Origin of the sequence: Stenotrophomonas maltophilia group sp. RNC7 (assembly GCF_030910085.1) — a bacterium.
GTDB classification, from domain to species: Bacteria; Pseudomonadota; Gammaproteobacteria; order Xanthomonadales; family Xanthomonadaceae; genus Stenotrophomonas; species Stenotrophomonas sepilia.
Window position 1 is genome coordinate 1 of sequence record NZ_JAVFVN010000681.1, and the last position, 114,549, is coordinate 114,549.

A 114,549-nucleotide genomic window follows, 5' to 3' on the forward strand; every position below is an offset into this window, starting at 1 on the left:
TGCTTACATCCACGGCTTCTACAATCCAGCCCGGCTACACTCGGCGCTGGGCTACCACTCGCCTAACAACTACGCCCGGCAGCTCCGGGCTGCCGCCTGAAACGGCTTCATGGCGTCCGTTTTCAGGGGGCCAGATCACACGCCCCAAGCCGACCCACCCTCCCGGCCACGGACAATTTCCTGCGCACCGCGGGAAGATCAAAAGAAAAATCAAAAGCAAAAGCCGGTTCTTCAAGCATTCGTGTCTACCAAGGTCGACACCTACCAAAGCAGAACGCCGTTCCGACCGATCGCGGCAATCTGTCGGAGGTGGGGCGGTGCGGGTTGGCAGGACCGTTGGCGCCATGGATGGCGCCATCGAGCCCCCATGATGGGTTCACGGCGTGTCCTGCCAACCCACACCGCCCCGCCCAACCCTCAGAAAACCAGCGCCGGCTGTTGCGGTTGCTGTTGCTTCGGCGGTTGCCTTCGCCTTTAGCGGGTGCAGGGCTGCAAGCCCTGCCGGAACCCCATATCACTCAGCAGGCCTCAGCCACCGCAGTGCGGCTACGCCCCAACCATGCCAGCAGCAGGCCCGACGCGGCCAGCAGGCCACCGGCCACCGGAATGGCGGCGTAGCCCAGGCCCAAGCTGATCACCGCACCACCCAGCGCCGCACCCACAGCATTACCCAGGTTGAATGCACCCACGTTGATCGACGACGCCAGGCCCGGCGCCTCGCTGGCCACCTGCATCACCCGGATCTGCAGCGGCGGCACGAGGGCGAAGGTCGCCGCACCGAACAGCAGTACACCCAGCGCCGCGGTGGCGTGGCTCATGAAGGCCAGCGGCAGCACGAACATCAGCACCGCCAGGGCAGCCAGCAGGATACGGGTGGCGCCATCGAGCGACCAGTCAGCCATGCGCCCACCGATGCCGTTGCCGAGGGTGAAGCCGATGCCGATCAGGGCCAGCGACACCGCGATGAAGGCATTGGAGGCGCCGGTCAACTCGGTCAGCACCGGTGCGACGTAGGTGTACAGCGTGAACATCGCACCCGCACCAAGCACGGTGGTGGCCATGGCCAGCAGCACCTGCGGCTGCAGGATCGCCTTCAGTTCGCGGCGCACGTCCGGGCGCGGTCCCGGCGCGGACGCCGGCAGCGCGAAGCCCAACGCAGTGATCGCGATCAGGCCCAACGCCGCAGTACCGGCGAAGGACAGGCGCCAGCCCAGCTGCTGGCCGACCCAGGTCGCCAGCGGCACGCCACCGATGTTGGCGATGGTCAGGCCCATGAACATGGTGGCCACGGCAGCAGCCTGCTTTTCCTTTGGCACCAGGCTGGCGGCGACCACCGCACCGATGCCGAAGAAGGCACCGTGGTTGAGGCTGGTGACCAGGCGCGACAGCAGCAGCAGCCCGTAGTTCGGCGCCAGCGCGGACAGCAGGTTGCCGACCACGAAGATCGACATCAGCAGCATCAGCGCGGTGCGCTTGCCGAAACGCCCCATCAGCAGGGTCATCACCGGCGCGCCCAGCATCACGCCCACGGCATAGGCGGTGATCAGCATGCCCGCAGTGGGGATGCCAACGCCGACGCCGTCGGCGATGACCGGCAACAGGCCCATCGGGGCAAACTCGGTGGTTCCGATGGCGAAGGCGCCAACGGCAAGCGCCAGCAAGGCGGCTCTGGAATTCATGGGGGAGTCCTGGGGGGGCGGGAATCGGGAGTGCGTAGCCTGCGCGCTTTACTGCGCCGGATTAAGCCTCGCCCCGGGAAAACACTGTTGATCCTGGTTCACAAGTGGAGGCCGGAACGCAGCCACAAGTGCAAAAGCCGCAGTGCCGGTGTAGAGCCGAGCCCATGCTCGGCTGCTTCCTGCCGGTCAGCCGAGCACGGGCTCGGCTCTACAAGGCAGAACGAAGAACCCCCGGCGTTGGCCGGGGGTTCGGGGTCATGCGCTTACCAGTTACCGGCGCCCGGCACGTTGTGCTCGCGGGCGCGGCGCCGCATCAGCAGGTTCAGCCACTCCACCAGCACCGAGAAGCCCATCGCGGCGTAGATGTAGGGCTTGGGAATGTGCACGTCCAGGCCATCCAGGATCAGCACCGCACCGATCAGCAGGATGAAGGCCAGCGCCAGCATCTTCACGGTCGGGTTGGCGTCGATGAAGCGGCCCAGCGGGTTGGCGGCCAGCAGCATCACCGCCACCGACAGCAGGATCGCGGCGACCATAACCGGCACGTGGTCAGCGATGCCGACCGCGGTGATCACCGAGTCCAGCGAGAACACGATGTCGATGACCGCGATCTGCGCGATCACGTAGCCGAACACGGCCGAGGTCTTGGTCGTGCTCGGATCTTCATCCTCGCCACCGGTGATCATTTCCTTGATCTCCATCCAACCCTTGATGATCAGGAACAGGCCACCAACGATCAGCACCAGATCGCGGATGGAAATGCCCATGCCGGCCACGGTGAACAGGTTCGCCTGCATGTGCGCCAGGTACGCCAGCGATACCAGCAGGCCGATACGGGTGATACAGGCCACCGCGATGCCGAGCCGACGCGCGAACGGGCGGCGGTGCTCTGGCAGCTTGCTGACGGCGATGGAGATGAACACCAAGTTGTCGATGCCGAGCACGATTTCCAGCGCGCTCAGCGTGAACAGGGTCAACCAGACATTCGGATCGGCAAGAAACTCAAGGGACATGGGAAGTCTTCAACAAGGGGAAATGAGGGATCAGCCGTATTTGCCGGCCATTGCATGCGGGACCACGACCAGCGCCCAGCACAGAAGCACGTTCATCATCAGCACGAACACCGCCGCCGAGCCCATGTCCTTGGCGCGGCCGGCCAACTCATGGATCTCGCTGCCGTAGCGTTCGATCACCGCTTCGATGGCCGAGTTGGCCAGCTCCATCGCCAGCACCAGCAGCATCGAGCCGATCAGCAGCGCGCGTTCGACCGGCGTCTGGCCCAGCCAGATCGCGATCGGCGTCAGCAGGATCAGCAGGTAGACCTCAAGCCGGAACGAGGACTCGTGCAGCCAGGCAGCGCGCAGGCCCTGCCAGGACCAGCGGGCGGCCTGGACGATGCGGCGCGGGCCGCGCGGCAGGTGGCCGAACTGATCAGCCACGGATGGAACATCCAGCAACGGGGGCGCGGCGCAGCGACCGCTCAGACGCACGGCAGGGAATCATGGGTGCACAGGAATAGGCAGATGGCGGCCATTTTGCCACAAGGCCGCCAACCGCAGCCCGCGCCGGCCCTCTGAACGGCCTGCCAGGGGCAAGCAAGGGCCCGGGCATGCTCCTATGATGGATGTCCCCCTTGCCTGCTGGAGCGCCTGATGTCCCGTCGCCGTACCTGCCTGCTGATGCTGGGCCTGCTGACTGCCGCACCGCTGGCCCAGGCGCTGAGCCCGGCCGAGTCGCCGCGGGTGCCCGAACAGGTTTCCAACGTGGCCTGGGCCGGCGACATGGCCCGCTTCGCCGGCGCCGACCAGTCCAACCCGCCGCCGCGCGGTGGCATCGAGTTCATCGGCAGCTCCTCGATCCGCTTCTGGGAAAGCCTGGCCACCGACTTCCCTGGCCAGCCAGTGTTCAACCGCGGCTTCGGCGGCTCGGAAGTGCGCGACAGCACCTGGTACGCCGACCGCATCGTGGTGCCGTATGCGCCCTGCAAGGTGTTCTTCTACGCGGGCGACAACGACCTCAACAGCGGTCGCAGCCCCGTGCAGGTGCGCGACGACGTGGTCGCCTTCGTGCAGCGCGTGCATCGCGACCTGCCGAAGACCAGGGTGGAGTACCTGTCGATCAAGCCGAGCCCGTCGCGCGCGCACCTGCTGCCGGCGATCAACGAAGCCAACACGCTGATCAAGGCTGCACTGGCGAGGCTGCCCAATACCGGCTTCACCGACATCTACACGCCGATGCTCGGCGCCGATGGCCAGCCGGACGCGACGCTGTTCCGCGAGGACATGCTGCACATGACCCCGGCCGGCTATGCGATCTGGACCAGGGCGCTGGCGCCGAAGGTCAACTGCAACTGAGGGACTGCGGACGCCGGGCATGGCCCGGCGCTACTGCAACCCCATCCACGCATGGCGTGGATCTACTGAATCACGGGCAATGGGGTCGGAGGATCAGCGGAACACCACCGTGGCCTCGGTGCCCTTGCCCGGCTCGCTGGCCAGGCTGACCTTCCAGCCGAAGCGGTCGCACAGCCGGCGCACGATCGACAGGCCCAGGCCGGTGCCCTGCGGACGGCTCGGCTCGGCGCGGTAGAACGGTTCAAACGCGCGCGACAGCGCCTCGGCGGACATGCCGATGCCGGTATCGCGCACCACCACCCGGTCATTGAGCACGTGCACGTCGATACGCCCTTCGTCGGTGTAGCTGCAGGCATTGCGCACCAGGTTGCTGACCACCACCTGCAGCACCCGCGGCGGTGCGTGCAGCTGTACCGGGCCTTCGCCGTGCAGGTGCACCGATACGGGCCGGTTGCCCAGCAGCTCGTTGGCGTTGTCCACCTCGTAGCGGACGATGTCGTTGACGTCGAACACCTCGATCTGCGGTTCGACATCGGCCTCGCGGGCCAGGATCAGGAACGCGTCGATCACCGCTTCCATGTCACGGCCTGCACGCTGGATGCGCTGCAGGCTGCGGCGCAGGCGCGGCTGCAGGGTTTCATCGCCCAGGGCCATGTCGCTGGCCACGCGGATGACGGTCAACGGCGTGCGCAGCTCATGGCTGGCATCACGGGTGAAGTTGCGCTCGCGCGCCACGTGCGCGCTGACCCGGTTGGCCAGTGAATGCAGTGCGGCCGCCAGCTGGCGGGTCTCGCCCTGCATGTCCGCCGGCAGCTTGTTCGGCTCCAGATCGGCCGCTTCGGGGTGGCCCGGGTCCCAGCGCGAGACGCGCCGCGCCAGCCAGTTCACCGGCGACACCAGTCGCTTGGAGGCACGGTAGGTGACCCAGCTGGCGCCATACACCGCCAACAGGGTCAGCAGCACCGGCACGATGCCGAACCAGAACGCCAGCATCTCCGCGCGCGAGCGCAGGAACACCAGGTACAGGCGACCGGCAGGGCGCACGTCGACCAGCACCAGCTGGTCGTCCTGGGGCAGCTCGTGGAAGCCAGGCTCCAGGGTGCGCAGGTTGGCCGGCAATGACAGTGCCGACTGCCCGCTTTCCAGCAGGTAGCCGCGGATGTTGTGGGTGTTGGGCGGCGGTTGCACCGGCGACGCCTCGTGCAGCGTCCAGTAATAGGCCGCTTCCTCGCGCAGGGCGGCGCCGACCAGGCTGTGCTTGATCACCAGCGAGACCAGCCAGGCACCGAGCAGGATGCCCAGGCTGGCCAGGACTGCCTGCAGGATGAAGGCGATACGGATCTTGCGCGGCAGGCCGTGCGGCATTGCGGGGTCCCGGTCAGAGCGCTGCGATTATAGGCAGCGCGCTGCGCCGTCGTCGTGCACGGAGGATGACCGGCGGCAACGCCGGCCGGTCATCCGTGCCCGGTGCGGGGTCGTTGCCCGGCCGGGCCTGATGCTGCACAGGCCGGGCCCCGATCAGGCCATCGGCTGGGCAATATCGGCAATGCGGTAGCCGGCGCTCTGCACGGTGTGCAGCAGCGGACGGTCGAACGGCTTGTCGATGATCTTGCGCAGGTTGTACAGATGGCTGCGCAGGGTGTCCGAATCCGGCAGGCCATTGCCCCAGATCTCGCGTTCGATCTCCTGGCGGGTGACCACGCGCGGCGATTCGCGCATCAGGATGGTCAGCAGGCGCAGGCCGATCGGCGACAGCTGCAGCTCGGTGCCGGCACGGGTAGCCCGCATGCTGACCGGATCAAGGACCAGGTCGGCGACCTTCAGCACCTCCGAACCGACCTGGCGGCGTTCGCGACGGATCAGCGCGCGCAGGCGGGCTTCCAGCTCCTGGATCGCGAACGGCTTGGTCAGGTAGTCATCGGCGCCGAACCCGAGGCCGGTGAGCTTGTCGTCCAGCGTGTCGCGTGCCGTGAGCATCAGCACCGGCGTGGACTTGCGCGCATCGTTGCGCAAGCGACGGCACACTTCGATGCCGTCCAGGCGCGGCAACATGAGATCGAGCACCACGACGTCATAGCTGTTCTCCGCCGCGAGGCGGTAGCCATCCAGGCCGTCCTGTGCATAGTCGACTTCGAAGCCGCGACCTTCCAGGTATTCCCCGATCATCTCGGAGATGTTGTGGTTGTCTTCGACCACCAGCACCAAGCCGGAGGTCTCCTTCGTCTGACGCATGTGATTCCCTCTAACTTCAGCTTTGTGAAACATGCCGGATCGACGGTGGACGCGATGTGAAGTTCCGTCAAGAGGTACACAAACGGTTCAGAGCAGCGGCCTGAGCAGCGGCCAGACGTTGTCCAGCACCTTCGGCTGCGCCTGCGCCGTGGGGTGCAGGCCGTCGGCCTGCATCATGCCCGGCTGCAGGGCCACGCCCTCCAGCAGGAACGGCAGCAGCGGCACCTTGTACTGCGTGGCCAGCGCCTTGTAGGCCGCGGCCAGGCGCTGGCGGTAGGCCGGTCCGTAGTTGGGGGGCACGTCGATGCCCAGCAGCAGCACCTTGGCGCCGGCCTTCTGGCTGGCCTGCACCATTTTTCCCAGGTTGCCCTGCACCTGCGCCGGGGTCAGCCCGCGCAGCGCGTCATTGCCGCCCAGCGCGATCACCACCACGGTCGGCTTCTCCCTGGCCAGCAGGCCCGGCAGGCGGGTCAGCGCGCCGGCGGTGGTTTCCCCGCTCATGCTGGCGTTGACGATGCGCGCCGGGGTTTTCGACTGCTGCCTGACCCGCTGTTGCAGCAAGCTGACCCAGCCGGCGTCGGCAGGGATATTGTGGGCGGCACTGAGGCTGTCGCCGAGCACCAGCACGGTGCCGGCCGGACCTTTGGCACAGGCCAGCCCCGGCAACAGCAGGAACCCTAGCAGCAGCACCATCATCGCGCCGGCTCGCCGGCTCCATCCCGTCTTGCGCATTGGAGTCTCCTCATCGACAGCCTGTCCCCCCGCAGCGCGCCCGTCGCCATCGCCGTCGACCAGGTCGGCAAATCCGTGCAAGGCCCGGAGGGTGAAGTCCACATACTGGACAACATCACCCTGACCGTCCATGAAGGCACCAGCGCGGCCATCGTCGGCGCCTCCGGTTCGGGCAAGACCACCCTGCTCGGCCTGCTGGCCGGGCTGGACCTGCCCAGCCGCGGCCGCATTGCGCTGTCGGGCCAGGACCTGGGCGACCTCGATGAAGAAGCGCGGGCCCAGCTGCGCGCGCGCGAGGTTGGCTTCGTGTTCCAGAGCTTCCATCTGCTGCCGGCGCTGACCGCCGCCGAGAACGTCGCGTTGCCACTGGAGCTGGCCGGGCGCGAGGATCGCGCGCGGGTCGATGAAGTGCTGGCCCAGGTCGGCCTCTCCCATCGTGCTCGCCACTACCCGCGCCAGCTGTCCGGTGGCGAGCAGCAGCGCGTGGCACTGGCGCGTGCCTTCGTCACCCGCCCGCGCATCCTGTTTGCCGACGAACCGACGGGATCGCTGGACCATGCCACCGGCCAGCACGTCAGCGACCTGCTGTTCGACCTCAACGCCGGCAGCGGCACCACCCTGGTACTGGTCACCCACGACCTGCGCCTGGCGCAGCGTTGCCAGTACATCCACCGCATCGATGACGGCCGCCTGCTGCCGGTCGAGCGTGGGGCACAGGCATGAACGTGCTGCGCCACGCGTGGCGCGCACTGCGCCGCGAGGCGCTGGCCGGCGACCTGCTCACCGTGTTCGCCGCACTGGTGCTGGGCGTGGCGGTGATGACCGCGGTGGGCACGCTGGTGAACCGGGTCAACCTGGCGCTGACCGGCAGCGCGGCGGAAATGCTCGGTGGCGATCTCGGCATCGCCGGGCGTGATGACCCGCCGCAGGCATTCGCCGACGAGGCACAACGGCGTGGACTGGCCTACACCCGCATCGCCAGCTTCGGCAGCGTGCTGTTCAACGGCGATGCCAGCCAGATGGCCAGCATCAAGGCGGTGCAGGCGGGCTATCCACTGCGCGGCACGCTGCGGGTACGGGCCACGCCCGGCGGTACGTTGATCACCGATGCCGGCATGCCACCCAAGGGCCAGGCCTATGCCGACCCACGCCTGCTGCAGGGGCTCGGGCTGAGGGCCGGCGATGATCTCGAGTTCGGCGCCGGCACGCTGCGCATCGCCGGCATCATCGAGGCCGAGCCCGACACCGGTGGCGACCTGCTGACGCTCTCCCCCACCCTGCTGGTCAACCGCGCCGACGTGGACGGCACGGGACTGCTCGGCCCGGGCAGCCGCATCAACTACCGGCTGATGTTCGCCGGACCAGCCGATCAGGTTGCCGCGCTGCGCCAGTGGTTGCTGCCGCAGGTGAAAGGCCTGCGCCTGCTGAGCGTGGATGACACCCAGCGCGGCGTGCGCCAGGCCTTCGATCTGGCCGGGCGCTTCCTCGGCCTGAGCGCGCTGCTGGCGGTACTGCTGGCCGGCGTGGCCACGGCGCTGGCGGCCAACCGCTTCGCCCTGCGCCGCATCGACCAGGTGGCGATCCTGCGCTGCCTGGGTGCGCGCCAGCGCGACATCCTGCTGGGCCTGGCACTGCAGCTGCTGATGCTGGCGGTGCCGGCCTGTGCGCTCGGCATCGGCCTGGGCATGGCCGCGCAGGAAGGCCTGGTGCAGGTACTGGGCAGCCTGGTGCCGCAGCGCCTGCCGTTGCCCGAGGCGATGCCTGCGCTGACCGGCGCCGGCATCGGCCTTTTGCTGCTGTTCGGCTTCGGCCTGCCGCCACTGCTGCGCCTGCGTGGGGTGCCGCCGATGCGGGTGCTCAACCGTTCCTTCGCTGCCCTGCCGCCGGCGTCGTTGCTGGCCTATGTGGCAGCGCTGGCGGCCAGTCTGCTGCTGGCGGTACAAGTCACCGGCGACCTGAAGCTGGCGCTGTGGGTGCTCGGCGGCCTGGCCACGCTGGCACTGGCCGCCGGCGTGGTCGGCTTCGTGCTGCTGCAGCTGCTGCGCGGCCTGCAGCACCGCCTGCACGGCCACTGGCGGCTCGGCCTGGCCGCGCTGACCCGGCGCCGGCTGCTCGCGGTGATGCAGCTGGTCGGGCTGTCGCTGTCGCTGTGCGCGCTGTTGCTGCTGGCGGTGACCGGCCCCGGCCTGCTGCAGCAATGGCGCGAGCGACTGCCTGCGGATACGCCGAATTACTTCCTGATCAACATCCAGCCCGAGCAGCGCGACAGTGTGCTGGCCGCATTGCGTGGACTGGGCGCCGGCGACGCCAGCATCGAACCGATGGCGACCGGCCGCCTGATCGCGATCAACGGCAAGCCGCCGCTGCGCGTAGACCGTACGCCTTCGCAGGACGGGCAGCCGTCGCAGGGCGAAGGCCAGCGTGAGGATGATGATGAAAACCGGCCGTTGAACTTCAGCTGGCGCAGCACCTTCCCCCCCGCCAACACGCTGGTCAACGGCACGTTCTGGACGCCCGACAGCACCGCGCCGGAAGCTTCGGTGGAAATCGGCTGGGCCAAGCGTTACGGCGTGTATCCGGGCGATCGCATCACCATTGCAGTGGGCGAGCAGGAACGCGAGTTCACCGTCACCAGCGTGCGCAAGGCCGACTGGAACACCTTCCGGCCGAACTTCTTCGTGTTGCTGAACCCGAATGCGGTAGGCGACACCCCGCACAACCTGCTGTCGGCCTTCCATCTGCCGGCCGGCAAAGCGGCGGGCCTGGGCGAACTGGTACGCGCGCAGCCGAACCTGTCGCTGCTGGACGTGGATGCGGTGATTTCGCAGGTGCGCGATGTGATGGAGCGCGTGGCGCAGGCGGTGCAGCTGGTGATGGTGTTCAGCCTGCTGGCCGGCGTGCTGGTGCTGCTGGCCGCACTGCAGGCCACCGCCGGCGAGCGCCGCTACGACAGCGCGGTGCTGCGCACGCTGGGCGCGACCCGGCGCCAGCTGCGTGGCGCGGTGCTCGTGGAGTTCGGCGCACTGGGCACGCTGGCCGCGTTGCTCGCGGTGGGCGCGGCGGCCGTCATCGGCGTGGCAGTCTCGCAGAAGGTGTTCGAGCTGCCGTTGCTGCCGCCGTGGCCGGGCCTGCTGGTCGGCGGCGTGGTCGGCATCGGGCTGAGCCTGTTGGCGGGTTGGTGGGGTACGCGGGCGATCCTCCATACGCCGCCGGCATTGGCGTTGCGCGAGGCCTGAGGCGGCGCCGGACCGGGGCGCGTGCCGAGCAAGCCCGGCCCCACCGGCAGCCGGTGGATGCGGTGCCGGGTACGCCCGGCCCCCATCTCCATCGCGGCGATCAGCCTTCCTTCGGCGCCTTTTCCACGTACTTGGCGAAGACCTCGTCGATCTGCGCGTCCTTCACCTGCTTGCCGGACTGGATCGCTTCGGCCTGGGTGAACAGCGGAATGATCATCGCCATGCCGTCGATCCTGGTCTTCAGGTGCACGCCCGGGGCCTGGCCGAGGAAACCGTCCCAGCGCTGACGCACCTTGGCCCAGTAACCGGCAGTGGCCTTCCAGTAGTTGCGCGCCGGGGTGAAGTCGACCTCGGTTGTCTTGACGTAGTCGTTGAAGCCGAACTCGCGGGCGATCTCCACCTGGCTGCCGTCGGCGTTGCGCTGCACCTTGGTGTTGAACTGCTCGTGGGTCCAGCCATTGGGCGTGAGCGTGTGGCGGTTGACCACGGCCAGCGCGTTGTAGTCGCTGCGCTTGGTGTACTCACGACGCGGCAGCGGGCGCCAGCTCAGGTCGCTGGTCCAGCTCGGCACATTGTTGGTGTACGTCCATTTGCCGGTGCCACAGTAGCGCGGTGCATCGCTCACTTCATACACGCACTGGGTCCAGGCGCCCTGGTTCACCGCTGCGGGAATGCGGCGTACCTGCCAGGTCTGGTCGGCACTGAACTCGAAGCGGTTGGGCGCTTCGTAGACCCAGTCCTGGCGCCAGTGCTTGGTGATGTGGCCGCTCTTCTCATCGAGCAACAGGTGCTGCAGCACGATGCGCTGCGGGGTGTCCTCGACCACGATGACCACTTCGCTGCCGCCGCTGCGCATCGCCGGCGCACGCTCGTAGCCGGGCTTGAGCAGCACGGTCTCGTCGAACGCGAAGTCGACGGTGTACTCGCCCTGCATGGCCAGGATGCTGTCGTGGTCGCGGGCGATGTCGGAGAGCTGCGCGCTGGCCACGCCGCTGGCAGCGAGCAGCAGCATGACGCTGGCTGTCTGGAACTTCATCGGGTCTTCCTTCGGGGTTGCAGGTTCGTTGAGAGGCCGTCCAGGGCCGTCGGGCGTTCCATCAGGAAAGGATCACAGGCGGATCAGCGGCAGGTCGCCGGGGATACGCGGTGCCGGCCGGCGCGCGGCGTCGGCGCAGCAGCAATCGTCGATCGCCAGCTCGCCTTCGGCACCTTCCAACCGCGCGATGCGACGCGCGGTGGCCGCGCCCAGCGAGGACAGGGTCGACAGGCTGGCCGCCAGGGTGCGGCCCTCGTCCGCGGCATGCAGGCGCAGCGTGCACAGGCGCCAGCGCTGGCCACCGACGTGCCCGGCCAGGCGACGCCACAGGCGTTCGCCGACACTGCCATCGCGGTCGTGCTGCGGGCCCGGCGGCAGCGCCGCGACCAGCCGGTCCCAAGCCAGGAAATCGCTGTCGGGCAGCAGGTACAGGCGCCACACGCAGCGGCCGCGGGCATCAAGGAAACACAGGCTTTCGCGTATGCCCTCGCTGTCCACGCCCTGGCAGGCGTGCACGCGCACCGCCTGGCGCCAGCCACCCAGCTCGTTGCCGTCGGCGCGGTACAGGCACAACACAGTGCCGAGCGTGGCCAGCTGTGCCGGGGTCGGCCAGGCCGCGCTGCCCTGCACGGCGATGGCGTCATTCCTGCGTGCGGACAAGGCTCGGCTCATGAGGTCACCAGGAAACTGCGAGGCTGGCGGAAAGGGTGCGGCCCGGGCTGGTGTAGCGATCCAGCACACGGCTGGTCGGCGACAGCGTCGAACCCACGTTGGACCAATCGATGTAGCGCTTGTCGCCCAGGTTGAACACGCCGACGTTGAAGGTCGCGCCCGGGGCGAAGTTCCAGTGCGCCATCAGGTCGGCCACGCCGTAGCCGGCCGGGCGGTACACCGTCGCTGCAGTGACGCGGTCCTTGCGCTTGACGAAGGTACCGGCCAGTTCGACGCCCCAGGCGTCGGCGTCGTACATCAGGCCGACGGTGCTGCGCAGCGGGTCGACCGAATCCAGCGGAGTGTCCTCGGTCTTGTTGTCACCGCGCGACCAGGCCACCGAGCTGCGCAGCGCCCAACCCTGGAGCGCCGGGTTGATCTGACCGAAGTCAACGCCAGCCTTCAGTTCAGCACCGTAGATGCGCGCATCGGCGATGTTGCGCGACTGGAACACCATCAGGCCCTGCGCGTTGGTACCGACCAGCGACTGCGACTCGATGAAGTCCTTGTACTCGTTGTAGTAGCCGCTGACGCTGACGTAGGCGGCCGATGACAGGAAGCGCAGGCCCAGCTCCAGGCCGTCGCTGGTTTCCGGCTTCAGGTCCGGATTGGGGATGGCGGTGTAACCGAAGGCGAAGTTGGTGAAGCCCAGGTTGACGTCGTTGTACGGCGGCGAGCGGAAACCATGCGAGTAGCCGGCGAACAGCGACCATTCGTCGGTGAAGCGATAGACCATGCCCAGCTTCGGCGAAACGCTGGTCTTGGTCAGCCTGGCCACCGCAACGCCGGGATTGTCGTCGGCGAAGATGCTGTCCACTTCCGGCTTCAGTTCGTAGCGGTCCACGCGCACGCCCGGCACCAGCGACAGCTTGCCGCCGGACATGCGCATTTCATCCTGCGCATACAGGCCCAGCTCGGTGGTCTTGCTGATCGGGAAATCGCGTACCGGGAAGGCGTCGGGCAGGATGGTGGTGCTGGTCTGGCCATTGGCCAGAACCTGATAGCCATCGCGCTTCTGGCGGATCTCGGTACGCGCGCCTTCGAAGCCGTAGGTGAGCGCATGTTCGACACTGCCGGTGCTGAACGCCTTGTTGAATTGTGCCTGCAGGCCGTACACGCGCTGGTCGAAGTTGAACTCGCGGTGGCGGCGGCTGCGGTTGGCGCGGTCTTCGTCGGTGATCTGGTTGGTCTCGCTGTGCTGGGTATACAGCTGCCAATGCAGGTTGTCGGCGAAGCCCTTGTCCAGCGCATCCATTTCATGGGCGAACGACACGCGGGTGCGGTTCTGCGTGTCGCGCGCCTTCATGCCGGTGGTGGTGGTGCGGTCGATCGAGGACAGCACGTTGGTATCGGTGGTGTCTTTGTTGCCTTCCACGGTCAGGCGGAAACGCTGGTCCTCGCTCGGTGCATAGACCAGCTTGGCCAGGCCACTGCGACCGTCGCGGTCCTGCGGGTTGGGCGCGGTACGGGTGTTGTCGAGGCTGCGCACATCGCCCTTGTTGCCGGTTTCCTGGCCCTGGCGATGGTTGATGTTGACCATGCCGCTCCAGTGTTCGCCGCCGAACGCGCTGGTCACGCCGCCGAGCAGGCCCTTCCACTCACCGTCGTAGCCGAACTTCAGGCCGACGTAGCTGTCCTTGCCATCCTTCAGATAATCGGCCGGATCCTTGGTGACGAAGGCCACCACACCCCCGAGCGCGTCGGACCCGTACAGCGAACTGGCCGGGCCGCGCACGATCTCCACACGCTTGAGCGTGTCCAGATCGGTGAAGTTGCGGTTGGCGTTGGAGAACGAGCCGATGTTGAAGCTGGTGGGCATGGCGATGCCATCGGTCTGCACGCGCACGCGGTTGCCGTCCAGGCCACGGATGCGGATGCTGCCAAGGCCGAAGCGCGCGGCGCTGCGGCTGACCGACAGGCCCGGCTCGTAGCGCAGCAGATCCTTGATGTCCTGCACCAGGTGCCGGTCCATCTGCTCGCGGTCGATGACATCGACGGTGGCCGCCACGTCACTCACTGCCCGCTCGGTGCGGGTGGCGGTGACCTGCACGCGGTCGAAGTCGCGCGCATCGGGCGCGGCGGTGGCCGCGGCAGCAGCATGGGCGGACAGCGGCAGGGCCATCCAGACGGCGAGGCAAAGGGCGGTAGGGCGGGTCATCGGGTTCGTTCGGTCAGGCAGGGGAACCCCCGGTTACCGGCACACCCGGGAGGTGCACGCGGTAGACCGAGGGGGAGAGAGCGGGCGCGGACGGGTCGCCCACCCTGCCGGCGCTGCCGGCAGGAGGGAGGGAGGCGGGCGACCAGGCCGCGGTTACTTGGTCAGGATCAGCTTGTCGTTGCTGGTGTGCCGCAGGCGGTAGAAGCGGTCGCCGTGCTGGATCAGGATTTCACGACGGCCCTTGAGCAGGGCTTCGCTGTCGATCACCTCTTCCGGCGGAACGACACGGACCGGGCGATCGCGGAGGGTCAGCGTTTCGGGGCGCAGCAGTACAGGTTGAGCATTCATGAGCATCTGGACTCGTGCGAGGGACGAGTCAAATGATAATGATTCTCAGTTGACAATCAACAACCATTCTCAATTTGATTGATGGGATTAATGATCGAATTCGAAAATTCAATAGGTGTCATCAATCAAAAGATGGCGCGGCGCTTTTGTAGAGTCGAGCCATGCTCGACTGCTCCTGGCACCGTCGCCTGGCAACGCCCGCGCTGCGCGCGGAGTCGAGCATGGCTCGACTCTACAAAGACCTGGTCAACCTGAAGTCCAGCATGGCTCGACTCCGCAAAGGGCTGTCAGGCGAAGACGGCCTCGACCTGCGCCCAGCCAGCCGCATCGACCTGCTCCAGCACCTCCAGCGCCTGCAGGTTCTGCAGCAGCTGGCTGACCCGGCTGGCGCCGAGGATCACGCTGGAGACGTTCGGATTGCGCAGGCACCAGGCAATCGCCAGCGTGGCCGGGGCGTGGCCCAGCTCACGCGCCGCTTCGCTGAAGCGGCGCACCTGGGCCAGGCGGGCCTCGGAGTCGTCACCCAGCACCAGCGCCTGCAGCCACTCCATGCCCTCGCGGCCCAGCCGCGCATCGGCCGGAATGCCCTGGTCGTACTTGCCGGTCAACAGGCCCGAGGCCAGCGGCGAGAAGATGGTGGTGCCCAGGCCGGCACCGGCATACAGCGGCGCATACTCGACCTCGACGCGTTCGCGGTGCAGCAGGTTGTACTGCGGCTGCTCCATCGACGGGCCCTGCAGGTTGCGCGCCTGCGCGATGTCCAGCGCCTGCTGGATCTGCGCCGCCGACCACTCCGAGGTGCCCCAGTAAAGGATCTTGCCCTGCCGCACCAGCGTATCCATGGCATGCACGGTCTCGGCGATCGGCGCGTCCGGATCCGGGCGATGGCAGTAATAAAGGTCCAGGTAGTCCACCCGCAGGCGCTTGAGCGCGGCATGGCAGGCGTCGGTCACATGCTTGCGCGACAGGCCGCGCTGGGTTGGCCGTGGGTCCCTGGCGCTGCCGAAGAACACCTTGCTGGAGACACAGATGCCGTCGCGCGGCAGGCGCAGGTCGGCGATCACATCGCCCATCACCTGTTCGGCGCGGCCGTTGGCATAGCCCTCGGCGTTGTCGAAGAAGTTGACGCCGTGGTCCCAGGCGGCAGCCACCAGGTTGCGGGCCTCGTCGCGCGGGATCTGGTCACCGAACGTCACCCAGGCGCCGAAGGACAGGGCGGAAATCGGCAGGCCGGTGGAGCCCAGGCGGCGGTATTGCATGCGAATCTCCTGCTGCGGGCCCGCATCCGGGCCGGGATCGAGCCCCATTCTACCTGCCGCCGCCGGCCGCAAGCCCTTGCCGTTGCTGGCCTGATCGGTACCGATGGGCGCGCGCACGCTGCTTTTTCTTGCCCCGGCCCCTGCCCTGCACTAGGCTTCCCGTTTTTCGCGACGCCCCAGGGGAGTCACTCACATGGTCGAAGGTTTGGGCAGGATCGGCTTCGGCCTGTTCGGGTTGGCGGTGCTGATCGGCATCACCTGGTTGTTTTCCAGCAACAAGCGTGCGGTTGACTGGAAGCTGGTTGCCACCGGTATCACCCTGCAGATCGCCTTCGCGGCGCTGGTGATCCTGGTGCCGGGCGGGCGCGACGTGTTCGATGCGCTGGGCAAGGGCTTCGTCAAGGTCCTGAGCTTCGTCAACGAGGGTTCGGGCTTCATCTTCGGCTCGTTGATGGACACCAAGAACTACGGCTTCATCTTCGCCTTCCAGGTGCTGCCGACCATCATCTTCTTCTCGGCGCTGATGGGGGTCATGTACCACCTCAACGTCATGCAGGCGATCGTGCGCGTGATGGCCTGGTCGATCACCAAGGTGATGCGCGTGTCCGGCGCGGAAACCACCAGCGTCTGCGCCAGCGTCTTCATCGGCCAGACCGAGGCGCCGCTGACCGTGCGCCCGTACATCGCCAGGATGACACAGTCCGAGCTGCTGACCATGATGATCGGCGGCATGGCGCACATCGCCGGCGGCGTGCTGGCGGCCTACGTCGGCATGCTCGGCGGTGGCGACCCGGTGCAGCAGGCCTTCTATGCGAAGCACCTGCTGGCGGCGAGCATCATGGCCGCACCGGCCACCCTGGTCGTGGCCAAGCTGCTGATTCCGGAAACCGGCACCCCGCTGACCCGCGGCACGGTGAAGATGGAAGTCGAGAAGACCTCCAGCAACATCATCGACGCGGCCGCTGCCGGTGCCGGTGACGGCCTGAAGCTGGCGCTGAACATCGGCGCGATGCTGCTGGCCTTCATCGCCCTGATCGCACTGCTGAACGCCCCGCTGACCTGGATCGGCGATGTGACCGGCCTGGCCGCTGCCATCGGCAAGCCGACCAACCTGTCGACCATCTTCGGTTACGTGCTGGCCCCGATTGCCTGGGTGATCGGTACCCCGTGGGCTGATGCCACCACCGTCGGTTCGCTGATCGGCCAGAAGGTCGTGATCAACGAGTTCGTGGCCTACACCGAGCTGTCGCAGATCGTGAACGGCCAGGTGGCGGGCGTGAGCCTGTCCGACGAAGGTCGCCTGATCGCCACCTACGCGCTGTGCGGCTTTGCCAACTTCAGCTCGATCGCGATCCAGATCGGCGGCATCGGCGGCCTGGCGCCGGAACGTCGCCACGATCTGGCCAAGTTCGGCCTGCGCGCGGTGTTGGGCGGTACCATTGCCACCTTCATGACGGCGACCATCGCCGGCGTGCTGACGCACTTCAGTTGAACCCCTGGTTGAGAAAAGATTTCCTATGAGCAGCAGTGTCGTTGTCGTCGGTTCCTTCAATGTCGATCACGTGTGGCGGTGCGAGTCGCTGCCGGCACCGGGTGCGACCATTGCCGGCCGCTACAGCACCGGCCCCGGTGGCAAGGGCTTCAACCAGGCGGTCGCGGCCTGCCGCGCCGGCGCCGACACGCACTTCGTGTGCGCGCTGGGCGATGACGCCGGTGGCGCCACCGCGCGCGAACTGGCCGCGCAAGATGGCTTCGGCCTGATTGCCGAAGCCAGCAGCGAGCCGACCGGCACTGCGGGCATCTATGTGGACGCGCGCGGCCGTAACACCATCGTGATCGGCCCGGGCGCCAACGCCGCGCTCAGCACCGACTTCCTGCAACAGCAGCAGGCATTGCTGACCGGCGCCAAGGTGGTGCTGGTACAGCTGGAATCGCCGGTGCAGACCATCGAAGCGGCGCTGGCCACGGCCCGCGAGGCCGGTGTCACCACCGTGCTCAACACCGCACCGGCCGACGCGCCCTCGACCATCGGCCTGCTCAAGCTGGCCGATGTGATCACCCCGAACGAGACCGAGTTCGCCGCGCTGCTCGGCCGCCATGTCGGTGAGCGCGTGGATGCCAACGATGTCGCCGCGCTGGATGGCGCCAGCCTGCATGCGCTGTGCCGCAAGCTGGTCGGCAACGGTACCGTGGTGGTGACCCTGGGTTCGGTGGGCGTGTTCGTCTCGCATGCCGACGAGAACCTGCGCGGCGATACCCAGCCGTACTACCGCGTCGGCGCCGAGCAGGTGCAGGCCATCGACACCACCGGTGCCGGTGATGCCTTCAACGGTGCGCTGGCCGCGTCGCTGGCGCAGGTGGCCGACGCCCCGTTCGCCCGCCACGTGCGCTTTGCCAACCAGTTCGCCGGTCGCTCGACCGAGAAGGAAGGCGCTGCAGCGGCGATGCCGCGCTTCACCCCGGCCGACGCCGAAGCCAAGTAATTCCACGCCACGCGTGGATGACAAGGCCCGGGTGCACAGGCACCTGGGCCTTTCTTTTGCACATTGCCCAGCCCCTGCGACCGCCTGTCGCATTGCCCACATCCTGCCCCTCGCTCACGATCCGCGCAGCTTCCTTGCACGGGCAGGACATGGACGGATTCCCCTGGTTGCTGGTCGCGGCCGCAGGCAGTGCCGCTGCGGCGCTGCTGCATATCGGCTGCATCGCCTTCGGCGCCGCGTGGTACAGGTACTTCGGTGCCGGCCAGCGCGGGTCCGGCTCGCGCATGCGGGGCACTGGTGGCCGCCGCTGATGACCGCCGGCATCACTGCCGTGCTGGTGGCCTGGACCCTGTACGCACTGGCCGCCGCGGGCTGGCATTCGCCGCTGCCGGCCAGCCGCCTGGTCCTGCCCGCCATCGCTGCCTTGCTGCTGCTGCGCGCCGCGATGGGCTTCGGCCTGGCGCTGTTCCGGCCGGGGTACAACGGCCGGCGCTTCTGGGTGGTCAGTTCGCTGGCCTGCCTGGGCCTGGGGCTGGCCTTCGCCCTGGGTACCCGCCAGGCCTGGCAGAGCCTGGGTTAGCCACCTACCATCGCCCGCCCTTGGGGGCGGCGGAAGCAACCGTCAAGCATCTGCTGATGCCGGTACGGCATGAGGTCGGTGCCGATCGGCCTGAACCCGGGGCCCGCCGACACCGCCCAGGCCGCGCCCGCGCTCTACAATGGGCGCATGCAGATCGGCCCGTACACCATTGCCCCCAACGTCGTGCTGGCGCCCATGGCCGGCGTCACCGACAAGCCCTTCCGCCTGCTGTGCAAACGGCTGGGCGCGGGACTGGCCGCCTCGGAAATGACCATCAGCGACCCGCGCTTCTGGAACACGCGCAAGTCGATCCACCGCATGGACCATGACGGCGAACCGGCACCGATCAGCGTACAGATCGCCGGCACCGAGCCGCAGCAGCTGGCCGAGGCCGCGCGCTACAACGTCGACCACGGCGCGCAGATCATCGACATCAACATGGGCTGCCCGGCCAAGAAGGTGTGCAACGCCTGGGCCGGCTCGGCGCTGATGCGCGACGAGCAGCTGGTGGCGCGCATCCTCGAAGCCGTGGTCAACGCGGTGGACGTGCCGGTCACGCTGAAGATCCGTACTGGCTGGGATTGCGACCACCGCAATGGCCCGGTCATTGCCCGCATTGCCGAAAACAGCGGCATCGCCGCGCTTGCCGTGCACGGCCGCACCCGCGACCAGCATTACACCGGCCAGGCCGAGTACGCCACCATCGGTGAGATCAAGGCCGCACTGCGCATTCCGGTGATCGCCAACGGCGATATCGATTCGCCGCAGAAGGCCGCCTACGTGCTGCAGCAGACCGGCGTGGACGCGGTGATGATCGGCCGTTCCGCACAGGGCCGGCCGTGGATCTTCCGCGAAGTGGCGCATTACCTGGCCACCGGCGAGGAACTGCCGCCGCCATCGCTGGCGGAAGTGCGCGACATCCTGCTCGGCCACCTGCATGCGCTGCACGCGTTCTACGGCGAACCGCAGGGCGTGCGCATCGCGCGCAAGCACCTGGGGTGGTATGCCAGGGACCGGCCGGAGAATGCCGCTTTCCGTGCGGTGGTCAACCGTGCCGAAGACCCGCAGAGCCAGATCGCGCTGACCACCGAGTACTTCGACCGCCTGATTGCCGGGGAACCGGCGCTGCCTTCGGCGGCCTGAGCCACCAATCCTGCGTTTCCGGACAGTCGAGCCTGCTCGACGCTACAAGAGCCCGCCTCCATGACCCCGCCGATCTCCTCTCCGACCTACCTGCACGGGTTTTCCGGCACCGAACAGCAGCGCCTGATGACCCAGGCGCGCCTGCTGGAATCGAGCATCTTCGGCCAGATCGACTACAGCGGTGCACGGCGCCTGCTGGAAGTCGGCAGCGGCGTCGGTGCGCAGACCGAGATCCTGCTGCGCCGCTTCCCCGAGCTGCACGTGACCGGCGTGGACCTGAGCGAGACCCAGCTGGCCACCGCGCGCGAGAACCTGGCGCGCACCCCGTGGTGCAGCGACCGCTACACCCTGCAGCAGGCCGATGCCGGTGAGCTGCCATTCGAGGCGCGCAGCTTCGATGCGGCGTTCCTGTGCTGGGTGCTGGAACACGTCCCCTCCCCTGCCCGCGTGCTGAGCGAAGTGCGCCGCGTGCTGGCACCGGGTTCGCCGGTCTACATCACGGAAGTGATGAATGCCTCGTTCCTGCTCGACCCGTACTCGCCGCACATCTGGCGTTACTGGATGGCCTTCAATGACTTCCAGTACGACCATGGCGGCGATCCGTTCGTCGGCGCCAAGCTGGGCAACCTGCTGCTGGCCGGTGGCTTCCGCGACGTGCATACCGAGATCAAGACCATCCACCTGGACAACCGCGAACCGGCACGTCGCAAGACCATGATCGCGTTCTGGGAGCAGCTGCTGCTGTCGGCGGCCGACCAGCTGCTGCAGGCCGGCTCGGTGGACGAGGACACCGTGGAAGGCATGCGCCGCGAGTTCCGCCTGGTGCAGAACGACCCGAATGCGGTGTTCTTCTACTCGTTCGTGCAGGGCCGCGCCACGGTGTATTGATCCGGTGTTCTGCTGCCGATTGAGGGCGTAGAGCCACGCCATGCGTGGATCCACTGATCAATGCACGGCGGTGTGGTCGGCCGCGCCCGGCGCCGCCGCCGGCTCCTGCCAGATCCGCTGCCACATCGCCGCCAGGCGGCGACCGGCGTCGGCACGCGCGGCGGGACTGCTGTAGTCCACCCGCACCTGCTCGGGAACGATCGCCCGCCACTGCCCGTCGGCCTGCCCGGCCACGACGAAATTGAAGGTGTAGTCCGGCTCCAGCCCCATACGCAGGTCGCTCAGCACCAGCCTTCCGTCCACGACCTGCGCACGCATGAAGCCACGGTTGAACCATTGCAGCTGCTGCACCGCCGGGATGGCCTGCGCTTCGCGCAAGGCCTGTACGTTGGACGCATGGCCTTCGAACCGCATCGGCCCGTGGTCGGCCAGCAGCGAACGGTCAGCCACCACGTAGCCGCTGGGTGTCATCGCCACCACCCGCCACAGCAGGGTGTTGAACGGCATCGGCACCGAGAAGCGCGGCGCATCGCCCAGGCCCATCGCGGCCAGGCTCTGCTGCGCGGCCCGATCGACCTGCGCCTTGGCGATCAGCCCCCAGCCCAGGTAGCCACTGCTGAGCAGCAACGCCGCGCCCAGCACCTTGCCCGCCCAGGGCCGCGCACGACCGAACCAGGCCAGCACGCAGCCCAGCAGCAGCCACACCGTGTAGCCGGGGTCGATGATGAAGACGCTGGAGCCCATGGTTGGGTGTGGCCGCAGCGGCCACCACAACTGGGTACCGTAGACGGTGAACGCATCCAGCACGGGATGGGTGACCAGCGCCAGCTGGATCGCCCAGAACCAGCGCAGCGGTGACTGCGCGACCCGGCCGTTGCCGAAGCGCTTGAACAACCACCAGATCAGTGCGGCCACCCAGGGCAGCACCAGCAGCGAATGGCTGAAGCTGCGGTGTTCGGTCATGTTCGCCACCGGGTCGGCCGCAGTGAAGCCAAGCCACAGGGCGTCGAGGTCCGGCAAGGTGCCGAGCGCGGCACCGGCCAGCAGGGCCGCGCGGCGATGGCCGGGCGGAGCGATGGCAGCAGCGACTGCGCCACCGAGCACGATCTGGGTCAATGAATCCATGGGCCGATGCTAGCGGCTTGCGCGCGGTGTATGTAGAGCCGAGCCCATGCTCGGCTGCTCTTCGTTGCGCGTAACGTCAGCCGAGCATGGACTCGGCTCTACAGCGGGACGGACGCGGGCTATGCCGCTTGCGACAACCGCGCGCCGGGCAGTTCCAGCAGGGTCTGGCCGCTGTGGTCGAGCAGGCGCAGCGCGCCGTCGTGGTCTTCGACCAGCGCGGTCAGGCTTTCCACCCAGTCACCATCGTTGGCATAGACCAGGCCATCGCGTTCGACCAGCGCGGCGCGGTGGATATGCCCGCAGACGATGCCGTCCAGGCCGCGTCGACGCACGTCGTCCAGCCCGGCCTGCACGAAACGCTCGATGTAGCGTTCAGCGGCGCCACTGCGCTTCTTCAGGAACTCCGACAGCGACCAGTAGCGCATGCCCAGCCGCCGCCGCACTGCATTCAAGGCCTGGTTGCCGGTGAGGATGCGGTAATACAGCCAGTCGCCGAATTTTTCCTGCAGGCCGCCGAAGTGGGTCACGCCGTCATACTCGTCGCCGTGCGCGACCAGCAGCCGGCGGCCATCGGCGGTCACGTGGATGGCGCGGCGGCGCACCTGCATCGCCGGCAGCATCAGACCGCAGACCTGGCGCAGCGAAGCATCGTGGTTGCCCGGAATGTAGATGATCTCGGTGCCGGCACGGCGCAGCGCGTGCAGCGCCTGGATGACCTCGCTGTGCGACTGCCGCCAGGTGGCACGGCGGTGCGCCATCCACCACAGGTCGATGATGTCGCCCACCAGGTACAGCCGTTCACAGCGCAGCTGCGAGAGGAATCGCGCCAGCTCGATGGCATGGCAATGGCGCGAGCCCAGGTGCACGTCGGAGACGAACACTGCGCGCCGGCGCGGCGACAGGTTCGCCAGCGTGCTCATGCCGGCGTCCCCGCGTCGCGCAGGTAACGTTTGCGCTTGTTCGGCCGGACCGCGCACAGGTCCACCTCGATCAAGCCGTCGATCGAATCGCTGAAGTCAGGGTCGACGCCGAACGCAAGGAAACGCGCGCCTCCGGGTTCGCACAGATCGGTGTACTGGCGGTACAGCGTGGGGACGCCGGTACCGAGCGCAGCCAGGTTGGCCTTCAGCACGTCGAACGCAGCGCTTGCATCCAGCTCACCGAAACTGGGCGGCGCAGCGAAGTACTGGAAGGGGCGGTTCGATTCGGCCAGGCCCGCGCTACCGCTGTAATAGCGCTGGTAGTACGCCACCAGCTGCTCGCGTGCGTCGCGCGGCAGCGCCGCACTGATCGACACCGCGCCGAACAGGTAGCGGATCCCCGGCCGGCACTGCAGGTAGGCACCGATGCCCTGCCACAGGTAGTCCAGGCTGCGGCTGCCCCAGTAATCGGGCACCACGAAGCTGCGGCCCAGTTCCAGGCCCTCGGCGATGTGGGTGATGGCATCGTCGGAATAGCGGAACAGCGACGCGCTGTAGAGCCCGGACAGGCCGTGCCGGGCCAACGCGTGGGCACCACGCATGATCCGGTACGCGCCAGCGATGCGCTGCGCGGCGGCGTCCCAGATCACGATGTGCTCGTACTGCGGGTCGTAGTTGTCGAGGTCACGGCTGCGGCCGGTGCCCTCACCCACCTGGCGGAAGGTCAGTTCGCGCAGGCGGCCCAGTTCCAGCAGCAGTGGCGAATCGGCAGTGCAGGTGGCCAGCAGGATCTGCTTGCCGTCGGCGGTCTGGCCCAGCTGGGTGGCGGCAGCAATGCCAGCGGCGACCTGCGAAGGTGGCACCGGGGCGGCCAGCGGCTCAGGGCCCGCGCAGGCAGCGGCATTGCCGGCCGCGCCATTGCGGCCCAGCGCATAGAGTGCGCGGCGTACCGCCAGCAGTTGGGCACCCGGGTCACCGCCATCGCCCAGCCGCATCGGCTCGCCGATGCTCAGCCGCAGCGGGCGGCCACGACGGGTGAACATCTCGCGCGCCAGCAGCGCGGTACCGGCCGGCTTGAACAGGGTCGAGGCGCCATAGAACAGTGCCGAGTTGCGCGCTTCCACCCGCACCGGCAGCACCGGCGCACCGGCGGCACGGGCAAAGCGGACGAACCCGCGCTGCCAGCGGCCATCGCGGATGCCGCGCAGCGACAGGCGCGAGACCTCGCCAGCCGGGAACACGATCACGCACTGCTCGGCGGCCAACGCCTGCTCCACCGCATGCAGACTGCCGCGCTGCGCCTTGCCGCCCAGGATGCGCACCGGCAACAGCAGATCCTGCAGCGGAGCGATCGCCCCCAGCAGGTCGTTGGCCACGATCCGCACATCGCGGCGGATACGGCCGACTGCGTCCAGCAAGGCCAATGCGTCCAGCGCCCCGGAAGGGTGGTTGGCGACAATCAGCAGGCGGCCGGTGGCCGGAATCTTCGCCAGCGCAGCCGGATCCACCTGGTACTGGCCGCCGATGAACTCCAGGCCGGCGGCGACGAAACCGAAGCCGCGCAGGCCTGAGCTGCGCTGCAGGAAGGCTTCGATCTGGTCCAGGCGCGACCAGCGGCCGACGCTGCGCAGCAGCGGCCGTGCCAGCTGGCCACGGCGGCCATGGAACCAATCGGGGAAACGTTGCTGGAGACGCTGTTCGAGTTCCTGCATGGCGGATCCACTGATGCCCGGCGGCCGGATTGGCCGACAGCCTGCGCCCGGCAGGCGGCAGCCAGATGGCGGTTTCGGGGCAGAACGATGACGGCCGGCCCTCTTGACGGCCGGGTCGCGGCCTGCGCGGTCGGGGGTTGGGCAGCCCCGTCTGTTGTCACGCTGGTGGAACACTGGGCCTCGAGGCTGGCCCCCAATCCCGTCGTGACGGCCCCTGCCGGGCCTACGCGGGCTTAACCACCGGCAACCGGTACCGGTTCACAATGCACAGGCGGCGCACCCCGTGTATCATGCGCGCCCATCTTTCCATCCGAATCAAGGGATATTACGCCTGATGTCCAGCTATCTCTTCACCTCCGAGTCGGTCTCCGAAGGCCATCCGGACAAGGTTGCCGACCAGATCTCCGATGCGGTGCTGGACGCGATCCTGACCCAGGACCAGCGCGCCCGCGTGGCCTGCGAGACCATGGTCAAGACCGGCGTTGCCATCGTGGCCGGTGAAATCACCACCAGCGCCTGGATCGACCTGGAAGCGCTGACCCGCAAGGTCATCACGGACATCGGTTACGACAGCTCCGACGTCGGCTTCGACGGCGCCACCTGCGGCGTGCTGAACCTGATCGGCAAGCAGTCGCCGCACATCGCCCAGGGCGTGGACCGCAAGAAGCCGGAAGAAATGGGCGCTGGCGACCAGGGCCTGATGTTCGGCTATGCCACCAACGAGACCGACAGCTACATGCCGGCCGCGATCCACCTGTCGCACCGCCTGGTCGAGCAGCAGGCCAAGATCCGCAAGAAGAAGAACTCGCCGCTGTCGTGGCTGCGCCCGGACGCCAAGAGCCAGGTCACCCTGCGCTATGAAAACGGCGTGGTCTCGGCCATCGACGCCGTGGTCCTGTCGACCCAGCACGCCCCGGGCATCAAGCAGAAGGACCTCATCGAGGCCGTCCGCGAAGAGATCATCAAGCCGGTGCTGCCGGCCAAGTGGCTGCACAAGGGCACCAAGTTCCACATCAACCCGACCGGCAAGTTCGAGATCGGCGGCCCGGTGGGCGACTGCGGCCTGACCGGCCGCAAGATCATCGTCGACACCTACGGCGGCTGGGCCCGTCACGGTGGTGGTGCTTTCTCCGGCAAGGACCCGTCCAAGGTCGACCGCTCGGCCGCCTACGCGGCCCGCTACGTCGCCAAGAACGTGGTTGCCGCCGGCCTGGCCGACCGTTGCGAAGTGCAGGTCTCCTACGCCATCGGCGTGGCTGAGCCGACCTCGATCTCGGTCACCACCTTCGGCACCGGCAAGATCAGCGACGACAAGATCGAGAAGCTGATCCGCAAGCACTTCGACCTGCGCCCGTACGGCATCATCAAGATGCTGGACCTGATCCACCCGATGTACCAGCAGACCGCGGCCTATGGCCACTTCGGCCGCAAGCCGAAGGAGTTCAGCTACCTCAACGGCGAAGGCGAGACCGTCAACGCCACGGCCTTCTCCTGGGAGAAGACCGACCGCGCCGCCGCCCTGCGCGCCGATGCGAAGCTGAAGTAAGCAACACGAAGGGCCGCTCACGCGGCCCTTCTGCTTTCTGTAGAGCCGAGCCCATGCTCGGCTTTCTTTTTCCTGCGACAAGAGCAGCCGAGCATGGGCTCGGCTCTACAAGAGCTACGCCACGCCGATACAATCGCCGCATGTCGACCGAACTGAAAACCCACCAGCTGTCCATGACCGTGCTGATGTCGCCGGAGATGGCCAATTTCTCCGGCAAGGTCCACGGTGGCGCGATCCTGCGGCTGCTCGACCAGGTCGCCTATGCCTGTGCCAGCCGCTACGCCGGCAGCTACGTGGTCACCCTGTCGGTGGACCAGGTGATGTTCCGCCAGCCCATCGCGGTGGGCGAGCTGGTCACCTTCCTGGCCTCGGTGAACTACACCGGCACCTCATCGATGGAGATCGGCATCAAGGTGGTGGCCGAGGACATCCTCAAGCGCAGCGTGCGCCACGCCAACAGCTGCTTCTTCACGATGGTGGCGGTGGACGAGGAAGGCCGGCCGACGCCGGTACCGCCACTGCAACCGGCCACCTCCGACGAGAAGCGCCGCCAGGCGGCCGCACAGATCCGCCGCCAGCTGCGCCAGGAAATGGAACAGCGCCACCTGGAACTGCTGGCGTCGAACCCGCCGTCGCCGGAGGAGTGAGGGCGTGCGGGGCACGCCCCGCACCCACCGAGGCAGGTAGCGCCGGGCCATGCCCGGCGGATACGCATCACCCGGTGTTCTGCACACCCTGCGAAACACCGTTCACGCACGCCACGAGCGCGCGCAGCAGATCGTCATCCTCGCGTCCGCTGGCCCGCCAACGCTGCAGCAGATCCACCTGCAGCACGCTGATCGGATCGACGTAGGGATTGCGCAGGCGGATCGACAGCGCCAGCCGCGCATCGTGGTCCAGCAGCGTCTGCTGGTCCATCAACGCCAGCAGCCAGTGCCGGGTGAGCTCCAGTTCACGCTGCACCTGCGGGAAGAAACGCCCATGCAGGTCGCCCGACAACAGCGAGAACTGCTCGGCGATGGTGATATCGCCCTTGGACAGCACCATCGCGATGTCGTCCAGGAAGGTGCGGAAGAACGGCCAGTCCCGCGCCATATCGCGCAGGGTCTGTTCGTGGCCGGCATCGACCGCGGCCTGCAGGCCACTGCCCACGCCGTACCAGCCGGGAATCACCGCACGCGCCTGGCTCCAGGCGAACACCCAGGGAATCGCACGCAGGTTGCACAGCGCTGCGTCCTGGCCGAGCCGGCGCGACGGCCGCGAACCCAGCGTCATCCGCTCGATCACGTCGATCGGCGTGGCGGTACGGAAGTAATCCATGAAACCGGGCTGGCCGACGAACGCGCGATACACCTCGCTGCTGGCCGCAGCCACCGCATCCATCACCGGCCGCCAGTCATCCTCGCGCGGCTCGGCGGCACGCGGGCGCAGGCTGGCGCGCAGCACTGCACCGGTGGCCTGTTCCAGCGAGCGCAGGGCCAGCGCGCGGATGCCGTACTTGCGATGGATCACCTCGCCCTGCTCGGTCACCCGCAGGCGGCCATCGATGCTGCCGCGCGGCGACGCATCGACCGCGTGCGTGGTCTTGCCACCGCCACGGCTGATCGAACCGCCACGGCCATGGAAGAAGGTCAGGCGGATGCCGGCCTCGGCCGCCACCTCCAGCAGTTCCACCTGCGCACGCTGCAGGCCCCAGCGCGAAGCGGCAATGCCACCGTCCTTGCTGCTGTCCGAATAGCCCAGCATCACCATCTGCACGTCGTCGCGCGCACGCAGATGGGCGCGGTAGACCGGGTCGGCCAGCAGGTCACGCAGGGTGGCCGTGCCACGCTTGAGGTCATCCACGGTTTCGAACAGCGGCGCGATGTCGAGCGGCACCGAACCGCCTTCTTCCACCAGGCCGCCACGGCGTGCCAGCGCCAGCACCGCCAGCACGTCGCTGCGGTCGTGTGCCATCGAGATGATGTAGCTGCCCAGTGCATCCCCGCCATGCCGCGCACGGGCATCGGCCAATGCAGCGAACACGGCGTCGAGCCGCCGGTTGCCTTCGTCGCCGCCTTCCGGCAACGGCACCTCACCGCTGGCATGCGGTGCCAGCAGGCGCGCGCGGCCCAATGCATCCAGGCCCTCCCACGCCGGGTCGCCGCCCAGCACCGCCGCCAGCGCGCGCGCATGCACGCTCGATTCCTGGCGCACGTCCAACCGCGCCAGATGGAAGCCGAACGTCTTCACCCGCCACAGCAGGCGTTGTACGGCGAAGCCACCGGCATGCTCGCCGAGGTTCGCGCGCAGGCTGTCGAGGATCAGCTGCAGGTCGTCGATCAGTTCATCCGGGCCGGCGTAAGCGCCCTCGCCGTCTTCCAGCGTGGCCTGCAGGCGCGCGCGCATGCGATCGTTGAGCAGGCGGTAGGGCATGTCGGCATGGCGCGGGCGCGACTGCACCTGCGGCAGCAGCTGCTGGTAGTGCGCCACGCGCGCCTGCAGCGCATCGCTCACGCCCACCCGCTCGGTGGACTGGCTGAGCAGGCTGGCCAGCTGCAGCAGTTCCTTCTGGTAGCGCGCCAGTACCGCCTGCCGCTGCGCATCCAGCGTACTGCGGATGGTGTGGGCATCCACGTTCGGGTTGCCGTCCATGTCCCCGCCCACCCACGTACCGAAGCGCAGCAGGCGCGGCAGTGGCAGCTCTTCACCATAGGTATCGCGCAGCGCCTGCTGCAGAGATTCGTACAGCACCGGAATCACGCGGTACAGCACCTGCACCAGATAGAAGCCGACGTGCTCGCGCTCGTCATCGACAGTGGGCCGCACCGGCGAAGAGTCAGTGGTCTGCCACGACGCGGTCAGCGCCATGCGGAAGCGCGCAGCATCGGCGGCCGCTTCCCCCGGCGTGCGCTGGCCGTCGAGGTTGTCGACCAGGCTGGCCACCATCAGCTGCTCTTTCTCCAGCAGCGCACGGCGCACCGCTTCGGTCGGGTGCGCGGTAAACACCGGTTCGATATCGATGCGCGGCAGCCACTGCGCCAGCTCGTCCAGGCCCACGCCCTGCGCCTTCAGGTGCTGCAGCGCATCCTGCAGGCCGTCGGGCTGCGCCCCTGCCGTACCGGCACGCTGGTAGTCACGGCGGCGGCGGATGCGATGTACGCGCTCGGCAATGTTGACCACCTGGAAGTACGTGCTGAAGGCCCGCACCATGGTCTCGGCCTGCTGCGGCGTGCGCCCGGCCAGCCCTTCGGCCAGCTCCGACAGTGGTGCCTGGTTCTCGCGGCGGGCGATGGCGCGGGTGCGCACGTCCTCGACGTCGTCGAGGAAAGCCGCTGATACCTGCTCGACCAGCAGGTCACCGACCAGTGCGCCGAGCCGGCGCACGTCATCGCGAAGCGGAAGATCGGGAGAAGCAAACTCGATGCTGCTGCGGTACTCGTTCATCGGCGACGCACAGGCCTCGGTCAACGGATCCAGACCCCAAGCCTAAACCAGATTGCGCACGATGCTGCGATGCGGAAATGGTTTCATCTGCACGTATCTGCACGTATCTGCAGCAGAAGCAGCCGAGCGTGGGCTCGGCTCTACAGACATCATCACGCGCTATACCGTGTAGCGCCCGAGCCCATGCTCGGGCGGCGGCGCAGCCGCACAGGCGGCCCCTGTTGCAGGGGCCGCCCTCATGCAGGTATCAGCGCTTCTTCTTCGCCTTGCCCTGCTCGGCCGGGCCGATGGTCTGCTCCAGCCAGCGCTCGCTCTCGGCCAGCATGGTCATGATCGATTCGCGTGCGCGGTAGGCATGCGATTCGTTCGGCAGCATCACCAGCCGCGCGGTACCACCCAGGCCCTTCACCGCGGCGAACATGCGCTCGCTCTGGATCGGGAAGGTGCCGGAGTTGTTGTCGTCCACGCCGTGGATGAACAGGATCGGATCCTTGATCCTGTCGGCGTAGTTGAACGGCGCCATCTTCTGGTAGACGTCCTGCGCCTGCCAGTAGTTGCGTTCCTCGGCCTGGAAACCGAACGGGGTGAGCGTGCGGTTGTAGGCACCGCTGCGCGCGATGCCGGCCTTGAACAGGCGGGTGTGTGCCAGCAGGTTGGCGGTCATGAACGCACCGTAGGAATGGCCGCCGATGGCGATGTGATCGCGATCGGTCACGCCACGCCGCACCACTTCATCCACCGCCGCCTGCGCATTGGCCACCAGCTGTTCGATGTAGGTGTCGTTCGGCTCCTTGTCCCCCTCACCGATGATCGGCATCGACGGGCTGGCCAGCACCACATAGCCCTTGGCCAGGAACGCCTGCGGGCCCCAGTAGCTGACCGCATTGAAGCGGTACGGCGAATCGGTCACCTGGCTGGCCGCAGCCGCACTCTTGAACTCACCCGGGTAGGCCCACATCAGCAGCGGACGCGGACCATCGCGCTTCGGGTCGTAACCCGGCGGCAGCAGCAGGGTCGCGGTCAGGTCGACGCCATCCTTGCGCTTGTAGCGGATCTGCTCCTTCTGCACGCCCTTGAGCTGTGGGAGCGGATGGGCGAAATGGGTCAGCGCGCGCGGTGCGGCACCGGCATCGGCCAGCGACTGCACATAGAAGTTGGCCGGCTCATCCGGGCTTTCACGGCTCAGCAGCAGCGAGCTGCCCTGGTCGTCCAGCAGCGCCACTGGCGCGGCGTAGCTGGGCGCCTGCGAGTGGAACAGGCGGGTGGCCTTGCCCGTGGCGATGTCGAAGCGGTCCACGAACGGGCGGTCGCCCTCCGGCGAAGCACCGGCGCCGGCCAGGTACAGGCTGCTGCCATCCGGGCTGGTCTGCAGCAGCGAGCGACCACGTTCATCGCTGGCCAGCAGCGGCCGCCCCGGATCGGCATAACGGTCCTGCGCGTCACGATCCCACAGCAGGCGCGGCTCGGCACCGGCGTTGTCCGGGGCGATCAGCCAAGTCTTGGTCCTGCGGGTCTTCCACCACGACTCGGTCAGCAGGGCCAGGTCGCCACGGCCCCAGTTGATACCCACCAGACGGCTGCCGAGCTGGGCCAGGGTGACCGGCGGCTTGTCGAACGGCGCGGCCTGCATCAGCACCGCATCGCGCACCTTGGCCTCCCGGTTCGGATCACCACCGTCCTGCGCTTCGGCCCAGACCAGGGTGGCATCGGCATCACCGCGCCAGCTGATGTCGCGCACGCCGGTCACTTCGGCGTCGTTGCCGGTCGGCAGGCCTTCCACCAGCGGGCGCACCGCCACGGTATGCACCAGCTTGCCGGTGGCACGGTCGATCACTTCAATGCGGCGCGGAAAACTGCTTACCGGCACCACGTAGGAGTACGGACGCTGCACCGGCTGGCGCAGCACGAAGCGGCCGTCAGGCGACACCGAGAAGCCCATGAAGATGCCGGCCGCACCGATCGCGCGGGTACTGCCATCCAGGCCGACTTCCATCGGCTGGGTAGTAGCGTAGTAATCGAACTGGCGAGCGTCGGCTTCGTTCTTCAGCAGGTCCTGGTAGGTGCGGATCGACACCACGCCGCCGCCCTGGCGGGTCTGCTGCACGGCAGGGCCGGTCGGGACGCCGTCGGCGGCCGGGGCTGGCCCCAGGTTGGCCGGGCGGATGAACACCACCAGCCCGCGGCTGTCCGGCAGCCACTGGTAGCCGCTGCCGATCACCGTGTTCAGGCCGGCAACCAGGCGACGGGCACTGCCACCGGCCACATCCACCAGCCACAGTTCATTGGCGCCACTGGCGGCATCGACCTGGTTGAACGCCAGCCACTTCTGGTCCGGCGACCACATCACACTGGCGATCGACAGCGTGGCCGGCAGGCCACTGATCTGCCGCTCCTTGCCGTCGGCAACGTTCATCAGCCACAGCTTCTCGCCGAAGCTGAAGCGGCTGTCGGAGAACGTGCGCGGGTTGATGCGCAGGCCGGCCAGCTTCAGTTCCGGCTGCGCCACCACCTGGATCGACGGCAGCGACGGCATCTGCATCATCGCGGCCACGTCGCGGCGCGGCGACAGGAACAGCGACGGCGCGCGCGGGGCGTCGACCACCGCCTGCAGTGCGGCCGATGGCAGTTCGTAGCCATTGACGCCCTGCGCCTGCGCGGCAACGGGCTGCGAAGCGGCCGCCCAGGCCAGCGGGGCCACCGCCAGCAGCCCCATCGACAGGACCAGGCCGGTCCAGCGCCGTGTGCGGCGCGCGTGCATGCTCATCGTTCCACCTGTGTGATGCGTGAAAACACCGACCTTAACAGGCCGTGCACGCCGCCCCATCTGCCGATGGTTGGGTCATCCGGATGTCATGCCGGGGCCGCGATATAATGGGGGTTCTCCCCTGCCGAGGGGCGCTGCGACCGGATCCCACGAGGCCCGGCCAGGCTCGGTAAGGTGGCTTTGTAACAACGGCGCCCGGCTAGATGCGAGCATCCGCTCGCCCACAACCGGAGCACACGAATGAACGCTGTTGCCAAGACCTTCTCCACCGAAGGTGATTACAAGATCCGCGATATCACGCTGGCCGACTGGGGCCGCAAGGAACTGGACATCGCCGAGCACGAAATGCCGGGCCTGATGTCGATCCGCCGCAAGTACCAGGCCGAGCTGCCGCTGAAGGGCGTGCGCGTGACCGGCTCGCTGCACATGACCATCCAGACCGCCGTGCTGATCGAGACCCTGAAGGACATCGGCGCCGACGTGCGCTGGGCCTCGTGCAACATCTTCTCGACCCAGGACCACGCCGCTGCCGCCATCGCCGCCACCGGCACCCCGGTGTTCGCCTGGAAGGGCGAGACCCTGGAAGAGTACTGGGACTGCACCCTGGACGCGCTGACCTTCACCCTGGCCGACGGCACCCTGACCGGCCCGGAGCTGGTGGTCGACGACGGCGGTGACGTGACCCTGCTGATCCACAAGGGCTACGAGCTGGAAAACGGCAGCGACTGGGTCAACACCGCCTCCTCCTCGCACGAAGAACAGGTCATCAAGAACCTGCTCAAGCGCGTTGCCAAGGAGCGCCCGGGTTACTGGGGCCGCGTGGTCAAGGACTGGAAGGGCGTCTCCGAAGAGACCACCACCGGCGTGCACCGCCTGTACCAGCTGGCCCAGGCCGGCACCCTGCTGATCCCGGCGATCAACGTCAACGACTCGGTCACCAAGAGCAAGTTCGACAACCTGTACGGCTGCCGCGAGTCGCTGGCCGACGGCCTGAAGCGCGCGATGGACGTGATGCTGGCCGGCAAGGTGGCCGTGGTCTGCGGCTACGGCGACGTCGGCAAGGGCTGCGCGGCCTCGCTGCGTGCCTACGGCGCGCGCGTGATCGTCACCGAGATCGACCCGATCTGCGCGCTGCAGGCGGCGATGGAAGGCTATGAAGTCAACACCATCGAGTCGACCCTGGGCCGTGCCGACCTGTATGTCACCACCACCGGCAACCGCGACATCATCCGCATCGAACACCTGAGCGCGATGAAGGACCAGGCCATCGTCTGCAACATCGGCCACTTCGACAACGAGATCCAGGTCGACGCACTGGTGTCCTACCCGGGCATCAAGCATGTCAACATCAAGCCGCAGGTGGACAAGTACATCTTCCCGAACGGCAACGCGATCTTCCTGCTGGCCGAAGGCCGCCTGGTGAACCTGGGCTGCGCCACCGGCCACCCGAGCTTCGTGATGTCCAACAGCTTCGCCAACCAGACTTTGGCCCAGATCGACCTGTGGGCGAACAAGGACAGCTACGAGAAGAAGGTCTACCTGCTGCCGAAGAAGCTGGACGAAGAAGTGGCCCGCCTGCACCTGGAAAAGATCGGCGTGAAGCTGACCACCCTGACCCAAGAGCAGGCCGACTACATCGGCGTGCCGGTGGAAGGCCCGTTCAAGCCGGACCACTACCGCTACTGATGCCTGCGCGGTGCCGGCCAGCGGCCGGCACTACCGGCGCATGCGGGGTCGGATCCCTTTCCGCATGAAAGGGCTCTGACCCCGGCAACGGATGCAGACAGGACGGGCGCCTTCGGGCGCCCGTTCTGCGTTGCGGCACCCGGCAACCGATCCGCGCACCCTGTCACGGAGCACTAAGAAGTCGCTTGCTAGGCTTTACGCCCGCGTGGGCTGCCAACGGCAGGCCATGCGCCGGGACGCAGACACCAAAGGACAGGACATGCCGCGCAACCGTGAACGACTGAACCGGGCCATGAAGCCCCTGATGCCCCTGTGCTGGGTGGCCCTGCTGGCCGCCTGCACCCCACCTGCCGGCGAAGCCGGCGCTACGGCTCCGGCTGCGGCCAGCGGACAGGCCAGCCCCGCAGGCAAGGCCGCCGACGCGCCCGCCACGGTCGCCGACACGAGCGCTGGCTGCGCCGATGCAGCGTCGCCGGCACAGACCCTGGTCTGCAAGGACCCGACCCTGACCGGCCTGGATGCGGACGTGGGCAAGGCGGTCACTGCCGCACAGGCCACACTCGATGCAGCAGGGCAGAGCAAGCTGCACGCCGAACAGCAGCGCTGGCAGGAGCACACCCGCGACCTGTGCACCGATGCGCAGTGCCTGCAGCAGGTGTACGCCGATCGCCTCAAGGTGCTGTCCGCTACGCGTGACGGCCTGGTCGACCAGGATGCATGCGAAGCCCCTGACGGCCAGCAGCAATGCGTGGACCTGCTGGTGCTGCGCGATCCCAACAGCCAGCTGGCGAACTTCAACACGCTGCTGGGTGAGAACGGCCAGGAAGGCCGCCTGCTGGGCTGCACGGCCGCCACGAACATGGGCGGCGGCCCCAACGCCCTGCTCGCAGCCAACTGCACCCAGGAGACCTCCGCCGGCAGGCGCAACGTGCAGCTGTGCAGCAACCAGATGGTTGGCCAGTTCGCCCTCGAACCGGCGCCGGCTGCTTACGGCACCCAGGCCATCCGCCAGCTCCTCGGCTTCACCCAGCAGCACTGCGCCGGCTGACAATCGCCGGGCACGCCCGGCGCTTTACCCTCATTGAAGGACGATGACCATGGCAACGGATTCCACCCTTACGCGCGAACAGCTGTCCACGCTGTTCCTCAACACCGAGCTGGGCGGCAACACCCGCCACCTGGACCACTTCTCATACGCACAGAAAGGCGCAAGCACCTATTCGTTCGGGCTGGTGCAGTTCGATGTCGGCGGCAATCCGCAGGCCAGGCGCTTCCTGCGCGACAACGGCTTCACCGATGGCGACATCGCACTGTTGTCCCAGCAGGGCGGATTAAGCACCCAGCAGCTGGCGGCGCTCGACGCCAAGTTGCAGGCCATTCCGCAGGCCAGGATGGACGAGCTCACCAACGCCAAGCTGGACAGCGCCATCGAGCGTGTCGATCAGGCCATCGCCAAGGTGCGTGCAACCAATCCGGCCGCGGCCGATGCCATCGCCGCCAACCCGGAGTTGCAGTTGGCCATGGCGGACTATGACAACCAGTTCGGCAGCATGGGCCCGCAGTTCATCAGCTATCTGGCCGGCAATGCGGAAAAGCTGCAGGGCGGCACCGTCCAGGCCGGCAATCCGCCGACGCGCGGCGACGTGCAGAACTTCGTCGATGCCACCAAATACGGCATCCAGTCGCAGGCCGCCGTAGCCAGCCGCGATGAGCGCTTCGACCGGGCCATGGTCCAGATCGGCATCACCCCCACCCATGCTCCCTCGCACGGGTCACCTGTCACGCCTGCGGGCAACGGCGTGCTGGTCAGCGGCAGCAAGGGCGATGAGGTGCAGGCCATGCAGCAAAAGCTGTCCGACCTGGGCTACCTGGGCAAGGACGGCAAGCCGCTGGTGGCCGATGGCGATTTCGGCCCCGGCACCGTGGAAGCGGTCAAGCAGTTCCAGCGTGACCACCAGCTCACCGTTGACGGCAAGGCCGGCGGCGCAACCCTGGGGGCGCTGGAGGCGGCCACGCAGCAGCGCGCACCGGCGGCCGAGCCGACCATGGCCACCCCGGGCCACGCCGACCACCCCCGCTACCAGCAGGTCGTGGAAAAGCTGGAGGCACTGGAAGAACAGCGTCGCCAGGGCGGCCTGTCGCCGCTGTTCAATGACCGCAGCCAGCTCGAGAACGCCGCAGGCCAGGTGGCTTACGAGTCAAAGTTGGCCGGCATGAGCCAGGTCGATACCGTGCTGGCGCGGCCGGACAACCAGGGCGTGTTCGCGGTGCAGGGCCAGCTCGGCGATCCCGCCATGCACCGCACCTACGTCGACCTGTCGCAGGCGGTGAACCAGAACCTGCAGGACAGCACGCGGCAGAGCCAGGCGCTGGACAACGAGCTGTCACAGCGGCAGACCCAGGAACAGATACAGACGCAGCAATCGATGTCGCGCTGATGCTGGATGCAGCCGATCGCAGCCGGGACGGGCGCCCTTGGGCGCCCGTTCTGCATTGAGGCGCGAGTCTCGGTCAAGGCAACGCCCCTGTCCCGCGCTAGGATGCGCCCATGACTCCGGCCATCAACCTGCTCAAGCGCGAGAAGATCGCCCACACCGTGCGCAGCTATGTGCACGACGCCCACGCCGAATCCTATGGCGGCGAAGCCGTCGACAAGCTCGGCCTCGACCCGGCCCAGGTGTTCAAGACCCTGCTGGCCAGCACTGAAGCACACGAACTGCTGGTGGCAATCGTGCCGGTCGCCGGTCAGCTCGACCTGAAGGCGCTGGCCGAAGCGGCCGGCTGCAAGAAGTGCGAGATGGCCGCCGCCGACGCCGCGCAGCGTGCGACCGGCTACCTGGTCGGCGGCATCAGCCCGCTGGGGCAGAAGAAGCGCCTGCGCACGTTCCTGGATGGCAGCGCGCAGGTGTTGCCCACGCTACACGTCAGCGCCGGCCGCCGTGGCCTGGAAGTGGAACTGGCACCGGCCGATCTGCTGCGCCTGACCGCCGGCCACTACGCTGCCATCGGCAAGTCACGCTGATGCGCTGGCCGTGGTCTGCGGCGGCGCCGCCCAGGCTGGAAGACGCGCAGGCCGATGTGCTGCTGCAGGACCTGCTGTCGCGCGACGCGACGCGCATCACCGACGCCGCCCGCATCGTCGCACGACTGTTCAGTGCACCGTCGCTGGACGCATTGGCCGCGCATGTGGACCTGATTGAACGTAGCTGCCACAGCATCACCCTCGGCGGCATGCTGATCAGCAACCAGGCGCATCTGGAGGCGGCCCTGAAACGGCTGCGTCACTGGCAGGCGCACGCAGGCTGCCTGTGCGCGCTCAATCCCGGCTACCCGTTCTTCGATCCGCGCCGCTTGATCGAACAAGGGCAGATGCAGCTGCTCGCGTTGCAGGAGGCCGAGGATGGTTGGGGCGATTGCCACAACGTTGCCTGCATGCACTGCGGCCAGCATTGGCAGGCCATCGACCGCGAGTACCACTACCCGTGGTGGGAATGGAAAGCTGCCTGAAGGCCAGGCAGCCAAGCATGGCGTGGCTCTACTGCGGTCCGTACACTCACGCGATGCGTGGATGACCAATATCGCTCACGGCCGCCAGTTCGCGTTGCTCTCCCAGAACTCGACAGAACGCCGGTAGGCCTCGCGGTCCAACGGCACGCCGGAACCGCCCTCTTCCACGCCCAGCGCATTGCGCATCATCGTGATCGGCGCCATCGGCACCTCTGCCGGCTCGGCAGTATAGATACAGCCGACGATGCCCCAGTCGGCCTCGATCGGCGAGCCTTCCTTCGCCAGCTGCTCGGCGCTGTACAGGATCACCACCAGATAGTTCGCACGCGGCGACTCCACGCCCTCGAACCAGCGCACCAGCACCGGCAGTTCCTCGCGATTGCGTGCCTCGTAACCACTGCGCAGCAGATGGCGGTTGGCCTCGGTGATCGGCACGGTCAGGCAGCGCGTGCTGGTCCAGTTCTCGTAGACGAACAGTTTGCAGAACGGCGCATAGCCGTCCAGTACCTTCATCGGCGCGTGCGCGTTGAGGTGCGCTTCGAACTGTTCGGCAGTGCAGTCCTGGATCGTGTTGCCACGCGGTACGCGCGGGAACAGGCGGGGACGGGCGAAATCGGTGAGAACGATGGACATGGCGCGGCGTGATCAGGGAATCCGCTGCACAGAGTACCTGCCCACGCCGCATGGAGGGCGGGATGCCGATGGTCACTGGCATCGCCAACCGTGTTGGCGCACCCTGCAGGCGACCCCATGCAAGGATTGCCGGTTCATGGATGCACTACCCCGCTCCGCCCGTCGTCGCCGCTGGCCGCGCGTGCTGGCCTTGCTCCTGCTGGTCCCCCCCCTGTTGTTCACCGCCGCCCTGCTCTGGCCGCTGTCTGCACCACCGCTGCCCCACCCCGGCAACAGTCACGTGATCGTCAACGCACGCGTGGTGGACATCGCCCGCGGCCAGGCCAGCGAACCCACCACGGTGACCGTGCGCAACGGCACCATCACCGCCATCGGTGAAGACCCGCCGGAGACCACGTTGCCGGTTCTCGATGCGGGCGGACGCTGGCTGCTGCCCGGTTTCTGGGACATGCACACCCATGCACTGCAGCTGTCACCGCAACTGCAGTTTCCGTTGATGCTGGCCAACGGCATTACCTGTACCCGCGACATGATGGACTGCCCACAGGCCACCGATCCGCTGATCGCCTGCGTGGCCGACAAACGCCGCTGGACCGCACAGGCCATTGCCGGGCAGCAGGTTGCGCCGCGCTTCGTGCAGGTCGCAAGCTTCTACTTTGAAGATCCGTCACTTGCGCCGGAGGCCGCCGCCGAGCGTGCACGCACGTACAGCGCGCGCGGCGTCGACGCGTTGAAGGTCTACAACCGGCTGCGTGCGGATACCTACCAGCGGCTGGCCACCGAGGCGCAGCAGCTGCGTCGCCCGCTGGTCGGCCACCTGCCCAAAGCGGTACCGCTGGAGGGCGCACTGCAGGCAGGCCAGCGCAGCTTCGAGCATGCCCATCTGTTCGTACGCCACTGCTTCGACAACGCGGCGGCGTGGCGCGGTGGCATGCTCGACAGCGAGGATCCAACCGCGCTGGCCGAACGCATGGTCGGCGGCTACCGGCCCGCGCTCTGCAACGAGGCGTTCGGTGTGATGCAGGCCAGCGGTGCCGCGTTCGTACCAACCCATGTCACTCGCGAAGAGGATGCGCGTGCGCGCGACCCCGCCTTCATCAACGATCCACGCCTGGCCTATCTCGATCCGCTTTCACGCTGGGCGTGGCGTGATGACCTGCAGGCCACCGTGGCGCGCTACCCCGGCCTGCGCGGCGAAGACGCACTGAAGGCCTACTTCGAGCACGGGCTGGCGCTGACCGGCACCGCGCATCGTGCGGGCGTCACCGTGCTGGTCGGCACCGATACCGGGCTGGGCGGCTTCCGCTACCACGATGAACTGCAGTGGCTGCGGCAGGCCGGCTTGAGCCAGGCCGACGTGCTGCGCGCAGCCACGCTGCAGGCCGCGCGCCATCTGGACCTGCAGGCATTGCATGGCAGCGTCGAGGTCGGCAAGGTGGCCGATCTGGTGCTGCTCGATGGCAATCCGCTGCACGAAACCGCCAGTACCCGCCGCGTGCACGCGGTGCTGCTTGCCGGCCATCTCTACGACCGCCCGCGGCTGGATGCGCTGCTGGCCTATGCGCGCAAGCAGGCACGTTCGCCCGCCGTGATGGCGCGGTTGTTGTGGGGCTTCCTCACCAGCCCCGTCAGTGCCGAGCTGTAGCGGCAGCTACAACGCAATCCGCTCGCGCAGTTCACGCGCCTGCCGGCGCGACACCTCCACCTCGCTGCCGTCATCCAGCGCCAGGTCATAACCATCAGCGATGCTGGGCGTCACGCCGCGGATGCGGCGCAGGTTGACCAGCGTGTTGCGGTTGGCACGGAAGAACAGATCCTGTGGCAGGCGTGCCTCCAGCGCGCTCAGGCTGCGGGTCAGCAGGGCGTTCTGGTCGCGGAACCACAGCCGGGTGTAGTTGCCATCCACCACCAGCCGGCGGATCTCGGACACCGCTACGAACCAGCAGCGTTCGCCCTCGCGCACGAACACCTGGTCCTGCGCGCCCAGCGTGCCGCGCGACTCCGGCGTTTCGGCCGCCACCACTTCGCGCTGGCGCGCCCGCTGCAACGCCTCCAGCAACCGCGGCGCTTCCACCGGCTTCACCAGGTAGTCCAGCGCATTGGCCTGGAACGCGCGCACCGCGTAGGTGTCGTAGGCAGTAACGAAGACCACGGCCGGCACCACCTCCAGGCTGTCCAGCACGTCGAAACCGCTGCCGGAGGGCATCTGCACATCCAGCAGCACCAGGTCCGGGGCCAGCGTGGCGATCGCCTCGCGCGCGGCCGGCACATCGTCGGCCTCGCCCACGCACTGCACCCACGGCAGCGCCGACAACAGCGTGCGCAGCTCCTGGCGCGCCAGCCGTGCGTCATCAACGATCAACACACGCAGCACGCCACTCATTGCGGAATCTCCAGCAGGGCCTGCATGCGGTCGCCGACCGGCTGCAGGGTGAAACGACCCTGCGTGCCAAGCTGCGCACGCAGGTAGGCAAGGCCAACGCCATGGCCATGGGTGGGCTCGTTGGCGCTGCCCAGCGGATTGTCCACCTGCAGACGCAGCACGTCATTGTCCAGCGTGGCACGGATCTGCACCTCACCGCCGCCCGGGCGGCTGGCGATGCCATGCTTGATCGCATTCTCCACCAGCAGCTGCAGCGCCATCGCCGGCAGCTGTGCCTGCAGGGCGTCGGCATCGATCTGCCGGTTCACCTGCAGGCGCTGTTCGAAGTGGACTGCCTCGATGGCAAGGTAGTCGTCCACGACCACCAGTTCCTCGGCCAGGGTGACCTGCTCGCTGCGGTTGTGTGCCAGCGCCTGGCGCAGCGTGCGCGACAGGCGGGTGACCATGTCGCGCGCACGCTCCGGGTCTTCCAGGATCAGCGCGCGCAGGTTGTTCAGCGCATTGAACATGAAATGCGGGTTGAGCCGTGCACGCAGTGCATCGCGCTCCAGCGCGCTGCGCTCGGCCTCGGCACGCAGGCGCGCCAGTTCCGCACTGCGTATCCGGCGCAGGCTGTGCAGGCCTGCCCAGAGCGCTGCCCACAGGGCCAGCATCACCGCAGTGGTGTACCAGTAGAGCAGCAGCGCCTTGGGGCTGAAGTCGGCCGTCTGCCGCCCCAGGCTCACCCAGTTCCAGGCCAGCGCCGAGTGCAGCGCGATGTTCACCAGCAGCTGCGCCACTGCCGCGCCCAATGCCACCGACAGCGCCAGCCGCAGCAACAGCCCGGCCGTGCCGCGCGCCCACCAGTCGGCACGCAGCGCCAGCGCACGGATGGCACCGCTGCACCCGAACAAGGCCAACGCCAGACCCAGCGTGATCAACACGCCTGCGCTTCCGGCATCGCTGAAATAGGCCTGGCGCAGGCCGATTCCGGCAACGCCATAGAGCGCCCACACCAGCGCATTGAGCAGCCAGAAGCGTACCGTCGAGGAGGAATCCGGCATGTCCATTTCGAGGCGTGTTGAAACTCAGTGGTGGTGGTCGAGGAAGGCCTGCACCTGACTGCGCAGCCAGCGCGGATCATCCCACATCAGGAAGTGGAAACCCTGCGCGCTCATCGCGATCTGCACGCCTTGCAGTTTCGCGTACTGCGCCTGGAACACCGCGCGCGTGCTGTCCTCGGTGCCGCCCATCGGCTGGTAGCCGGCCCAGCTGCCCAGCACCAGCGTCGGTGCGGTGATCGAGGCGATGCTGTCACGCAGGTCGGTGGTCATCACCGCATGCATGGCATCGGCCGTGGTCTGGCGGTCGCTGGCTTCGCCCCAGCGGCCCAGCTCGGCCTGCCGCTGCGGATCGCGGGTCATCCCCGGCAGGCCGGCCTTCAGCTGCGCCTGCCATTGCGCAGCGTCGGCGGCCAGCATGCCCTTGCGCAGCTGGTCGGCCATCGGCCGCACGCTGTCAGCGGTAGCCTTCGGGTCACGCGCGGCCGGCAGGAACGGCAGTGCGTCAACCACCACCAGCGCGCTGACCGCCTTCGGCTCGGTCTGCGCCATCTGCAGGCCCAGCAGGCCACCGAGGCTGTGGCCAACCACCACCACCGGCCCCAGGTGCTGGTCATGCAGGTAGGCCAGCAGCTGCCCGCGCATCGCCGGCAGGAACTCGGCCGGGCGCGGATCGGCCGCAAGCGCACCGGCAAAGCCCGGCAGCTGCACCAGATGACACTGCACAGCTTTCAGGGCCAGGCAGGTCTCGCGCCAGACCCCGGCGCTGCTGTTCAGGCCGGGGATCATCAGCAGCGGGCGACCTTTGCCGACCACCTCGACCTGCACCTTACCCGCCGCCGGGGCGCTGGCGGCGTGCGCCGAGCCGGAACCGAGCACGGCCATCGCCATGCCGATCATCGCCAGCCGGGCCAAGGCCTTCATTGCATACCAGAGTGCCAGGAATATCTTCATCATTTGCTCCTTCGTCGGGTGGGTGTTGCCGGGATGGGAACAGCGTGGCGCCGACCACGGCACCCGGGTTGCGATTTCGGAGCAGCGGCCGATCGCCGGGGCGAACGGTCGCAGGCGACGGACGGTGCACACCCGTACGAATTGACAACATCCATCTTGATGGAGCGATATACTGATCCGCACCCGCCGCTGCCGCCCGTACCATGACCGCCATCAGCTTCGAGTTCTATCCGCCCAAGACCGACGAACAGCGCAGCCAGCTGGATCGTGCCGCAGCCAAGCTGAAGGACTACGGCCCCGAGTACGTGTCCTGTACCTTCGGCGCTGGTGGCTCGACCCTGAGCTATACCTCCGAGACCGTGCGCCATCTCAACCAGCACCATGGCTTCGAGGCGGCGCCGCATCTGTCCTGCGTCGGCGGCACCCGCCAGGAGATCCGCGAACTGCTCAAGCTGTACCGCGCCATCGGCTGCCATCGCCTGGTCGCGCTGCGCGGCGACCTGCCCTCCGGCATGGGGTTTCCCGGCGACATGCGCTACGCCGCCGAGCTGATCGAGTTCATCCGCGCCGAACACGGCGATGCGTTCCGCATCGAAGTGGGCGCCTACCCGGAGACCCATCCACAGGCCTCCGATGCACTGGCCGACCTCAAGCACTTCAAGGCCAAGATCGATGCCGGCGCCGACGCGGCGATCACCCAGTATTTCTACAACCCGGATGCGTACTTCCACTTCGTCGATGCCGTGCGCCGGCTCGGCGTGCAGGTACCGATCACGCCAGGCATCATGCCGATCGCCAACTTCAGCCAACTGCGCCGTTTCTCCGAGCAGTGCGGTGCGGAAATCCCGCGCTGGATCAGCCGCAAGATGCAGGCCTATGGCGATGACGCCGAATCGGTGCGGGCGTTCGGTACCGAAGTGGTCGCCAGGCTGTGCCAGCGCCTGGTCGAGGGCGGCGCGCCGGGCCTGCACTTCTACACCCTGAACCTGGCCAAGCCGACCACGTCGGTGCTGAAGCTGCTGCACGGCTGAAAGCACGCCATGCCACCGCGATCGGCGCTACCCTGCGTCGATGAACCGGCTTTCCTTCCTGCTGTTGCTGCTGTCATTGTGCTCGGCATCGAGCGTTGTCCATGCGCAGTCCACGCGCTTGAACCGCTGCACCGATGCGCAGGGCCAGAGCGTGTATACCGACCGGCCCTGCGACAGCGTCGGCGCCCGATCACGATTGCCACCGCCCGCGTCCACCGGCAGCACCCTGCGGCGAGACACCCTGGGGGCGCGCTGCCCACGGCGCCTTAGCGAGCTGGTGGACGCGCTGCGCATCGGCATCCTCAGCAACGATGTGAACCGGTTGTCGTCGCTGTACCTGTGGGGCGCGGTCTCCGATGCCGGTGCGCAGCGCATCCTCGGTCAACTGGAATCGCTGGCGCGGCGGCCGCTGGTGGACGTGGTACCGGTGTATCCGTCACAGGGGCTGGCGTCCTCGCAGGAGGACGGTCAGAGCCCTGCGGCGCAGGGATCCGACCCGGAGCCGCCGACCGTGCGGCATCCGGTCGGCCTGCGCCTGGAACAGACGCTGCCCGGCAGCGTGTCGCGCGCTTCGACGGTGCTGGGGTTGCGGCGGCAGTATGGGTGTTTCTGGATCACGTTGTAACCGGACGGGTCGGAGCCCTTTCCAGCGGAAAGGGCTCCGGCCCCGGATTGCCGCGATGGGGTCAGAGCCCTGCTGCGCAGGGATCGGACCCCGCATGCCGGCTCACGCCGGCCACAGCCCACCAATCGCAGCGATACCCTGCCCACCATGGCGACGGGCTTCGGCGATATGGCCGGCGGCCATCCCACCCAACGCGTAGATCGGCAGCGACACCTGCGCGCGCAGCGCGGCGAAGGCCTCCCAGCCCAGCGGCACCGCATCGGGATGGCTGGCCGTGGCCTGCACCGGGCCGAGCACCGCGAAGTCGCAGCCCAGCCGCTGCGCCGCCTGCAGCTGCTCCAGGTCGTGGCAGGACGCGGCGACAAGCTGCCCTTCCGGCAAGGGCCGTTCCTGCAGGTCCTGCAGCTGCTCGCTGCCCAGGTGCACCCCCACGCCCAGTGCACGTGCCAGCGCCACATCGCGGTTGAGCAGCCACTGCACGCCGCGACGATGCGCGCGCACGGCCTGTTCGATCATCGCCTGCCGTTGCGGGTGTTCCGGTGGTAGGCGCAGCTGGATGCGCTGCTGGCCCGCCGCGACCGCGCGCTGCAGGCAGTCATGCCAGTGCTGCACGCCGCTGGCATCGTCATCCGGCGCCGGCGTGATCAGGTAGCGGTCCGGTTGGCGCAGTGCGGCCACCACCGGCAGGTCGGCCGGCGGCATCGAATAGCGGCCCAGCTTGTCCTGCGCCACCCAGGTGATCGCCTGGCCTTCGCGGCCACGCGGGGTGCCTTTCCAGCTGCGCACATGGCGCACTTCCAGGGTCAGGTGCTTGTCCGGATAGCGCTGCGGCACGTCCATCAGCCACTCGCCGACATCGGCCTCGATGCCCAGTTCCTCGCGCAGCTCGCGCACGAGCGCCTGTTCAGAGGTCTCGCCGGATTCGCGCTTGCCGCCGGGGAACTCCCACAGGCCGGCCATGTCGCGGTTCTCGGTACGGCGGTTGAGCAGCACGCGGCCACGGGCGTCGGTGATGACGGCGGCCACGACGTGGATCGATCGGGTGGGGGAAGGCATGGAGGAAGCATGCCCAGAACAGGGCGGCCGGCGCAATCACGGATCCGGTGCAGCTCCCCCGCAACAAACGAAAAGCCCCGCTTTCGCGGGGCTCTTCGGGATCAGCTCAGCTGGCCGTGGCAGTGCTTGTACTTCTTGCCACTGCCGCACGGGCACGGATCATTGCGGCCGATCTTCGGCTCGTCGCGCTGCAGCGTGGCCACCCCCTGCTGGGCAGCCTGCACCTGCGCGGCTTCCTCGTCGGCACTGTAGCCGCCCGCATCCTGGTGCTGGAACTGCGACTGGCTCAGGCGAGCCTGCGCCTGCTGGCGCTCGGCGGCCTCCAGGGCCTGCACTTCCTCGTCGCTGCGGATACGCACGCGGGCCAGCAGGGTCACCACTTCGCGCTTGACGTTCTCCAGCATGTCCGAGAACAGCTCGAAGGCTTCCTTCTTGTATTCCTGCTTGGGCTGTTTCTGCGCGTAACCACGCAGGTAGATGCCCTGGCGCAGGTAATCCATGCGCGCCAGGTGCTCCTTCCAGCTCTGGTCCAGCACGGTCAGCATCACGTGCTTCTCCAGCGCGCGCATGGTCTCTTCGCCCAGGCTGGCTTCCTTCTCGGCGAAGTGCTGGTTGACGCGCTCCTGGACCTTGCTGGCGATGGCCTCGGCGTCCAGTTCCTCATGCTGCTTGACCAGGTCGGTCAGCGACATCTGCAGGCCGAAGTCCGACTCCAGGGTCGCTTCCAGGCCACGCAGGTCCCACTGCTCGTCGATCGAGTTCGGCGGCACGAAGCGCGCAACGATGTCGAAGATCACGTCGTCACGGATGCCGTCGACGTTGTCCTTCACCGATTCGGCGTCCAGCAGCTCGTCGCGCTGGGCGTAGATCACCTTGCGCTGATCGTTGTTGACGTCGTCGAAGTCCAGCAGGTTCTTGCGGATGTCAAAGTTGTGGGCCTCGACCTTGCGCTGCGCCTTTTCGATCTGGCGGCTGACCAGGCGGTCCTCGATGACGTCGTCTTCCTTCATGCCCATCATGCGCATGGCCTTCTGCACCCAGTCGGAGGCGAAGATGCGCATCAGGTTGTCTTCCAGCGACAGGTAGAAGCGGGACGAACCCGGGTCACCCTGGCGGCCCGAACGGCCACGCAGCTGGTTGTCGATACGACGCGATTCGTGGCGCTCGGTGCCGACGATGTGCAGGCCGCCGGCCGCCTTTACTGCCTCGTGGCGCTTCTGCCATTCGGCCTTGACCGCGGCCTTCTGCTCGTCGGTCGCGTCCTCGCCCAGGGCGTGGATCTCGGCTTCCAGCGAGCCGCCCAGCACGATGTCGGTACCACGGCCGGCCATGTTGGTGGCGATGGTCACCGCGCCCGGACGGCCGGCGTTGGCGACGATGGTCGCTTCGCGGTCATGCTGCTTGGCGTTGAGCACTTCGTGCTTCACGCCGGCCTTGCTCAGGTGCTCGGACAGCATTTCCGAGGTTTCGATCGAGGTGGTACCCACCAGCACCGGCTGGCCGCGCTTGGCGCACTCTTCGATGTCGGCCAGTACCGCATTGAACTTGCCCTTGCGGTTGAGGAACACCTGGTCCGGGCTGTCCTTGCGGATGGTCGGGCGGTTGGTCGGGATCACCACCACTTCCAGGCCATAGATGCTCTGGAACTCGAACGCTTCGGTATCGGCCGTACCGGTCATGCCGGACAGCTTCTTGTACATGCGGAACAGGTTCTGGAAGGTGATGCTCGCCAGCGTCTGGTTCTCGCGCTGCACCGGCACGCCTTCCTTCGCTTCCACCGCCTGGTGCAGGCCATCGGACCAGCGGCGGCCGGCCAGGGTACGGCCGGTGAACTCGTCGACGATGACCACTTCGCCGTCGCGCACGATGTAGTCAACGTCGCGCTGGTAGATCGCGTGCGCACGCAGGGCGGCGTTGAGGTGGTGCACCACGGTCAGGTTCTGCGCCGCGTACAGGCCTTCGGTTTCGCCATCGAGGATGCCGGCCTCGACCAGCAGCTGCTCGGCGTGCTCCATGCCCGCTTCGGACAGGTGCACCTGCTTGCCCTTCTCGTCGACCCAGAAATCGCCTTCGCCGTCTTCCGCTTCCTGCTTGACCAGGTGCGGCACGACACGGTTGACGCGGATATACAGCTCCGGGGAATCATCGGCCGGACCGGAGATGATCAGCGGGGTGCGCGCTTCGTCGATCAGGATGGAGTCGACTTCGTCGACGATGGCGTAGTGCAGGCCGCGCTGGTAGCGGTCGGCCTTGGACAGCGCCATGTTGTCGCGCAGGTAGTCGAAGCCGAATTCGTTGTTGGTGCCGTAGGTGATGTCCGCAGCGTATGCTTCGCGCTTGTCGCTGTGCGGCATGCCCGGGTACACCACGCCCACGCTCAGGCCCAGCCAGTTGTACAGCTTGCCCATCTGCGCGGCGTCGCGGCGGGCCAGGTAGTCGTTCACGGTGACCACGTGCACGCCCTTGCCTTCCAGCGCGTTGAGGTACACCGGCAGGGTCGCCACCAGGGTCTTGCCTTCACCGGTGCGCATTTCTGCGATCTTGCCCAGGTGAAGCACCATGCCGCCGATCAGCTGCACGTCGTAGTGGCGCATGCCCAGCACGCGGCGACCGGCTTCGCGGCAGACCGCGAACGCTTCCGGCAGCACCTTGTCCAGGGCTTCACCATCGGCGATGCGCTGCTTGAACTCCGGCGTCTTGGCCTGAAGCTGCTCGTCGGACAGCTTCTCGATCTCCGGCTCCAGCGCATTGATCTTGGCGACGATGCGGTTGAGCTGGCGCAGCTGTCGTTCGTTACGACTGCCAAATACGCGGGTAAGCAGGCTGTTGATCATTGAAGGAACCGGGTTGGATGGACACGACGCCCGGCCTCCCCCTGGGGATCCGTCCGCCGCAAACGAAACAGGGCGCCTGGCGCCCTGTCGATGGCAACACCCATTGTAGCTTGGGACGGGCGTGAGGGGTTTCAACCCTTTGCGGTCGTCCAGGCGGCCGGGACCGGGGTCCTGGCGGCCGCGCTTCGCGCTCGCGGGGCATGGCCCCGCGCTACCGCCGGGATCCGACGGCGTGCCGGTAGCGCCGGGCCATGCCCGGCGTTGGGATCAGCCGCGGCTGACGCGGCCGACCGGCGTGTTGCCGCCGTCGCCGAGGAACTTGCGCGGGTTGACCACATTGCCGTTCTCCCACACCTCGAAGTGCACGTGGGCACCGGTCGAACGCCCGGTGGAACCGGCCTTGGCCACTTCCTGGCCGGCACGGACCAGGTCGCCGGCCTTCACCACCAGGCGCGAATTGTGCGCGTAGCGGGTGACGTAGCCGTTACCGTGGTCGACGTCGACCACGTTGCCGTAGCCGCCCTTGACGCCGGCGAAGCTGACCACGCCTTCGGCCACGGCCATCACCGGGTCACCGACCTTGGCGTGGAAGTCCATGCCCTTGTGGGTGGCGGCACCGCGGCCGAACGGGTCGGCACGGGTGCCGAAACCGGAGGTCACATAGCTGTTGCGGATCGGCATGCGCGACGGCACCGCGTTCTGCTGCAGCTGGTGGTCGAACATCAGCGATTCCATCACCGACAGCTGGCGGCCTGAAGCAGCGAAGCGCTGCTCCAGCACCTGTAAGTCGGCGTTGACATCCTTGACCGGGATGTCGCTGGTCGGGCCGCCTGCGTCACCGTCACCGAGGCCGGGGGTCTCGTTGAAGTCGAACTCGCCGTCCTCCAGCTTGCCCATCTGGGTCAGCCGTTCGCCGAGGGCGTTGAGGCGGGTCGCCTGGGCCTGCAGCTCGCCGAGGCGGGCCGCCAGTGCATTGACCTGGGTCTGTGCATCGCGCTTGACCTTGGCCAGTTCCGCATCCTGGCGCTCGACCTTGGCCTGCAGCCGGGAATCATTCAGCGCGCTGGCGCCAATGCCGCCAGCAAGGCCGATAATGCAGCCTACCCCGAGCACGCTGCCCAGCAGGGCGCGGGGGCGGTCCTCGAAATAGAACCGCAAACGCGCGATCGGCGACGACTTGGCCTGTCCTTCACGCGTTTTGATTACGATCTTTTTGAATGCCATCAGTGAGTTTTCATGTCTGAGCCGAAATCCAGCGTTCGCCCCGCGTCGGCACCGAAACCGGCGCTGGATGCGGTAATGGCGGACAAAAGCGGCAACCCGCTGCGGCGTGCCTTGTGGCTCGACGCGCTGGACCGTCAGTTGCGCCCCCAGTTGCCGCCACCTCTGCGCAGCCGTTGCCGGCTGGCCAATGTGGACGGGGAACACCTCGTTTTTCTCGTCGAGTCCCCGGTCTGGCATGCCAAGTTGCGGCTTGCCGAAGCCCAGCTGCTCGACGCGGCCCGTTCCATCGGGCTGAAGGCCACCAGGGTGACCATCAAGACTGCGTCTCCCACTCCCACGCGCTCCCCAGCGCTCGACAACCGGAATGGACCCCACGCAGTTTCAGCCGCCACGCACAAAGGGCTACGCGACGCCTTGGCTTGCCTGCAGGACGTTCCTTCGAAGCCGAAGAAACGGTCCTGATGGCAACGGAGCATCCGGCTCCGCTCCCCGTCGCGCGTGTCACCACGGCGTGAAACATTTCGGGGGCCGGGTCGCATCCTAGCGGCCATCCGGGGGCCTGTCGTTAGATTGTTGTTAAAACTGCGTTAAATTCAGGCTTCTGATCCAACAGGTTCACAAAACCGTGACCTTGAACCAGCCTTGACGTCTTTCAAGCACGCTGAATGCGTCGGCGACGGCGGAAACAAGAACGCCGCCCAGGAAGGCGGCGTTTTTATCTTTAAATTCAACAGCCTATGGAATCAGGCATACGCCGGGGTGGCGTATTCCACCGGATCCGGTGTGGCCGGCGAGTCGAAGCTGACCCATTCCCAGGCGCTGGCGTCGGCCATCAGGGCCCGCACCAGCTTGTTGTTGAGCGCGTGGCCGGACTTGAAGCCCTCGTAGGCGCCGAGCACCTGGCCACCGGCCAGATAGAGGTCGCCGATAGCGTCAAGAATCTTGTGGCGCACGAATTCGTCGGCGTAGCGCAGGCCGTCTTCGTTGAGCACGCGGAACTCGTCCAGCACGATGGCGTTGTCCATCGAACCGCCCAGGCCCAGGTTGCGCTCGCGCATGTACTCCAGGTCACGCATGAAACCAAAGGTACGCGCGCGGGAGATTTCCTTGGTATAGGCCAGCGTCGAGAACTCGATTTCCTGGCGCGACTGCTTGGCCGGAATCATCGGGTGGTCGAACTGGATGGTGAAGCCCAGCTTGTAACCCTCGTACGGGGTGAAGCGGGCCACCTTGTCGCCCTCGGTCACTTCCACGGTCTTCAGCACGCGGATGAAGCGCTTGGGCGCATCCTGTTCCACGATGCCGGCCGACTGCAGCAGGAACACGAACGGACCGGACGAACCGTCCATGATCGGCAGCTCGGCCGAGGACAGTTCGACGATGATGTTGTCCACACCCAGGCCGGCCAGCGCCGACATCAGGTGTTCGACGGTCTGGATCTTGGCGTCGTTGCAGGTCAGGCCGGTGCACAGGGTCACTTCGGTGACCAGTTCGGCCTTGGCCGGCACTTCCACCACCGGGTCCAGGTCCACGCGGCGGAACACGATGCCATGGTTGACCGGTGCCGGGCGCAGGGTCATGTAGACCTTGTCACCACTGTGCAGGCCAACGCCGGTGGCGCGGATCGTGTTCTTGAGGGTGCGTTGCTGGATCATGGGGATGGACCGGAAGTGACACATTAGATTAACACGCGCACTCCCCTACCCTGGCTGAAACGCCAGTGACAGCCACCGGCAGGACACACCGGCACGCCGCTGGGAAAGCGCGTGAAGCAGGGCAGCCGGGCCCATCCTGGCCCGGCGCCCGCATTTTCAGGACATGGTGGCGCAACCCGGGGAGGACAACCCCGGGCCGCCCCGCTTAGTCCGCCTGGCGGCGCAGGAAGGCCGGGATGTCCAGGTAGTCGTTCGGCAGTTCCGCCGCTGCCGGGGCCGAAGCCGCCGGGGCCGACGGGGCGGAAGCGGCCGCGGTATCGCTGCTGGCGCGACGCAGGCCCAGGCCCATGCCGCCCACGGCCTTGGACACGGCGTCGCCGCCGTTGTCGAACTCGCCGAACTCCGGCTGGCCGGTGGTGGCGTTGCGGACCAGCTTGATCGGTGCACGCTCGCCCGGACGCTGGGTCTTGCTGGCCGAGACGCGGTTGAGGCCAGTGGCCACCACGGTCACGCGCACTTCGTCCTGCATGTCCGGGTCCAGCACGGTGCCGACCACGACGGTGGCGTCTTCCGAAGCGAAGCCGTCGATGGTACGGCCGATCTCGTCGAACTCGGCCATGGTGAAGTCCGCGCCGGCGGTGATGTTGACCAGGATGCCGTTGGCACCGGCCAGGTTCACATCGTCCAGCAGCGGGTTCTGGATCGCCGATTCGGCAGCGGCCTGGGCGCGGTCATCGCCCCGTGCGGTGCCGGTACCCATCATCGCCAGGCCCATTTCGGACATGACGGTGCGCACGTCGGCGAAGTCGACGTTGATCAGGCCCGGACGCACGATCAGGTCGGCGATGCCCTGCACGGCGCCCTGCAGCACGTCGTTGGCGGCGCGGAAGGCCTGGATCATGGTCGCGTTGCGACCCAGCACGGTGATCAGCTTCTCGTTCGGGATCGTGATCAGCGAGTCGCAGTGCTGGCTCAGTTCCTCGATGCCCTTCAGCGCCACCTGCATGCGGCGACGGCCTTCGAACGGGAACGGCTTGGTGACCACGGCCACGGTCAGGATGCCCATTTCCTTGGCCAGCTGCGCCACCACCGGCGCAGCGCCGGTGCCGGTGCCGCCGCCCATGCCGGCGGTGATGAACACCATGTCCGCGCCCTGCAGCGCGTCCATGATGCGCTCACGGTCTTCCAGCGCGGCCTGGCGGCCGACTTCCGGGTTCGCGCCTGCGCCCAGGCCCTTGGTCACGTTGGTACCCAGCTGCAGCTGCAGCTTGGCACCACAATTCTTGATGGCCTGCGAGTCGGTGTTGGCGGTGATGAACTCCACGCCGTCCACCGCCGAGTTGACCATGTGCGCCACGGCATTGCCGCCGCCGCCGCCCACGCCAACCACCTTGATCACCGCATTGGGTGCCATCTTTTCGATCAGTTCAAAATGCGCCATGTCCGTGTCCTCGTTGTATCCGCTTGTCGGTGGCATGGACGGTCGGGCCTCCTGCCTTCGCGTGTCATGTTGCCGTTGCGGCTGTGTGGGTTGTGTAGTGCGTTGTTGCGTTGTGATGCGGGTACTGCGGGTGTTGCGCCGGGCAGGGCCCGGAGTTACGGGTTCCGCGTCAGAACTCGCCGCGGAACCAGGTCTTGAGCTTCTTGAACATGCTTCCAGCGCGCCCGGTCGGCAGCGACGGCCGCCGCGGGTGCTCGATCTGGCTGCCCATCAGCAGCAGGCCCACGCCGGTGGCGTGCACCGGATTGCCGACCACTTCGCCCAGGCCGGTGACGTGCTGCGGGATGCCCACGCGCACCGGCATCTGCAGCATTTCCTCGGCCAGTTCGACCACGCCTTCCATCTTCGATGCGCCCCCTGTCAGCACCATGCCGGCGCGCACCAGTTCCTCGAAGCCGGAGCGGCGCAGTTCGGCCTGCACCATCTCGAAGATCTCCTCGTAGCGACCCTGCACGGCCTGCGCCAGCGAATGGCGCGGCATGCGGCGCGGCGGGCGGTCGCCGACCGACGGCACCTGGATGCTCTCCTCGGCCGTGGCCAGCTGGGCCAGGGCGCAGGCATAGCGCACCTTGATCTGCTCGGCTTCCGGGGTCGGCGTGCGCAGCATGTGCGCGATATCGTTGGTCACGTGGTCGCCGGCGATCGGCAGCGAGGCGGTGTGGCAGATCGCGCCCTGCACGAACACCGCGATGTCGGTGGTACCGGCGCCCATGTCGACCAGCACCACGCCCAGCTCGCGCTCGTCGGCGGTCAGCACCGCCACGCTGGAGGCCAGCGAGGACAGCACCAGGTCGTCCACCTGCAGGCCGCAGCGCTGCACGCACTTGCTGATGTTGGCCGCCGCCGACTGCGCGCACACCACCAGGTGCGCGTGCACTTCCAGGCGCACGCCGGTCATGCCGACCGGGTTGCGGATGCCTTCCTGCGAATCGTCCAGCACGTACTCGCGCGGAATCGCGTGCAGGATCTTCTGGTCGGCCGGGATCGCCACCGCCTTGGCCGCGTCGAGCACGCGATCCAGGTCGCCCCAGGTCACTTCACCGTCGCGGATCGGCACGATGCCCGGCGAGTTCTTGCACTGCACGTGGTTGCCGGAGATCGAGGCGTACACCGAACGGATCTCGCAGCCGGCCATCAGCTCGGCTTCTTCCACCGCACGCTGGATCGACTGCACGGTCGATTCGATGTCCACCACCACGCCACGTTTCAACCCGCGCGATTCGTGCGAGCCGATGCCGATCACTTCGATCGGGTTGCCCGGCGAATACTCGCCCACCAGCGCCACCACCTTGGAGGTGCCGATGTCCAGGCCAACGATCAGCGATTTGTCACCCTTGCGATTCATGTCCTTTCCTGCGTGCTTCTGGCCGGGGTCGCCGGCGTTTTCGCCGGCGTGGCCGGGGTACCCCAGCTCAGCGTGAAACCATTGGTGTAACGGAGGTCGGCGCGCTCGATCGGCGCGTCCTGTCGGTTGAGCTGCGGCAGCACCTTGACGAAGCGCTGCATGCGCGAGCGCGCGTCGTCACGGCCGACCACCACTTCGGTGCCGTTGCTCAGCACCAGCGACCAGCTGCCGCGCGCATCCATCGTCACCCGGCGCACGTCGACGCCGGCCGGTGCGAACAAGGCACGCGAGTCGCTGTACAGCTTCATCACTTCCTGGGTCTGGCTGTCCGGGCCATCCAGCTCCGGCAGTTCCAGGTCTGACAGTTTCTTCGGCGTGGGGAACAGCTTGCCCTGCTCGGAGACCAGGCGGTCGTTGCCCCAGCGTGCGAACGGCTTGTGCTCGACCAGGGTCACTTCCAGCACATCCGGCCACTGCTTGCGTACCTGCGCGCTTTCCACCCACGGCAGCTTTTCCAGCGCGTCCTGCGCATCCTGCAGCTTGACCGCGAAGAAGCCGGCGCGCGCGTATGGTAGCAACACCTGCTGCAGCTGTTCGGCGGGCACCCGCTTGAACTCGCCATGCACGCGCAGCTTCGCCAGCGGCCAGCGCTCGGCGCCGACCCAGCCATTGACCACGGCCACCACCGGCAGTGCAACCACCGACAGCGCCAACAGCCAGACGAAGATGCGCAGCAGCGCGTTCATGCGTGCGCGGCCTCCAGGGTCTGTTCCAGCACGCGCCACACCAGTTCCTCGAAACCGATGCCGGCCTGGCGGGCCGCCTTGGGCACCAGCGAATGGCTGGTCATGCCCGGCGCGGTGTTCACTTCCAGCAGGAAGAAACGGCCGCTGGCCCGGTCACGCATCACGTCCACGCGGCCCCAGCCACGGCAGCCAGCAGCGCGGAATGCGGCCAGCGCGATGCGGCGGATCTCGTCTTCGTCGCCACCGTCCAGGCCCGGGCACAGGTACTGGGTGTCCTCGGCGATGTACTTGGCGTTGTAGTCGTACCACTGGCCCTTGGGCACGATGCGGATCGACGGCAGGGCAACATCGCCAAGGATGGCCACGGTCAGCTCATCGCCCACCACCATCTGCTCCATCAGCAACTGGCCGTCGTAGCGCGCGGCCAGGGCCACGGCCTCGTCCAGGCCGGCCTCGTCGGTGACCCGGCTGATGCCCACGCTGGAGCCTTCGTTGGCCGGCTTCACCACCACCGGCAGGCCCAGCTCGGCGGCCAGCGCATGCACGTTCGACGCGTCGACCTTGCGGTACTGCGGGGTCGGCAGGCCCAGCGACAGCCACACCTGCTTGGTGCGGATCTTGTCCATGCTCAGCGCCGAACCCAGCACGTCCGAGCCGGTGTACGGCACGCCGAAGGCGTCCATCAGGCCCTGCACGATGCCGTCCTCACCGCCACCGTTGTGGCCATGCAGGATGTTGAACACGCGGTCGATGCCACCGGCGGCGAGCGCGCTGGCCAGCGCCGGAATGCCATCGACGGCGAACGCATCGACGCCGCGCGACTGCAGGGCTTCGAGCACGTTGCGGCCCGAATCCAGCGACACCTCGCGTTCGCTGGAACTGCCGCCGAGCAGCACGGCGACGCGGCCGAACACGGCCGGGTCGGTCACGCGCAGCGGCGGGAACGTCAGCGCGCTCACGCCTGGCCCTCCGCCTGGAAGCCTTCCACCGCGATATGGGTGGCCACGGCACCGATGTCGCCGGCCCCCATCATCAGCAGCAGGTCACCGTCCTGCAGCACGTCCGGCAGCACGCTGGCCAGCTCGGCGGCCTTGCCCACCACCACCGGCTCGCTGCGGCCGCGCGCGCGGATGGCGCGGGCCAGCGCATGCGAGTCGGCACCGGCAATGGGTTCCTCACCGGCCGGATAGACCTCGCTCAGCACCAGCGCGTCGACGCTGGACAGCACCGCGGCGAACTTGTCGAACTGGTCACGGGTGCGGCTGTAGCGGTGCGGCTGGAAGGCCACCACCAGGCGCTTGTCAGCCCAGCCGCCGCGGGCGGCGGCGAATACCGCCTCCAGCTCGCTCGGGTGATGGCCGTAGTCGTCGATGATGCGCACCTTGGCACCGCTGGCGGTGGTCACTTCGCCCAGATCATTGAAGCGGCGACCGACACCGGCGAAGCCTTCCAGCGCGCGCGCGATGGCGTCCGGTGCTACACCCAGCTGCCAGCCCACCGCGGCGGCGGCCAGCGCGTTGAGTACGTTGTGCCTGCCCGGCAGCGCCAGCACCACTTCCTGGCTGGTGCCCTGCGGCAGGCGCAGGGTGAAGCGCATGCGCGATCCTTCCTGCACCACGTTCTCGGCGCGCACGTCGGCCTGCGGGCTCATGCCGTAGCTCATCACGTGGCGCGGGGTCCTGGCGGCCAGCGCGGCCACTTCCGGATCGTCGATGCACAGAACCGCCAGGCCGTAGAACGGCAGGCGCTGCAGGAATTCGGCGAACGCCGCCTGCACGCGGGCAAAGTCGTTGCCGTAGTTTTCCAGGTGGTCGGCGTCAATGTTCGTGATGATCGACATCAGCGGGTTCAGGCGCAGGAAGCTGCCATCGCTTTCGTCGGCCTCGGCCACCAGCCACTGCCCACCGCCCAGCTTGGCGTTGGCACCGGCAGCCAGCAGCTGGCCACCGATCACGAACGTCGGGTCCAGGCCACCTTCGCTCAGCACCGCCGCGGTCAGGCTGGTGGTGGTGGTCTTGCCATGGGTACCGGCCACGGCGATGCCGCGGCGGAAGCGCATCAGCTCGGCCAGCATCGCCGCGCGCGGCATGATCGGAATGCGCTGGCTGCGCGCTTCCATCAGTTCCGGGTTGTCTTCGCGGATGGCACTGGAGACCACCACGCAGTCGGTGCCCAGCACGTTGGCTGCCGAGTGGCCGCGCATGATGCGCGCTCCCAGGCTGGCCAGGCGGCGGGTTGCCACGTTGTCGGCGTTGTCCGAACCGGACACTTCATAGCCCAGCGTCAGCATCACTTCGGCGATACCGCTCATGCCGGTGCCGCCGATGCCGACGAAATGCACGCGCGGGAACGCGCGCACCAGGTCGTTGGTGTCGTGCAGGCGACGGATCATGCGCGGCCTCGCGCAGGGCAGGCGCGGTGGCATGCCTTCTTCATACAGCTTCCTCGAGAATGATATCGGCGATGCGCTCGGCGGCATCGACCTTGGCCAGGGCACGCGCGGCTTGCGCCATCTGCATGCGGCGGGCGGGATTTTCGGACAGATCGCGCAGCAGTGCGGCAATGCCGTCGGCCAGCGTTCCGTCCTGCTTCAGCAACACCGCCGCGCCGCGCTCGACCAGGTACTCCGCATTGCGGGTCTGGTGATCGTCGACGGCAGCGGGGAATGGCACCAGCACGCTGCCGACGCCGGCCGCGCACAGCTCGGCCAGGGTCGACGCACCGGAGCGGCACACGACCAGATCGGCCCAGGCGAAGGCCTCGGCCATGTCGGCGATGAACGGGGTGATTTCCGCCTGCACGCCGGCCTTGGCATACGCCTCGACCGCCTCGGCATGCATCTTCTCGCCACTCTGGTGGCGCACCTGCACCGGCACGCCGGCACCCAGCGCGGCAATCGCTTGCGGCACGCCGGCATTGAGTGCGCGCGCACCCTGGCTGCCACCCACCACCAGCACGCGCAGCGGGCCGTTGCGGTCGGCGAAGCGCTGTTCCGGCGGAGCGATGGCGGCGATCTCCGCACGCACCGGGTTGCCGACGAATTCCTCGCGCTGGACGAAGGTGCCCGGGAAACCGGTCAGCAGCCGGCGCGCATAACGCGACAGGATGCGGTTGGTCAGGCCGGGCGCACGGTTCTGCTCATGCACGATCAGCGGCAGGCCATGCAGGCGCGTGGCCATGCCACCCGGGCCGGAGGCGAAGCCACCGAAAGCCACCACCGCACGCGGCTGGCGTTTGCGGATGATCATGCCGGCCGCGCGCAGCGCACGCATCAGCCGCCATGGCGCCGCCAGCAGCGCCAGCTTGCCCTTGCCGCGCAGGCCGGTGATCGCCAGCGTGTCGATGGCGATGTCGTGCTGCGGCACCAGGCGGGTTTCCATCGCGCCTTCGGCGCCCATCCAGGTGACCGGCACGCCACGCTCGCGCAGCACGCGGGCCACGGCCAGGCCGGGGAAGATGTGACCGCCGGTACCACCGGCCAGGATCATCACCGGGCGCGCCTTCTCGTTGGCTGCACTCATGACAGCCTCCCGAAGGTCGGTTCGATGCGCGACTGCAGGCGGCTGGTGCCGCGCGCGGCGTTCGCCGCAGCGGCAGCCACCGGCTCGGCGCTCACCGGCACGCTGGCGACCGCCGGCGTGGCGGCGGGTTCCATCGGCTCGGCAGCGGTTTCTTCGGCGCCGCCGATGCGCACGGCCTGGCGACGCTCGGCGCGCTTGAGCTCATAGGACACGCGCAGCAGCAGGCCCATCGCCACGCAGGTCATCAGCACCGACGAGCCGCCGGAGGAGATCAGCGGCAGAGTCAGGCCCTTGGTCGGCAGGATGCCCAGGTTCACGCCGATCGAAACGAAGGTCTGCATGCTGATCCACAGGCCGATGCCGAAGGCGATGTAGCCGGAGAAGTGGCGCTTCATTTCCACGCAGCGCATGCCCAGCCAGAAGGTACGGCCGACCAGCAGCGCGTACAGCGCCACGATCACGCAGGTACCGAGGAAACCGAATTCCTCGGCGGTGACCGAGAAGATGAAGTCGGTATGCGCTTCCGGCAGGTAGTACAGCTTCTGCACCGAATTGCCCAGGCCGACGCCGGTCCACTCGCCACGGCCCACCGCCATCAGCGCGTTGGACAGCTGGTAGCCGTCGCCCTGCTGGTCGGCCCACGGGTCCAGGAACGAGGTGATGCGGCGCATGCGGTACGGCTCGATGATCGCCAGCGCGCTCATGCCGACCAGGCCGATGACCACCGGCATCGACATGCGCGGCATGTTCACCCCGCCCAGCACCAGCATGCCGGCGGTGATCGCCAGCAGCAGGGTCGAAGAACCGAAGTCCGGTTGCAACAGCAGCAGCACCACCAGCGCACCGGCCACGCCCAGCGGCTTGAGCATCGCCGGCCAGGTCGCATTGACCTCGTCGCGGAAGCGCACCAGGTAGCTGGACAGCCAGACGATGTACAGCACCTTCACCGCCTCGACCGTCTGGAACTTGGAGATGCCCAGGTTGATCCAGCGGCGTGCGCCGTTGACCGTGCTGCCCAGGCCCGGCGCAAACACCGCCAGCAGCAGCACGAAGCAGCCCAGCAGCAGCATCTGGTTGTACTGCTCGATGGATTTCAGCTCGGTGCGGGCGGCGATGACCGCCAGCACGATACCCACCGCCAGGAAGATCAGGTGGCGGTTGAGGTAGTAGAACGGGCTGCTCATCAAGGCGATCGAGCTGGACGCCACCATCACCACGCCCACGCCGGTGAGCGCGATGATCGCGCCCAGCAGCCACTTGTCGTAGCTGCCTTCGATGGCTTCAAGGCGTGTTGCCTGGCGGGACAGGTCGTTCATCTCAGCGCACCTTCAACGTGGCCAGGCCGATCAGCACGAGCACGACGGAGATGATCCAGAAGCGCACGATCACGCGCGGCTCCGGCCAGCCCTTCAGTTCGAAATGGTGGTGGATCGGCGCCATGCGGAACACGCGCTTGCCGGTCAGCTTGAACGAGGCGACCTGGATCATCACCGACAGCGTTTCGATGACGAACACGCCGCCCATGATCACCAGCACCAGTTCCTGGCGGGTGATCACCGCGATCGTGCCCAGCACCGCACCCAGCGCCAGCGCGCCGATGTCGCCCATGAAGACCATGGCCGGATAGGTGTTGAACCACAGGAAGCCCAGGCCGGCACCGGCGATGGCCGCGCAGATGATGACCAGCTCGCCGGCGCCCGGGATCTGCGGGATCTGCAGGTAGTTGGCGAACACCACGTTGCCCGAGGCATAGGCGAACACGCCCAGCGCGCAGGCCACCAGCACGGTCGGCATGATTGCCAAGCCGTCCAGGCCGTCGGTCAGGTTCACCGCGTTGGAGAAGCCGACGATCCAGAAGTAGGCGATGGCCACGAAGCCGATGCCGGCCAGCGGCAGCGCGACCGACTTGAACATCGGGATGTAGAAGGTCAGCGCTGCCGGCACGTCGGTCGTGTAGAACAGGAACAGGCCCGCGGCCAGGCCGAAGATCGACTGCAGCAGGTACTTCCAGCGCGACTTCAGGCCGTTCGGGTCACGGCGGACGATCTTGATCCAGTCGTCATACCAGCCGATGGCGCCGAAGCACAGCATCACCGCCAGCACCAGCCACACGTAGCGGTTGCGCAGGTCCGCCCACATCAGCACCGACAGGGTGATGGTGAGCAGGATCAGCGAACCGCCCATGGTCGGCGTGCCGGCCTTGGAGAAATGGGTCTGCGGACCGTCCTGGCGGATCGGCTGGCCGCCCTTGAACTGGGCGAGCTTGCGGATCATCGCCGGGCCGAACCACAGCGACAGGAACAGGGCCGTCAGCGCGGCAAGGATGGCGCGGAACGTCTGGTAGTTGAACAGCCCGAACAGGCTCTCCAACTGCTGCAACCATCGAGCCAGTTCATACAACATGGGGGGATTCCTCTCCTTGCGCCAGCAGCGCTTTGACAATCGTGTCCATGGCGCTGCCACGGGAACCCTTGACCAGGCAGCGCACGCCGGCGTGCAGCTCGTCCTTCAGCGCCTGCGACAGCGCGTCATGGGTGGCGAAATGACGGCCGCCGTCGCCGAAGGCGGTGGCGGCGGCGGCACTGAGCGGACCCAGCGCATACAGGCGCTTGAGGCCGGCGGCGCGTGCGCGGATGCCGGCCTGCGCATGCAGCGCTTCGGCATCCGGGCCCAGCTCGCGCATGTCACCCAGCACCAGCCAGCCCTCTTCCGGGGCAGTGGCCAGGGCATCGATGGCCGCAGCGAGCGAGCCGGGATTGGCGTTGTAGCTGTCGTCCACCAGCACCGCGCCGTTGCGCAGCTGATGGGCGATCTGGCGTCCCGGTACCGGCTGGGCCTCGGCCAGCCCGGCCGCAATCAGCGCCAGATCGACACCGGCGGCCAGCGCCAGGCTGGCGGCGGCCAGCGCATTGCTGACGTTGTGGCGACCCGGCAGGCCCAGCACCACGCGGGCTTCGCCGGTCGGTGCGACCAGGGTGAACTGGCTGCCCTGCGCACCGGCGCGGATGTCGCGCGCGGTCACGTCCGCCGAGTGTTCCAGGCCATAGCGCAGCACGCGGCAACGCGCCGGAGTGCCGACGAAGTGCTGTTCGAACCAGCGGCCGTAGGCATCGTCGGCGTTGATCACCGCCACGCCATCGGCCGGCAGCGCGGCATAGATCGCGCCCTTGGTCACCGCCACGCCGAGCAGGCTGCCCATCCGCTCCAGGTGGGCGGGGGCAATGTTGTTGACCAGCGCATAGCGCGGGCGGGCGATGTCGGTCAGGTAGGCGATATCGCCAGGCTTGCCAGCGCCCATCTCGTAGACGGCGTAGTCGGCATCTTCCGGCGCGTCGATCACCGCCAGCGGCAGGCCGATCTCGTTGTTGCGGTTACCCGGGTTGGCGTAGACCACCTTGTGCGCGTGCTGGGCCACCTGCTGCAGGATCGACAGCAGCAGGCTCTTCACGCTGGTTTTGCCATTGCTGCCGGTGATCGCGAACACCTCGGTGCCACGGTCACGCTGCATGCCGGTGGCGATCTTCGCCAGTGCCAGCTCGCTGTCGGCCACCAGCACCTGCGGCAGCTCGACCGGCAGCAGCCGCTCGACCAGCAGCGCACTGGCACCGCGCGCCTGCGCGTCGGCAGCAAAGTCATGGCCGTCGAAACGCTCGCCGCGCAGCGCCACATACAGGCTGCCCGGGCCCAGGTTGCGGGTGTCATTGCTGACTGCATCGATGGCCACGTCGTCGCCGTGGATCTCGCCACCGGCCCAGTGTGCGATCAGCGAAAGCAGGGTGCGCTTCATGCGGCGCCCTCCCCGGCCTGTGCCTGCAGAACACCGGCCTTGGCCGCCAGTGCAGCCGCAGCCACTTCGGTGTCGTCGAAGTCATGGCGCACGCCATTCACTTCCTGGTACGGCTCATGGCCCTTGCCGGCAATCAGGATGATGTCGCCGGCACCGGCTCGCTTCACCGCCAGGCCGATCGCACGCGCGCGGTTGCGCTGCACGGTCACGGCATCGGCGTGCTGGAAGCCGGCCAGGATGTCGGCCACGATCACGTCGCCATCCTCGCCACGCGGGTTGTCGTCGGTGACGATGACCTGGTTGGCCAGGCGCTCGGCAATCGCCGCCATCTGCGGACGCTTGCCGGTATCGCGCTCGCCACCGCAGCCGAACACGCAGAACAGCGTGCCCTGCAGATGGCCGTGCAGGCTGTCCAGCGCCTGCTCCAGCGCGTCCGGGGTATGCGCGTAGTCGACCACCACGGTCGGCAGGCCGTCTTCGCCGCCGAGGCGGTTCATGCGGCCACGGATCGGCTGCAGCGCCGACAGCACCTCGGCGATGCGCGGCAGCGGCTGGCCCTGCGCGTGCAGGGTGCCGGCCACGGCCAGCAGGTTGTCCACGTTGAAGCGGCCCAGCAGCGGCGACTGCACCGCGGCACGCTGGCCGTCGATGACCAGCTCGAAGGCAATACCGCGCCCATCCAGCTGCAGCGCTTCGGCGCGCACGCTGGCGTCAGCGGCACCGCGCGAGCTCAGGCCGATCGGTTGCACGCCGGCAGGCAGGCCGGCGAACAGCTGGCGACCGAAGGCGTCGTCCAGGTTCACCACCGCCGCCTTCAGGCCCGGGCGATGGAACAGCCGCGCCTTGGCCGCGCCGTAGCTGGCCATGTCACCGTGGTAGTCCAGATGATCGCGGGTGAGGTTGGTGAACACCGCCACGTCGTAGTGCACGGCATCCACGCGGCCCTGGTCCAGCGCGTGCGAGCTGACTTCCATCGCCACCGCGCGCGCGCCGGCGTCGCGCAGCTGTGCCAGCAGCGCATGCATCTGCAGTACCAGCGGCGTGGTGAATCCGGTCGGCTCGACTGCACCATAAAGTCCGGCGCCCAACGTGCCGATACTGCCACTGGGCGTTCCGAGCAGGTGCCAGGCCTGGGCCAGCAGCTGCACGGTGGAGGTCTTGCCGTTGGTACCGGTCACGCCGACCATCGCCATCGCCCGCGACGGCGCGCCGTGGAACTGGTCGGCCATCGCCCCCATGCGCGCCCGCAGGCCCGGCACGGCGATCGCATCGGCCGGCGCCGGCAGCTCGGCCGGTGCCGGTGGCTCGAACAGGATGGCGCTGGCACCGGCCGCACGGGCCTGCTCGACAAAGCCCAGGCCATGCGCGCCGAAACCAGCGATGGCGACGAAGGCATTGCCGGGGCGCACGGCGCGGCTGTCCAGCACCAGGCCGGTCAGAACGGGATCATGGCCCGCCAGGGCCACGTCCGGAAGCAACTGCGAAAGCAACATCGAAGGACTCATTGCGTGCCTCCCGTAGCGGGCGGCGTCTGGGCTTGCGCGCTCGGCAGCGCAGCATCGAATTCAGCGGCGGCATCGACCGGCAGCGCGGTCTCGGCCGGCGGCGCGGGCAGGATCGAGGCCGAATGGCCGACCTTGCCCGACTGCTGTGCGGCCAGCCACGACTGCAGGTCATCCAGCGGCACGTCCATCAAGCGCAGGGTGCCTTCCATCACGTTGTGATAGACCGGCGCCGACACCAGGCCACCGTAGAACTTGCCGGCCTGCGGATCGTTGATGACGATGACGGTGGCGAAGCGCGGGTTGGTGGCCGGCACCACGCCGGCGAACAGCGCGTTGTAATGGCCGCGCTCGTAACCGCCCGGACCGGCCTTGCGTGCGGTGCCGGTCTTGCCGGCCACGCGGTAGCCCAGCACCGCCGCCTGCTTGGCGCCGCCCTGGGTGACCACCGTCTCCATCATCGCCACCACCTGCCTGGCGACGTTCTCGTCGATGATCTGCTGGCCTTCGTTGCGCTGGCCCTTGACGAAAGTCGGCGCGATCAGGCGCCCGCCGTTGGCCAGCGCCGAGTACGCGGTGGCAATCTGCAGCGGCGTGACCGACAGGCCGTAGCCGTAGGACATGGTGGTCTTGGTGGTCCCCGACCAGCGCGCCGGACGCATCACCACACCGGCCGATTCACCCGGGAAACCGCTGTGCGGCGCCGAACCATAGCCGAAGCGGCGCACGCCGTCATAGAAGGTCTGGTCCGGCATCTTCGCCGCAACCTTGGCTGCACCCACGTTCGAACTGCGGGTGATCACGCCGGTCACGTTCAGCACGCCGTTGTTGCGTGGCACGTCGCGGATGGTGAAGCGACCCAGCGTCATGTAGCCCGGGTTGGTGTCGATGATGGTGTCCTTGGTCACCACACCGGCCTGCAGCGCGGTGGCGATGGTCAGCGGCTTCATCGTCGAACCCGGCTCGACCAGGTCGGTCACCGCGCGGTTGCGGCGCGTATCAGGGATCGCGCCGGTCAACGAATTCGGGTTGTAGGTCGGCAGGTTGACCATGGCCAGGATCTCGCCGGTGGTCACGTCCATGATCACCATCGAACCGCCGGCCGCCTTGTTGGCCACCAGCGCGTTGCGCAGTTCCTTGAAGGCCAGGTACTGGATGCGGCGGTCGATACTGAGCGTCAGGTCCTTGCCCGGCTCAGCGGCACGCAGCAGATCGCTTTCGACGGTCTCCCCCTTGCGGTTGCGGATCACCCGCTTCGCACCGGGCTTGCCGCGCAGCCATTCGTCGAAGGCCAGCTCCAGGCCTTCCTGGCCGCGATCATCGATGTTGGTGAAGCCCAGCACGTGCGCCATCGCCTCACCCTGCGGGTAGAAGCGGCGGAACTCGCGCTGAGCCGCCACGCCCGGAATCTTCAGCGCGACCACCTTCTCTGCCTCGTCCGGATTGATCCGGCGGCGCAGGTACATGAATTCCTTGTCCGACTTCTGCGACAGGCGGCTGCTCAGCTCATCCACCGACATGCCGACCGCCTGGGCCAGCTCGGGGATGCGCTCGGGCGAACGCAGCAGGTCCTGCGGGTTGACCCAGATCGAGGCAACCGGCGTGGATACCGCCAGCGGCTCGCCGTTGCGGTCGGTGATCATGCCGCGCGAGGTCTTGATCGGCAGCTCGCGCAGGTAGCGGGCCTCACCCTGGCGCTGGTAGAAGTCGCTGTTGATGATCTGCACGTAGGCCGCGCGACCGACCAGCGACACCGAGCACAGGCCAAGCGCCAACGCCACCCAGCGCAGGCGCTGGCGCAGGTTGAAGGCATTGCGTGGACGGTTGCGACCGGCCTTGCTCATGGGCGCACCACCACGATGTCGGCGGCCTCGGGGAACTTCATGCCGAGCTTTTCGCGGGCGATGCGATCGACACGGTTGGCTTCGGCCAGCGTGGCCTGCTCCAGCTGCAGGCGGCCGAATTCCAGGTTGATGTCATCGCGCTTGCGCTCGGCGCGCGACAGCTCGATGAACGTCTGCCGATGACGGTGACGCACGAACACGACGCCGATCGCCGAGGCCACGGTGCAGGCCAACAGGATGATCAGCAGCAGCCGGCTCATGCGTCGGCCTCCCGCTTCTGGGCCACGCGCAGCACGGCGCTGCGGGCGCGCGGGTTGGCGGCCAGCTCTTCGTCGGTGGCCTTGATGGCCCCACCGATCAGGTCCAGCGTCGGCACGAACGCAACGGCCTCGGGCAGGCGGCGGTTGGCCGGCGGCGCCTTGGCCAGGCGGTTCATGTACTGCTTGACGATGCGGTCTTCCAGCGAGTGGAAGCTGATCACCGCCAGACGGCCACCGGGCTTGAGCCGTTCCACCGCCGCATCGAGCCCTGCTTCCAGATCGGCCAGCTCGCGGTTGATGTGGATGCGGATGGCCTGGAAGCTGCGCGTGGCGGGATGGATCTTGTCCTTTCCACGCGGCATCACCGAGGCGATCAGCTCGGCCAGTTCGGCGGTGCGGGAGAACGGCTGCTTCTCGCGGCGGGCCACGATGGCGCGGGCGATGCGCCGGCTCTGGCGCTCTTCGCCGTAGGTCCACAGCACATCGGCGATCTCGCGCTCTTCCACGCGGTTGATCCACTGCGCGGCGCTTTCACCGCTGTCCGGGTCCATGCGCATGTCCAGCGGGCCGTCCTTGCCGAAGCTGAAGCCACGTTCGGCCACGTCCAGCTGCGGCGACGACACGCCCAGGTCGAACAGCACGCCGTCCAGGCCTTCGGCCGTCGCATCCCACTGCAGCAGCTGGGCGAAGCTGCCACGGAAGATGGACACGCGCGGGTCCGGCGCGAAATCACGCTCGGCAACGGCGATGGCTTCCGGATCCTTGTCCATGACCAGCAGGCGCCCCTCGGGACCGAGCTGGGTGAGCACGCCACGTGCATGACCGCCACGACCGAACGTGCCATCCAGATAACGTCCGTTTTCGATCACCCTCAGGCCTTCAAGGACCTGGGTGTACAGGACCGGCAGGTGCACCGCCGGCGACTGCGACACCGGAAGGTGACCGGCCTGCGCTTCTGGGCGCATCCGGGCACCCCGGCTCACAACTTCAGGTCGAGCAACCCATCACCCAGATCCTCGTCAGACAACGTCTGCTGGATCAGGGCCCGATGCGCCTGCTCGCTCCACAATTCGAACTTGTCGCCCATGCCGAGCAATACCGCCTTCTTCTCAATGCCCACCGCACCGCGGTGGCTGGCGGGGATGCTGATGCGACCGTTGCCGTCCAGCTCCAGATGGGCGGCCGAGCCGACCAGCTTCTGCTGCAACAGGCGCACGACGCGCTGGGTGTTGGGCTTGGACATCACATCATCGCGGACCCGTTCCCATTCCGACTCTGCGTACAGCCACAGGCAGCCGGCTTCGAACGGGTTGTAGGTCAGCACGAGACGGTTGTTGCTGGCGCGCGCGACGAGGTCGCGGTAAGCGGTGGGAACCGCCATGCGCCCCTTGTCGTCAACTGTGATGGCCGTCTCGCCCTGGAACACGACGCCTGCACCTTGTCCTTCGCCCGGTGAAACATTGAACCACGAAAACCCACAAAACACCCGGATTTCCCTCTGATGCCCACCTTAGCAGCGGGCCGAGGGTTGTCAACAACTTTTCAGCAGGGAAATCGCCAGCCGCATCAATGGCTTGCAACAACCTTTAGAGAATTGTTCAAGGCTTATCCACAAGTTGCTGATCCGTCTCAATTTTTGAGATTGAACAGAAGTTCAGGGGCGTGGACGGGGCGTGAAACATCGGCCGCGCATTCATCAGAGCCGGGCCGGAAACGGCGCCAGACTGCGCAAACCGTGCACAATGACGCCATGTGCCTGCTCGCTCTTGGCTGGATGCACCACCCGCGCTGGCGGCTGGTGATGGCCGGCAACCGTGATGAGTTCCACGCCCGCCCCACCGCAGCGCTGGCCCCCTGGCAGGATGAGACTTCCGTCATCGGGGGACGCGACCTGCGCTCCGGCGGTGGCTGGGCCGGGGTCGGCGCCTCGGGCCGGATGGCGGTGGTCACCAACGTCCGCGACCCGCTGGTGGCCCAGACCGGACCGTCGCGGGGCGCGCTGGTGGCCGACTTCCTGCGCGGCCGCGACCCGGCTGCGGTCCATATCGAGCGGTTGGCGACCGTGGCCGGCGCCTATGCCCCGTTCAATCTCCTGCTGGCCGATCGCGATAGCCTGGAGTACCTGGGCAACCATCCCGCCGAACGGCAGACGCTTGGCCCGGGCGTGCATGGCATGTCCAACGGTGCGCTGGACGCGCCCTGGCCGAAGACCCGGCGGTTGATGACGGCGCTCTCGGCCTGGCTGGATGAGGACGGGGTCAGATCCCTTTCGCAAAGCGAAAGGGATCTGACCCCGGACCTGACCCCGCTATGGACCGCGCTGGCCGACGAACACCGCCCCGCCGACAGGGACCTCCCCGACACCGGGATCGGCCTGGAACGCGAGCGCTGGCTGAGCCCGGCCTTCATCCGCGGCGACGACTACGGCACCCGCGCCAGCACCGTGCTGCTGATCGACGCCGACGGCCACGGCGAGATCCACGAACGCCTCTTCGGCCCGCAGGGTGTCTCCAGCGGACAGAACCACGTCATATTCTGACCCGGTCGTGCCGGCCGCTGGCCGGGTTCTCCTGCCGGCACGACCTGCACGCCATTGTCGCCATCGACGCGGCGGCAGGCGTCATCGCAACAGGCCTGAAACGTCATTCAGCTTCCAGCCGCGACCGCAATGTGCCCGTGCCACAGAGGTCCCGGCATTCCAGCCCGCCCACTGTGTCCTTTTCGCATTTGGCACTGTGTCTATAAATGTCGGCCCTGACCTCCCAGGGTGGTCGCGCCCGGCACTCCGCCGCGCGATCGACCGCAACCACAAGGAGGCCCCATGCGCCGCATCCTCATCCTGCTCGCCACCCATCTGCTCACCCTCGGCCTGGGCTTCGGCCTGGGCGTCTATCTGCTGCCAATCCTGATCGCCCCCGATGACCCGCCGGTCGCTCAGGTACAGGCCGCGATGAAAGACGCCACCTACCGCACCACCTTCCGCCGCGACCTCAAGGGCAGCGATGCGGTGCACTGGGCCGAAGGCAAGGTCAGCGTCAGCGCCACCCAGGTCGCCTTCGACGGCAAGATGGGACCGGGCCCGGATTACAAGGTCTACCTGGTCCGCGACTTCGTCGACAACAAGGCCGACTTCCTGAAGATCAAGGCGCAGGCCCAGCGCATCGGCGAGGTAAAGACCTTCAACCGCTTCCTGGTGGAGGTGCCCGCGAACGTGGACGTGGACGACTACACCACGGTGGTGGTGTGGTGCGAGCGCTTCTCGCAGTTCATTTCCGCCGGGCAGTACCGCACGCCGGGCTGAACAACATCCCGAGCGTCTGGACGGAAAGCAGCCGAGCATGGCTCGGCTGTACTGTAGAGCCGAGCCGTGCTCGGCTTACCGGAAAAAGAGGCGGAGCCGGCCGATAAGCCGGGTTCTGTCGTGGACAGTCATTCCTCTAGGCGTTACGTCACCGCAACGCTCAAGCAACCTACCCGGATCCAACGCGGGCCGCGCCAAAGGATCCCTATTTGGTCTTGCTCCAGGTGGGGTTTGCCGTGCCGGTCTGTTGCCAGACTCGCGGTGCGCTCTTACCGCACCATTTCACCCTTACCGGCCTTCCGAAGAAGACGTAGGCGGTATCTTTCTGTTGCACTTTCCGTCGGCTTGCGCCGCCCAGGCGTTACCTGGCACCTTGCCCTATGGAGCCCGGACTTTCCTCGGCACCCCCGAAGGGATGACGCGACTGTCTGGCCGGCTCCGCCAGTGCACATTCTAGCCTACGCACGCCCGTCCTGCCGTGCCGATCGCGGCATCCGGTTCATCCACGCGTGGCGTGGCTCTAGCGGCCCTTCGCCCTCGCCATCACCACCGCCCGCGACTCTAGCACCACATCTACGATCAATTCCCGCACCTGCGGTTGCGAACCGTCCCATTCAATGCGGCGAACGCGCACGTCCACGCGATCGCCCGGCGCGTAGGCTTTCAACGCTTGGCCGACACCGAAGACGGTCTTCACTCGGGTACCCGCCACGGCCAGCACCCCATCCCCCTTGCGCAGGCCGGCGCGATGGGCCGGACCCTCGTCAGGCTCGGATTCGATCACGGTCGCGCCCCCCATCTGAACGCCGAGGACCGGGCGCAGCGCGTCGCTACGCGAATCCCCTTCCCCCGCCTGCTCGCGCGCCAATTCGGTGGCGCCCAGCAGTGCATCGTCCAACCCCGCATCGAAATAGGGCGCGTTGTCCACGAATGCGGCGCATTGCCACGACGCGCGCTCGGGCACCGGCTCGCGCCTCGCACGCAGGGCCTGCCGCAGGTCGCGCCATTGCGCCGCGCTGACGTATCGCTGCTGGCTGTTCACCAACTGCTGGTAGGCCGCCTCGATCTGCGCGTGGTTGTCGGCCCCCACCTGCAGACATGCCTCGTAGCTCTCCAACGCGTCACGTGCCGCGCGGTAGGTCAGGTAATTGCCGTAATCGCGAACCGACTGCAGCCGATTGAACTCGACCAACCCCGGATCGAACAGCAGGTAGCCGACATAGTCCGGGCCCAGATCGGCTTCGGTAATGGCTGCAGGTGGCGGCGCTTCAGCTGCAGGAGCTGGCACATCGGCCAGTGCGAACAGCAGGAACAGTCCCTTTTCAAACATCTGTCTTTCCTCCCTGAAGGAAATTTGAGAGCTTCGCCCCTTAGCCCCCCGGAATTCGGCCGCTGCCGTGTTCCAGCGTCCCAGTCTGTGAACGAGCCATGCAGGTCTGCACGCCCTTTCAGGACTTTTCGCCCAGCTCCCGGCGAAGATCGTCGACCAACCGCTTTCTACTGCTACGGTCATACTCGGCCGGCGAAAACGGCATCGACGCACGCGCATAGATGGTGCCTTCCTCGCAGGTGTAGGTGGGCTGCGGCACCGCGCCCACTGCAATCAGGCGACTGAGTCTTTCTTCTGACACATTGCAGAATGCGGCGAACGCATCCTTTGGCAGGAAATGAGCTTGAAGGTAGGCTGTCAATGCCATCTCGAACAATTACTCCCAAGTGGGGGATGAAGAGGCGTGTGCCGGAGCGTCTTCGCCCAAGCCAGGCGTTTGAGGACATCCCGAGCACCGGTCCTCACGCATCAGAGGCCTCGGAAATGGGATCACACTACGGACACCCTTCCGCATCGGGAGTATCCGCACGGGCTCGACTGATCTCAATGTCGCTCTGCAGGACGTCCCGTCATGCCAAAGGCTGCTGGGTTCGTACGATCATCAGTGGGTCGATCATTGATGCTCATCACGACATTGCCTGGCCCCTGATTCGCCCCTCAGCTGCGCACGTGAGCACATTCACTCGCCAGAGATCGGCGACCCTCCGGCGGATGCGAACCGTTTCACATTTCGCGCCGCGCGCTGCCCAGGCATGGCCCGGAGCGATCCATCAACTCCCGTACAGCGCCTTGCGCGGTGCGCCGGTCAACTCAGCAGCCAGCTTGGCGGCAGTTGACGGCGGCAGGTGCTCGCTCAGCTTCGCGTAGACGCGACGGCCGTGTGCCAGCTGCGCTTCCTCATCGTCACCCGCCCCCTGCACCATCACTACGAACTCGCCCTTGCGCTGGTTCTCGTCGGCCTCGACCCTGGCCAGCAGGCCGGACAGGTCACCATCAAGGACGGTCTCGAACAGCTTGGTCAGCTCGCGGGCCAGCACGGCCGGGCGTTCGCCGCCGAAGATCGCCGCCATGTCGGCCAGCGACTCGGCGATGCGGTGCGAGGATTCGTAGAACACCATCGTGCGCACTTCGCCGGCCAGCGCCTGCAGGCGGTCGCGGCGGCCGCTGGCCTTGGCCGGCAGGAAGCCCTCGAAACTGAAACGGTCGCTGGGCAGGCCGGCCACGCTCAGCGCGGCGATGGCGGCGCAGGCACCGGGAACCGGGCTGACCTTGATGCCCGCCGCGCGGGCCGCGCGCACCAGGCGGAAACCGGGGTCACTGACCAGCGGGGTACCCGCATCGCTGACCAGCGCCAGCGACTCGCCGGCCTGCAGGCGCGAGACCAGGCGCTGCGCCAGGGCCTCTTCATTGTGTTCGTGCAGGGCCACCAGCGGTTGCTGGATGCCAAAATGGGACAGCAGCTGGCCGCTGCGGCGGGTGTCCTCGGCACAGATGGCCGCCACCGAACGCAGCACCTCCTGCGCGCGCGGGCTCAGATCGGCCAGGTTGCCGATCGGGGTGGCGACGACGTACAGGGTTGGCACACTCATTTCAGCGGTACTCACGGGGCAAGGGTAGAATCGTAGCGTGTACCCGGCCAAGGCCGCTGCCCTCATCGCATGGACCCGATCATGAACAAGCCCGCCGCACGGATCTCCGCCCTGTCGTTGTCGCTGATGCTGCTGGCCGGTTGTGCCACCACAAGCCTGACCAGCACCCCCGATTCGCCGGCCCAGAGCCAGGCGCTGGCGCTGATCGAACAGGGCAAGCCGCGCGACGCCGCACTGCAGCTGGAAGGCCTGGCCGCCACGCTGCGCGGCGGCGCCCGCAGCAACGCCCTGGCCGATGCCGCTTGGGCCTGGCACCTGGCCGGCGACAGTGCCCGCGCGCGCAGCCTGCTCGGCCAGCTCACCGCACGCCAGCTGTCCGGCGCCAGCCTGCAGCGCTACCAGCTGACCGGTGCCGAGCTCGCCTTGGCCGACAAGCAGCCGGCGCAGGCACTGGCCCTGCTGAAGGACCACGGCGACAACGTGCTGCCGGCGCTGCGTACGCGCTGGTACCTGGCCCGCGCCAGTGCCCTGCAGGGCACCGGCGATGCCTTCGGCGCCGCCACCGAGCGCGCCCGCGCCCATTCCAGCCTGACCGGCAGCGCGCGCAGCGAGAACCAGGCCGCCATTGCCGGCCTGCTCGGCACCCTCGACGACGCCACCCTGCGCAGCCGTGCCGCCGCCCTGCCGGCCAACGACCCGCTCTACAACTTCGCCGGCCGTGCGCTGATCGCGCGCGGCCTGCCGCTGCCGCGCCCGTTCGACCGCGATGGCGCGGCCCAGTTCGACACCAGCAAGCGCCCGCCGGCGATGAGCGACGGTTACCGCCCGCCGGCCAAGCTGGCCGTGCTGCTGCCGCTCAGCGGCCGCCTGGCCACCGCCGCACAGCCGGTGCGCGATGGCCTGTTGAGCGCTTATTACGGTGAAAGCCGCCGCCGCCCGGACATCAACTTCTTCGACACCGCCGGCACCCCGGCCGGTGCCCTGGCCGCCTATGACAAGGCCGTCGCCTCCGGTGCCGACTTCGTGGTCGGCCCGCTGGGCCGCGACGAAGTGGACGCGGTGTACGGCCGCCAGCAGCTGCAGGTGCCGGTGCTGGCCCTGAACCGCGGCAAGGACGCACCGCCGGCCGGCAGTGCCGGCTTTTCGCTGGCACCGGAAGACGACGGCATCGTCGCCGCCGAGTACCTGCGTGGCCGCGAGCGCAGCAAGGCGCTGGTGATCAACAGCGCTGACGACACCGGCCGCCGTGCCGCCGCCGCCTTTGCCCAGCGCTTCGCGCAGCGCGGTGGCCAGGTGGTGGCCACGATCGGCGTCACCGATGCCGTCGGCGATGTCGGCGCGCAGGTGCGCAACGCCGGCCAGGTCGATGCCGTGTTCCTCGCGGTGCGTGCGCCGCAGGCGCGCCTGCTGGCGCCGCAGCTGGCTCTGGCCGGTGCAGGCGGCGCGACCCGCGTCGGCACCTCGCAGCTGACCGTTGGCAGCGGCAAGGTGGAAGAAGACGTGGCGCTGGACGGCATCGTCTATCCGAACGAAGCCTGGAACGTGCGCAGCGTGTCCGGCCTGCCGTCGGCCAGCCAGGTGGCCAGCACCCTGCCGAGCGCACGCGGTGCGGCCGGCCGCCTGTTCGCCTTCGGTGCCGACGCCTGGAAGATCACCGCCTACCTGGACAAACTGTCCAACGAAGGCGGCCTGGACGGTGCCACCGGCACCCTGTTCCTGGACAGCAACGGCAACATCCTGCGCCAACCGGCCTGGTCGACCTTCAATGGCGGCCGGCCGATGCCGATCGTCGGTGGTCGCTGAGCGCAGCCAACGGGGCTCGGCGGTGGAAGCGGCCGCCGAGCAGCATCTGCAACAGGCCGGACTGCAGCCGCGTGCGCGCAATGTGCGCTATCGCGGCGGTGAACTGGACCTGGTGATGGACGATGCCGGCACCGTGGTGTTCGTGGAAGTGCGCTACCGCGCGCGATCCGATTTCGGCGGTGGCGCCGCTTCGGTCGATGCGCGCAAATGCCGGCGCCTGGCCCACGCCGCGCAGCTGTACCTGCAGGACCACCCGGCGCTGGCGAATGCACCCTGCCGCTTCGATGTGGTGGAAGCCACCGGCGAACCGCCGCAGCTGCATTGGCTGCGGGATGCGTTCCGCTTGGATGACTGCTGATGGCTACTCTTTGCCGGCCAGCGGCCGGCACTACCCGTCAGGCCTGCAGCCGGCCCGCGGCCGGTACGACCATGGTGCGTGACTGATGCCGTCGATCATCACCCATGCCGCTGTGCCGCTGGCGCTGTGGTGCGCCGCTGATCGTGGCCGCATCCCACCGCGCCTGCTGGCCGCCGGCGTGATCGCAGCGATGTTGCCCGATGCCGATGTACTGGCCTTTGCGCTGCACATTCCCTATGCCGATGCGTTCGGCCATCGCGGCGCCAGCCACTCACTGCTGTTTGCCGGCGTGCTGGCAGCATTGGCCGCGGCGTTGGCGTTCTTGGGTAGTCGCCGACCTTGGTCGCCGGGTGTGTGCCAACCAAGGTTGGCATCTACCGTACAAGCCGCTGTATTCGTCTTCGTCTGTGCCGCCAGCCATCCGCTGCTCGATGCGATGACCTCCGGTGGCCTCGGCGTCGCACTGGCGTGGCCGTGGAGCGAACACCGCTTCTTCGCGCCATGGCGCCCCATCCGCGTGTCACCGTTCGCGCCACAGTTCTTCAGCGCACGCGGCGTGGCTACCCTGCTCTCCGAACTGCGTTGGGTGTGGCTGCCACTGGCCGGCGCCGTTGTCGCCTGGAAACTGATCCAACCCGCTCCTGCTGCCCCACGAGACCTGTCATGAGTCCTTCCCTACCCACCGATTTGGTTGCCGAACTGTCCACCCTGCTGGGCGCGGAGGGCTGGCGCATGGATGACGGCGCGCTGGAGGCGAATGCGCAGGACAACTCATGGCGCCATCAGCGGCCGGCTGCAGTGGCGTTTCCGGCGGACATCGAGCAGGTGCAGGCGCTGGTGCGTGCCTGTCGCGTGCATGGCGTGGCGCTGGTCGCGCGCGGCGCCGGCACCGGCACTACAGGTGCAGCGGTCCCGCAGCCGGGCAGCATCGTACTCTCGTTCACCCGCATGGATCGCATCGTCGAGATCCGCGCCGGCGATCGTTGCGCGGTGGTGCAGCCGGGCGTTCTCAATGGCACCCTGCAGCAGGCACTGGCCCCGCATGGCCTGTTCTGGGCACCGGATCCCTCAAGCGCCGAGATCTGCAGCATCGGCGGCAACCTGGCCTGCAATGCAGGTGGTCCGCGCGCGGTGAAGTACGGCACCAGCCGCGACAACGTGCTGGGCCTGGTGGCGGTGACCGGAACCGGCGATGTGATCCGCTGCGGCGGCGCCTACACCAAGGATGCCACCGGCTATGACCTCACCCATCTGCTGGTGGGCAGCGAAGGCACGCTGGCACTGATCGTGGAAGCCACGCTGAAACTGACCCCGCTGCCGGTCAGCCAGGCCGGCCTGCGCGTGTTGTACCGCGATGCCGATGCCGCCGCGGCCGCCGTATCGCGGTTGATGTCGCAGCCGGTGGTACCCACCCGCCTGGAATTCATGGACGCGCGCAGCCTGGAGCTGCTGCGGTTGAATGGTGCCGACGTGCCGGAGGCAGGCGCGATGCTGCTGGTCGAGGCCGATGGTGACCACGACACGCTGCCTTATCTGCTGCAGGCACTGGCCAGTGCCGCCGAAGGCGACGGCATGATCGAGCTGGACGTGGCGATGGAGGGCCGCGCGCGCGACCAGCTGTGGGCCGCACGCAAGGCGCTGTCGCCCGCGCTGCGCAGCGTTGCGCCGGGCAAGATCAATGAAGACGTTGTGGTCCCGGTGTCGCGCATTCCGGAACTGGTGGCCGGCGTGCAGGCCCTGGCACGTGACTACGCGCTCACCATCGTCACCTTCGGCCATGCCGGCAACGGCAACCTCCACGTCAACATCCTCTACCACCCGGAGGATGCCGATGAAAACACGCGCGCGCATGCCGCGCTGCCGAAGATCTTCGAGCTGACGCTGGCGCTGGGTGGCACGCTGTCGGGCGAGCACGGCATTGGCCTGGCCAAGCGCGATTTCATGGTGCAGGCGTTCAGCCCGGCGACGCTGGCGACGATGCGCGCAATCAAGGCCGCGCTGGACCCGGATGGCATTCTCAACCCGGGCAAGGTGCTGCCGCCGACATAGACCGCGCACACTCCTGTAGAGCCGAGCCCATGCTCGGCTGCTCTCCATTCCGTTCGCGAAACTCCCACGCTGCGCGCGAAAGCCGAGCGTGGGCTCGGCTCTACAACGGCGTGTCGTTCACCTCCGCGCTCCCGTAGAGCCGAGCCGGTGCTCGGCTGCTCTTCGAGCAGACCGCGATGAAGCCCGCGCTGCGCGCGAAAGCCGAGCGTGGGCTCGGCTCTACACCGGCGTGTCGCCTGCAATATCGATCAGGGTCTGCCGGAAGCTGGGCAACAGCACGCGGTTGCCATGCCCGCTCAGGTGGTCGTTGTCGAAGAACAGCGGTTCACCCTCTTCCACTGCCGAACAGGTCTGCGGACCGCACAACAGTGGCAGCGGGTCCCACACTGTGAGCGATGGATAGCGCGCTGCCAGCTCGGCCAGCAACGCCATCTGTGGTGCACGCAGCCTCTCCAGATCACCGCGCGGCATGCTCAGGCCTCCCGCGCAGGCCGGATTGTGGCGGTTGAACCAGTCCGAGCAGCGATAGGCCCCGGCCTTGAACAACGGCAGCGGCGCATCCACAACCACGTGCACGCCCAGCTTCTGCAGACGCCCTAGAACACGATCCGCCTCATCACGCGCAGCCTGTGCATGGGCCGGGGTGCGCTCGTCCAGCAGCTGTTGATAGATCTGCTGCGCATCCTGGCGCTGCCAGTCAAACCCACGCAGCTCCGGCATACGCAGGGCCGCCAGCAACACGATGTCGCCCGGACGCGCCTCGTGTTCGATGTTCGTCAGCGCGTCTTCAATGAAGCCTTGGCAATCGGCCGGGCTGGCGCGCAGCAGATTGACGAAACTGCAGCCGCCGCGGTCATCCTGGCGCACCTCCATACCGGTCTGGCGCGCGACCATGCTGGTCATCGTGCGGTAGGCCGCCGCATGCGAATCGCCGGCCACGAACAGGCGCCGCCCTTCAAGCGCGGGTGCACTTACCGGCTCCAGCGGGCGCCACGCCGGGTAGCGGCGCGCCTGCCATGCGTAGCCGTCGCGGGTGACGCTGAGCGAGACCTGCTCGTGGTATTCCACGGTAGCCCAGGCACCCGCACCACACAGCGCCACCAGCGGAAACGCCATCGCCAGCACCTTGGCCGGTGCCAGCCGCAGCAGCGGCGCCGCACTGCGCAGCGGGCGCTCGATGAAGTGGTAGGACGCGGCCGATATCGCCAGCAGCAGCACCGGATACAGCCACAGCGCGGCACCGTGCAGGCCATACGTCCAGCGCAGCAGTACAAGCAGGGGCCAATGCCACAGGTACAGCGAATAGGACAGCCGACCCAGGTAGGCCAGCGGTGCGCAGCCCAGTGCGCGGGCCATGCGCGATGTTCCCGATGCCGACACGCCTGCCAACAGCATCAACGTCCCGCCGACGGTAGCCAGCACGCCCGGCACCGGCATCGCCAGCTGAGGGGCGATCACCACGCCTGTACCCAGCAGTGCCAGACCGACCGCTGCAACCGTGTCACCGCTCCGGCCCGGCACGCGCCCACGCATCCACTGGTGCAGCAGCGCGCCCGCAGCCAGCTCCCAGAACCGTGCAGGCAGCAGATAGAACGCTGCCGCCGGTGCCGTCTGCGCCTGCCAGCCTGCCCACGCCAGCGACAGCACGGTGAGCACCGGCAACAGCCAGCGCGCCCACAGCCAGCGTTCGCGCCCGCGCAGCCACACGAAGAACAACAGCGGGAAGACCAGGTAGAACTGCTCCTCCACACCCAGCGTCCATGTATGCAGGAAGGGATTGAGTTCTGCGCCGGGTGAGAAGTAATCGTCCTGCTGTCCGGCCAGCACGATGTTGCTGAAGCCGACCAGCGCGGCCCAGCCGGTCTGGTCGAACTGCTCATTGCGCCACGCGCGGGGAATGAACAGTGCCGACAGCACGAAGGTCGCCATCAGCATCACCAGCAGCGCCGGCAGCAGGCGCAGCACGCGGCGCCGGTAGAAGTCGAGCAGCATCGCGCCCAGCGACGCATGGGTGCGCGAGGCCAACGACTGGCTGATCACGAAGCCGGACACCACGAAGAACAGGTCCACGCCGGTGAAGCCGCCGGGCAGCCACGTCGCGTTGGTGTGGAAGAGGATGACGGCCAGCACCGCCAGTGCACGCAGGCCATCAATGGCGGCGTTGTGGGAACGTTCGGGAGCAGACATGCGGGTGACCGGCAGCGAGCGATCCGGCAGCATCGCCACCGTTTGCGTAGTCATTCAATGGACGATCGCGACAGACATGGACATCGTTCAGGTCCCGCCCCCCCCGCTCGACGCGGTTGTAGAGCCGAGCGATGCTCGGCTGCTCTTCGTTCAGATCGCGGTGAGCCGAGCGTGGGCTCGGCTCTACAGAGGTCCGTGCGCCGCCCCCGGCACGCCCGCTTACCAGGCCATGCGCAGGCCCAGCTGGCCGCCCACATTGCGGTAGCCATGATCGCCATGCTGCACGCTCACGCCACCCCACGCGCCCCAGCGCTGGCCCAGCTTCAACTCGGCACCGGCCTGCACCTCGTAGCGGTTGCGCGGCACGTCCGCGCCCAGCCTGTCACCGTCGAACTGCAACGTACTGGTGCCACTGCCACGCAGCCAGTTCACGCCCAGGTAGGGCTGCACGATGTTGCTGGCGGCAGTGCCATGGCCAAACACGCGCACGCCCAGGCGCCCGCTCAGGCCACCGGCATCGGCGTGATCGATCACCGTGCCGTTGCGCTCCACGTGGCGATCGGTGCGGAAATCGACATGGCTCAGCTGCAGCTGCGGCTGCACGTACAGCGCGCTGGCGGCACCCTGCCACACGTTGAAGGTGTAGCCGGCCTCCAGTGACGCACTGGCCATGCGCGAATCGTAGTGCTCCGGCTCCAGGCCTATGCCCTGCACCCGGTTATCGAAACGGCCGTACTGCAGGTTCGCATCCATGTACGCACCCTGCGTACCGTCAGCCACCTGCATCCAGGTGCCGTACACACCTACCGCGCTGCCACGCACCCGACCCTTGGCGCTGTAGCCGGTCAGATCGGACACTGCGCTGCTGTCAGCACGCCCCGTGCCCAGCATCACGCCGAACGCTGCATTGCCTCGGCGAACCAGGTCAGTGCCAATCTGCAGCACCGAGGTGTTGCCATCAATCGACAGCTGACCACCGACCGCGCTGAAGTCCGCCTGCTGACGTCCCACGCGCGCCCACGCGGCACGGCCTTCGTCCAGCGAGACGGCACCGATGCGGTCGTTCAGGCGATGGGAAAACATGTTGATGGCCGCCGACTGGTTGGCCAGGTACGCCCCGGCTTCGGGACGCAGCACCGGCACCGGGTCCACCGGGTCCACAGGGTCCACCGGGTCCACGGGATCCACCGGATCGATGGGATCAACCGGGTCCACCACACAGCCCGGCGCGGCCGGATTGTCCTTGCAGCCATCAAACCATTGCGAACGCAGATACCAGTTGCCATCGGTGGGATCAGTCACGCCCCCCTTGAACAGGAAGTACTCATAGGAGCCGCCCACGGCGCGGCCGGCAAGCGCATAGGTCGCCAACGATGCACCGTCCACTTCGATCAGCTGGATGCCATCGGTGGTCTGAGCGCCAACGCCGCCAATGTTCTTCACCGCAATGCTTGCATCGCCCGAAGTATCGCCACGCACATGCAGGCGATCAAAAGCGCTGTCGTCACCGCCCAGGGCGCCCTGGAACAGGAACGTCGCGCCCTCGCTGTGCAGATCACCGTCCACGGTGAGCGTGTTGAATCGGCCACTGCCGTCGGACAGCGCCACACCACTGTTCAGTACGCTCAGTTCGCCCACCGTGGCATCACCGGTCAGTGTCCACTGGCTTCCGCTTTCAATCGCCATCGTCTGCACCAGGTTGGACGTGCCCTGCCACAGCGACCCGTCTGCCAGGCGCACGTGCACATCGGACTGCGGCACCAGACCGGCATCCTCGTCCTCGGGCGTGATGACGATGTCGCCGACCATCTGCGAATGCCCCTGCAACACCACGTCGAAACGCCCCGCCACCGCCGCATCCAGTGCGATGGCAATGCCATTGCCACCCGATACGTAGGCGTTGTTGGACAGCGTCAAACGGGAGTCACGGTTGCTGCGAACCCACACACCGCCGTGCTGCACGCTTTCCAGCGCACTGCCGTCGATGCCCAGGCTGCCGTTGTCATTGATCACCGCAGCCCAGGCGCCCTCGCCCTCGGTGCGAATGTGCGAACCGGCCAACGTCATCCCGCCCCTGCCCCCGGTCAGCACACCATGGGCCTGCTGGCCTTCGGTACGGATGATGCTGTCGTCCAGATGGATGCTGCCGCCCTGGCGCGCAACCGCACCGATCGCACCCGCACCCGTGGTGTGAACCTGGGCCGCACGCGCAGTGATGATCGGGCCGGCGCCGATGCCAGTGAAATCGGCATACAGGCCATGGCTGCTCTCACCGGACGTGGTCACATTCACGCGGTCCAGATCCGCCGTACCGGTTCGTGCATCGATACCGACCGCACGGTCCCCCTCGCTGATGACGGAACTGCGGGCCATTGCCAGCGTCGATTCGGAGAACATCTTGACCGTTGCGGTCCCGTTGCCGGTGCTGTGGAAGTTGGAGTCCGCCACCGTGACTGCATTGCTGCGACCATTGATGTCCAACGCGATGCCGCTGGCCTTCACCGTGCTTCCTGAGAGGTTGAGCCGGTTGTTATCGGCCAGCCAGATGCCCGACTCGCCTTCAATTGCAACGCCGGTCAGGGTCATGTTCGCCCCGGTGGCCGACACCGCGCGGCTGCCCAGCCCCATCGCCGAGATCGAGCCACCGGTCATGGTGATGTCACCGCCGCCGGCGAGGCCGACCGACGACACACCCTCCATGCGGATGTTCACATCCTGCAGCGTTGCCTGGCTGCCGGTATGCGCCACAACGCCCATGCCGGTGCCCTTGTTGATGACGTCAGTCGCCGTCAGATGCAGTTCGCCTCCCGTCGTTGCCAGCGCGGTAGTGGCACCAAAACCGGTGGTGACCAAGGTCGAACCATTCAGTTCGATACGACTGCCAGCCCCTTCGGCACGGGCTGCGGATGCCCCGCTACCATCCGCACTCACATTGACCGCACCCATCGGCACGATGCTGCCGCCGTTGAGCGCATGGAAGGCGTGGTTGCCCACGCCGGTTGCGCTGTAATCCCCCGCTGCCGGGGTCTGTGCATCGCCGTCTGCGATGACCTGCTGTGCGTGCGCACGAACAGGGATGCCAACGGCGAGTGCCGCCGTCAAGGCGAGGGCCAGCGCCGAGTATTGGATCTGATGGGATCGCATGTTGAGGTCTCCTTTTTTCGAGACCGGCATAGTGGATGTCGCGTTGAACACCCACCATGCAATTAGTTGCAATGTCAGATGCGACATTGCGACACACATACGACATTAGTGTTCGTGAAGCGACCTCTCGAGCGTCAAAGCGTTCTACCACCCGTACGCCGTTTGACGCGTCCACCGTGCATCCCCGAGATGCTGCCCACCATCGAGCACATGGGACACAACTCCACCCCCGCAATGGGCGCCGCCACATTCATTCAGATGACATGATACTGGCGTGAAGAACCTGAGAAACAAGTGCCGTTAGGTATCCGGGCCAGCCGGAGCGAATGGCTCGCACGCCTCACCAGTAGACAACGTTCAGCACGGCCTCGCCCTTGATCAGGCCGGGCTTCAGATCCTCGTTCACCCGAAGGTAGCGCGCGGTGTACTCGAATGTATGGACACCACCGACTCCGGGGTTGAAGAACCACGGTGTACCGAACTGTACTTCCCGGCCGCCACTGAGGAGCTGCACCCGCACACCTTCGGCAGTGGAGTCGGCGCTCGGTGTCAGCAGGCTACCCGTGTTGCCTGCATCGCCCGCATCCATCAGGACCATGTCGGCACGTGGCCGCGCGACGCCGCAGTCCATCAGCAGCGACACGGGTTTTTCCCGAGCAGAGTCCCCAGGATTCATGAGGTCGGCAGCGGCGACATCCTGCAGCACCTCGGAAACGTCGCGCATGCGGCAGGTGGTGGGCGGAAACGCAATCGTAATGTCCACCGGCACCGTCACATCGAAAGTGGGATGGTTGCGCCCCACGATGTGCACCGACGCCAGCGTCTGCGTATCGCGCATCTTCTGACCACGGCTGAACATGAAGGCATTGATGATGAAACTGTCGCCGCTGTTGCGGATAGGGTAAGTCAACGTGTTGTCACCCAACGCCAGCGGCAATCGTGGGCCGTCATAGGTGGTAGCAAAGCCGATTAATGGGGAATCCGGCCCGGTTTCGTACAACGGCAACGGGCCATCCACCGGCCAGACAGGAACATCAGGCAGATCCATGACCCAGCGTAGGCCCGGCCCCTGGATATTGACTGTCATCTGCAGATCGCCACCCACCGGACACCCGCTGTAGCTGACGTTGGTGCCACCATCCACCAGCATGTGGATCTCCTCGCGGTAACCGGGCTTCTGCCTGTCCTCAACGATGGGCCAGGTGATGGTGGCGGTACAGGCCTGCGCCAGGCCCGGCAGCAGCGCCGCCACCAATACCGGCAGCGCCATGCGGCAGCTGCGCCGATGCAGGGGCACGGACACGAGGGAGCGAGAGTGATCGGACATCTTCATTTTCCTGTTCAACGCAAGGTCGGTACGTCGCTGTGCGCCCTATGGCAGCACGGGGTCGTGCATCACCAGTAATCGACGTTCAGAACTGCCTCACCCTTGATCGTGCCGGGCACCAGCGGTTCGTTGGTGCGGATATAGCGCGCGGTGAACTGATGGTCATGCACGCCGCCCACACCCGGATCGAAATCCCAGGTCTGGCCGAACTGCACTTCAGAGCCATTCCGCAGCAGCTGCACGCGCACGCCTTCGGCATCCGAATCGGCTGTAGGCGTCAGCTGGCTTCCCGTGTTGCCCGCATCGCCAGCATCACTGAGCGTCATCCGCGCACGCGGCGGGTCCACGCCGCAGTCCATGCGGATGGCGACCAGCTTTTCCTTTGCGGTGGAGCCCGGTACGGACAGCTCTGCAGTCTGCACGTCCTGCAGGGTTTCGGCCTTGTCCTGCAGGGGGCAGGTGGTGACTGGGAACTTGAGATCCAGCTGCACGATCGACTGGTGATCAAGTGAGGGCTCCGATGGCGCTCGCAACGTGATCGAACCGGTCATGGTCGGGGGCGTTCTCATGCGGCCCCCACGGGAAAAGACAACTGCCCAGTACTGGATCGACGCTTCAAGGGATGTCCCCCCGCTCATCTCGAACAGTCCAGGCACCTCCTCACCATTACGAAGCGGACCGTCTTCAGAAAAAGCGACGTGATGGTAGAACATCACCAGCGGGGAGTCGGGGGCCGCGGAATACGCAGGATAGGACTTCCCCCTGAAAGTGACCTCGCCTTCATAGATGAGGCCGGGCATCTCCAGGGTCATGAAGACCGGTACGTCCCGCTCCTCCGGGCAATCTTTGAAGGAACGCGAAGCAAACTTCTGGTCAAACTGCACCCTGCCCGCGTCCGGGTACGTGGCATACGTCTTGTCCAGCAGCAGATCGCGGTTGATGCCGTACTCGACACAGGCAACTGCACTGCCTGCACAGAACAGCAGCCCCAGCAACGGTGTCGCCAGCAGCTTGCGGGCATGGCGCGGGATGGGACGCGTGTCAGGGGCGGTGTTGGCGCTCATATCAGTCTCCTTGGGGTACGTTCGAGCCAGAAACAGCTCACTCGTAATCGGCAGTGACCACGATCTCGGTAGACACCTCACCTGCGCTCGGCGCTTCGCCGGTGGGCAGGAAATAGGCGGCACGCAGGTCGTAACGCGCGGTGGCGCCAGTCACCGGCACATCAATGCCGGTGTCGCCATCCTTCAGATAGGTGCTGCCGGTGGTACCGGACAGCAGCGAGATCGACACGCCGTCGGCCGCATCGCTCGCAGCGGTGTTCTTCCAGCGCGTGGCATCGCCGTCGGCGGCGGTACCGGAGAAGGACAGCACGGCCTTGCTCACGCCAACGCAGCCTGAGAACTGCAGCGACCCGGCCTTGATCTGCGCCTCGGCGCCGGGCGTCAGGTCGCTGGCCTTCACCGGGTCCAGAGTGATCGGCGCAGCGGTGAGCGTGCAGGTGCCGGGAAGCACCTTGCCGCTGATGGTGAGGGTGGCGCTGTCAGCCAGAGCCAGCGGCGCGGCGGCCAGCAGTGTGGTGCACAGGGTGATGCGATTGAACAGGTTCATGAAAGAATTCCTTGGGTTGAAAGAATGAAATCAGGACATCAGAACGACGTGGCTTCGACCGCATCCAGGGCGGCCTGCAGCCCATTACTCGGGGCCGGCATCGGCGTGCACACCGCCTGGCTCCACGACAGCCCATAGGCGTCGGGGGCATCCGGGGTGGTGTATTCCAGGCGGCAGCGATGCGGGCCGTCCGGGTCGACGATCAGCTGGCCCTGTTCGGGCGCGCCACGCAGCTGGATCACACCGCCCTGGCCCACTGCGCCATGGCTGCGGCCGGTCTCATCTTCGATACGTGCCGCAAACGGCAACGGCTGGCCCAGCGCATCGGTGGCGTCGATGAACAATGTGCGTTCGCGCTTGGCATTGAACGCAACCCGCACGATGCTGCCCGCCGTCGGTGCAATCCGCTGCGAGGTCTGCAGCAATTCCACCTCCATCGGCAGGCCCGACGGGTCCAGTTCGATCTGGTTCCAGCGGTAGGGGCTCACGTGCGGCAGCAGCGCATAGCCGTTGCGACCGATGCGCACGTCGCTGCCGTAGCCGATGCGGGCGCCCTGCGCGCCGTCGGCCTGCACCAGCGCGAAGCCATCGCCCACCGGCGCACCGAAGTTGATGCCATCGCGGTGCACCACCACACTGCCGGCCGCGTTGGCGTTGAAGGCGCTGTAGTCGCGGGACCGGCTGTAGCCAGCGGTGACCGTGCCCTGCCCACCGCGATAAGACGCATAGGCATTGGCGCCGCCGGCCCCGTCACTGAATTCGCTGGCAGACACGCTGTAACTCAGCTGCTGATCGGCACCCAGCGTTCCGTTCAGCCCCAGCTGGCCCTGATCGCCGCGTGCCGAATGAGCTACCTGGGTGCTCAAGCGCGGCGCGCGCGGGGCCGAACCCAACGGAATGCTGAAGGTCGCCGCATAGCGGGTGTCCTGGTGGCCATCGCCGATCTGCAGGCGCATGGCAGACAGGCTAAGATTGGCGCGGCCAATGCTGGTCTGGAAGCGCAACTGCAGATCGTTGTGCTGCTGCGCGCTGTCCCAATAGCGCACCTGTCCGCCATTAAGCGAGAGCGTGCTGCGCTCGCCGATGCGCTGCGAGAAGTTCACCTGGAAGCGCTGGCGCGCGCGGCCACTGACGCCCCAGTCGTCGTTGTACGCCTGGGCGAAATCATTCAGGGAGAGATAGCCGCGCGTGCTGTAGCGCAGCGCTGCCAGACCGAAGTTGGTACCCGTTGCGGTGATATAGCGCTGGTAGTTCAGCCGGAAGCTGTTGCCGGTAACCTGTTCGCCATTGGCCAGGCGTGCGCGCGAATGGGTAACGTCGGCACCGAACGCACCGAGCGGTGTATTGATTGCACCGCCGAACAGTGCGGACTGGAAGTCTTCGGCAATCTGCACCCCGCCCAGCGCGGTGAAATGGTTGCTGATGCCACGTGCGTAGGTACCTTCGGCAAAGCGCAGTGCTTCACGCACACCGCGCGCGTCGCGAAGTTCACCCGCGGTGACGCTGAAGCGGCTGGCACCCGGCCGCAGCGCCTGCGGCACTGCGGAGAAGTTGACAGTGAACTGCTGCTGGCGGCCGTCGGCTTCGGTGACGGTGACGTCCAGGTCGCCACCGAAGTTGGTCGGGTACAGATCTTCGATGGAGAACGGCCCCGGCGCCACGCTTACTTCGTGGATGACGTGGCCATTCTGTCGGATGCTCACCACCGCGTTGGTTTCGGCGACGCCTTGCACCACCGGCGCGAAGCCGCGCAGCGAGTCCGGCAGCATGCGCTCGTCGCTGGCCACCCGCACACCGGTGAATGACAGCGACTCGAACAGTTCGCCACCGGTCGTACCCTGCCCCAACAGCAGCTGGGCATTCCACGCCGGAAGATCACGCTGCAGCGTGCTGCTGATCACATCGTGACGCGAGCTATGGCTGCCCTGGCTGAAGGACGAACGATGACGCAGCCGCCACGCGCCCAGGTTCACGCCCGTGTTCAATCCCAGATAGGTCGACTGCTGGCCCTTGTGGCGGCTGTGGTTGATGTTGTAATCGAAGAAGGCTGCCGTGACGCCGTGGTCGCGCAGTGCAGGTGCCACGTAGCCGCGCGCATCGCGTGCCTGCGCAGCCTGTGGCACGTTCACTAGAAGCTGCAGGTTGCTCTCATCGAACTCGACCGTGGCACCGTCGATCAAGCCGGGAAGCGCGACGCAGCCTTCATCATCCTGGTCCAGCTCGGCCAGGAACATCTCCTTCAGCGGCAGCTGGCGTACCAGCCCGGCCGGCAGGCATGGGGTTGCACCCAGAGGCGCCGGCGCCGCCACGAAGGTGATATCGCGCGTGTCGTGGAACTGGCCATTGACCACCACGTCCAGGGGATACACGCCCGGCTCCATGGGATTGCCCTGCGCATAGCGCTGCATGTCGATGGCCTGGCCACCAATCAGGAAGCCCTCGCTGAACTGCAGGGAATCATCACCGTTGGCACTGGCATGACCGGCAATCGCCATTGCCACGGCGGCGGCAATCGCCAGCCCCAGCGGACGGCTGGCAAAACGATGCGGCGTGCGGAGATGAAGGAGGCGCATGTGCATGGTTAGCGTCACTCGATGAGGCCGAAGGCGACATCGCTCGTAGTCGAAGTGGGCCGAAGCGTAGACAGCGTGCGGCCGGCTTCCCATGCAATTTGTTGCAAAGCGACAACGCGCCACGAAACCACGCGGTTTCCAGCCACGCCTCTGTTTCGGCGCAATTCATGCTTGTTTTCAACAAATGACGGCAGTCAATCGAATGCATTGCAGATGCACCCAACGCTGCATGCGACAGCTTGCCGCAGTCGGAAATGACGCTTCTTAACCGGACGCTGTACCGCAAGCACGGACTCAACTGTCCTGCAAGCACCTTGCAACTAATTGCATATCCACGTGCCGCCCGGCTGGGAACACTGTGCGCATCCGCTGGTTCGTCCAATGCGGATTCCCCCTGATTCCCTACCGAGGACATTCCCATGTCGAACCGATTGAACCTGATTGCCGCCGGCGCGCTCGCGCTGGCCCTGTCTCCCGCCGCATTCGCCGAGAAGCTGGAAATCACCGGCGAGCTGATGACCAGCACCTGCTCGGTGGATGCCACCGGCGGCACCATCACCGTGCCGATGGGCAAGGTGGACGTGGCGTGGGTGAATGAAGCCGAGCGCGCCGGCATGAAGAACTTCAGCATCCTGCTGGACTGCACCGGCTCCGGCGCCGCGCAGGATGTGGGTGTGCGCTTTGGTGGCACGGCCGACGGCAGCACCGGCAACCTGGCGCTGACGGCTGCGTCTACGGCCACAAACGTGGGCGTGGCGCTGTACGACGCCGCGGGCAACCACCAGAAGCTGGGCGAAGACCCGCTGCAGTGGGTGAACATTCCAGCCGCCGGCAAGGGCCAGCTGGACTACAGCGCCTGGTATTCCTCGCCGGGCAAGAACGCCACGGCCGGCACGGCCAACGCCTCGGGCGATTTCGTCGTGCTTTACAAGTAACGCATATCCCTGCGCGTCACCCCGTGGTGGCGCGCCTTATTGGAGGACGACCTGATGAAGATCCGTGCAATGACGTGGATGACCGCGCTGCTGGCTGGCGCCCTGGCGCTGCCGGCATCGGCAGCGGTGACGCTGCAGGGCACGCGTATCGTGCATGACGCGGCCCAAGGCCGCGATGTAACCGTGAAGGCCACCAACGGTGGCGACAAGGCCGCGATGGTGCAGGTCTGGATTGACGATGGCGACAGCCATGCACGCCCCGAGAACGTGCGCACGCCCTTCCGCCTGACGCCGGCCGACCCGCGCCTGCTGCAGGCCCACCAGGGGCAGGCGTACCGCATTACTTACGCGCCGCGCCCGTCGGAGACACCGCTGCCGACGGATCGTGAATCGCTGTTCTACTTCAACCTGCTGGACATTCCGCCCAAACCCACCGATGCCGCCGGCAAGAACCTGCTGCAGTTCGCCGTGCGCACGCGGGTGAAGCTGTTCCACCGCCCGGCCGGCCTGCCCGGCAAGCCGCGTGATGCGGCCGGGCAACTGCAATGGCGTGCCCAGGCCGGTGCCCTGCTGGTGAGCAACCCCAGCGCGTATCACGTGACCGTAAGCACGCTGACGCTGCCTGACGGCCGCAAGGTGGAAGCAGAGATGATCGCACCGGGCGCGCAGGTACGTCTGCCGCTTCCGAGTGGTGCGGCGATGCCCACGTCGGTGACGTTCCAGTGGCTGGACGATTACGGCACGCCGCGCGATGCCGAGGCGAAGATCTCCCCCTGAGCGCAGCCTGACGCGCGAGCCATCTTCTGTAGAGCCGAGCCCATGCTCGGCTGCTTTGCGGCCAGATCGGGCTGTACCCCGTGCATTGCGCTATGAGCCGAGCATGGGCTCGGCTCTACATGATTTGTCGCAATTGACGCGCCCCCGTTGCGAGCGGAGCATCTGCAACGTTTTCGAGTTTTCCAAGAATTCTCATTGGCAGCACTGGCCCTTCATGCAAATCATGTAGCGCCACCGACAACGGGTGGCACGGGCTTCCAATCCCGTTAGGTTGATGTGTTGGTTACGCTTGCCTGCCGGCGTCGCTCTTTCCTTGTTGGGTGGCGTCGGCAGGCATTCTGTCCGCGCTTACATGGCGGGCGGTGCGTGGGGGCCTCGTGCCCGCCGGCGCTTCTACATCGACCTCCGGTATTGGAACCATGCACCGTCCGCCACCCCCGCTGTTAAGCAGGGTGGCCCCTTGCCGCTTGCACAAGGACGCCGCCATGACCGCTTCCCCTTACCCGCACCTGTTCGCCACCCTGGGCGAGGCCGCCACGCGCCTGCCCGATGACCTGGCCCGCACGCTGGAAGACACCTTCGTTGCGCTGCAGACCGGTAACAGCCCTGGCGCCATCACCCTGCAGGCCTGCCTGCAGTACATCCGCCAAGGCGATGCCGCCGATGGCCAGCCGTGGCCCGGCAGCAACCGCACACCCGGGCAGCGCCTGGCCTTGGCGCGCATCGACCGCGCCAATGCGGGGCTGAGTTTCCTGCTGGAACTGCTGCACGCCACCGAACGCGTGCGCGTGGACGGGGATATCGACCAGCACATGGATGACGGCGCGCGCGAAGGGCTGTTGCTGGCCTGCCGTGGGCTGGCCGAGTATGTGGATGTGCAGTTGCGGGCGGTGTGATGGCATCTGTAGAGCCGAGCCCACGCTCGGCTCATCACGATCCAATCGGATTGCAGCCGAGCGTGGGCTCGGCTCTACAAATGCCACGTCAACCAGAATAGTGCGCACTCGGGGTCAGAGCCCTTTGCGGCGCAAAGGGATCTGACCCCACCTCGGAAGGTTGGCACCCAGCAGTGCAGTACCGCTGCGGCTACGCGAAGTGCTGGTAACCGCCGTCGGCGGCTTCGCCGTCCACGTGCACGCCCTGCCCTTCGGCGATTCGGCCGATGCGGGTAAGCGGCACGTCCAGCGATTCGGCCAGGTAGTGCAGCGCGTCGCGCTGGTCGGCAGCCGCTGTGAAACACAGCTCGTAGTCGTCGCCCCCGCGCAGTGCGCAGTCGCGTGCAGCGTCGCGGCCGAGCAGTTCACGCAGCGCGTGCGAGATCGGCAGCGAATCGGCATCCACATGCGCGGCCACGTTGCTGCGCGTGGCGATATGACCGAGGTCGGCCAGCAGGCCGTCGGACACATCCACCGCCGCGTGCGCGAAGGCCCGCAGGCGTAGGCCCAGGGTCACGCGCGGCGTCGGCCGCAGCAGGCGCAGGCGCAGGCTTTCGTAGTCGGCCAGCAGCGTGGCGGTGGCGATGCTCAACGCACCTTGTTGCCACAGGCGCAGCGCGCCGGCGGCATCGCCCAGCGTGCCACTGACCCAGATGTCATCGCCTGCCTGTGCGCGGTCGCGCCGCAGGGCCTGGCCGCGGCCGACCTGGCCCATCGCGGTGACCGACAGCGAGAGCGGGCCGCGCGTGGTGTCACCACCGATCAGCGCGATGTCGTGCTGGTCGGCCAGGGCGAAGAAGCCATCGGCGAAGGCCTCGATCCAGTCTTCAGAGGCCTCCGGCAATGACAGGGCCAGCGTGCACCACGCCGGGCGCGCGCCCATCGCGGCCAGGTCCGACAGATTGACCGCCAGGGTCTTCCAGCCGATGTCGAAGGCCGGGGTTTCCACCGGGAAGTGCACGCCGCTGTTGAGCGTGTCGGCGGTGACCACCAGCTGTTCGTTGGCGCGCGGCTGCAACAGCGCGGCGTCATCGCCGATGCCGAGCAGGATGTCGTCGCGCTCGAGGGTACGGGCGCGGATGCGGTCGATGAGGGCGAATTCGGCCAGGGACATGAGGCGTTCTGCTTTCTTGTAGAGCCGAGCCATGCTCGGCTGCATTTCGATCACGCGCCGCACCGCCGGACGCAACCGTGCGCTGCACGGTGAGCCGAGCATGGCTCGGCTCTACAGGAATCGGGTCAGTGACCCGATTCGACCTTGCGCCATTCCACGGCGGCACGATCCAGCACGCCGTTGACGTAGGTATGGCCATGTTCGGAACCGAAACGCTTGGCCGATTCGATCGCTTCGTTGATCACCACGCGATACGGCACGTCCAGGCGGTAGCGCAGTTCGTAGGCGGCCAGGCGCAGCACCGCGCGTTCGATCGCATCCACTTCCTCGATGCCACGGTCCAGGTACGGCCCGAGCGCTTCGTCGATGTCGCGACGGTTGTCGAGCACGCCGTGCACCAGCGCCTCGAAGTACGCCAGGTCGGCAATTTCGCGGGCCTGCTCGTGGGCGAACTGGGCGATCAGCGACTGTGCGTTGCCGCCGGAGATCTGCCAGGCGTAGATGGCCTGCACGGCACGACGGCGGGCGCGCGAGCGCAGCACCGGATCGACGCCATCGCGGCGGACGGGTTTACCGGAGGGCTTGCCCTGGGTGTTCTTGTTCATGGCAGTTGCTCCAGCAGATTGACCATTTCCAGTGCGGCGAGTGCGACTTCCTCGCCCTTGTTGCCGTGGCTGCCGCCTGCACGGGCCTCGGCGTCTTCAACGCGTTCCACCGCCAGCACGCCGTTCAGTACCGGCACGCCGAAATCCAGCTGCACGCGCATCAGGCCCTCGGCGCAGCGGTCGGCCACGTGCTCGTAATGACGGGTATCGCCACGGATCACGCAACCCAGGGTGAGGATGGCGGCGTGTTCGTGGGCGGCGGCCAGGCGTGCGGCCACCAGCGGCAGTTCCCAGGCTCCCGGCACGCGGATCACGTCGATGTTGGCTTCGGTGATGCCGTTGCCTGCCAAGCTCTGGCGGGCGCCAGCGACCAGCGTGTCGGTGATGCGGGCATTCCAACGGCTGGCCAGGATGGCGAAGCGCGCCGATTCGGGAGTGCGAAGATCGCCTTCGTAGTGGCTCATATGCGGCTTGGGGGACTCGATAAGGGGGTAATTCTAGCGTGGATGGGCCCCGGCCGTGGCTGGCGGGGCCCAGGGCTGTGCCGACCAACGGTCGGCACCCACCACGGGCAGGGCATGGTCGGCACCCACCACAGGTAGGGCATGGTCGGCACCCACCAGAGGGCAGACGGTGGGTGCCGACCGTTGGTCGGCACGCCAAGCGGCTTACAGAGTGACCGTCTCCACCACTTCCAGGCCGTAACCGGCCAGGCCGATCTGGCGGCGCGGGGTGCCCAGCACGCGCAGCTTGCCCAGCCCCAGGTCGGACAGGATCTGCGCGCCGGCACCGTTGCGCCGCCACTGGCCCACGTCCTTATCCTTGCCCGGCACCACCGGCGCCGGCTGCTGGCGCAGGCGGGCCAGCAGGGCTTCGCCATCGCGCGGGGCCGACAGCACCACCATCACGCCTGCGCCCTCGGCATCGATCGCCCGCAGGGCGTCGGTAGCCGCCACGCCGAAGTCGTCACGGCGCCAGTGCAGCAGGTCGGCCAGCGGGTTTTCCACCTGTACGCGCACCAAAGTCGGGGTCTGCGCATCCGGGGCACCCCGGACCAGCGCGAAGTGCAGGTCGTGGGCGATGCGGTCGCGGTAGGTCACCAGCTTGAACGGGCCGAATTCGGTGTCGATGTCGCGCTCGTCCACACGTTCAACAGTCTTTTCGGTGGCCAGGCGGTAGGCGATCAGGTCGGCGATGGAGCCCATCTTCAGGCCGTGCTCGCGCGCGAACACTTCCAGCTCCGGGCGACGCGCCATGCTGCCATCCGGGTTCAGGATCTCCACCAGCACACCGGCCGGTTCCAGCCCGGCCAGCATGGCCAGGTCGACGCCGGCTTCGGTATGGCCGGCGCGGGTCAGCACGCCGCCCGGCTGGGCGATCAGCGGGAAGATGTGGCCCGGCTGATGCAGGTCCGACGGCTTGGCATTGGGCTTCACCGCGGTGCGGATGGTGTGGGCGCGGTCGTGGGCCGAGATGCCGGTGGTAACGCCCTCGGCGGCCTCGATGCTGACCGTGAAGTTGGTCTGGAACTGCGCGGTATTGGCCTGCACCATCGGCGCCAGGCCGAGGTCGGCGGCGCGGGTGCGGGTCAGCGGCAGGCACACCAGGCCACGGCCGTGGGTGACCATGAAGTTGATGTCCGACGGCTTGACCAGTTCGGCGGCCATGATCAGGTCGCCTTCGTTCTCGCGGTCTTCGTCATCGACGATGACCACCATGCGGCCCAGGCGGATGTCTTCCAGGATCTCCGGAATCGGGGCGAAGTTCATGCTGCGTCTCCCTGTGGGTGCTGACCGTTGGTCGGCACACCCATCAATCGCTCGACGTAACGGGCGACCAGATCGATTTCAAGATTGACCGCGCTGCCCACGCCGGTGGCGGAGAAGGCGGTGTTGGCCACGGTGTGCGGAATGAGGGCGACTTCAAAGCCTTCATCGTCCACTTCGTTGACGGTGAGGCTGACGCCGTCCACGCAGATCGAACCCTTCCTGGCGATGTAGCGGCGCAGCGAGGCCGGCGCGGCGAAGCGCCAGCGCTGGGCACGTGCATCTTCGTGGATGGACAACACCTGGCCGAGGCCGTCGACGTGGCCGCTGACCAGATGGCCGCCGAGGCGGTCGGTCGGGCGCATGGCGCGCTCCAGGTTGATGACCGCACCCTCGCCCAGCTGGCCCAGCGTGGTCAGGCCCAGAGTCTCGGTGGACGCATCGGCCTGGAAGCTGCGGGCGTCGAATGCGATGACGGTGAGGCAGACGCCGTTGATGGCAATGCTCTCGCCCATCTGCACGTTGTCGAACGGCAGATTCCCGACATTGAAGGTGAAGCGGACATCGCCGCCGATGGATTCACGTGCGGCCAGACGGCCGACGCCTTCGATGATTCCAGTAAACAAGAAACGTTCTCCGCGAAAAGTGAGCGAAAAACGCCGCAAGGCAAACAGGCGGGCGCAGGGCCGCGAAGGCCCTGTGGCACCGTCTTCTTTCATCCGGACTATGACCGTCGGCTCCGGCATTGGACCGGATCTGCTGACCCCCGGCCGTGGGCCGGAGCGCTCGCGGGCTCGTGCTTGCGCACCTACCGCCGGTGGGGAGTTGCACCCCGCCCTGAAGACGTTTGTGTACCGGCGAACCGGCGTGGCCAGTGTACCAGCCCGGGCTGAACGGGGCTGGATGCCACAGCTGTGACGGCCGTCGCTCGCAATTTGTAAAACTTTCATTAAAATTCGCAGCGGACGACATGAGGTCGCCCACGGGTAGCCGAGAGGGCTGGCCCGCCAATGGACTGAAATTCACAGGAATTCCCATGCGCAAGATGCTGATCGTGGCCGCCCTGCTGGCCGCCGCCCCGCTCTCGGCTTCGGCCGACGCCCTGAGCTACACCTACGTCGAAGGCGGTTGGACGCAGGTCAAGGTTGACGACAACGCACTGGACGACCCGAAGGTCGACGGCGGCTACCTGCGTGGTTCCGTGGCGATCGCCGAACAGGTCCATGTGTTCGGTGGTTGGACCTACGCCAGCAAGTCGTACAACTACGACTACGGCTCCTACAAGCTGAAGCTGAACCAGCCGGAGCTGGGCATCGGCTACCACATGCCGTGGACCGACCGCGTCGACTTTACCGCTGACGCCGCCTGGGTCCGCCAGCAGGCCGAAATCACCGTCAACTCCGATTTCTACGGTCGCCTGCGCAACAAGGACCACACCAACCTGGGCCGCGTCACCATGGGCATCCGTGGCAAGCCGTCGCGCATGACCGAAGGTTGGGTCAAGGCCGGTTACATGGACGGCGGCAACAACTTCAAGGGCACCTGGGTCGGCACCGTCGGCGGCCAGATCAACTTCACCAAGACCTGGGGTCTGGTGGGCGAGATCTCCGGCTACCGCGACGTCACCCAGTACTCGGCCGGCGTCCGCGCCAGCTTCTGATCCAACGATCGCTCCTCGTCGTGCGATCGAACGGGCCCCGCAAGGGGCCCGTTTTTTTTTGCCCCGCGCGCCGGCACGTGATCACAGGGCACCGTCGGGCCCGCGCAAAGATGCGCTAGGCTTGCGCGCCTCTGGAACAGGAAACACCGTCATGAAGACTCCCCTGCGTACCCTGCTGGCCAGCGCTCTGCTGGCTGCCCCGCTGCTGGCTGCCCCGCTGCTGGCCAGCGCCGCCCCGGCCACGCTGACGCCCGAACAGGCCTTCGATCTGTATGCCCGCGTCCTGCTGGAAGACGACGCCGCCGCGACCCGCACCCTCAACGATGCGCTGAAGCCCGCCTTCGACGGCCAGGACGCGGTAACCCCGAACCCGGGCGCATTGGCCAAGGCGCTGGCCGAACCGTGGCAGGTCGTGCTTGCCAGCACCGGCGCAAAGGCCGACGCGGCCGCCACCGAAGCGCTGTATGCCAAGGCGCTGCGTGATTCGAAGTGCCGCGCGACCGAGAGCGTGATCGAAGACAACGAGTACGTGGAAGACCAGAAGCTGGCGCGGATCACCTTCAGCTGCCAAATGCCCGACCTGGGCAAGGTACGTCCGCTGTTCGCCGCCAGCCTTGCCTCCGACGCCAGCCCGGCTTCGCGCAAGCAGTTCACCGACGCTTACAGCCAGGCGCTGCAGAGTGGCGCGCGCGTGCCGGTCAGCGGCACCTTCACCCTGTACCCGGCCAAGGACAACGGCTACTGGTACAGCGGCAACTTCGATGATCTGGTGGGCACCGTGACCGGGGCGCTGGCACCGTTCGAGGACTGGATGCAGGACGCGCAGGCGGCCAACGCGCCAAAAGTGACCGGCGTACCCGGCTGCGACCTGCTGCTGCAGCAGCACCGCAGCTGCGTGGCGAAGATCGCACCCGACCAGATCAGCGGCGTGGATGCGATGGCCGAGGAGCTGAAGGCCAAGGCACAGGTCAATTCAGCCGATGAGATGACGCAGGAGTGCAAGGCGCTGCGCCCGATCGCCGAGATGATGTGGACCGACGAGTGCACGTAAGCCACCTGTAGAGCCGAGCCCGTGCTCGGCTCTCGGTCGCGGATGGCGAATGCATCCGCACTTTCAGAACCGTTGCATGGCCCTGGGTCGCCTGCATGGTCAATGCTGTTGCCCTCTTCCACCGGGGGCAACCGCATGAAACACCGTATGACGTCGACCGCGATCATGGTGCTGGCGCTGATGGCGTCCTGGCAGGCCGAGGCGTCCAGGTTCAAAGCCACCAAGATTTTCGTCGTCCAACCCTCAGTCGCCTTCGAGTCGACCCAGCTGAGCGACAGGCATCTGGATGCGTGGATGAGCGAAGACGACGACTGCCACGCGTTCCTGATGTATCACGACCAATGTGCCGTGCTGGTACTGCCCCATGAGTATGACGACGGGTTTACGCGTCGCCAGCTGCGGTTGAAGGCCAGGCAACTGCCGGGCGAGGCACTGGGCGCGTACTGCCGCGACCTGCATGCGCGGTGGAAGCAGCAGTGGAAGGGCCAGTGCCCCGTCGGCGAAGAAGAGGACGAATCAACCTGACGCCGAGGGCGCAGCCCCTGCTCTGCGCTGGTCCCTCACGGCCGCAGCAGCAGCCGGATGTCTTCGCCTACCTGCCGCTGATCGACCACGCGCAGGCGACGCTGCTGGTCCATCGCCTCGATGCCGAGACCGGCCAGCAGCGGACGACCGTTATCGCCCAGCAGCGTGGGCGCCTGATACAGCAGCAGTTCGTCCACCCAGCCAGCACGCAGCAGCGCACCGGCCAGTGTCGCGCCGGCTTCGGTATGCACCTCGTTGATGCCCCGCTCGGCCAGCAGCGCCAGCACTACACCCAGATCCAACCGCCCATCAACGCTCGGCACACTGGCGAATTCGGCATCGGCCGCATCCGGTGCGCTCACCGCCGCATCGTGCAGGTACAGCGTCGGGGCCCCGCCTTCGCGCACGCGGCTGCATTCGAGCGAACGCAGGCGCGAATCGAGCACCACCCGCAGCGGTGGCATCACCTCGGTATCGGCCAGGCGCACGGTCAGCATCGGGTCGTCGGCCAGCACGGTATCGGCGCCAGTCAGGATCGCACCGGCGCGAGCGCGCCAGTGCTGCACGTCTTCGCGCGCGGCCGGACCGGTAATCCACTTGGAGCTGCCGTCGGCCATCGCGGTACGGCCATCCAGGCTGGCGGCCAGCTTCACCCGCAGCCACGGGCGGTTGCGCTCCACGCGCGACAGATAACCCTTGTTGAGCTCGCGCGCCTGTGCCGCCATCAGCCCTTCGACAACTTCGATGCCGGCATTGCGCAGCAGATCGAAGCCACCGCCATCGACCTTGGGGAACGGATCGCGCATCGCCGCGACCACGCGCGACACGCCCGCTTCGATCAGTGCCAGCGCACACGGCGGCGTGCGCCCGTAGTGCGCGCAGGGTTCCAGGGTGACGTAGGCGGTGGCGCCACGGGCGTCGCTGCCGGCCTCGCGCAGCGCGAACACTTCAGCATGCGGGCCACCGGCGCGCTGGTGCCAGCCCTGCCCGACCACGCGTTCGCCATGGGCGATCACGCAGCCGACCATCGGATTGGGGCGGGTGGTGTAGGCGGCACGCTCGGCCAGGCGCAGTGCGTTGGCCATGTGCAGGTGGTCGAGGACGGAGAACGAAGTGGTCATGCGGCCATGGTAACGCCGCCGGTGTTGATCCATGCCGTCAGTGCCAACCAACGGTTGGCACCCACCAGTGAATGCGGCCATCGGTGCCAACCAAGGTTGGCATCTACCAGGGAAAAGGCGGTCAGCCCTTCTTCTTCTTGGTCAGGGCGATCACATCGCCCAGCAGCTGCAGCTGTTCGGTGCTGGACGGCAGGTCGCGCTCGAGCTTCTCGATCTCCTCGCGGAAATCGGCCACGTCCTCGAAGCTGCGGTACACCGAAGCGAAGCGCACGTAGCCCACGTGGTCGAGCTTGCGCAGTTCGTTCATGACGAACTCGCCAACCTTGATCGAGGGCACTTCGCGCTCGCCGCTGATGCGCAGCTGGTGCACCACCGCGCGTACCGCCGCCTCGATCTTGTCTTCGGGCACCGCGCGCTTCTGCAGCGCGCGGTCGAACCCCGCGCGGACCTTGCGCTGGTCGAACGCTTCGCGGGTGCCATCGCTCTTGACGATGGCCGGCAGCTTCAGCTCGACCGTTTCCAGGGTGCTGAAGCGCTCGCCGCAGGCTTCGCATTCCCGCCGACGGCGAATCGTCGCGCCGTCTTCAGAGACGCGCGAGTCGATGACCCGGGTATCGGCATGTTGGCAGAAGGGGCAATGCATGGAACGCCTGGCTCAGGGAAGTACCTATTGCCACGGTCATGGCAGCGTCGCAAAGGTACCTGAGAAAGGGCCCCGCAGCAAATGCTGTCTGCGCGGAAGTGCCTGCATTTCGGCCGAACAGAGCCTCCAGCGCGGTCAGCGCTGTGCGCTCAACCGGGTGTCGGCGGCACCGAGGCTGCGCGTGCCCAGCGCAGCCACACCAGGTGCCCGGCCATCACCAGCAACGGTGGGCCAAAGCCGAGGAAGGCCAATGTCGAGATCTCCCCGTGCTTGAAGGTGAAGTACAGCGTGGCGGCAACCACGGCCAACGCGGCCAGCACGCCCAGCGCCAGGCCGGCCCAGGCGGCAACCGGTGATTGGCGCAGGCCGGCAACACCGCGCCACAGGAACAGTCCGCTCAGCCACAACCACGACAGCAGGCCGATGATTCCCGCCGACGACCACAGCAGCAACAGCGTGTGCTCGTCGCCCGTCAGGTACTTGCCGTCCCATACGACCATCAGCCCCAGCACGGCACCCGTGCCGCCTGCCGCCACGGTGGGCAGGCCTACCAGCAGGCCGGCGATCGCCATCCAGCGTTTGTGCAGACGCTCATCCACGCGTTCGATTCCCTTCCATGGGCCACGTCATGCGCAGCGTTTGATCCACACCAGCATCGCAGCCGGCACCAGCATCGACGGGCCCAGCAGCAACAGGGTGATGCCTTCGGCGTGCACGGTGACGCCCCACCACAGCGCCAGCCCCAGCGGGGGCAAGGCGGCGAGACCGCCCGCCAGCAGCATCCACCACCAGAGACGGTGCACGTGCAGCCCGGCACGCCCCTGCATCAGAAAACCCGCACTGAGCCACAACCAGGCCAGGCAGCCGGCAATGCCGGCCAGGCCCCACAGCGGCATCACCGTCACCGAGGCCAGCGTGCCGTGACCGAACTGGCCCAGCCCCATCAGCAGCAGCATGGTCGCTGCCGCGCCGCCCATCACCAGGCTGGGCAGGCCAAGCAGCACCGCCAGGGCGGTGTACAGATACTTGAGGTGGCGCTCATCCATGCGCGGTTACTCCAATGCTGGGGTCAGAGCCCTTCCCTGCGGGAAGGGATCCGACCCCACTCCCCGATCAGCCGTAGACCGGGTACTTGCGGCACTGCGCGCTAACCGCGTCGCGCACGCGGGCGATGACGGCGTCATCGTTCGGCGCGTCGAGCACGTCGGCGATCCAGTTGGCCAGGTCCACGCAGTCCTGTTCGACGTAGCCACGGGTGGTCACCGCCGGAGTGCCCAGGCGCAGGCCCGAGGTCACGAACGGCGAACGCGGGTCGTTCGGCACCGAGTTCTTGTTGACAGTGATGTGGGCCTTGCCCAGCGCCGCTTCCGCGTCCTTGCCGGACACGTCCTTGCCGATCATGTCCACCAGCATGAGGTGGTTCTGGGTGCCACCGGAGACGATCTTGTAGCCGCGCGCGATCAGCGTGTTGGCCATCGCCTGGGCGTTCTTCACCACCTGCTGCTGGTAGGCCTTGAAGCCCGGTTCCAGCGCTTCCTTGAAGGCGACGGCCTTACCGGCGATGACGTGCATCAGCGGACCACCCTGGATGCCCGGGAACACGATCGACTGCAGCTTCTTGACCAGGTCCTCATCGGCACCCTTGGCGATGATGATGCCGCCGCGCGGGCCGCGCAGGGTCTTGTGGGTAGTGGAGGTGACGACGTGGGCGTGGTCCAGCGGGCTCGGGTAGACGCCGGCGGCGACCAGGCCGGCGACATGGGCCATGTCCACGAACAGGTAGGCACCGACCTTGTCGGCGATGGCGCGGAAGCGCGCCCAGTCGATCACCTGCGAGTAGGCCGAGAAGCCGGCCACGACCATCTTCGGCTTGTGCTCCAGGGCCAGGCGCTCGACTTCGTCGTAATCGATCAGGCCCTGGTCGTTGACGCCGTACTGCACGGCGTTGAACAGCTTGCCCGAGGCATTGACCTTGGCACCGTGGGTGAGGTGGCCGCCGTGGGCCAGGCTCATGCCGAGGATGGTGTCACCCGGCTGCAGCAGGGCGAAGTACACGGCCTGGTTGGCCTGCGAACCGCTGTGCGGCTGCACGTTGGCGTAGTCCGCGCCGAACAGCTGCTTGAGGCGATCGATCGCCAGCTGCTCGGCGATGTCCACGTATTCGCAGCCACCGTAGTAGCGCTTGCCCGGGTAGCCTTCGGCGTACTTGTTGGTCAGCTGGCTGCCCTGGGCTTCCATCACCGCCGGGCTGGTGTAGTTCTCGCTGGCGATCAGCTCGACGTGGTCTTCCTGGCGCTGGGTCTCAGCGGCGATGGCGTTGGCCAGTTCGGGATCGTAGGTTTCGATGCGGACGTCACGCGGGAACATCGGGTACTCCAGCAGGCAGGGAAAGGGGTACGGCTCAGCCCCTGATTGTAGCCCCGCACCGGCCTGCCGGGGCCGAAAAGGCCGGGGCCGGCACTCCCGAAGGAATCCGGCCCCGTATGGTTTCGAGTGACATTGTGGGATCACAGCCCTTTCCGTTGGAAAGGGATCCGACCCCGGCCGCGATCCTCAGCGACTGTTGATGATGTAGTCGGCGATGATGCCGGTCGCCACCGCCACCAGCAGCATGTTGCCGCGGTCGTCGCGGATCCAGTGGTGCCCATACGGCGGGCGGCGCAGGTGGTAGCGCGGGTAGTCGTTCACCACATAGATCGGGCCGCGGTAATAATCGCGGTAGCGGTGGCCGACCTTCCAGCCGTAGCCCGGGCCGTAGGCCGGGCGGTAGACCACGCGCGGCGGCGGCGGGGCCGGGCGGTAGTAGCGGTCGTGGTCGCGGTGCCAGTCGCGGCGTGCCTCGCGGCGGTCGCGTTCCCAGTCACGGCGGTCCTGTCGTCATTCGCGGCGGTCCTCGCGCCACTCGCGGCGGTCATGGCCGCGACGGTGGTCGTTGTCGGCAAAGGCCGGGGCCACCGCGCCGAGCGCCAGCACAGAGGCCACGGCGCTGGCCATTACTCGATTGATGCGCATGTCAGACCTCTGCTTGGGTGGTGGTGAGCCCATATTGCGCACCCGATCTGAACCGTTTCCGGCTGGAAACGCTTCCCGCTGCAGGACTGTGACGAAGTATTCAGGCCACGGCCAGCCAGCGCCCCTGCCACGGGCGCGGCCCGGAACCGGTTCCGGCTATAATTGGCGGTATTCCTTTCCAGTCTGTGCCCGCTGCCACAACGGGATGTTCCCGTGATGGGCCGGGCGCAGGGCCGCGCCTACGGAGACCTCATGTCCTCGCAATACATCTACACCATGAACCGCGTGTCCAAGGTGGTCCCGCCCAAGCGGCAGATCATCAAGGACATCTCGCTGTCCTTCTTCCCGGGCGCGAAGATCGGCCTGCTGGGCCTGAACGGCGCCGGCAAGTCCACCGTGCTGAAGATCATGGCCGGCGTGGACACCGATTTCGAGGGCGAGGCCCGCCCGCAGCCGGGCATCAAGGTCGGCTACCTGGCACAGGAACCGGAACTGGACCCGAACAAGACCGTGCGCGAGTCGGTCGAGGAAGGCGTGGGCGAAGTGCTGCAGGCCCAGGCCGCGCTGGAAGCGGTGTACGCCGCCTACGCCGAAGAAGGTGCCGACTTCGACGCGCTGGCCAAGGAGCAGGAGCGCCTGGAGGCGATCCTGGCCGCCGGTGATGCCCACACCCTGGAAAACCAGCTGGACGTGGCCGCCGATGCGCTGCGCCTGCCGCCGTGGGACGCCAAGATCGCCAACCTGTCCGGTGGTGAAAAGCGCCGCGTGGCACTGTGCCGCCTGCTGCTGCAGAAGCCGGACATGCTGCTGCTGGACGAACCGACCAACCACCTCGACGCTGAGTCGGTTGAATGGCTGGAGCAGTTCCTGGCGCGCTACACCGGCACCGTGGTGGCCGTCACCCACGATCGCTACTTCCTGGACAACGCCGCCGAGTGGATCCTGGAACTGGACCGCGGCCGCGGCATTCCGTGGAAGGGCAACTACACCGAATGGCTGGTGCAGAAGGATGAACGCCTGAAGCAGGAAGAAAACCAGGAAAAGGCTCGCCAGAAGGCGATCCAGAAGGAACTGGAATGGTCGCGCCAGAACGCCAAGGGCGGCCGTTCCAAAGGCAAGGCCCGTCTGGCCCGCCTGGAAGAACTGCAGTCGCAGGACTACCAGAAGCGCAACGAAACCAACGAAATCTTCATCCCGCCGGGCGAGCGCCTGGGCAACATGGTGATGGAGTTCAAGAACGTCTCCAAGAAGTTCGGCGACCGCCTGCTGATCGACAACCTGTCGATGCTGATTCCGCCGGGCGCGATCGTCGGCATCATCGGCCCGAACGGCGCCGGCAAGTCGACCCTGTTCAAGATGATCACCGGCCAGGAAAAGCCGGATTCGGGCGAGATCGTGATCGGCCCGACCGTGCAGCTGTCCTACGTGGACCAGAGCCGCGACAAGCTGGAAGGCAACCACAACGTCTTCCAGGAAATCGCCGGCGGCCTGGACATCCTCAACATCAACGGCATCGAGATCCAGTCGCGCGCCTACATCGGCCGCTTCAACTTCAAGGGCCAGGACCAGCAGAAGATGGTCGGTTCGCTGTCCGGTGGTGAGCGTGGTCGCCTGCACATGGCCAAGACCCTGCTGCAGGGTGGCAACGTGCTGCTGCTCGACGAACCGTCCAACGACCTGGACATCGAAACCCTGCGTGCGCTGGAAGACGCGCTGCTGGAGTTCCCGGGCAACACCTTCGTGATCTCGCACGACCGCTGGTTCCTGGACCGCATCGCCACGCACATCATCGCTTTCGAAGGCGACTCGCACGTGGAGTTCTTCCAGGGCAACTACCGCGAGTACGAGGAAGACAAGAAGCGCCGGATGGGCGATGACGCTGCGCCCAAGCGCCTGCGCTTCAAGGCGCTGAAGTAAGGCAACCGGAAAGGCCGCGCTCGCGCGGCCTTTCTCCTTTCGGTAGGTCACCACCGTTGGTGGTGACGCTTTGAAGCGTACCGACCAACGGTCGGTACCCACCACCAACGGTCGGTACCCACGTTCTGCATTCGGGTAGGTCACGGCCGTTGGTCGTGACACCTTATCGTCGCGAGAATCTCCATGTCCCTGTTCGAGCGCATGTTCCAGCTGCAGCAGCACGGCACCACCGTGCGTACCGAGCTGCTGGCCGGCATCACCACCTTCCTGACGATGTCCTACATCGTCTTCGTCAACCCGGAGATCCTCGGCACCACCGGCATGGATGCGGGTGCGGTGTTCGTGGCCACCTGCCTGGCCGCCGCGCTGGGTTCGGCGGTAATGGCGCTGGCGGCCAACTTCCCGGTCGGCATGGCACCGGGCATGGGCCTGAACGCGTTCTTCGCATTCACCGTGGTCGGCGCTGCCGGCCTGCCGTGGCAGCAGGCGCTAGGGGCGGTGTTCATCTCCGGCCTGGTGTTCCTGGTGTTGTCGCTGACCGGTGTGCGGGCATGGCTGGTGTCGGGCATTCCTTCGTCGCTACGCTCGGCGATCGTGGCCGGCATCGGCCTGTTCCTGGCGATCATCGCGCTGCAGAAATCCGGCGTGATCGTCGGCAACGAGGACACGCTGGTGGCGCTGGGCCCCTTGAACACGGCGCCGCCACTGCTGGCGCTGGCCGGTTTCCTGTTGATCGCAGTGCTGGAAGCACGCCGCATCCGCGGCGCGATCCTGTTCGGCATCCTGGCGGTGACCGGTGCGGGCTGGGCATTGGGCGACGTGCAGTACCAAGGCCTGGTCTCGCTGCCGCCGAGCCTGGCGCCCACCTTCCTGCAGCTGGACCTGCCGGGCCTGCTGCACCATGACGGCGGCGCACCGATCGCGGTGCTGCTGCAGGTGGTGCTGGTGTTCGTGCTGGTGGAAGTGTTCGATGCCACCGGCACCCTGTACGGCGTGGTCGGCCGCGCCGGCCTACTGAAGCTGCCGGGCGCGCAGAAGCGCTTCGGCCGCGCGTTGCTGGCCGACAGCACTGCCATCGTGGCCGGTTCGGTACTCGGCACCAGCAGCACCACCGCTTTCGCTGAAAGTGCCTCGGGCGTGCAGGTGGGCGGGCGCACCGGCCTGACCGCGCTGGTGGTATCGGCACTGTTCCTGGCCGCGCTGCTGTTCTCGCCGCTGGCGGCAATGGTGCCCAGCTATGCCACCGCACCGGCGCTGCTGTTCGTGGCCGGCCTGATGCTGCGCGAACTGGTGGAAGTGGACTGGAGCGACCTGACTGAATCGGTGCCGGCCGCACTGTGTGCGCTGGCGATGCCGTTCACCTACTCCATCGCGAATGGCCTGGCGTTTGGCTTCATCGCGTATGCGGCGCTGAAGGCCGGCACCGGCCGCTGGCGCGAAGTGCATCCGGCGGTATGGCTGGTGGCGGTGTTGTTCACCCTGCGCTACGCGTTGGAGTAAGCACGTGGTGGTGGCGGCCCCCCGCCGGCACAAACCCGTGGGGGGTGAACCAGCGGCGCCCCGTGGGAAGGGCTTATTGGGGTTGGGGGGGTTTATGGCCGGCACGGGCCGGTGGGGCTATGTGCATCGGGGGGTTTGGGTGGTGGCGTTGTTGTTCACCCTGCGATCCGGGTTGTTTTAAGCAGGTGGTGGTGCCGGCCAGCGGCGGGCACTACCCGTTGCTGGGTTCACCTGCTGCGCACGGTGCTCTGGGATGATGCGGGCATGGTTGCGCCCGTCCTTCCCGCAGATCCGTCTTCGCCATTGCGCCGCCGCCTGCTGCGCGCGGCCGTGCTGGCGCCGTTGGCCGGTACGCTCGCTACCCTGCCCGGCTGCTCGCTGCCGGTGCAGGTCGACGGCACCTTCCTCCAGCCCTGGCGCAGCCACCTGCAGTGGGGACTGGCCGACTGGCAGCGCTCGTTGAAGCTTGCACATACGCTGGGCTGCCGTCAGCTGGTGCTGCAATGGACCGGCATCGTCGGCGGCAGTGACGGCGACTGGTCAGTGCCCGACGGCAGCCTGCGGCAGCTGTTCACCGCCGCCAGCCAGAACAACCTGCGCATCCGTGTCGGCCTACCCTTTCAGCAGCGCTGGTGGCAGGCGATCGGCGCCGACGACGCCGCGCTGCAGGCGTTCCTGGCCGACAGCCTGGCGCACGCACGCAGCTGGTTGGCACAGGCGCCGTGGGCCGAGCAGCCGGCCTTCGGGGGCTGGTACCTGCCCTACGAACTGGAGCAGTACCACTGGGCCGATCCGGCCCGCCAGCAATGGCTGGCGCAGTGGCTGCACGGGCTGGCAGACGCCACCGGCGCGCGCGGCGGTGACTGCGCGATCTCCTGCTACTTCAGCCGCCTGCAGTCCGATGGCGACCTGGTCACGCTATGGCAGGCGGTACTGGCCCAGGCCACGCTGCGACCGATGGTGCAGGACGGCGTGGGCGTTGCCGGCGCCGGCAACGTCCAGCAGCTCCAGCCGTTGCTCGATCATTTCCACGCGCACGATATCGGCTTCGACGCGATCGTCGAGCTGTTCCACGAACTGCCCGGCAGCGCCGCTGATGGCAGCGGGTTCAAGGGCGAGACTGCCGATGCCGCGCGGATCCAACGGCAGCTGGCGTGGGCACGCGACAGCGGCGCACAGCACGTGCTGGTCTATGCGCTGGAGCCGTGGCTGACCCAGGACACGCCGCAGGCGGCGGCGCTGCGGCGGCGGTGGGGGCTGCCTCAGTAATAGAGGATGGCGGTGGCGAACAGGCCCTTGGCGCGCTGCGTATCACCGCCACCGATCGCAAAGCGGTACTGCACGGTCAGGTCGAGGTAGGAACGCGGCGTGTTGTAGCGGTCCTCGCGGAACCAGTAGCGCACGCCCAGGCCCGGCCCCGCGCCAAGTGACCAGCCGCGCTGCGTATCGTTGAGCGCGAACGACTGTACCGGAAACAGCGGGTAGCGGATGTCGCGCACGCGCGAGCGCTGGTCCAGCCAGTCCGCCCCCACCACCGCATACGGCGTGACCACCCAGTGGGTCTGTCCGGCACCGAAACGGAAGCTGCGTCCGGCGCGCAGTTCAGCGGCCGCGAACCACTGTTCGCGATGCAGGCGCCCATTGGCATCACCGATCCGCCGCACTGGTATGCCGTTGGCATCGAGTGCATCCAGGGTGAAATGCGCGCTGTTGTCATCCCATGTGTAACCGCCCTGCGCGTAGCCGCTGACCATCCACCACTGGTTCACGTCGGTGCGCAGGTCGGTACCGTGGTAATAGCCGTAGGTCAGGTAGGACATCCAGGCACCGGAACCGCTGGCCAAGCGGTAGCGGGCCAGGGTGCTGGATTCCAGTGGCGGGTTCAGGGCCAGCTGCAGGCTGCACTGCACGGCCGCGGAGGCGGGATAGACATCGCCCGTGCGGGTGGCGCTACCGAGGAACTGGCGGCGCTCGATGCCGGCGCTCAGGCCGGTCTGGCCGAAGGCGTAGCGCATGCCGAACGAGGCGATGGTGGACGGCCAGCCGGTGGTGGAACGCGAACGGCTGAGACGGTCGGCGCGTGCACGTGCGTCGGGTGTCGATTCGCCGGTGCACGGGTCCACTGCGCGGATCGATTCGTAGGTGCCGCCCTCGTCGTACAGCGTGTTGAGCAGCCGCGTGTAGAGCTCCAGCGTGCCATGCTGGTCGTTGAACGCCGGGGGCCGCCAGAACGCTTCCAGCGTGCTGAACACCGAATCGCCCGGCGTACTGATCGCCGCGCCGCCGACATTGGTCGCGGCCTGGCGCGCGCCGCGGAAGCCGGCCGAGGCGATCACGCCCCACTCGCGCGAATAGTTGGCGATGGCATTGCGCACGTTGTAGCGCTGATGCGTATCCAGAGGCAGCTCACCGGCGTCGGCGCGATCAATGGCGCTGCGCAGCAGCGACACCGCCTGAGGATGATCGCCGTTGGCCGCACTCGCATACGCCTGGTCGATCACCACGCTTTTGGGTGCCTTGCCGGTGGCCTCGGCGGCACGGAAGTCGGCCAGTGCGCGCGCCGGTTCGTGGGCCTTCTGGCTGAGATAGCCGCGCTGCATCAGCAGCCCGGCGTCATCAGGGCGTTGCGCCAGTGCCGCGTCCAGGCGCAGCCGTGCTTCGTCCTGCTGGCTGCGGTTGCCTGCCGCCAGCGTGGTGGTCAGCAGGCCTTGCAGGTCTGCATCGTCCGGTGCGAGCTGCACGGCCTGCCGTGCTTCACCTATGGCCTCGGCAAAGTCCTGGCGCGCGTAGGCTGCATATGCGCGCTGTGCAGCGCCACCGTCGCCCTGCAGGTCAGCCGGCATCAGCTCGCAGATATTGGCGGTGTCATCCGATTGGCAATGCTGGAACGGCGCTGGATAGGCCTGCGCACTCATGCGCGGAAGCTCGCGACTGGATCCGGTCGCCCTGGCGCGCTGCTCGATGGCCTGCTGCAGCAACTGCTGCGCGCGTGCATCGCCTGCATCGGCTGGCACTACCGGCCGCAGCGGCGCCAGCAGTGCAGCCGCCCGTACGCGATCCCCAGCGGCCAGGGCCGCATCCACGGCCAGCAGGCGCACGTTGCGCTGTTGCGTTGTGGACCCCGGCATGGCGAGCGCGGTATCGAAGTCCTCATTGGCCAGCACGGTCTTGCCCTGGCGCTGGCGCAGATAGCCGCGCATCACCCGGGCATTGAGATCCCCGCCCTCGGCCTGCAGTGCCTGGTCGGCGCTGCGCTCGGCGTCGGCCAGCCGCCCCTGCTGCAGCTGCGCGGTGATCAACAGCAACCGGTACGAAGCAACATCCGGCGCAAGCTCGACGGCGGCACGCGCCTGCGCGACGGCCGCCGCATCGTTCTGCGTGGACAGCGACTGATAGGCCTGCTGGGCCTGCAGCAGCGCGCGCTGGCGGGCCAGCGCCGCGCGCCGCGCGTGCAGTTCCTCGACGTTCGGTGCGCCCAGCTGCAGCGCCGTGCCGATGGCCGCGTCGGCCAGTTCGGCCTGTTGCTGTGCTTCCAGCGCCGCCACCCACAGCATCGCCCAGGCGCCCTGCTTCGGCTGCTGGCGGAAGGCCTGCTCGGCCTTGCTGGCCGCTTCCCGCATGCGCCCGGCGTCATAGGCAGCATAGGCCTCGGTGGCCAGCGTGTAGGCCTGCTGCCTGGCGCGGTCTGCGCCGCTGCCGGCCGCGCGCGGTGGAGAGGGTGCGCGCCCGCCCCGGGCATCCGGGGGCGTGCTGCGCGCAGCGGTGGCAGCGGCCAATGCCGGCAAGGCCGGATCCTTCAACCCGGCATCCAGTGCACGGCGCGCCTGCTGCTGCGCCTCCGCCGACCGGCCCAGTTTCTGCAACGCATAGATCTGCAGCAGGCGCAGCCGCACCACGTCCGGGCGCAACCGGACAGCTTCGCTGGACTGCTGGTAGGCCGCAGCGTAATCACCGCGCTCGTAGGCGGCGAAGGCCTGCTCGGCGACGCGGTAGGCCGCACCGGACAACGGCAGCGGCGCATCGGCCTGCGCCAGTACCGGCGCGGCGGCCGTGGCCAGTGCCACGGCAATGACGGTGGACAGCAGCGTGGTCTTCATGCCGGCAAGGCTCCGGGAGGCGGCGACTGCAGCGCGGCCGCACGCCGGCGCTGCTCCTGCATGGCCTGGGCCACGGCCTCTTCGGTAGTGATGCCCTGCTTGACCAGGTAATCGCCAATGCGGCCATCGCGCTGCGGCTTGTACGCATCCAGTGCAATCTCGAAGCGCGCGTGGTCGATCAGGCGCATCTCCACCAGCAGGTCGCCCAGCAAGGGCACGTTGTCCAGCTGCCAGTGCTGGTCGCCGCCGATCAGGCGCAGGCCTGCGTTGATTTCGCTTTCGCGGGCGATGCTCTGTTCGATGTGCGCGCTGCGGGTTTCCTGTTTCAGCAACGCCAGCGCGTCTTCGGGCAATGGGCTGGCCACGGCCAGCCGCAGTGTCTGCTGCTGCCGCGGCGGTAGCGGCAGCATGCGCCACTGCACGCAGGCATCGGCGCTGACCGGGAATGAGCCCGCGCGCAGGTAATCGATGTCGATGACCGCACGCGGCAGGTCGCCCTGGAAGGCGATGGCTTCGGCCAGGGTTTCATCATCCAGCCAGCCCTGGGTGAGCAGGATGCGGCCCAGCGGCTGCCGCCGGCCGGCATGCTGTTGCGCCAGCGCCTGCTGCAGCCGCTCCGGTTCCACCGCCTGCCAAGTGGTCAACAGCTCACCGAGTTGCTTGCGGGTCTGCACCAGCTGTGCCGCATCGGGAAAGTCGTGCATGGTCTTGTCCCAGACCATGCGCTTGCCGAACAGCAGGTAGGCCAGGAACACCTTCCATGCGCGGGCGGTGGCCATGAAGTTGATCATGTTGCCGACCACCATGCGCGGGATCGATATCAGCGCATGCTCCCAGCCGTACAGGCGGTTGACGAAGTAGAAGCGCTGCACGACGCGGGTCGCCAGTGCCGCCGTGGTCAGCAGCGCGACATTCATCTGCCAGGTACCGGCCTGGAACACGCTGGGGAACTGCATCGTCCACACCCCGGTCGCCTTCAACAGCCAGAACAACAGCAACTGCAGGAAGATGAGGTAGGCGATGATGCTGACGAACGAGGTGATGATGCCCTTGCGATCGCGCGCCAACAGGTACTTGGTAGCCAGCGAACCGCGCCAGCCCAGCGACTCCCAGCTCTGCAGGCCGATGCCCAGCACCCAGCGCGCCTTCTGCCGGTACGAGGCGCGGAAGTTGTCGGGGAAGTACTCACGCACGCACAGCGCCATCTGCTGGGTGCGCTCGCGCACCGGCCCCCAGCCGAACCATGACGGCCGACGCACGCGGAACTGCACCGGGAAGCGGGCGAAGATCGACTGCATGCCCATGGCTGCCAGCCGTGCACCGACGTCGTAATCTTCGGTGAGGCTGTCGGTGTTGAAGGGCTGGTTGTCGGTCTGCGCGCTCAGCGCCAGCAGCGCACGCCGCGAAAAGCAGGTGCCGACGCCGGCCGACGGCACCATGCCGGACACGCTCTCGCGCACCACCAGGTCCTTGGCGTGCCATTCGGCGAACTCGTCCATGTAGACACCGGCCACCAGTTCGTACCATTCGCGGTCCAGCGAGGTGACCGGCAGCTGGATCATGTCCTTGCGCGGCAGCAGGTAGTTGTAGAAGCGCAGTTCCATCGGGTGCAGCACGTCTTCGCTGTCGTGCAGGATCACCCCGGCGAACTCGATGTCGTGGCGCTTCTCGTGGTCGAAGATCGCCAGGATCAGCCAGTTCAGGCAGTCGGCCTTGCTGGTCGGTCCGTCATGCGGCACCTCCACGCGGCGCAGGCGCTTGTAGCGACGGCGCATGCGCTCGACTTCGTCGATGGTCTGCTGGTCGTTGGGATAGGTGCCGACGAACACGACGTACTCGCGGTAGTCGAGCACGTTGATCATGTTCTCGACCATCTGCGCGATGACGTCGTACTCCATCCATGCCGGCACCATGATCGCCAGCGGCTGTTCCGGCCGCTGCAGCAGGTCTTCCTGGGTCAGCGGCCGGTACGCGTCGCGGCGCTTGACGGTCAGCGCGCGCCAGCTCTCGCGCACCCAGTACCAGACATCGATGAACAGGTCATCGAGGCTGGAGATCAGGATCAGCACGGCCACCGCCGCCGCCGTGGTTTCCAGGGCGGCGTAGTAGTTGGCCAGCTGGATGTTCCAGAACAGACCGTCCACGGTGGATCAATGTCCTGCGTTGGCGGACTTGCGGCGGCGCACCTGGGTGACGCGGGCGGCCAGCAGCGCGAATACGATCACGCCGACCAGCAGCAGCAACCAGACCATGTGCCGTTCCCACTTCGATTGCGGATTTCCGTCGTGCGCGAGGCGAGTGCCATAAGGATCCTGGCGGTCGAATTCGCGCACGACATCAGTGCCGTCAAGCACGGCCAGATCGCCGCGCAGCAACCGGAACGGTGCGCTGAACGACGGTGCCTGTGCGCCGAGGTCGCTGTAAAGAACGCCCAGCTGGCCTCCGGACGAACCCACCTGCACCACCGCGGCGTGATCCAGGCCGCTGACATCCAGCAGCGGTTGCGACGTGCCACCGACGCGCAGGTGGCCATCCTTCAGGCCGACCACATCGACACCGGCCGGTGCAACGCCGAAGGCCAGCCATGGCGCGCCCGGGCTGACCGCGGCACCGGCGTCGACCACCTTCAGTTCCGACGCCTCCGGCGAAGCGCCCACTGCACTGGCCACCGCGATGACCTTGCCCAGCGAGGCCGGTGCATCCTGCAGCCAGGCGCCGGGCACGAACACCTGGTTGCCGCGTGACAGCTGGCTGCTGGCACCGACGAAATCACTGCCCAGCGAGCGCCTGGCCAGGGTCAGGTGGCTGCTGGGCAGGATCGAGACTGGATAGCCGGTCGCCGGATCGTGGCAGTAGGGGCGTGCCGGTTGGCGCAGGAAGCTGACACGGATCTCGTTGCGCGCCGACAGCGCGTAGGCCGGTACCTTGGCCACCAGCCGTTGCGGTTGGCCGTTGGCCGACAGCACCTTGCCGCCCAGCAGGTAGTCGTTGAGGTAGATCGTGGCCACCGCGCCCTGACCCGCCGCATTGGGGGCCGCCGAGACATCGATCACCACTTGCTCGGGCAGGCGGCCATCGGCCGACAGCGTACCCAGATCGAAGCTGGCGCTGCGGTCGGCGCGGGTCACCACATCCATGGTTCCGGCGATGTTTCCGAGCCGGCTCAGCAGTACCTGGTCACCGTCCAGTTTGGGCGTTCCTGCTGCGCTGACCTGCAGGCTGCGGCCCAGCGCATAGCTGCGCCACTGTTCGGCGAACAGTCCGGCAACCTTGCCCGCTGCCGCCGGGTCGACCACCAGCGTCGGACGGCCTGCAACGGCCACCACGCTGACCGAGGCGCTGGTCGCGGGCTTTTCCAGGCCACCCATGTCGGTACCGCGCCACGCGGCGAACGCCGTGCCCGCGTCGGCGCCAGTGGTGGCAACCTGTGCGGCCAGCGCATCCAGCGCCGCGCGTACGCCGACGCGCAATGCATCGCTGCCGATCATCACATCGGCGGCCAACGGCCCGCTGTCACGCAACGACAGCAGCGCTCCCACTTCGGCCAGGTCCTTGATCGCGTGCACGCGCTCGCCCGCGGCCAGCGCGGCGTACGCCGGCACGCCCTGCAGGCTGGCCGGGATGCTGATGCCGGCCAGGTCGACGCTGTCGCCGACCTTGGGCAGCGCCACCACCTGCACCTGCTTGCCGCCGGCCTGCAACGCGGTACCAATGCGCCAGGCGGTATCATAGGTGGGCGCCTGCAGCGCCTTGCCCTCCACCAGCAGGCGCACCCGCGGTGGCAGCGCGCCCCAGGCCTTGGCCACGGTATCCACGGCACGCCCATCGAAGCGGTAGCTGAAGCGCGAATCCGGCGACAACCGCAGCACATTGGCCGGCGCACTCTGGTCGGCACATTGATAGTCGGACACGATCGACCACCAGCCGACACCGACCCGCACAAAGCCGTTCTGGCGGGGTTCGCCATCGATGGCAAGCAGCTGGCTGGCATCGCCCTGGGCATCGGTGATCGAGCGCGCGGCGATTGGATCGCCATCCACCGACCACAAGCCCGAGGTACGCCCGGCGTGCCCGCGTACATAGCGCCCATCGAGCTGCAGCTGTGCATCGCGGGTGGCAACACCCGCCGGCACCGGCAGGTAGACCTCGCGCTGGCTCTCCTGCCCACTGAGTACCAGCGGCTGGCGGAAGCCGAGTTCGCGCAGGGTCATCTGCCGGCTCACCGTGCTGTCGCCGCTCCATTCTGCGAACTGGCCGGCGACGCTGTCGGCGGCGTGTGCACTGCCAACCGCGCACGACAGGACGAACGCGGCGGCGGAAACAAACAGGGGACAGCGGCCGGTCTGGCTCATGGCGTCACTTCATGGAGAGGGTGGTGGGCGGCACCGCCGCTGCGGAGACCGGGCGAAAACTCGGGAACGGGAGCGCCACGCAGGGCGGCGACGATGCGGGCGCTGGCGCGGCCGTCGCCATAGGGACTGCCATCGGGGTCGAAACGGGTCGGCTGCGGTGGCTGTGCCAAGGCCGCATTGACCCCCTCGACGATGCGCGAGGGCGTGGTCCCGACCAGCGTCACCACACCGGCCTCGACCGCCTCCGGGCGCTCGGTGACGTCGCGCATCACCAGCACCGGCTTGGCCAATGCCGGCGCTTCTTCCTGCACGCCACCGGAGTCGGTGAGGATGACGTCGGCGCGCTGCATCAGGCGCACGAAGCGCAGGTAGTCCTGCGGCGGCACCAGGTGCACGTTGTCGAGGTTGCCCAGGTGTGCGTTGACCGGTGCCTGGACGTTCGGATTGAGGTGCACCGGGTACAGCACCTGCAGGTCCGGCCGCTGGGCCAGTTCGGCCAGCGCACGGCAGATGTCCTCGAAGCCCTGGCCGAAGCTCTCGCGGCGATGGCCGGTGACCAGCAGCAGGCGGCGCCCGGGGTCGAGCATGTGGAAGGGTTCGTCAGCCTGGGCACGCAGTGCCGGATCGGCATCCAGGCGCTGCACGGTCTGCTGCAGGGCATCGATGACGGTGTTGCCGGTGACCAGGATCTGACCGCCCAGATGCTCACGGGCCAGGTTGGCGCGCGAGCCGGGAGTAGGTGCGTACAACTGATGACCGACCACGTCGATCACCCGCCGGTTCATCTCCTCCGGCCATGGCCGGTTGATGTCGCCGGTGCGCAGGCCGGCCTCGACATGGCCGATCGGAATGCGGTGGTGGAACGCGGCCAGGGCGGCGGTCATCGCCGTGGTGGTATCGCCGTGCACCAGCACGCGATCCGGGCGGACCTGCGTGTAGAGCGCGTCAAGCCGCTCGAACAGCCTGGAACACAGGCCATTGAGGGTCTGGTTGGGCACCATGACATCCAGGTCATGGTCGGCGGTGATCTCGAACAGCGACATCACCTGGTCGAGCATCGCCCGGTGCTGGCCGGTGATGCAGACCACCGATTCGACGTCCGCGGCCTGGGCCAGGGCGCGCACCAGCGGCCCCATCTTGATTGCTTCCGGTCGGGTGCCGAACACCGACAGGACCTTCACCGGGGTGCTCCGGAAGGACGGTGCTGGAAAATGCCAGGAGCTGTAGCCACGTCTGGATCCTTGCGGCGTTACCGTCCAATGCCCGCAGGCAGGAGACGGTCACCTCATGAGGAAACTCCAAATTCGCGACGTCCATCACAATCGATTGATGGCACGTGCGTCGTGGCAGTGATCTTCATCGTTGGAAGATCAAGACGCAGTCAACGCCGCCCGTGGGACGGGCGACGTTGCGGCGGAACGCAGCAGGGGCAGCCGCCCGGGCGGCCTTACTCGTACTGGATGGTGAAGGTGGCCTGGCCGTTCGCGACACCTGCGCCGACTGTGCCAGCCTGGGTCTGCACATAGCGCGCACGCAGCGGCAGCGCCATGACGCTGGTCCCCGGCGCGGTGGTGCCGACGTTGATGGTCTGGCCGAAGCGCACTTCGCGCTCGGTGGTGCCAACGCGCTGGACCATCTGGATGCCGATGCGGGTGGCGCTGTTGGTGGCCGCGCTGAGCTTCAGCACGCCCGGCATGTTCGAGCTGTCCTGGTCGGCATCGAGACGGATGCCGATCTTGCTCTGGTAGGCGGCAACATTGCTGCCCTGGCAGTTCAGGCGGATCTCGAAATCACGATCGAC

At 67.3% G+C, this 114,549-nt stretch carries 94 protein-coding genes, 1 other RNA gene, 3 pseudogenes and 2 riboswitches (1 of these 100 only partly in view); of the genes and pseudogenes, 34 read left to right on the plus strand and 64 right to left on the minus strand.

What is annotated here, in order from left to right; translation table 11 throughout:
- Nucleotides 1-518: 518 nt before the first annotated feature.
- The 3 genes from RCF13_RS14155 to RCF13_RS14165 form a co-directional block, all read right to left on the minus strand.
- A complete protein-coding gene (locus RCF13_RS14155; protein WP_072167879.1) occupies nt 519-1,679 on the minus strand; it encodes an MFS transporter in 1,161 nt (386 codons plus the stop codon).
- Nucleotides 1,680-1,942: 263 nt separating this feature from the next.
- Nucleotides 1,943-2,692: a TerC family protein gene (locus tag RCF13_RS14160; protein WP_061478359.1), complete on the minus strand. Its 750-nt coding sequence runs from the start codon at nt 2,690-2,692 to the stop codon at nt 1,943-1,945.
- A 30-nt stretch (nt 2,693-2,722) separates the two neighbouring features.
- Nucleotides 2,723-3,118, minus strand: coding sequence for a diacylglycerol kinase (locus RCF13_RS14165; RefSeq protein ID WP_134969205.1), 396 nt, complete (start codon nt 3,116-3,118; stop codon nt 2,723-2,725).
- Between the two features lie 213 nt (nt 3,119-3,331).
- On the opposite strand from RCF13_RS14165, the gene RCF13_RS14170 reads away from it, so the two are divergent.
- The gene (locus tag RCF13_RS14170) at nt 3,332-4,033 is read left to right on the plus strand and encodes an SGNH/GDSL hydrolase family protein (protein ID WP_134969204.1); all 702 of its coding nucleotides are present in this window, start codon (nt 3,332-3,334) and stop codon (nt 4,031-4,033) included.
- A 93-nt stretch (nt 4,034-4,126) separates the two neighbouring features.
- Here RCF13_RS14170 and RCF13_RS14175 read toward each other — a convergent pair whose 3' ends face one another.
- From RCF13_RS14175 to RCF13_RS14185, 3 genes are all read right to left on the minus strand, one after another.
- Nucleotides 4,127-5,398, minus strand: coding sequence for a HAMP domain-containing sensor histidine kinase (locus RCF13_RS14175; RefSeq protein ID WP_061478362.1), 1,272 nt, complete (start codon nt 5,396-5,398; stop codon nt 4,127-4,129).
- Nucleotides 5,399-5,551: 153 nt separating this feature from the next.
- Nucleotides 5,552-6,265, minus strand: coding sequence for a response regulator transcription factor (locus tag RCF13_RS14180; protein WP_308141274.1), 714 nt, complete (start codon nt 6,263-6,265; stop codon nt 5,552-5,554).
- 87 nt (nt 6,266-6,352) lie between these two features.
- Nucleotides 6,353-6,997 (minus strand): arylesterase, encoded by a 645-nt coding sequence (locus tag RCF13_RS14185; RefSeq protein WP_061478363.1) that lies wholly within the window; start codon nt 6,995-6,997, stop codon nt 6,353-6,355.
- Nucleotides 6,998-7,072: 75 nt separating this feature from the next.
- Between RCF13_RS14185 and RCF13_RS14190 the strand changes: the two genes are divergently transcribed.
- Nucleotides 7,073-7,720, plus strand: coding sequence for an ATP-binding cassette domain-containing protein (locus RCF13_RS14190; RefSeq protein WP_061478364.1), 648 nt, complete (start codon nt 7,073-7,075; stop codon nt 7,718-7,720).
- On the plus strand, nt 7,717-10,233 hold the full coding sequence (locus RCF13_RS14195) for an FtsX-like permease family protein (protein WP_231352552.1): 2,517 nt from the start codon (nt 7,717-7,719) through the stop codon (nt 10,231-10,233). The genes RCF13_RS14190 and RCF13_RS14195 overlap by 4 nt, the downstream gene beginning before the upstream one ends.
- 100 nt (nt 10,234-10,333) lie before the next feature.
- On the opposite strand, the gene RCF13_RS14200 is transcribed toward RCF13_RS14195, so the two are convergent.
- The 5 genes from RCF13_RS14200 to RCF13_RS14220 form a co-directional block, all read right to left on the minus strand.
- Complete coding sequence (locus RCF13_RS14200; protein WP_134969545.1) at nt 10,334-11,269, minus strand: DUF6607 family protein; 936 nt, start codon at nt 11,267-11,269, stop codon at nt 10,334-10,336.
- A gap of 72 nt (nt 11,270-11,341) precedes the next feature.
- On the minus strand, nt 11,342-11,941 hold the full coding sequence (locus RCF13_RS14205) for a Hemin transport protein (protein WP_231352551.1): 600 nt from the start codon (nt 11,939-11,941) through the stop codon (nt 11,342-11,344).
- 4 nt (nt 11,942-11,945) lie between these two features.
- Nucleotides 11,946-14,102 carry a TonB-dependent hemoglobin/transferrin/lactoferrin family receptor gene (locus RCF13_RS14210; RefSeq protein ID WP_134969292.1) on the minus strand — a complete coding sequence of 719 codons (2,157 nt, stop codon included), beginning with the start codon at nt 14,100-14,102 and terminating at the stop codon, nt 11,946-11,948.
- 189 nt (nt 14,103-14,291) lie between these two features.
- Nucleotides 14,292-14,486 carry a hemin uptake protein HemP gene (locus tag RCF13_RS14215; protein ID WP_005412278.1) on the minus strand — a complete coding sequence of 65 codons (195 nt, stop codon included), beginning with the start codon at nt 14,484-14,486 and terminating at the stop codon, nt 14,292-14,294.
- A 287-nt stretch (nt 14,487-14,773) separates the two neighbouring features.
- Nucleotides 14,774-15,745 (minus strand): aldo/keto reductase, encoded by a 972-nt coding sequence (locus RCF13_RS14220; RefSeq protein ID WP_061478440.1) that lies wholly within the window; start codon nt 15,743-15,745, stop codon nt 14,774-14,776.
- 193 nt (nt 15,746-15,938) lie between these two features.
- On the opposite strand from RCF13_RS14220, the gene RCF13_RS14225 reads away from it, so the two are divergent.
- The 5 genes and pseudogenes from RCF13_RS14225 to RCF13_RS14245 all read left to right on the plus strand — a co-directional run bounded on the left by RCF13_RS14225 (nt 15,939) and on the right by RCF13_RS14245 (nt 20,839).
- Nucleotides 15,939-17,237 (plus strand): nucleoside transporter C-terminal domain-containing protein, encoded by a 1,299-nt coding sequence (locus RCF13_RS14225; protein ID WP_134969291.1) that lies wholly within the window; start codon nt 15,939-15,941, stop codon nt 17,235-17,237.
- A gap of 25 nt (nt 17,238-17,262) precedes the next feature.
- Nucleotides 17,263-18,228, plus strand: coding sequence for a ribokinase (locus RCF13_RS14230; protein WP_010481872.1), 966 nt, complete (start codon nt 17,263-17,265; stop codon nt 18,226-18,228).
- A gap of 149 nt (nt 18,229-18,377) precedes the next feature.
- Nucleotides 18,378-18,808: pseudogene (locus RCF13_RS14235) on the plus strand (hypothetical protein).
- Nucleotides 18,809-18,955: 147 nt separating this feature from the next.
- Nucleotides 18,956-19,951, plus strand: a complete 996-nt coding sequence (dusB, locus tag RCF13_RS14240; RefSeq protein ID WP_061478441.1) for a tRNA dihydrouridine synthase DusB — start codon at nt 18,956-18,958, stop codon at nt 19,949-19,951.
- A 60-nt stretch (nt 19,952-20,011) separates the two neighbouring features.
- Nucleotides 20,012-20,839, plus strand: a complete 828-nt coding sequence (locus RCF13_RS14245) for a class I SAM-dependent methyltransferase (protein WP_061478371.1) — start codon at nt 20,012-20,014, stop codon at nt 20,837-20,839.
- A gap of 57 nt (nt 20,840-20,896) precedes the next feature.
- Here the strand turns inward: RCF13_RS14245 and RCF13_RS14250 are convergent, their stop codons facing one another.
- The 3 genes from RCF13_RS14250 to RCF13_RS14260 all read right to left on the minus strand — a co-directional run bounded on the left by RCF13_RS14250 (nt 20,897) and on the right by RCF13_RS14260 (nt 24,596).
- Nucleotides 20,897-21,964, minus strand: coding sequence for a metal-dependent hydrolase (locus RCF13_RS14250; RefSeq protein WP_154350241.1), 1,068 nt, complete (start codon nt 21,962-21,964; stop codon nt 20,897-20,899).
- 119 nt (nt 21,965-22,083) lie between these two features.
- Nucleotides 22,084-22,884, minus strand: coding sequence for a UDP-2,3-diacylglucosamine diphosphatase (locus tag RCF13_RS14255; protein ID WP_134969366.1), 801 nt, complete (start codon nt 22,882-22,884; stop codon nt 22,084-22,086).
- The gene (locus tag RCF13_RS14260) at nt 22,881-24,596 is read right to left on the minus strand and encodes a lysophospholipid acyltransferase family protein (protein ID WP_231352550.1); all 1,716 of its coding nucleotides are present in this window, start codon (nt 24,594-24,596) and stop codon (nt 22,881-22,883) included. Before RCF13_RS14260 ends, RCF13_RS14255 begins: the two co-directional genes overlap by 4 nt.
- Nucleotides 24,597-24,930: 334 nt before the next feature.
- Here RCF13_RS14260 and metK point away from each other — a divergent pair, with 334 nt between their 5' ends.
- A complete protein-coding gene (metK, locus tag RCF13_RS14265) occupies nt 24,931-26,142 on the plus strand; it encodes a methionine adenosyltransferase (protein ID WP_005408103.1) in 1,212 nt (403 codons plus the stop codon).
- Between the two features lie 140 nt (nt 26,143-26,282).
- Complete coding sequence (locus RCF13_RS14270) at nt 26,283-26,789, plus strand: acyl-CoA thioesterase (RefSeq protein ID WP_005415314.1); 507 nt, start codon at nt 26,283-26,285, stop codon at nt 26,787-26,789.
- A 67-nt stretch (nt 26,790-26,856) separates the two neighbouring features.
- Here the strand turns inward: RCF13_RS14270 and ppc are convergent, their stop codons facing one another.
- Both ppc and RCF13_RS14280 read right to left on the minus strand, forming a co-directional pair.
- Nucleotides 26,857-29,568, minus strand: coding sequence for a phosphoenolpyruvate carboxylase (gene ppc, locus RCF13_RS14275; RefSeq protein WP_134968171.1), 2,712 nt, complete (start codon nt 29,566-29,568; stop codon nt 26,857-26,859).
- Between the two features lie 247 nt (nt 29,569-29,815).
- The gene (locus tag RCF13_RS14280) at nt 29,816-32,332 is read right to left on the minus strand and encodes a prolyl oligopeptidase family serine peptidase (RefSeq protein WP_134968170.1); all 2,517 of its coding nucleotides are present in this window, start codon (nt 32,330-32,332) and stop codon (nt 29,816-29,818) included.
- 120 nt (nt 32,333-32,452) lie between these two features.
- Nucleotides 32,453-32,536, plus strand: a riboswitch (S-adenosyl-L-homocysteine riboswitch).
- Nucleotides 32,537-32,572: 36 nt separating this feature from the next.
- On the opposite strand from RCF13_RS14280, the gene ahcY reads away from it, so the two are divergent.
- From ahcY to RCF13_RS14305, 5 genes are all read left to right on the plus strand, one after another.
- Nucleotides 32,573-34,018 carry an adenosylhomocysteinase gene (ahcY, locus tag RCF13_RS14285; RefSeq protein WP_134968169.1) on the plus strand — a complete coding sequence of 482 codons (1,446 nt, stop codon included), beginning with the start codon at nt 32,573-32,575 and terminating at the stop codon, nt 34,016-34,018.
- Between the two features lie 259 nt (nt 34,019-34,277).
- Nucleotides 34,278-35,066: a hypothetical protein gene (locus RCF13_RS14290; protein WP_061478378.1), complete on the plus strand. Its 789-nt coding sequence runs from the start codon at nt 34,278-34,280 to the stop codon at nt 35,064-35,066.
- A gap of 49 nt (nt 35,067-35,115) precedes the next feature.
- The gene (locus tag RCF13_RS14295; protein WP_231352549.1) at nt 35,116-36,456 is read left to right on the plus strand and encodes a peptidoglycan-binding domain-containing protein; all 1,341 of its coding nucleotides are present in this window, start codon (nt 35,116-35,118) and stop codon (nt 36,454-36,456) included.
- 110 nt (nt 36,457-36,566) lie between these two features.
- The gene (gene ybaK / locus RCF13_RS14300) at nt 36,567-37,040 is read left to right on the plus strand and encodes a Cys-tRNA(Pro) deacylase (RefSeq protein WP_134968167.1); all 474 of its coding nucleotides are present in this window, start codon (nt 36,567-36,569) and stop codon (nt 37,038-37,040) included.
- A complete protein-coding gene (locus RCF13_RS14305) occupies nt 37,040-37,525 on the plus strand; it encodes a hypothetical protein (RefSeq protein WP_134968166.1) in 486 nt (161 codons plus the stop codon). Before ybaK ends, RCF13_RS14305 begins: the two co-directional genes overlap by 1 nt.
- A 75-nt stretch (nt 37,526-37,600) precedes the next feature.
- Here RCF13_RS14305 and RCF13_RS14310 read toward each other — a convergent pair whose 3' ends face one another.
- Nucleotides 37,601-38,158, minus strand: coding sequence for a DUF3228 family protein (locus tag RCF13_RS14310; RefSeq protein WP_134968165.1), 558 nt, complete (start codon nt 38,156-38,158; stop codon nt 37,601-37,603).
- A gap of 136 nt (nt 38,159-38,294) precedes the next feature.
- Between RCF13_RS14310 and RCF13_RS14315 the strand changes: the two genes are divergently transcribed.
- Nucleotides 38,295-39,803 carry an amidohydrolase family protein gene (locus RCF13_RS14315; protein ID WP_308141275.1) on the plus strand — a complete coding sequence of 503 codons (1,509 nt, stop codon included), beginning with the start codon at nt 38,295-38,297 and terminating at the stop codon, nt 39,801-39,803.
- A gap of 6 nt (nt 39,804-39,809) precedes the next feature.
- Here RCF13_RS14315 and RCF13_RS14320 read toward each other — a convergent pair whose 3' ends face one another.
- Genes RCF13_RS14320 through RCF13_RS14330 form a run of 3 tightly spaced genes read right to left on the minus strand, consistent with a single transcriptional unit; the run spans nt 39,810 to nt 42,535 of the window.
- Nucleotides 39,810-40,541 carry a LytTR family DNA-binding domain-containing protein gene (locus RCF13_RS14320; RefSeq protein WP_308141276.1) on the minus strand — a complete coding sequence of 244 codons (732 nt, stop codon included), beginning with the start codon at nt 40,539-40,541 and terminating at the stop codon, nt 39,810-39,812.
- On the minus strand, nt 40,538-41,584 hold the full coding sequence (locus tag RCF13_RS14325; protein WP_049413147.1) for a histidine kinase: 1,047 nt from the start codon (nt 41,582-41,584) through the stop codon (nt 40,538-40,540). The genes RCF13_RS14320 and RCF13_RS14325 overlap by 4 nt, the downstream gene beginning before the upstream one ends.
- A gap of 24 nt (nt 41,585-41,608) precedes the next feature.
- Nucleotides 41,609-42,535, minus strand: a complete 927-nt coding sequence (locus tag RCF13_RS14330) for an alpha/beta hydrolase (RefSeq protein WP_134968163.1) — start codon at nt 42,533-42,535, stop codon at nt 41,609-41,611.
- Nucleotides 42,536-42,738: 203 nt separating this feature from the next.
- Here RCF13_RS14330 and metF point away from each other — a divergent pair, with 203 nt between their 5' ends.
- Nucleotides 42,739-43,566 carry a methylenetetrahydrofolate reductase [NAD(P)H] gene (gene metF, locus RCF13_RS14335; protein WP_005415304.1) on the plus strand — a complete coding sequence of 276 codons (828 nt, stop codon included), beginning with the start codon at nt 42,739-42,741 and terminating at the stop codon, nt 43,564-43,566.
- 40 nt (nt 43,567-43,606) lie between these two features.
- Nucleotides 43,607-44,191 (plus strand): DUF4124 domain-containing protein, encoded by a 585-nt coding sequence (locus tag RCF13_RS14340; protein WP_134968162.1) that lies wholly within the window; start codon nt 43,607-43,609, stop codon nt 44,189-44,191.
- Nucleotides 44,192-44,293: 102 nt separating this feature from the next.
- Here the strand turns inward: RCF13_RS14340 and RCF13_RS14345 are convergent, their stop codons facing one another.
- From RCF13_RS14345 to RCF13_RS14355, 3 genes are all read right to left on the minus strand, one after another.
- On the minus strand, nt 44,294-45,247 hold the full coding sequence (locus RCF13_RS14345) for a Nudix family hydrolase (RefSeq protein ID WP_134968161.1): 954 nt from the start codon (nt 45,245-45,247) through the stop codon (nt 44,294-44,296).
- 101 nt (nt 45,248-45,348) lie between these two features.
- Nucleotides 45,349-48,081 carry a preprotein translocase subunit SecA gene (secA, locus tag RCF13_RS14350; RefSeq protein ID WP_134968160.1) on the minus strand — a complete coding sequence of 911 codons (2,733 nt, stop codon included), beginning with the start codon at nt 48,079-48,081 and terminating at the stop codon, nt 45,349-45,351.
- A 267-nt stretch (nt 48,082-48,348) separates the two neighbouring features.
- Nucleotides 48,349-49,305 (minus strand): M23 family metallopeptidase, encoded by a 957-nt coding sequence (locus RCF13_RS14355; RefSeq protein ID WP_033834438.1) that lies wholly within the window; start codon nt 49,303-49,305, stop codon nt 48,349-48,351.
- A 12-nt stretch (nt 49,306-49,317) separates the two neighbouring features.
- On the opposite strand from RCF13_RS14355, the gene RCF13_RS14360 reads away from it, so the two are divergent.
- On the plus strand, nt 49,318-49,767 hold the full coding sequence (locus RCF13_RS14360) for a DUF721 domain-containing protein (protein WP_049413132.1): 450 nt from the start codon (nt 49,318-49,320) through the stop codon (nt 49,765-49,767).
- 281 nt (nt 49,768-50,048) lie between these two features.
- Here RCF13_RS14360 and lpxC read toward each other — a convergent pair whose 3' ends face one another.
- The 15 genes and pseudogenes from lpxC to mraZ form a co-directional block, all read right to left on the minus strand.
- Nucleotides 50,049-50,960: a UDP-3-O-acyl-N-acetylglucosamine deacetylase gene (gene lpxC, locus RCF13_RS14365; RefSeq protein ID WP_061478389.1), complete on the minus strand. Its 912-nt coding sequence runs from the start codon at nt 50,958-50,960 to the stop codon at nt 50,049-50,051.
- Nucleotides 50,961-51,165: 205 nt separating this feature from the next.
- Nucleotides 51,166-52,401, minus strand: coding sequence for a cell division protein FtsZ (gene ftsZ / locus RCF13_RS14370; protein ID WP_005415297.1), 1,236 nt, complete (start codon nt 52,399-52,401; stop codon nt 51,166-51,168).
- A gap of 169 nt (nt 52,402-52,570) precedes the next feature.
- Nucleotides 52,571-53,806 carry a cell division protein FtsA gene (gene ftsA / locus RCF13_RS14375; RefSeq protein WP_005408083.1) on the minus strand — a complete coding sequence of 412 codons (1,236 nt, stop codon included), beginning with the start codon at nt 53,804-53,806 and terminating at the stop codon, nt 52,571-52,573.
- A 71-nt stretch (nt 53,807-53,877) separates the two neighbouring features.
- Nucleotides 53,878-54,552, minus strand: a pseudogene (locus tag RCF13_RS14380) (cell division protein FtsQ/DivIB); the annotation flags it as partial.
- The gene (locus tag RCF13_RS14385; protein ID WP_061478390.1) at nt 54,549-55,511 is read right to left on the minus strand and encodes a D-alanine--D-alanine ligase; all 963 of its coding nucleotides are present in this window, start codon (nt 55,509-55,511) and stop codon (nt 54,549-54,551) included. The gene RCF13_RS14385 and the pseudogene RCF13_RS14380, both read right to left, overlap by 4 nt.
- A complete protein-coding gene (murC, locus tag RCF13_RS14390; RefSeq protein WP_061478391.1) occupies nt 55,508-56,944 on the minus strand; it encodes a UDP-N-acetylmuramate--L-alanine ligase in 1,437 nt (478 codons plus the stop codon). The genes RCF13_RS14385 and murC overlap by 4 nt, the downstream gene beginning before the upstream one ends.
- A 40-nt stretch (nt 56,945-56,984) precedes the next feature.
- The gene (murG, locus tag RCF13_RS14395) at nt 56,985-58,073 is read right to left on the minus strand and encodes an undecaprenyldiphospho-muramoylpentapeptide beta-N-acetylglucosaminyltransferase (RefSeq protein ID WP_231352547.1); all 1,089 of its coding nucleotides are present in this window, start codon (nt 58,071-58,073) and stop codon (nt 56,985-56,987) included.
- Entirely contained in the window at nt 58,070-59,389 is a 1,320-nt protein-coding gene (gene ftsW / locus RCF13_RS14400; protein WP_231352546.1) for a putative lipid II flippase FtsW, read from the minus strand. Before ftsW ends, murG begins: the two co-directional genes overlap by 4 nt.
- A gap of 1 nt (nt 59,390) precedes the next feature.
- Nucleotides 59,391-60,476, minus strand: coding sequence for a phospho-N-acetylmuramoyl-pentapeptide-transferase (gene mraY / locus RCF13_RS14405; RefSeq protein WP_308141277.1), 1,086 nt, complete (start codon nt 60,474-60,476; stop codon nt 59,391-59,393).
- Nucleotides 60,466-61,860 (minus strand): UDP-N-acetylmuramoyl-tripeptide--D-alanyl-D-alanine ligase, encoded by a 1,395-nt coding sequence (gene murF, locus RCF13_RS14410; RefSeq protein ID WP_061478395.1) that lies wholly within the window; start codon nt 61,858-61,860, stop codon nt 60,466-60,468. Before murF ends, mraY begins: the two co-directional genes overlap by 11 nt.
- A complete protein-coding gene (locus RCF13_RS14415; RefSeq protein WP_061478396.1) occupies nt 61,857-63,365 on the minus strand; it encodes a UDP-N-acetylmuramoyl-L-alanyl-D-glutamate--2,6-diaminopimelate ligase in 1,509 nt (502 codons plus the stop codon). Before RCF13_RS14415 ends, murF begins: the two co-directional genes overlap by 4 nt.
- Nucleotides 63,362-65,206: a penicillin-binding transpeptidase domain-containing protein gene (locus RCF13_RS14420; RefSeq protein WP_069139504.1), complete on the minus strand. Its 1,845-nt coding sequence runs from the start codon at nt 65,204-65,206 to the stop codon at nt 63,362-63,364. Before RCF13_RS14420 ends, RCF13_RS14415 begins: the two co-directional genes overlap by 4 nt.
- A complete protein-coding gene (ftsL, locus tag RCF13_RS14425; RefSeq protein WP_005415286.1) occupies nt 65,203-65,466 on the minus strand; it encodes a cell division protein FtsL in 264 nt (87 codons plus the stop codon). The genes RCF13_RS14420 and ftsL overlap by 4 nt, the downstream gene beginning before the upstream one ends.
- Nucleotides 65,463-66,431, minus strand: coding sequence for a 16S rRNA (cytosine(1402)-N(4))-methyltransferase RsmH (gene rsmH / locus RCF13_RS14430; RefSeq protein WP_049468237.1), 969 nt, complete (start codon nt 66,429-66,431; stop codon nt 65,463-65,465). The genes ftsL and rsmH overlap by 4 nt, the downstream gene beginning before the upstream one ends.
- Before the next feature lie 14 nt (nt 66,432-66,445).
- Nucleotides 66,446-66,892 (minus strand): division/cell wall cluster transcriptional repressor MraZ, encoded by a 447-nt coding sequence (mraZ, locus tag RCF13_RS14435; RefSeq protein ID WP_004143635.1) that lies wholly within the window; start codon nt 66,890-66,892, stop codon nt 66,446-66,448.
- 324 nt (nt 66,893-67,216) lie between these two features.
- Between mraZ and RCF13_RS14440 the strand changes: the two genes are divergently transcribed.
- Both RCF13_RS14440 and RCF13_RS14445 read left to right on the plus strand, forming a co-directional pair.
- Nucleotides 67,217-68,005 carry an NRDE family protein gene (locus RCF13_RS14440; RefSeq protein WP_134969218.1) on the plus strand — a complete coding sequence of 263 codons (789 nt, stop codon included), beginning with the start codon at nt 67,217-67,219 and terminating at the stop codon, nt 68,003-68,005.
- 282 nt (nt 68,006-68,287) lie between these two features.
- Nucleotides 68,288-68,767, plus strand: coding sequence for a DM13 domain-containing protein (locus RCF13_RS14445; RefSeq protein ID WP_005415283.1), 480 nt, complete (start codon nt 68,288-68,290; stop codon nt 68,765-68,767).
- Between the two features lie 88 nt (nt 68,768-68,855).
- Here RCF13_RS14445 and rnpB read toward each other — a convergent pair.
- The 4 genes from rnpB to rsmI form a co-directional block, all read right to left on the minus strand.
- An RNA gene (gene rnpB / locus RCF13_RS14450) (RNase P RNA component class A) lies at nt 68,856-69,207 on the minus strand.
- A gap of 80 nt (nt 69,208-69,287) precedes the next feature.
- A complete protein-coding gene (locus RCF13_RS14455) occupies nt 69,288-70,097 on the minus strand; it encodes a PDZ domain-containing protein (RefSeq protein WP_181357919.1) in 810 nt (269 codons plus the stop codon).
- Nucleotides 70,098-70,215: 118 nt separating this feature from the next.
- Complete coding sequence (locus RCF13_RS14460) at nt 70,216-70,464, minus strand: DUF6058 family natural product biosynthesis protein (RefSeq protein WP_185807438.1); 249 nt, start codon at nt 70,462-70,464, stop codon at nt 70,216-70,218.
- 403 nt (nt 70,465-70,867) lie between these two features.
- Nucleotides 70,868-71,686, minus strand: coding sequence for a 16S rRNA (cytidine(1402)-2'-O)-methyltransferase (rsmI, locus tag RCF13_RS14465; RefSeq protein ID WP_308141278.1), 819 nt, complete (start codon nt 71,684-71,686; stop codon nt 70,868-70,870).
- Between the two features lie 81 nt (nt 71,687-71,767).
- On the opposite strand from rsmI, the gene RCF13_RS14470 reads away from it, so the two are divergent.
- The 4 genes from RCF13_RS14470 to RCF13_RS14485 all read left to right on the plus strand — a co-directional run bounded on the left by RCF13_RS14470 (nt 71,768) and on the right by RCF13_RS14485 (nt 75,896).
- Nucleotides 71,768-73,489: a penicillin-binding protein activator gene (locus RCF13_RS14470; protein WP_308141279.1), complete on the plus strand. Its 1,722-nt coding sequence runs from the start codon at nt 71,768-71,770 to the stop codon at nt 73,487-73,489.
- Nucleotides 73,479-73,847: a YraN family protein gene (locus RCF13_RS14475; RefSeq protein WP_049439300.1), complete on the plus strand. Its 369-nt coding sequence runs from the start codon at nt 73,479-73,481 to the stop codon at nt 73,845-73,847. The genes RCF13_RS14470 and RCF13_RS14475 overlap by 11 nt, the downstream gene beginning before the upstream one ends.
- A gap of 85 nt (nt 73,848-73,932) precedes the next feature.
- Nucleotides 73,933-74,514, plus strand: coding sequence for a metal-dependent hydrolase (locus RCF13_RS14480; protein ID WP_061478401.1), 582 nt, complete (start codon nt 73,933-73,935; stop codon nt 74,512-74,514).
- On the plus strand, nt 74,511-75,896 hold the full coding sequence (locus RCF13_RS14485) for an FAD-linked oxidase C-terminal domain-containing protein (RefSeq protein WP_061478402.1): 1,386 nt from the start codon (nt 74,511-74,513) through the stop codon (nt 75,894-75,896). The genes RCF13_RS14480 and RCF13_RS14485 overlap by 4 nt, the downstream gene beginning before the upstream one ends.
- Before the next feature lie 219 nt (nt 75,897-76,115).
- Here the strand turns inward: RCF13_RS14485 and RCF13_RS14490 are convergent, their stop codons facing one another.
- The 6 genes from RCF13_RS14490 to RCF13_RS14515 form a co-directional block, all read right to left on the minus strand.
- A complete protein-coding gene (locus RCF13_RS14490) occupies nt 76,116-78,116 on the minus strand; it encodes an acyltransferase family protein (RefSeq protein ID WP_181357875.1) in 2,001 nt (666 codons plus the stop codon).
- A 186-nt stretch (nt 78,117-78,302) separates the two neighbouring features.
- Complete coding sequence (locus RCF13_RS14495; protein WP_134968405.1) at nt 78,303-81,227, minus strand: autotransporter outer membrane beta-barrel domain-containing protein; 2,925 nt, start codon at nt 81,225-81,227, stop codon at nt 78,303-78,305.
- Nucleotides 81,228-81,567: 340 nt separating this feature from the next.
- Complete coding sequence (locus RCF13_RS14500; protein ID WP_229298509.1) at nt 81,568-82,560, minus strand: fimbrial protein; 993 nt, start codon at nt 82,558-82,560, stop codon at nt 81,568-81,570.
- 62 nt (nt 82,561-82,622) lie between these two features.
- A complete protein-coding gene (locus RCF13_RS14505) occupies nt 82,623-83,618 on the minus strand; it encodes a fimbrial protein (RefSeq protein ID WP_229298508.1) in 996 nt (331 codons plus the stop codon).
- A 37-nt stretch (nt 83,619-83,655) separates the two neighbouring features.
- Nucleotides 83,656-84,165, minus strand: a complete 510-nt coding sequence (locus RCF13_RS14510) for a fimbrial protein (protein WP_061478405.1) — start codon at nt 84,163-84,165, stop codon at nt 83,656-83,658.
- Nucleotides 84,166-84,203: 38 nt separating this feature from the next.
- The gene (locus RCF13_RS14515) at nt 84,204-86,738 is read right to left on the minus strand and encodes a fimbria/pilus outer membrane usher protein (RefSeq protein ID WP_185807494.1); all 2,535 of its coding nucleotides are present in this window, start codon (nt 86,736-86,738) and stop codon (nt 84,204-84,206) included.
- Between the two features lie 419 nt (nt 86,739-87,157).
- Between RCF13_RS14515 and RCF13_RS14520 the strand changes: the two genes are divergently transcribed.
- The 3 genes from RCF13_RS14520 (at nt 87,158) to RCF13_RS14530 (ending at nt 89,346) form a co-directional block, all read left to right on the plus strand.
- Complete coding sequence (locus tag RCF13_RS14520; RefSeq protein ID WP_061478407.1) at nt 87,158-87,673, plus strand: fimbrial protein; 516 nt, start codon at nt 87,158-87,160, stop codon at nt 87,671-87,673.
- Between the two features lie 54 nt (nt 87,674-87,727).
- On the plus strand, nt 87,728-88,450 hold the full coding sequence (locus RCF13_RS14525) for a fimbria/pilus periplasmic chaperone (protein ID WP_061478408.1): 723 nt from the start codon (nt 87,728-87,730) through the stop codon (nt 88,448-88,450).
- Nucleotides 88,451-88,935: 485 nt separating this feature from the next.
- The gene (locus tag RCF13_RS14530; RefSeq protein ID WP_061478409.1) at nt 88,936-89,346 is read left to right on the plus strand and encodes a hypothetical protein; all 411 of its coding nucleotides are present in this window, start codon (nt 88,936-88,938) and stop codon (nt 89,344-89,346) included.
- A 190-nt stretch (nt 89,347-89,536) separates the two neighbouring features.
- Here the strand turns inward: RCF13_RS14530 and thiL are convergent, their stop codons facing one another.
- From thiL to RCF13_RS14555, 5 genes are all read right to left on the minus strand, one after another.
- Nucleotides 89,537-90,499: a thiamine-phosphate kinase gene (gene thiL, locus RCF13_RS14535; protein WP_061478410.1), complete on the minus strand. Its 963-nt coding sequence runs from the start codon at nt 90,497-90,499 to the stop codon at nt 89,537-89,539.
- Nucleotides 90,500-90,624: 125 nt separating this feature from the next.
- Nucleotides 90,625-91,104 (minus strand): transcription antitermination factor NusB, encoded by a 480-nt coding sequence (gene nusB / locus RCF13_RS14540; protein ID WP_005415268.1) that lies wholly within the window; start codon nt 91,102-91,104, stop codon nt 90,625-90,627.
- On the minus strand, nt 91,101-91,568 hold the full coding sequence (gene ribH / locus RCF13_RS14545; RefSeq protein WP_010481977.1) for a 6,7-dimethyl-8-ribityllumazine synthase: 468 nt from the start codon (nt 91,566-91,568) through the stop codon (nt 91,101-91,103). Before ribH ends, nusB begins: the two co-directional genes overlap by 4 nt.
- 204 nt (nt 91,569-91,772) lie before the next feature.
- Nucleotides 91,773-92,873 carry a 3,4-dihydroxy-2-butanone-4-phosphate synthase gene (gene ribB, locus RCF13_RS14550; protein ID WP_061478411.1) on the minus strand — a complete coding sequence of 367 codons (1,101 nt, stop codon included), beginning with the start codon at nt 92,871-92,873 and terminating at the stop codon, nt 91,773-91,775.
- Nucleotides 92,870-93,496, minus strand: a complete 627-nt coding sequence (locus RCF13_RS14555) for a riboflavin synthase (RefSeq protein ID WP_061478412.1) — start codon at nt 93,494-93,496, stop codon at nt 92,870-92,872. Before RCF13_RS14555 ends, ribB begins: the two co-directional genes overlap by 4 nt.
- A gap of 77 nt (nt 93,497-93,573) precedes the next feature.
- A riboswitch (FMN riboswitch) is annotated at nt 93,574-93,719 on the minus strand.
- Nucleotides 93,720-93,906: 187 nt separating this feature from the next.
- Between RCF13_RS14555 and RCF13_RS14560 the strand changes: the two genes are divergently transcribed.
- The 3 genes from RCF13_RS14560 to RCF13_RS14570 all read left to right on the plus strand — a co-directional run bounded on the left by RCF13_RS14560 (nt 93,907) and on the right by RCF13_RS14570 (nt 96,106).
- Complete coding sequence (locus RCF13_RS14560; RefSeq protein ID WP_061478413.1) at nt 93,907-94,530, plus strand: hypothetical protein; 624 nt, start codon at nt 93,907-93,909, stop codon at nt 94,528-94,530.
- 151 nt (nt 94,531-94,681) lie between these two features.
- Nucleotides 94,682-95,581, plus strand: coding sequence for a hypothetical protein (locus tag RCF13_RS14565; RefSeq protein ID WP_061478414.1), 900 nt, complete (start codon nt 94,682-94,684; stop codon nt 95,579-95,581).
- Between the two features lie 135 nt (nt 95,582-95,716).
- Nucleotides 95,717-96,106 carry a hypothetical protein gene (locus RCF13_RS14570; RefSeq protein WP_061478445.1) on the plus strand — a complete coding sequence of 130 codons (390 nt, stop codon included), beginning with the start codon at nt 95,717-95,719 and terminating at the stop codon, nt 96,104-96,106.
- A gap of 35 nt (nt 96,107-96,141) precedes the next feature.
- Here RCF13_RS14570 and ribD read toward each other — a convergent pair whose 3' ends face one another.
- The 6 genes and pseudogenes from ribD to RCF13_RS14600 form a co-directional block, all read right to left on the minus strand.
- Nucleotides 96,142-97,227, minus strand: coding sequence for a bifunctional diaminohydroxyphosphoribosylaminopyrimidine deaminase/5-amino-6-(5-phosphoribosylamino)uracil reductase RibD (gene ribD / locus RCF13_RS14575; RefSeq protein WP_061478415.1), 1,086 nt, complete (start codon nt 97,225-97,227; stop codon nt 96,142-96,144).
- Nucleotides 97,228-97,348: 121 nt separating this feature from the next.
- Nucleotides 97,349-97,870, minus strand: a complete 522-nt coding sequence (nrdR, locus tag RCF13_RS14580) for a transcriptional regulator NrdR (RefSeq protein WP_005415256.1) — start codon at nt 97,868-97,870, stop codon at nt 97,349-97,351.
- Nucleotides 97,871-98,019: 149 nt separating this feature from the next.
- On the minus strand, nt 98,020-98,469 hold the full coding sequence (locus RCF13_RS14585; protein ID WP_061478416.1) for a hypothetical protein: 450 nt from the start codon (nt 98,467-98,469) through the stop codon (nt 98,020-98,022).
- Between the two features lie 27 nt (nt 98,470-98,496).
- Nucleotides 98,497-98,916 carry a hypothetical protein gene (locus RCF13_RS14590; protein WP_061478417.1) on the minus strand — a complete coding sequence of 140 codons (420 nt, stop codon included), beginning with the start codon at nt 98,914-98,916 and terminating at the stop codon, nt 98,497-98,499.
- Between the two features lie 67 nt (nt 98,917-98,983).
- Entirely contained in the window at nt 98,984-100,237 is a 1,254-nt protein-coding gene (gene glyA / locus RCF13_RS14595) for a serine hydroxymethyltransferase (protein ID WP_061478418.1), read from the minus strand.
- A 186-nt stretch (nt 100,238-100,423) separates the two neighbouring features.
- A pseudogene (locus tag RCF13_RS14600) lies at nt 100,424-100,882 on the minus strand (RcnB family protein).
- Between the two features lie 252 nt (nt 100,883-101,134).
- Between RCF13_RS14600 and ettA the strand changes: the two are divergent.
- From ettA to RCF13_RS14615, 3 genes are all read left to right on the plus strand, one after another.
- On the plus strand, nt 101,135-102,799 hold the full coding sequence (gene ettA, locus RCF13_RS14605; protein ID WP_005415249.1) for an energy-dependent translational throttle protein EttA: 1,665 nt from the start codon (nt 101,135-101,137) through the stop codon (nt 102,797-102,799).
- 183 nt (nt 102,800-102,982) lie between these two features.
- Nucleotides 102,983-104,299 carry an NCS2 family permease gene (locus RCF13_RS14610; protein ID WP_061478420.1) on the plus strand — a complete coding sequence of 439 codons (1,317 nt, stop codon included), beginning with the start codon at nt 102,983-102,985 and terminating at the stop codon, nt 104,297-104,299.
- A 264-nt stretch (nt 104,300-104,563) separates the two neighbouring features.
- Nucleotides 104,564-105,568, plus strand: coding sequence for a DUF4434 domain-containing protein (locus tag RCF13_RS14615; protein WP_061478421.1), 1,005 nt, complete (start codon nt 104,564-104,566; stop codon nt 105,566-105,568).
- On the opposite strand, the gene RCF13_RS14620 is transcribed toward RCF13_RS14615, so the two are convergent.
- The 5 genes from RCF13_RS14620 to RCF13_RS14640 form a co-directional block, all read right to left on the minus strand.
- Entirely contained in the window at nt 105,562-108,396 is a 2,835-nt protein-coding gene (locus RCF13_RS14620; RefSeq protein ID WP_308141280.1) for a hypothetical protein, read from the minus strand. The two genes, RCF13_RS14615 and RCF13_RS14620, sit on opposite strands and share 7 nt — an antisense overlap.
- On the minus strand, nt 108,393-110,540 hold the full coding sequence (locus tag RCF13_RS14625) for a glycosyl transferase family protein (RefSeq protein ID WP_308141281.1): 2,148 nt from the start codon (nt 110,538-110,540) through the stop codon (nt 108,393-108,395). The genes RCF13_RS14620 and RCF13_RS14625 overlap by 4 nt, the downstream gene beginning before the upstream one ends.
- Before the next feature lie 6 nt (nt 110,541-110,546).
- Nucleotides 110,547-112,748 (minus strand): hypothetical protein, encoded by a 2,202-nt coding sequence (locus RCF13_RS14630; protein WP_308141282.1) that lies wholly within the window; start codon nt 112,746-112,748, stop codon nt 110,547-110,549.
- Entirely contained in the window at nt 112,745-113,929 is a 1,185-nt protein-coding gene (gene wecB, locus RCF13_RS14635; RefSeq protein WP_134968820.1) for a UDP-N-acetylglucosamine 2-epimerase (non-hydrolyzing), read from the minus strand. Before wecB ends, RCF13_RS14630 begins: the two co-directional genes overlap by 4 nt.
- Before the next feature lie 266 nt (nt 113,930-114,195).
- Nucleotides 114,196-114,549: the 3' end of a fimbrial protein gene (locus RCF13_RS14640; protein WP_308141283.1), read on the minus strand. 681 nt of this gene lie beyond the right edge of the window; the window shows 354 of its 1,035 coding nt (coding positions 682-1,035); the start codon falls outside the window, past its right edge; the stop codon is at nt 114,196-114,198.

Excerpts from the sequence above, each read along its gene's own strand:
- RCF13_RS14270 (WP_005415314.1), top strand. The coding sequence starts at position 26,283 with ATGTCGACCGAACTGAAAACCCACCAGCTGTCCATGACCGTGCTGATG.
- RCF13_RS14255 (WP_134969366.1), bottom strand. The coding sequence starts at position 22,884 with ATGAGCACGCTGGCGAACCTGTCGCCGCGCCGGCGCGCAGTGTTCGTC.
- RCF13_RS14620 (WP_308141280.1), bottom strand. The coding sequence starts at position 108,396 with ATGAAGACCACGCTGCTGTCCACCGTCATTGCCGTGGCACTGGCCACG.
- RCF13_RS14325 (WP_049413147.1), bottom strand. The coding sequence starts at position 41,584 with ATGCCGGATTCCTCCTCGACGGTACGCTTCTGGCTGCTCAATGCGCTG.
- RCF13_RS14630 (WP_308141282.1), bottom strand. The coding sequence starts at position 112,748 with ATGAGCCAGACCGGCCGCTGTCCCCTGTTTGTTTCCGCCGCCGCGTTC.
- RCF13_RS14420 (WP_069139504.1), bottom strand. The coding sequence starts at position 65,206 with ATGAGCAAGGCCGGTCGCAACCGTCCACGCAATGCCTTCAACCTGCGC.
- ribB (WP_061478411.1), bottom strand. The coding sequence starts at position 92,873 with ATGAACTTCGCCCCGATTCCGGAGATCCTGGAAGACATCCGCCTGGGC.
- RCF13_RS14340 (WP_134968162.1), top strand. The coding sequence starts at position 43,607 with ATGAACCGGCTTTCCTTCCTGCTGTTGCTGCTGTCATTGTGCTCGGCA.
- RCF13_RS14155 (WP_072167879.1), bottom strand. The coding sequence starts at position 1,679 with ATGAATTCCAGAGCCGCCTTGCTGGCGCTTGCCGTTGGCGCCTTCGCC.
- ahcY (WP_134968169.1), top strand. The coding sequence starts at position 32,573 with ATGAACGCTGTTGCCAAGACCTTCTCCACCGAAGGTGATTACAAGATC.
- RCF13_RS14440 (WP_134969218.1), top strand. The coding sequence starts at position 67,217 with ATGTGCCTGCTCGCTCTTGGCTGGATGCACCACCCGCGCTGGCGGCTG.
- RCF13_RS14505 (WP_229298508.1), bottom strand. The coding sequence starts at position 83,618 with ATGAGCGCCAACACCGCCCCTGACACGCGTCCCATCCCGCGCCATGCC.
- RCF13_RS14525 (WP_061478408.1), top strand. The coding sequence starts at position 87,728 with ATGAAGATCCGTGCAATGACGTGGATGACCGCGCTGCTGGCTGGCGCC.
- RCF13_RS14200 (WP_134969545.1), bottom strand. The coding sequence starts at position 11,269 with ATGAAGTTCCAGACAGCCAGCGTCATGCTGCTGCTCGCTGCCAGCGGC.
- RCF13_RS14520 (WP_061478407.1), top strand. The coding sequence starts at position 87,158 with ATGTCGAACCGATTGAACCTGATTGCCGCCGGCGCGCTCGCGCTGGCC.
- murC (WP_061478391.1), bottom strand. The coding sequence starts at position 56,944 with ATGATCCGTCGCCTGCACGACACCAACGACCTGGTGCGCGCGTTCCCG.
- RCF13_RS14445 (WP_005415283.1), top strand. The coding sequence starts at position 68,288 with ATGCGCCGCATCCTCATCCTGCTCGCCACCCATCTGCTCACCCTCGGC.
- RCF13_RS14320 (WP_308141276.1), bottom strand. The coding sequence starts at position 40,541 with ATGAGTGGCGTGCTGCGTGTGTTGATCGTTGATGACGCACGGCTGGCG.
- RCF13_RS14460 (WP_185807438.1), bottom strand. The coding sequence starts at position 70,464 with ATGGCATTGACAGCCTACCTTCAAGCTCATTTCCTGCCAAAGGATGCG.
- RCF13_RS14480 (WP_061478401.1), top strand. The coding sequence starts at position 73,933 with ATGCCGTCGATCATCACCCATGCCGCTGTGCCGCTGGCGCTGTGGTGC.
- RCF13_RS14280 (WP_134968170.1), bottom strand. The coding sequence starts at position 32,332 with ATGAGCATGCACGCGCGCCGCACACGGCGCTGGACCGGCCTGGTCCTG.
- RCF13_RS14415 (WP_061478396.1), bottom strand. The coding sequence starts at position 63,365 with ATGAGTCCTTCGATGTTGCTTTCGCAGTTGCTTCCGGACGTGGCCCTG.
- RCF13_RS14530 (WP_061478409.1), top strand. The coding sequence starts at position 88,936 with ATGACCGCTTCCCCTTACCCGCACCTGTTCGCCACCCTGGGCGAGGCC.
- nusB (WP_005415268.1), bottom strand. The coding sequence starts at position 91,104 with ATGAACAAGAACACCCAGGGCAAGCCCTCCGGTAAACCCGTCCGCCGC.
- RCF13_RS14330 (WP_134968163.1), bottom strand. The coding sequence starts at position 42,535 with ATGAAGATATTCCTGGCACTCTGGTATGCAATGAAGGCCTTGGCCCGG.
- RCF13_RS14250 (WP_154350241.1), bottom strand. The coding sequence starts at position 21,964 with ATGGATTCATTGACCCAGATCGTGCTCGGTGGCGCAGTCGCTGCTGCC.
- murF (WP_061478395.1), bottom strand. The coding sequence starts at position 61,860 with ATGAAGCGCACCCTGCTTTCGCTGATCGCACACTGGGCCGGTGGCGAG.
- RCF13_RS14175 (WP_061478362.1), bottom strand. The coding sequence starts at position 5,398 with ATGCCGCACGGCCTGCCGCGCAAGATCCGTATCGCCTTCATCCTGCAG.
- RCF13_RS14310 (WP_134968165.1), bottom strand. The coding sequence starts at position 38,158 with ATGTCCATCGTTCTCACCGATTTCGCCCGTCCCCGCCTGTTCCCGCGC.
- RCF13_RS14615 (WP_061478421.1), top strand. The coding sequence starts at position 104,564 with ATGGTTGCGCCCGTCCTTCCCGCAGATCCGTCTTCGCCATTGCGCCGC.
- RCF13_RS14345 (WP_134968161.1), bottom strand. The coding sequence starts at position 45,247 with ATGCCTTCCCCCACCCGATCGATCCACGTCGTGGCCGCCGTCATCACC.
- RCF13_RS14170 (WP_134969204.1), top strand. The coding sequence starts at position 3,332 with ATGTCCCGTCGCCGTACCTGCCTGCTGATGCTGGGCCTGCTGACTGCC.
- mraY (WP_308141277.1), bottom strand. The coding sequence starts at position 60,476 with ATGTTGTATGAACTGGCTCGATGGTTGCAGCAGTTGGAGAGCCTGTTC.
- lpxC (WP_061478389.1), bottom strand. The coding sequence starts at position 50,960 with ATGATCCAGCAACGCACCCTCAAGAACACGATCCGCGCCACCGGCGTT.
- RCF13_RS14360 (WP_049413132.1), top strand. The coding sequence starts at position 49,318 with ATGTCTGAGCCGAAATCCAGCGTTCGCCCCGCGTCGGCACCGAAACCG.
- RCF13_RS14185 (WP_061478363.1), bottom strand. The coding sequence starts at position 6,997 with ATGCGCAAGACGGGATGGAGCCGGCGAGCCGGCGCGATGATGGTGCTG.
- RCF13_RS14455 (WP_181357919.1), bottom strand. The coding sequence starts at position 70,097 with ATGTTTGAAAAGGGACTGTTCCTGCTGTTCGCACTGGCCGATGTGCCA.
- metF (WP_005415304.1), top strand. The coding sequence starts at position 42,739 with ATGACCGCCATCAGCTTCGAGTTCTATCCGCCCAAGACCGACGAACAG.
- ribD (WP_061478415.1), bottom strand. The coding sequence starts at position 97,227 with ATGACCACTTCGTTCTCCGTCCTCGACCACCTGCACATGGCCAACGCA.
- RCF13_RS14490 (WP_181357875.1), bottom strand. The coding sequence starts at position 78,116 with ATGCTGCCGGATCGCTCGCTGCCGGTCACCCGCATGTCTGCTCCCGAA.
- RCF13_RS14260 (WP_231352550.1), bottom strand. The coding sequence starts at position 24,596 with ATGCAGGAACTCGAACAGCGTCTCCAGCAACGTTTCCCCGATTGGTTC.
- rsmI (WP_308141278.1), bottom strand. The coding sequence starts at position 71,686 with ATGAGTGTGCCAACCCTGTACGTCGTCGCCACCCCGATCGGCAACCTG.
- ettA (WP_005415249.1), top strand. The coding sequence starts at position 101,135 with ATGTCCTCGCAATACATCTACACCATGAACCGCGTGTCCAAGGTGGTC.
- RCF13_RS14225 (WP_134969291.1), top strand. The coding sequence starts at position 15,939 with ATGGTCGAAGGTTTGGGCAGGATCGGCTTCGGCCTGTTCGGGTTGGCG.
- ftsZ (WP_005415297.1), bottom strand. The coding sequence starts at position 52,401 with ATGGCGCATTTTGAACTGATCGAAAAGATGGCACCCAATGCGGTGATC.
- RCF13_RS14220 (WP_061478440.1), bottom strand. The coding sequence starts at position 15,745 with ATGCAATACCGCCGCCTGGGCTCCACCGGCCTGCCGATTTCCGCCCTG.
- ppc (WP_134968171.1), bottom strand. The coding sequence starts at position 29,568 with ATGAACGAGTACCGCAGCAGCATCGAGTTTGCTTCTCCCGATCTTCCG.
- RCF13_RS14485 (WP_061478402.1), top strand. The coding sequence starts at position 74,511 with ATGAGTCCTTCCCTACCCACCGATTTGGTTGCCGAACTGTCCACCCTG.
- secA (WP_134968160.1), bottom strand. The coding sequence starts at position 48,081 with ATGATCAACAGCCTGCTTACCCGCGTATTTGGCAGTCGTAACGAACGA.
- dusB (WP_061478441.1), top strand. The coding sequence starts at position 18,956 with ATGCAGATCGGCCCGTACACCATTGCCCCCAACGTCGTGCTGGCGCCC.
- rsmH (WP_049468237.1), bottom strand. The coding sequence starts at position 66,431 with ATGCGCCCAGAAGCGCAGGCCGGTCACCTTCCGGTGTCGCAGTCGCCG.
- nrdR (WP_005415256.1), bottom strand. The coding sequence starts at position 97,870 with ATGCATTGCCCCTTCTGCCAACATGCCGATACCCGGGTCATCGACTCG.
- RCF13_RS14500 (WP_229298509.1), bottom strand. The coding sequence starts at position 82,560 with ATGAAGATGTCCGATCACTCTCGCTCCCTCGTGTCCGTGCCCCTGCAT.
- RCF13_RS14510 (WP_061478405.1), bottom strand. The coding sequence starts at position 84,165 with ATGAACCTGTTCAATCGCATCACCCTGTGCACCACACTGCTGGCCGCC.
- RCF13_RS14565 (WP_061478414.1), top strand. The coding sequence starts at position 94,682 with ATGAAGACTCCCCTGCGTACCCTGCTGGCCAGCGCTCTGCTGGCTGCC.
- ribH (WP_010481977.1), bottom strand. The coding sequence starts at position 91,568 with ATGAGCCACTACGAAGGCGATCTTCGCACTCCCGAATCGGCGCGCTTC.
- RCF13_RS14160 (WP_061478359.1), bottom strand. The coding sequence starts at position 2,692 with ATGTCCCTTGAGTTTCTTGCCGATCCGAATGTCTGGTTGACCCTGTTC.
- ftsW (WP_231352546.1), bottom strand. The coding sequence starts at position 59,389 with ATGAACGACCTGTCCCGCCAGGCAACACGCCTTGAAGCCATCGAAGGC.
- RCF13_RS14210 (WP_134969292.1), bottom strand. The coding sequence starts at position 14,102 with ATGGCCCTGCCGCTGTCCGCCCATGCTGCTGCCGCGGCCACCGCCGCG.
- ftsL (WP_005415286.1), bottom strand. The coding sequence starts at position 65,466 with ATGAGCCGGCTGCTGCTGATCATCCTGTTGGCCTGCACCGTGGCCTCG.
- RCF13_RS14355 (WP_033834438.1), bottom strand. The coding sequence starts at position 49,305 with ATGGCATTCAAAAAGATCGTAATCAAAACGCGTGAAGGACAGGCCAAG.
- RCF13_RS14295 (WP_231352549.1), top strand. The coding sequence starts at position 35,116 with ATGGCAACGGATTCCACCCTTACGCGCGAACAGCTGTCCACGCTGTTC.
- RCF13_RS14315 (WP_308141275.1), top strand. The coding sequence starts at position 38,295 with ATGGATGCACTACCCCGCTCCGCCCGTCGTCGCCGCTGGCCGCGCGTG.
- RCF13_RS14215 (WP_005412278.1), bottom strand. The coding sequence starts at position 14,486 with ATGAATGCTCAACCTGTACTGCTGCGCCCCGAAACGCTGACCCTCCGC.
- RCF13_RS14570 (WP_061478445.1), top strand. The coding sequence starts at position 95,717 with ATGAAACACCGTATGACGTCGACCGCGATCATGGTGCTGGCGCTGATG.
- thiL (WP_061478410.1), bottom strand. The coding sequence starts at position 90,499 with ATGTCCCTGGCCGAATTCGCCCTCATCGACCGCATCCGCGCCCGTACC.
- RCF13_RS14290 (WP_061478378.1), top strand. The coding sequence starts at position 34,278 with ATGCCGCGCAACCGTGAACGACTGAACCGGGCCATGAAGCCCCTGATG.
- RCF13_RS14305 (WP_134968166.1), top strand. The coding sequence starts at position 37,040 with ATGCGCTGGCCGTGGTCTGCGGCGGCGCCGCCCAGGCTGGAAGACGCG.
- metK (WP_005408103.1), top strand. The coding sequence starts at position 24,931 with ATGTCCAGCTATCTCTTCACCTCCGAGTCGGTCTCCGAAGGCCATCCG.
- RCF13_RS14560 (WP_061478413.1), top strand. The coding sequence starts at position 93,907 with ATGCGCAAGATGCTGATCGTGGCCGCCCTGCTGGCCGCCGCCCCGCTC.
- ftsA (WP_005408083.1), bottom strand. The coding sequence starts at position 53,806 with ATGAATCGCAAGGGTGACAAATCGCTGATCGTTGGCCTGGACATCGGC.
- RCF13_RS14245 (WP_061478371.1), top strand. The coding sequence starts at position 20,012 with ATGACCCCGCCGATCTCCTCTCCGACCTACCTGCACGGGTTTTCCGGC.
- ybaK (WP_134968167.1), top strand. The coding sequence starts at position 36,567 with ATGACTCCGGCCATCAACCTGCTCAAGCGCGAGAAGATCGCCCACACC.
- RCF13_RS14195 (WP_231352552.1), top strand. The coding sequence starts at position 7,717 with ATGAACGTGCTGCGCCACGCGTGGCGCGCACTGCGCCGCGAGGCGCTG.
- RCF13_RS14495 (WP_134968405.1), bottom strand. The coding sequence starts at position 81,227 with ATGCGATCCCATCAGATCCAATACTCGGCGCTGGCCCTCGCCTTGACG.
- murG (WP_231352547.1), bottom strand. The coding sequence starts at position 58,073 with ATGAGTGCAGCCAACGAGAAGGCGCGCCCGGTGATGATCCTGGCCGGT.
- RCF13_RS14205 (WP_231352551.1), bottom strand. The coding sequence starts at position 11,941 with ATGAGCCGAGCCTTGTCCGCACGCAGGAATGACGCCATCGCCGTGCAG.
- RCF13_RS14610 (WP_061478420.1), top strand. The coding sequence starts at position 102,983 with ATGTCCCTGTTCGAGCGCATGTTCCAGCTGCAGCAGCACGGCACCACC.
- RCF13_RS14230 (WP_010481872.1), top strand. The coding sequence starts at position 17,263 with ATGAGCAGCAGTGTCGTTGTCGTCGGTTCCTTCAATGTCGATCACGTG.
- glyA (WP_061478418.1), bottom strand. The coding sequence starts at position 100,237 with ATGTTCCCGCGTGACGTCCGCATCGAAACCTACGATCCCGAACTGGCC.
- RCF13_RS14180 (WP_308141274.1), bottom strand. The coding sequence starts at position 6,265 with ATGCGTCAGACGAAGGAGACCTCCGGCTTGGTGCTGGTGGTCGAAGAC.
- RCF13_RS14470 (WP_308141279.1), top strand. The coding sequence starts at position 71,768 with ATGAACAAGCCCGCCGCACGGATCTCCGCCCTGTCGTTGTCGCTGATG.
- RCF13_RS14515 (WP_185807494.1), bottom strand. The coding sequence starts at position 86,738 with ATGCGCCTCCTTCATCTCCGCACGCCGCATCGTTTTGCCAGCCGTCCG.
- RCF13_RS14590 (WP_061478417.1), bottom strand. The coding sequence starts at position 98,916 with ATGGATGAGCGCCACCTCAAGTATCTGTACACCGCCCTGGCGGTGCTG.